This window comes from Asticcacaulis sp. AC402 (genome assembly GCF_000495835.1).
Classification (GTDB): Bacteria; Pseudomonadota; Alphaproteobacteria; order Caulobacterales; family Caulobacteraceae; genus Asticcacaulis.
Genome location: NZ_AWGC01000028.1, coordinates 1 through 90,687 on the forward strand (window position 1 = coordinate 1; position 90,687 = coordinate 90,687).

The 90,687-nt window shown below is 60.1% G+C and carries 73 protein-coding genes, 1 tRNA gene and 1 pseudogene; 35 read left to right on the forward strand and 40 right to left on the reverse strand.

All coding sequences use genetic code 11. The features are described from left to right. The 3 genes from ABAC402_RS35220 to ABAC402_RS35230 form a co-directional block, all read right to left on the reverse strand. On the reverse strand, positions 1-979 hold a 979-nt coding region (locus tag ABAC402_RS35220), incomplete at its 3' end, for an acyl-CoA desaturase (protein ID WP_162148532.1). Positions 980-1,239: 260 nt separating this feature from the next. Continuing rightward, a complete protein-coding gene (locus ABAC402_RS35225; RefSeq protein ID WP_155847443.1) occupies positions 1,240-1,734 on the reverse strand; it encodes a response regulator in 495 nt (164 codons plus the stop codon). 158 nt (positions 1,735-1,892) lie between these two features. Continuing rightward, positions 1,893-2,804, reverse strand: a complete 912-nt coding sequence (locus ABAC402_RS35230) for a RimK family alpha-L-glutamate ligase (RefSeq protein ID WP_235079989.1) — start codon at positions 2,802-2,804, stop codon at positions 1,893-1,895. Positions 2,805-2,864: 60 nt separating this feature from the next. Here ABAC402_RS35230 and ABAC402_RS35235 point away from each other — a divergent pair, with 60 nt between their 5' ends. Further along, a complete protein-coding gene (locus tag ABAC402_RS35235) occupies positions 2,865-3,860 on the forward strand; it encodes an adenosine kinase (RefSeq protein ID WP_023450581.1) in 996 nt (331 codons plus the stop codon). A 212-nt stretch (positions 3,861-4,072) separates the two neighbouring features. On the opposite strand, the gene ABAC402_RS35240 is transcribed toward ABAC402_RS35235, so the two are convergent. The 5 genes from ABAC402_RS35240 to ABAC402_RS39385 all read right to left on the reverse strand — a co-directional run bounded on the left by ABAC402_RS35240 (position 4,073) and on the right by ABAC402_RS39385 (position 14,006). Further along, positions 4,073-4,657, reverse strand: coding sequence for a Smr/MutS family protein (locus ABAC402_RS35240; protein WP_023450582.1), 585 nt, complete (start codon positions 4,655-4,657; stop codon positions 4,073-4,075). A 46-nt stretch (positions 4,658-4,703) separates the two neighbouring features. Next, on the reverse strand, positions 4,704-7,409 hold the full coding sequence (locus ABAC402_RS35245) for a PAS domain S-box protein (RefSeq protein WP_023450583.1): 2,706 nt from the start codon (positions 7,407-7,409) through the stop codon (positions 4,704-4,706). Positions 7,410-7,664: 255 nt separating this feature from the next. After that, positions 7,665-7,931 (reverse strand): GlsB/YeaQ/YmgE family stress response membrane protein, encoded by a 267-nt coding sequence (locus tag ABAC402_RS35250; RefSeq protein WP_023450584.1) that lies wholly within the window; start codon positions 7,929-7,931, stop codon positions 7,665-7,667. A 175-nt stretch (positions 7,932-8,106) separates the two neighbouring features. Beyond that, positions 8,107-8,943, reverse strand: coding sequence for a class I SAM-dependent methyltransferase (locus tag ABAC402_RS39380; protein WP_023450585.1), 837 nt, complete (start codon positions 8,941-8,943; stop codon positions 8,107-8,109). A gap of 56 nt (positions 8,944-8,999) precedes the next feature. Beyond that, positions 9,000-14,006 (reverse strand): calcium-binding protein, encoded by a 5,007-nt coding sequence (locus ABAC402_RS39385; RefSeq protein WP_023450586.1) that lies wholly within the window; start codon positions 14,004-14,006, stop codon positions 9,000-9,002. A 315-nt stretch (positions 14,007-14,321) separates the two neighbouring features. Here ABAC402_RS39385 and ABAC402_RS41265 point away from each other — a divergent pair. The 13 genes and pseudogenes from ABAC402_RS41265 to ABAC402_RS35315 form a co-directional block, all read left to right on the forward strand. Further along, a pseudogene (locus ABAC402_RS41265) lies at positions 14,322-14,501 on the forward strand (response regulator transcription factor); the annotation flags it as partial. A gap of 106 nt (positions 14,502-14,607) precedes the next feature. Continuing rightward, entirely contained in the window at positions 14,608-14,823 is a 216-nt protein-coding gene (locus tag ABAC402_RS40955; protein ID WP_023450588.1) for a hypothetical protein, read from the forward strand. A gap of 35 nt (positions 14,824-14,858) precedes the next feature. Then, positions 14,859-14,993, forward strand: coding sequence for a hypothetical protein (locus tag ABAC402_RS41140; protein WP_255346316.1), 135 nt, complete (start codon positions 14,859-14,861; stop codon positions 14,991-14,993). Between the two features lie 40 nt (positions 14,994-15,033). Then, a complete protein-coding gene (locus ABAC402_RS35270) occupies positions 15,034-15,378 on the forward strand; it encodes a hypothetical protein (protein WP_031235863.1) in 345 nt (114 codons plus the stop codon). Positions 15,379-15,386: 8 nt separating this feature from the next. Beyond that, positions 15,387-15,860, forward strand: coding sequence for a hypothetical protein (locus tag ABAC402_RS35275; protein ID WP_023450591.1), 474 nt, complete (start codon positions 15,387-15,389; stop codon positions 15,858-15,860). Positions 15,861-16,360: 500 nt separating this feature from the next. Further along, a complete protein-coding gene (locus tag ABAC402_RS35280; protein ID WP_155847444.1) occupies positions 16,361-17,356 on the forward strand; it encodes an efflux RND transporter periplasmic adaptor subunit in 996 nt (331 codons plus the stop codon). Between the two features lie 4 nt (positions 17,357-17,360). Next, on the forward strand, positions 17,361-18,563 hold the full coding sequence (locus tag ABAC402_RS35285) for an ABC transporter permease (RefSeq protein WP_023450593.1): 1,203 nt from the start codon (positions 17,361-17,363) through the stop codon (positions 18,561-18,563). After that, positions 18,560-19,234, forward strand: coding sequence for an ABC transporter ATP-binding protein (locus tag ABAC402_RS35290; RefSeq protein WP_023450594.1), 675 nt, complete (start codon positions 18,560-18,562; stop codon positions 19,232-19,234). Before ABAC402_RS35285 ends, ABAC402_RS35290 begins: the two co-directional genes overlap by 4 nt. Positions 19,235-19,324: 90 nt before the next feature. Beyond that, complete coding sequence (locus ABAC402_RS35295) at positions 19,325-20,131, forward strand: DUF3313 family protein (RefSeq protein ID WP_023450595.1); 807 nt, start codon at positions 19,325-19,327, stop codon at positions 20,129-20,131. Between the two features lie 270 nt (positions 20,132-20,401). After that, positions 20,402-22,396 carry a bifunctional diguanylate cyclase/phosphodiesterase gene (locus ABAC402_RS35300; RefSeq protein ID WP_235079990.1) on the forward strand — a complete coding sequence of 665 codons (1,995 nt, stop codon included), beginning with the start codon at positions 20,402-20,404 and terminating at the stop codon, positions 22,394-22,396. A gap of 56 nt (positions 22,397-22,452) precedes the next feature. Then, on the forward strand, positions 22,453-23,748 hold the full coding sequence (locus ABAC402_RS35305; protein WP_023450597.1) for a calcium-binding protein: 1,296 nt from the start codon (positions 22,453-22,455) through the stop codon (positions 23,746-23,748). A 33-nt stretch (positions 23,749-23,781) separates the two neighbouring features. Beyond that, entirely contained in the window at positions 23,782-25,773 is a 1,992-nt protein-coding gene (locus tag ABAC402_RS35310; protein WP_162148533.1) for an ATP-binding protein, read from the forward strand. Beyond that, complete coding sequence (locus ABAC402_RS35315; protein WP_023450599.1) at positions 25,770-26,435, forward strand: response regulator transcription factor; 666 nt, start codon at positions 25,770-25,772, stop codon at positions 26,433-26,435. Before ABAC402_RS35310 ends, ABAC402_RS35315 begins: the two co-directional genes overlap by 4 nt. Before the next feature lie 165 nt (positions 26,436-26,600). On the opposite strand, the gene ABAC402_RS35320 is transcribed toward ABAC402_RS35315, so the two are convergent. Further along, positions 26,601-27,020, reverse strand: coding sequence for a response regulator (locus ABAC402_RS35320; protein WP_023450600.1), 420 nt, complete (start codon positions 27,018-27,020; stop codon positions 26,601-26,603). A 347-nt stretch (positions 27,021-27,367) separates the two neighbouring features. Between ABAC402_RS35320 and ABAC402_RS35325 the strand changes: the two genes are divergently transcribed. Next, positions 27,368-28,693, forward strand: coding sequence for an NAD(P)/FAD-dependent oxidoreductase (locus tag ABAC402_RS35325; protein WP_023450601.1), 1,326 nt, complete (start codon positions 27,368-27,370; stop codon positions 28,691-28,693). 414 nt (positions 28,694-29,107) lie between these two features. Then, entirely contained in the window at positions 29,108-29,698 is a 591-nt protein-coding gene (locus tag ABAC402_RS35330; protein WP_023450603.1) for a cytochrome b/b6 domain-containing protein, read from the forward strand. 183 nt (positions 29,699-29,881) lie between these two features. Here the strand turns inward: ABAC402_RS35330 and ABAC402_RS35335 are convergent, their stop codons facing one another. Together ABAC402_RS35335 and ABAC402_RS35340 are read right to left on the reverse strand one after the other, a co-directional pair. Beyond that, positions 29,882-30,787: an ROK family protein gene (locus ABAC402_RS35335; protein WP_023450604.1), complete on the reverse strand. Its 906-nt coding sequence runs from the start codon at positions 30,785-30,787 to the stop codon at positions 29,882-29,884. 1 nt (position 30,788) lies between these two features. Next, positions 30,789-32,570 (reverse strand): alpha-amylase family glycosyl hydrolase, encoded by a 1,782-nt coding sequence (locus ABAC402_RS35340; protein WP_023450605.1) that lies wholly within the window; start codon positions 32,568-32,570, stop codon positions 30,789-30,791. Between the two features lie 311 nt (positions 32,571-32,881). On the opposite strand from ABAC402_RS35340, the gene ABAC402_RS35345 reads away from it, so the two are divergent. Both ABAC402_RS35345 and ABAC402_RS35350 read left to right on the forward strand, forming a co-directional pair. Continuing rightward, on the forward strand, positions 32,882-35,344 hold the full coding sequence (locus tag ABAC402_RS35345) for a TonB-dependent receptor domain-containing protein (RefSeq protein ID WP_031235868.1): 2,463 nt from the start codon (positions 32,882-32,884) through the stop codon (positions 35,342-35,344). A gap of 106 nt (positions 35,345-35,450) precedes the next feature. Next, on the forward strand, positions 35,451-36,668 hold the full coding sequence (locus ABAC402_RS35350; RefSeq protein WP_023450607.1) for an MFS transporter: 1,218 nt from the start codon (positions 35,451-35,453) through the stop codon (positions 36,666-36,668). Between the two features lie 170 nt (positions 36,669-36,838). Here the strand turns inward: ABAC402_RS35350 and ABAC402_RS35355 are convergent, their stop codons facing one another. Then, on the reverse strand, positions 36,839-37,825 hold the full coding sequence (locus ABAC402_RS35355; RefSeq protein WP_031235869.1) for a LacI family DNA-binding transcriptional regulator: 987 nt from the start codon (positions 37,823-37,825) through the stop codon (positions 36,839-36,841). 293 nt (positions 37,826-38,118) lie between these two features. Between ABAC402_RS35355 and ABAC402_RS35360 the strand changes: the two genes are divergently transcribed. Then, entirely contained in the window at positions 38,119-38,700 is a 582-nt protein-coding gene (locus ABAC402_RS35360; RefSeq protein WP_023450609.1) for a hypothetical protein, read from the forward strand. Positions 38,701-39,164: 464 nt separating this feature from the next. Here the strand turns inward: ABAC402_RS35360 and ABAC402_RS35365 are convergent. Both ABAC402_RS35365 and ABAC402_RS35370 read right to left on the reverse strand, forming a co-directional pair. After that, a tRNA-Gly gene (locus ABAC402_RS35365) sits at positions 39,165-39,239 on the reverse strand. Between the two features lie 256 nt (positions 39,240-39,495). Then, complete coding sequence (locus ABAC402_RS35370) at positions 39,496-40,482, reverse strand: D-glycerate dehydrogenase (RefSeq protein ID WP_023450610.1); 987 nt, start codon at positions 40,480-40,482, stop codon at positions 39,496-39,498. Positions 40,483-40,884: 402 nt separating this feature from the next. Here ABAC402_RS35370 and ABAC402_RS35375 point away from each other — a divergent pair, with 402 nt between their 5' ends. The 7 genes from ABAC402_RS35375 to ABAC402_RS35400 all read left to right on the forward strand — a co-directional run bounded on the left by ABAC402_RS35375 (position 40,885) and on the right by ABAC402_RS35400 (position 45,490). Continuing rightward, positions 40,885-41,478, forward strand: coding sequence for an SH3 domain-containing protein (locus ABAC402_RS35375; protein WP_023450611.1), 594 nt, complete (start codon positions 40,885-40,887; stop codon positions 41,476-41,478). Positions 41,479-41,617: 139 nt separating this feature from the next. Continuing rightward, a complete protein-coding gene (fabA, locus tag ABAC402_RS35380) occupies positions 41,618-42,136 on the forward strand; it encodes a 3-hydroxyacyl-[acyl-carrier-protein] dehydratase FabA (protein WP_023450612.1) in 519 nt (172 codons plus the stop codon). Positions 42,137-42,200: 64 nt separating this feature from the next. Then, complete coding sequence (gene fabB / locus ABAC402_RS35385) at positions 42,201-43,424, forward strand: beta-ketoacyl-ACP synthase I (protein WP_031235870.1); 1,224 nt, start codon at positions 42,201-42,203, stop codon at positions 43,422-43,424. A gap of 81 nt (positions 43,425-43,505) precedes the next feature. Continuing rightward, on the forward strand, positions 43,506-44,321 hold the full coding sequence (locus ABAC402_RS35390; RefSeq protein WP_023450614.1) for an enoyl-ACP reductase: 816 nt from the start codon (positions 43,506-43,508) through the stop codon (positions 44,319-44,321). A gap of 29 nt (positions 44,322-44,350) precedes the next feature. Beyond that, the gene (locus ABAC402_RS35395; protein ID WP_023450615.1) at positions 44,351-44,914 is read left to right on the forward strand and encodes a hypothetical protein; all 564 of its coding nucleotides are present in this window, start codon (positions 44,351-44,353) and stop codon (positions 44,912-44,914) included. Next, the gene (locus ABAC402_RS40580) at positions 44,904-45,080 is read left to right on the forward strand and encodes a hypothetical protein (RefSeq protein WP_023450616.1); all 177 of its coding nucleotides are present in this window, start codon (positions 44,904-44,906) and stop codon (positions 45,078-45,080) included. The genes ABAC402_RS35395 and ABAC402_RS40580 overlap by 11 nt, the downstream gene beginning before the upstream one ends. Continuing rightward, positions 45,077-45,490, forward strand: coding sequence for a metallopeptidase family protein (locus ABAC402_RS35400; protein WP_023450617.1), 414 nt, complete (start codon positions 45,077-45,079; stop codon positions 45,488-45,490). The genes ABAC402_RS40580 and ABAC402_RS35400 overlap by 4 nt, the downstream gene beginning before the upstream one ends. 107 nt (positions 45,491-45,597) lie before the next feature. Here ABAC402_RS35400 and ABAC402_RS35405 read toward each other — a convergent pair whose 3' ends face one another. Beyond that, positions 45,598-45,945, reverse strand: a complete 348-nt coding sequence (locus ABAC402_RS35405; RefSeq protein WP_155847445.1) for a hypothetical protein — start codon at positions 45,943-45,945, stop codon at positions 45,598-45,600. A gap of 313 nt (positions 45,946-46,258) precedes the next feature. Here ABAC402_RS35405 and ABAC402_RS39390 point away from each other — a divergent pair, with 313 nt between their 5' ends. Together ABAC402_RS39390 and ABAC402_RS35415 are read left to right on the forward strand one after the other, a co-directional pair. Then, positions 46,259-48,268 carry a polysaccharide lyase family 7 protein gene (locus ABAC402_RS39390; protein WP_023450619.1) on the forward strand — a complete coding sequence of 670 codons (2,010 nt, stop codon included), beginning with the start codon at positions 46,259-46,261 and terminating at the stop codon, positions 48,266-48,268. Between the two features lie 147 nt (positions 48,269-48,415). Further along, positions 48,416-49,555: an alginate lyase family protein gene (locus tag ABAC402_RS35415; protein ID WP_082180015.1), complete on the forward strand. Its 1,140-nt coding sequence runs from the start codon at positions 48,416-48,418 to the stop codon at positions 49,553-49,555. 310 nt (positions 49,556-49,865) lie between these two features. Here ABAC402_RS35415 and ABAC402_RS35420 read toward each other — a convergent pair whose 3' ends face one another. The 13 genes from ABAC402_RS35420 to ABAC402_RS35470 all read right to left on the reverse strand — a co-directional run bounded on the left by ABAC402_RS35420 (position 49,866) and on the right by ABAC402_RS35470 (position 70,619). After that, positions 49,866-51,242, reverse strand: coding sequence for a hypothetical protein (locus ABAC402_RS35420; RefSeq protein ID WP_023450621.1), 1,377 nt, complete (start codon positions 51,240-51,242; stop codon positions 49,866-49,868). A 230-nt stretch (positions 51,243-51,472) separates the two neighbouring features. Next, positions 51,473-52,891, reverse strand: a complete 1,419-nt coding sequence (locus ABAC402_RS35425) for a hypothetical protein (protein ID WP_082180017.1) — start codon at positions 52,889-52,891, stop codon at positions 51,473-51,475. Continuing rightward, positions 52,888-54,159: a hypothetical protein gene (locus ABAC402_RS35430; RefSeq protein WP_031235875.1), complete on the reverse strand. Its 1,272-nt coding sequence runs from the start codon at positions 54,157-54,159 to the stop codon at positions 52,888-52,890. Before ABAC402_RS35430 ends, ABAC402_RS35425 begins: the two co-directional genes overlap by 4 nt. A 14-nt stretch (positions 54,160-54,173) precedes the next feature. Further along, positions 54,174-56,357 (reverse strand): tetratricopeptide repeat protein, encoded by a 2,184-nt coding sequence (locus ABAC402_RS35435; RefSeq protein ID WP_023450624.1) that lies wholly within the window; start codon positions 56,355-56,357, stop codon positions 54,174-54,176. Positions 56,358-56,452: 95 nt separating this feature from the next. Next, positions 56,453-60,016: a right-handed parallel beta-helix repeat-containing protein gene (locus ABAC402_RS39395; RefSeq protein ID WP_023450625.1), complete on the reverse strand. Its 3,564-nt coding sequence runs from the start codon at positions 60,014-60,016 to the stop codon at positions 56,453-56,455. 92 nt (positions 60,017-60,108) lie between these two features. Beyond that, positions 60,109-61,200, reverse strand: coding sequence for a hypothetical protein (locus tag ABAC402_RS35440; protein ID WP_082180019.1), 1,092 nt, complete (start codon positions 61,198-61,200; stop codon positions 60,109-60,111). A gap of 17 nt (positions 61,201-61,217) precedes the next feature. Beyond that, positions 61,218-62,630: an MBOAT family protein gene (locus ABAC402_RS35445; RefSeq protein ID WP_023450627.1), complete on the reverse strand. Its 1,413-nt coding sequence runs from the start codon at positions 62,628-62,630 to the stop codon at positions 61,218-61,220. Between the two features lie 42 nt (positions 62,631-62,672). Continuing rightward, positions 62,673-63,359: an alginate O-acetyltransferase AlgF gene (locus tag ABAC402_RS35450; protein ID WP_082180020.1), complete on the reverse strand. Its 687-nt coding sequence runs from the start codon at positions 63,357-63,359 to the stop codon at positions 62,673-62,675. A gap of 3 nt (positions 63,360-63,362) precedes the next feature. Then, the gene (locus ABAC402_RS39400) at positions 63,363-64,511 is read right to left on the reverse strand and encodes an alginate lyase family protein (RefSeq protein ID WP_023450629.1); all 1,149 of its coding nucleotides are present in this window, start codon (positions 64,509-64,511) and stop codon (positions 63,363-63,365) included. Between the two features lie 25 nt (positions 64,512-64,536). Then, entirely contained in the window at positions 64,537-66,660 is a 2,124-nt protein-coding gene (locus ABAC402_RS35455) for a tetratricopeptide repeat protein (protein ID WP_023450630.1), read from the reverse strand. Between the two features lie 15 nt (positions 66,661-66,675). After that, positions 66,676-67,611, reverse strand: coding sequence for a hypothetical protein (locus tag ABAC402_RS35460; RefSeq protein WP_155847446.1), 936 nt, complete (start codon positions 67,609-67,611; stop codon positions 66,676-66,678). A 155-nt stretch (positions 67,612-67,766) separates the two neighbouring features. Next, positions 67,767-69,254 carry a glycosyltransferase gene (locus ABAC402_RS35465; protein ID WP_031235883.1) on the reverse strand — a complete coding sequence of 496 codons (1,488 nt, stop codon included), beginning with the start codon at positions 69,252-69,254 and terminating at the stop codon, positions 67,767-67,769. Positions 69,255-69,284: 30 nt separating this feature from the next. Beyond that, positions 69,285-70,619, reverse strand: a complete 1,335-nt coding sequence (locus ABAC402_RS35470) for a nucleotide sugar dehydrogenase (RefSeq protein ID WP_023450633.1) — start codon at positions 70,617-70,619, stop codon at positions 69,285-69,287. A gap of 419 nt (positions 70,620-71,038) precedes the next feature. On the opposite strand from ABAC402_RS35470, the gene ABAC402_RS35475 reads away from it, so the two are divergent. Beyond that, on the forward strand, positions 71,039-72,115 hold the full coding sequence (locus ABAC402_RS35475) for a mannose-1-phosphate guanylyltransferase (protein WP_023450634.1): 1,077 nt from the start codon (positions 71,039-71,041) through the stop codon (positions 72,113-72,115). 51 nt (positions 72,116-72,166) lie between these two features. Here the strand turns inward: ABAC402_RS35475 and ABAC402_RS35480 are convergent, their stop codons facing one another. The 3 genes from ABAC402_RS35480 to ABAC402_RS35490 all read right to left on the reverse strand — a co-directional run bounded on the left by ABAC402_RS35480 (position 72,167) and on the right by ABAC402_RS35490 (position 74,607). Beyond that, positions 72,167-72,736 carry a hypothetical protein gene (locus ABAC402_RS35480; RefSeq protein ID WP_023450635.1) on the reverse strand — a complete coding sequence of 190 codons (570 nt, stop codon included), beginning with the start codon at positions 72,734-72,736 and terminating at the stop codon, positions 72,167-72,169. 4 nt (positions 72,737-72,740) lie between these two features. Next, entirely contained in the window at positions 72,741-73,094 is a 354-nt protein-coding gene (locus ABAC402_RS35485; protein ID WP_023450636.1) for a PadR family transcriptional regulator, read from the reverse strand. Positions 73,095-73,386: 292 nt separating this feature from the next. Continuing rightward, positions 73,387-74,607 carry a multidrug effflux MFS transporter gene (locus ABAC402_RS35490; RefSeq protein ID WP_023450637.1) on the reverse strand — a complete coding sequence of 407 codons (1,221 nt, stop codon included), beginning with the start codon at positions 74,605-74,607 and terminating at the stop codon, positions 73,387-73,389. A 378-nt stretch (positions 74,608-74,985) separates the two neighbouring features. On the opposite strand from ABAC402_RS35490, the gene ABAC402_RS0120620 reads away from it, so the two are divergent. The 4 genes from ABAC402_RS0120620 to ABAC402_RS35505 all read left to right on the forward strand — a co-directional run bounded on the left by ABAC402_RS0120620 (position 74,986) and on the right by ABAC402_RS35505 (position 81,669). After that, the gene (locus tag ABAC402_RS0120620; RefSeq protein WP_040410046.1) at positions 74,986-75,585 is read left to right on the forward strand and encodes an RNA polymerase sigma factor; all 600 of its coding nucleotides are present in this window, start codon (positions 74,986-74,988) and stop codon (positions 75,583-75,585) included. After that, positions 75,512-76,576: a FecR domain-containing protein gene (locus tag ABAC402_RS35495; protein ID WP_082180022.1), complete on the forward strand. Its 1,065-nt coding sequence runs from the start codon at positions 75,512-75,514 to the stop codon at positions 76,574-76,576. Before ABAC402_RS0120620 ends, ABAC402_RS35495 begins: the two co-directional genes overlap by 74 nt. Before the next feature lie 66 nt (positions 76,577-76,642). Continuing rightward, positions 76,643-79,822, forward strand: coding sequence for a TonB-dependent receptor (locus ABAC402_RS35500; RefSeq protein ID WP_082180023.1), 3,180 nt, complete (start codon positions 76,643-76,645; stop codon positions 79,820-79,822). A gap of 257 nt (positions 79,823-80,079) precedes the next feature. After that, a complete protein-coding gene (locus tag ABAC402_RS35505; RefSeq protein WP_162148534.1) occupies positions 80,080-81,669 on the forward strand; it encodes a DUF5597 domain-containing protein in 1,590 nt (529 codons plus the stop codon). Positions 81,670-81,710: 41 nt separating this feature from the next. Here the strand turns inward: ABAC402_RS35505 and ABAC402_RS35510 are convergent, their stop codons facing one another. The 5 genes from ABAC402_RS35510 to ABAC402_RS35530 all read right to left on the reverse strand — a co-directional run bounded on the left by ABAC402_RS35510 (position 81,711) and on the right by ABAC402_RS35530 (position 86,536). Next, positions 81,711-83,738 carry a glycoside hydrolase family 97 protein gene (locus tag ABAC402_RS35510; RefSeq protein ID WP_023450642.1) on the reverse strand — a complete coding sequence of 676 codons (2,028 nt, stop codon included), beginning with the start codon at positions 83,736-83,738 and terminating at the stop codon, positions 81,711-81,713. Between the two features lie 75 nt (positions 83,739-83,813). Beyond that, positions 83,814-84,500, reverse strand: coding sequence for a glutathione S-transferase family protein (locus tag ABAC402_RS35515; protein WP_023450643.1), 687 nt, complete (start codon positions 84,498-84,500; stop codon positions 83,814-83,816). Positions 84,501-84,586: 86 nt separating this feature from the next. Further along, complete coding sequence (locus ABAC402_RS35520) at positions 84,587-85,384, reverse strand: class III extradiol ring-cleavage dioxygenase (RefSeq protein ID WP_023450644.1); 798 nt, start codon at positions 85,382-85,384, stop codon at positions 84,587-84,589. Then, complete coding sequence (locus ABAC402_RS35525; RefSeq protein ID WP_023450645.1) at positions 85,384-85,950, reverse strand: YceI family protein; 567 nt, start codon at positions 85,948-85,950, stop codon at positions 85,384-85,386. Before ABAC402_RS35525 ends, ABAC402_RS35520 begins: the two co-directional genes overlap by 1 nt. A gap of 4 nt (positions 85,951-85,954) precedes the next feature. Beyond that, positions 85,955-86,536 carry a YceI family protein gene (locus ABAC402_RS35530; RefSeq protein WP_023450646.1) on the reverse strand — a complete coding sequence of 194 codons (582 nt, stop codon included), beginning with the start codon at positions 86,534-86,536 and terminating at the stop codon, positions 85,955-85,957. A gap of 218 nt (positions 86,537-86,754) precedes the next feature. Here ABAC402_RS35530 and ABAC402_RS35535 point away from each other — a divergent pair, with 218 nt between their 5' ends. Then, on the forward strand, positions 86,755-87,282 hold the full coding sequence (locus ABAC402_RS35535; protein ID WP_023450647.1) for a DUF1993 family protein: 528 nt from the start codon (positions 86,755-86,757) through the stop codon (positions 87,280-87,282). Positions 87,283-87,393: 111 nt separating this feature from the next. Here ABAC402_RS35535 and ABAC402_RS35540 read toward each other — a convergent pair whose 3' ends face one another. The 4 genes from ABAC402_RS35540 to thiD are packed head-to-tail and all read right to left on the reverse strand — an operon-like array spanning position 87,394 to position 90,303. Further along, on the reverse strand, positions 87,394-88,479 hold the full coding sequence (locus ABAC402_RS35540; protein WP_023450648.1) for a saccharopine dehydrogenase family protein: 1,086 nt from the start codon (positions 88,477-88,479) through the stop codon (positions 87,394-87,396). Continuing rightward, positions 88,469-89,086, reverse strand: a complete 618-nt coding sequence (locus tag ABAC402_RS35545) for a DUF4166 domain-containing protein (protein ID WP_023450649.1) — start codon at positions 89,084-89,086, stop codon at positions 88,469-88,471. Before ABAC402_RS35545 ends, ABAC402_RS35540 begins: the two co-directional genes overlap by 11 nt. Continuing rightward, a complete protein-coding gene (locus tag ABAC402_RS35550; RefSeq protein WP_023450650.1) occupies positions 89,083-89,466 on the reverse strand; it encodes a DCC1-like thiol-disulfide oxidoreductase family protein in 384 nt (127 codons plus the stop codon). The genes ABAC402_RS35545 and ABAC402_RS35550 overlap by 4 nt, the downstream gene beginning before the upstream one ends. A 57-nt stretch (positions 89,467-89,523) precedes the next feature. Continuing rightward, positions 89,524-90,303 (reverse strand): bifunctional hydroxymethylpyrimidine kinase/phosphomethylpyrimidine kinase, encoded by a 780-nt coding sequence (thiD, locus tag ABAC402_RS35555; RefSeq protein WP_023450651.1) that lies wholly within the window; start codon positions 90,301-90,303, stop codon positions 89,524-89,526. A 56-nt stretch (positions 90,304-90,359) separates the two neighbouring features. Between thiD and ABAC402_RS35560 the strand changes: the two genes are divergently transcribed. Beyond that, positions 90,360-90,614, forward strand: coding sequence for a DUF1653 domain-containing protein (locus ABAC402_RS35560; RefSeq protein WP_031235890.1), 255 nt, complete (start codon positions 90,360-90,362; stop codon positions 90,612-90,614). The last annotated feature ends 73 nt before the right edge of the window (positions 90,615-90,687 follow it).

Here is a 90,687-nt window from a genome sequence, read left to right on the forward strand (position 1 = left end):
AAGTTCGAAGCCCGCACATCCGGCCGATCAAGCCCATCAGCTTGCAGGGCTTGCGGTCGGGCAGGCGCAGCGGTCGGTCGCCGTCCATCCAGTGCAATTGCGGCCGCCACGCCAGGTCCTCGGGCAGTCGAACCTTCGTGACCAGACCGGCGGATTCCAGAGCCTTTATCAGGACATAGCCGGGATCGCTCTGGCCTTCGTACAGACCTATCCGCGCTGAATCCGGAAAGGCATGGTGGTTGTTGTGCCAGCCTTCGCCCATGGTCAGCAGCCCGGTAAGCGGGACATTGCGGCCCTGGACGCCGGCGCCGCGCACCTGCCAGGTTTCGTCGTGCGGCTGATGGGCAAACCAGCCGATCAGCCAGTGGCCGGTGACCGTGACGGCAATCTGGGCGCAGACGCCCCACACGACCCAGGCCCAGCCACCGATCAGCCCGAACACCACTACCCACGGCAAATGAACGGCGATCCAGTGGCGGTCGATAAAGCGGTAAAACGGATCGTTCAAAACCTCGTCCTCAATGCGCAGGTCCGGCGCCCGGTCAAGCCTGAGCTCGCAGTGCATCTGCCACCAGGCATCGATCAGGGGCGGGCGTCGATGACCGAAATAGGGATGGCAATCCGGCTGGCGCTGAGCCCAGTCGCGCTGGTCGTGGGTGCGGATCATGGCAAATGGCCCGCCCAAACCGACCAGGACACCGAAATAGACAAGCGTGCGCTCCAGCCATTTGGGACAATCGAAGCTCTTGTGGATCAGCCGGCGGTGCATGCCGACCGAATGGCCCAGCAGAAGGACAGCAATGGTCTTGACGGCGAACAGCAGTACGGTGTCAAGGCGTAGATAAGCGATCAGGCCCCAGATCGCGGCAGCGTACATGGCGATAAGAAACAGCGACTTGACAGGGGCATAGACCACCCGGCCGGAGACGGCATCACCGCTGCCTTGCGCTATGCGTGACATGTTCTCGAACCCCGCCATAACAACCCCTATCATTTAGCTAATTATCTAACTAACTAATCATGAGATGGCGTCAGCGTCAAGAGCGGTTGAAGATTACGTTAAGCTTCTGAAGGAACTGCATAAATTCCCCCTCCCATCCGCTTTGAGGGGAGAGGACGAGAGCCGAGCGAAGCGTGGGCGATCGGCGCGGGGCGGCGAGCCTGAGAGGCTATGCGTAAACGTCCGCATTTGCCATCTACGCAGTGACCTCATACCTGCCACAAATCCTCGCAGTGACCTCATACCTGCCACAAATCCTCGGCACACAGGATCAACTCATCCCCTCTGGCCACCAGCTTCAGCGACCTGACCCGCGCCACCGCTTCACACAGCTTTTCATAGTTCAATGGCTTGACCAGGTAGTGCACAACGCCTTGCTGCCGTGCCTGGACGATATCGTCCGCCAAGTCCGACCCTGACAGCACCACAACGGGAATGGTCATTAACCCGGGCACACCGGCCAATGTTTTCAGAAAGCCACCCCCTTGAATCTTCGGCAGGTTGAGGTCGAGAAAGATCAGGTCCGGGCGCGGCGCTGCTTCGAAGCCCGGCTCGTGGCGCAGGAACTTCAAGGCGTCCTCGGCCGATGTCACCCAATGTCCGTCGAACTGTACACGCGCACGATTGAGCAGTGCCGTGACGAGGCGAATTTCTTCGGTGCTGTCCTCCACAAACAACACTTGAGCGATTTGGGAGGCCTTCGAGGCCATAACATCGGGAACAAATTCCGCCATGCCGCACACGTCCGGACTGGAAAGCGGCGAGTTAACGCCCAGCCCGTCCACTTATCAAGCGATATTTGCACCATGATGGTTGTGAAATACTACCTGGCGACGAAGCATGGTTCGCTTTAGGTTAGGTATCCAAACGAGAAAGCCAATACTCGCAGAGTCTAGAGCGCGTGGCACTTGCAGCCAACATGCATGGCCAGTTCGACCGCGTCCTTGAATCGCATCGACGCTTCCAGGTCGTAGGTCAGGTACAGGTCCGGCTCGATCAGTTCCAGTTCCATCAGGCAGAACCGCCCCTCCGCATCGCGCACCATATCCACCCGCGCATACAGCAACCGGTCGCGGCCGATAAAGTCCAAAGCCGCTTCCGCCAGGTCGGAGGCTTCGACCGGCGGCCATTTCAGTTGCAAACGCGCGTCGTAGTCCGGCTGCGAGCGGAAATCGCCCGATTTCGGCGTCTTCAGCACCGCATGCGAAAACGCGCCGGCAAAATAGAGAAGCGACCATTCGCCTTCGGTCTGGATCGAAGCCATGAAAGGCTGGATCATGGCCGCACCCTCCGGCGGCGCGGCAACCTTGCCTTCGACGTCCGGTTCCCCCGAAAGCGCAGCATCGCCTTGCCAGACCACGGTGTTTTTTGCCCCGGCCGAGACCACGGGTTTCAGAACAAGCGCGTCGCCGAAATCGGCGCGGGCGCGGGCGATATCATCTTCGGTCAACTGCTCGACGAACAAGGTTGGGATGATCCGCACCCCGGCCTCGGCCAGGTCGCGCAGATAGCGTTTGTCGACATTCCACGCCACGATCTCCGGCGGATTGAACACGCGGCGTTTGTCGTCGGCCAGGCGCTGGATAGCGGCGCGGAAACCGTCCGGATCATTATGATAACCCCAGGCCACCAAAGGCACGATCAGGTCATAGTCCTGCGTGACCGGCTCCGACCATGGCTGGTCGAAAATCTCGGCGTCAAGGCCGGCCAGAGCCTCGCGATAGGCGTCGAGCACATAGGGCCAACGGCCGTGGTGCGACGGATGGTCAGGGTTCGGCGTAAGTATCAATAAAGACTTGCTCATCGCTTCCTTATTCACCATTAGGGTAGGCCATCGCAACCGGAAATACTGAAGCTCGCGCCTATGACCCTGACCTACGATATCACCGCCGTCGGCCACGCCATTGTCGACGTCTTGGCGCCCGCCGACGACGCCTTTCTCAAGGCGCATGACCTGCACAAGGGCGCCATGACCCTGATCGACCAGCACCGCGCTGTCAGCCTCAGCGAGGCCATGGCCGACAGCGAAATGGCGTCGGGCGGGTCGGCGGGCAACACCATCGCCGGCGCGGCGTCGTTCGGCGCCAAATGCGCCTATATCGGCAAGGTGGCGCACGATGCCCTGGGCGAGGTTTTTTCGCGCGACCTGAAGAAGATGAGCGTCACCTTCAATACGCAGGTGCTGCACGACGATCCGACCCATACCGGCCGCTGCCTGATCAATGTTACGGCCGACGGCCAGCGCACCATGGCGACCTTCCTCGGCGCCGCCGCCATGGTCGGACCCAATGACGTCGATCCCGAGCTGATCAAGGCGTCACAGATCGTCTATCTCGAAGGTTATCTGTTCGATACCCCATCCGGCAGGGAAGCCTTTGCCCGTGCGGCTCAGATCGCCCGCACCAATGGCCGCAAGACGGCGATCACCCTGTCGGACACGTTTGTCGTCGACCGCTGGCGTGACGATCTGCTGGCCTTTATCGCCCGCAATGTGGACCTGGTCTTCGCGAATGAGCATGAGTTGATGTCGCTGTTTCAGACCGACGATTTCGACAAGGCGCTGCGCTACCTGCGCACCAAGGTCGACCTGGCCTTTATCACCCGCTCGGAAAAGGGTTCGGTGTGTGCCCGCCAGGACGAGATCCACACCATCCCGACCTATCCGGCGGCAGCGGTGGTCGATACCACCGGCGCCGGCGATCAGTATGCGGCCGGCGTCATGTTCGGCCTGACGCATGGCCTGCCGATGGATGTGTGTGGCCGTCTGGGGTCCTTGGCGGCTTCGGAAGTCATCGACCATTACGGCCCACGGCCCAAGGTATCGCTGCGGGAACTGGCGCAAAAACACGGACTGATTTGAGGCGAAGCTTCTCAGCTACAAACGATTTTATCGTATCCTCCACCGCTAGCGGGGGAGGTGCTGAGCGAGCGAAGCGCGTCGAAGCGGAGGGGGAGCCAGAAGCGCAGAATTCTGAGTTTGTAACGCCCCCTCCGTCTCGACGCGCTTCGCCCATAGGAGGGCTCGCTTGCTCGACACCTCCCCCGCAAGCGGTGGAGGATAAGTTCGTATTTTCAACTTCTTCGTTTCAGCGCCACATATAGCGCGCCGGAGCCGCCATGGCGGGCGTGGGCCAGGGAAATACCGGCCACGATATGCCCTAACGCCGGATCGGCCAGCCATTCCGGCGCATTACGCTTCAGGATACCGTTTTCTGCCATCCCCTTGCCAGTGATCACCAGCACCGCGCGATAGTCGTTGGCATAGGCCTGCTGCACGAAGGCCTTCAATCGCGCCTCGGCAGCCAGGCTGTTCATGCCATGCAGATCCAGCCGCGCCTCGATCGGGTCGCGCTCGCGGCTCAGCCGGCGTTTGCGCCGCGGCTCGATCGGATCGGGTGAAAAGCTGTCGCTGACGATGAAACGGAAAGCAGGCTCAGCCCTGGCGATCTGTCCCAGTTGGAAAGGTGTCGCCGGTACGGGCTTAGGCTTTTGCGCCACCATGGGTTGGGCCATGCCAGGGACCTGGACGGTTTCGGTTTCAGTCTTCGGCTCGGGCTCGCCCGGTGTAATGCGCGAAGCCCGGTGCGGTCGCACAGTGGCGGTGACCAATGACCACAGACGCATATCCTCGGGTTTGAGCGTGAAAAAACGGGACATGTCGCGACCTTGCCACGGCGCACGCCGAAACGGAACCTATGTGCAGTTAGAATTCTTCGCTCTGGAAGGCTTGAAGCTGACGCGTCAGGCGCTCGCCGCGCCGGCCAGCGATCAGCGCGGCCTCAGCCAGGCGGCGCACGCTTTCCGGGCTTTCCGTTGTCCGCGCCATGACGTCGAGCGCGCCATTGACCACCTGAAGCATCTGGGCAAAATCCTGGGCGACGTCGCCGGTCAGACGGCCTACAGTCTCGAAGCGCTGGGCATTGTTTAGGGCGGCGTTCATCTGGTCGACGCGAACCTGCATCCCGGCCATTTCGGTCTGGGATGCGTTCAGGACGGCGGTCAGCTCATCCAGGCGCCCCTGAAGGTCGCGATGAGCGGCCTGCCATTTGGCCAGTTCGTTATTGGCGGCGGCCAGTCGGTTCTCGTAGTTGGTATAGTCCGGTTGTGGTGTCGGCGTAGCGGCCAGGTCGGCATAGCGCGACCGCAGCACTTCGTGGGCGTCGCGGACCTCCTCCAACTCGTCGCTCAGGTCGGCAATGCGCGCCTCGTACTGCTTATAATCGGGCTCTGGCCGAGCTTTGAGAGCCTCGGCCTCTTGCGTAGCCGCGGCCATGTCGGCGAGGGCCTGCTCCACCTCCGCCTCAAGCTCGGCGATGCGTGATTCGTGAGCGCTGAAGTCGGGCTCCGGATCCGGTGCCGTGGACAAGACGTGGTAGCGTTGGGCCAGGTCGTCATAACGCGCACGTGCGGCTTCAGTTTGTTGCCGCAGTTCAGCGATGCGAGTTTCATGGACGCTGTAGTCGGGCTCGGGCAGGGGCTGCGACAGGACAGAGTCAAGCTCTTCCTGGACGGCGTCGCGGGCCGCAGCCGTGGCCTCGATCTCGGCTTCGAGTTCCTCCAGGCGGTTTTTCAGCATAGCGTTTTCGGCGACGACGCGCGGATCGGCTTCGATCACTGGTGGTGGCGCCGGGGTGTTGCGCAGGGAGACGACTTCGTCATTTAGCACGGCCAGTTGCGCCTTCAGCACCTCGTTCTGCGAGATGACGGCCGTGTCGGCTTCACGTACGATGACAGGTTTCGGCGCCGGCAGGTTGCGCAGGGTTTCCAACTCGGCCCGGAGCGTGGCGATTTCGGCCTTAAGCCCTGCATTTTCGGCCACGACGGCGGGATCGGGTTCGTGAACAATGACCGGTTCACCAGCGGCTTGACTGATGCTGTGCCAGGCATAGACTTCGCCCGGATCAGCGGCAGCGGCGCGCGCGGCCTCCATTTCGGCCAGGGCCTCGGCGCGGCCGGCCTGGCGCGCCTGTTGTCGGGCGACGTCCAGTTCGGCCAGGGCTACATCGCGTGCGGCCTGGCGAGCGGCGGTAAGATCGGCTTCGCTAACGGCAGGCTCGGCTTTTGCCAGAGTCTGTCCCTCAGCGATGGCCTGTTTCCACTCGGTCGAATCATAGGCGATACCGTAGATCTGACGTTCGCCACCTTCGACGGTCGCCTGGCCCTTCAGGGTAATCCAGCGGCCATCGCCACTTTTGCGAGCTACCCGGATGTCGAGTTCAAGAATATCGTCCTCGCCCGACTTGAGCCGGCTGAAGGCATTGTCGGCCTTGACCTGGTCGTCCTCGGAAATCAGGGTCGGTCCGCCTGGCATGTCACGGCCAATCAGGGCGCGCATACCGGCATCTTCGACAATGGTATCGGCCTCCGGGTCGTACTGCCACACGCCGATGCCCAGCGCCGCCAGGGCGCGCTCGCCGCTGCGGAAATCTTCCAGCTCCTGCAGTTGGTCTGCGTCAAGAACCGCTGCCGCCGGCGGTACCGGCGTCACCACAGCTTCTTCCACCGGCAGCGCCATGACGGTCAGACCATTGGGGCCACCCTCGTGGGTACGCACCACCCAGCCCGTGACTGAACAGGGATGGGTTTCGCCGGTGAGCGCCTTGAGCTTTAGCGGCACCGACGCCTCGCCGGTATCGGTGTCATCCTGAATGTCGCCGAGATAGTCGAGCGCTGACTGGAAATCTCCGTCGGCAACGAAAATCTGTGCCCAGTTCTTGCCGACCACCTGTTCACGCTTCAACTCGAAGGCGTCAAGTGCGGCACTGTTGACATCCAGAACGGTGCCTTGGGCATCGAGTCCCCAGAAGGGCACGGTGGCAGCCGAGAACCAGTGGCCGCGCCACGCGCCGGTGAGGTCCTCGACGCCTTCGCCAGACCAGGTTTCTATCTCGACCATGGCCGAGGTCGAGCCAATGATCTCGCCGGCGCTGTTCATGATCGGCATGGAGGTCACCGATACCAGGACCTTGTCGTGGCCGCCATAATTGGTCAACAGATGCTGGAAGCCCTTGACTGTCTGGCCGCGCAGGGATCGCGCGATGGGCATCAGATCGGCTGGCACGGCCCGGCCGTCAGGAAAGGCGATACCCCAGGTGGCGGCATGAAAGCGAAGGCCAATCAGTTCGGCGTCTTTGCGGCCCAGAAGCTGATGCGCCGCCTTGTTGGCAAACGTGAATTTTCCGGTTGTATCGGTTTCGACGAGGGCGACGGGAACGGCATTGAGAACGTTAAACATGCGTCGTTCCAAGGTGTCGATCTTGCGTTCGGCCTTGAACAAAAGGTCCTGGAACTGGCGCACCTGGAAGGTCTTCAGCGAGGCAATGACTCCGCCGACAATGGACAGTAACAGCAGAACGGCAGCGACCACGCCCAGAAAGGTGGCCAGATCCTGTGGGGTTTCCCAAAACATGCGCCTAAATCTCGCCTATGACCTTCTGCCGGGCGCCAACCCTGCTTGCTGCGCACCTGCCGCGTTTTGCGACAGAGTCCGCCTTTCGCCTGTAACCCAGCAAAAACCGGGCCGCAAGCGCGACACCCTACAACACAAATGCTTAAGGGAAAATGGTCATGCAAAAAGCGGCGGAATTGCTTCCGCCGCTCTTGTTACGATAGCGCTGGTCAAGTGCTGGAGCGCGATCCGATAAGGTGGACGCCACTTTCCGCTTTAGACGGCGCTTGGACCGCGGCGAAGCATGCGGGCCACAGCAATCAGCAGGCAGGCGCCAGCAACACCAGCAATCAGATAGCCGATAACACCGCCAAACGAGATGCCGAGCATGGCAAACAGGACGTTGGCAATGATGGAGCCGACAATACCCAGGATTATGTTCATCAAAAGCCCCTGATTGGACTTCATGATCATTTCGGCTATCCAACCGGCCAACGCACCAATGATGATGGCCAGCAGCCATCCGACTTGAGGTTCACCCATAAAAATCTCTCCGTAATTGTTCGCCGGCCAGGAACGCGGCTCACCCCAAAGTAGCGGGGACGGTCCAAGTTTAGGATGTGGTTGTGGTCGCAGTTTGCAAGGTTTTGGAAAAGCCTGATCCAGGCTCCTGATGCGTCGCGCCGTTTCTCCGAAACGTGATGCCCGCGTTTCCCGGTTACGCTCTCGTCTGGTCGGGCTTCCTTATCAGGAAGGTAATGTGCGGGCAAAGCATCAGCTTCAGGAGGTTAATGTCGCTCACCGGACGTCCCAGCTTTTGGCCATAAGCAACGCATTGGTGGTGGAAGAAGTTGTCGCGCCGAATCAGGCCCTGCAGGTCGTGGCGCGCCGTGGTCATGGTGCGTAGCCGGTGGAACATCCATGAAAACACGTCGTAGGCGGCATGGAGTTCCTCCAGCCGCAGGCCGGCCTTAAGGGCCGAAGCCTTCAGGCCCAGAGGCGTGAAATTGTAAGTCGAATAGTCGTGGAACTGTTCCAGATAGCTGACAGCGCCAAACAGGACACCGTTGGGCTTTAACACCCGGGCGATTTCGGTGAAGGCGGCATCGAGGTCGCGGACGTGTTCGAAAACCTGGAACGAAAAGACAGCGTCGAAACTGGCTTCGTCATAGGGCAGGTGAAGGCCGTCATAAAAGTCGATATCGCTATTGGCCTGAGCCGCCGGACGCGCGCCTTCGGCCATGCCTTCGAGATAGTTGACGCCCCGCCAGACATACCCCATCCCCTCCAGCATGCCGCGATAGGCGCCGGTGCCGCAGCCGTAGTCGAGCACACTGGGCGCCTCGCCGTACAGCGCCTGGTGGGAGCGACTGAAACGGTCGGCCAGCTGTTCCGGCGATACCGGATCGGTCGAGGTCTGGCTGACGAACGGACCAATCTCCTTGCGCAGGGATCCGTCAATAATCAGGTCGTCACCATCCTGGAAAATACCGTCAAGCAGAGCTTTCAGGCCCGCCATGGTGGCTTGGGGAATGTCAGCGGAAGGTCCGTCCATGCCGCTCTATCTCACGTAAGATTCCACCAGGCAAGCCATGGCGCAGCCTTATCTCCCTACCAGACGATGTGAGCCAGCACGTCGGCAATCGTGGCACTGTTGACGGTAATGAGGTTGCCACCGCCCAGCGTGATCAGCACATTTCCGCCGGACTGGGTGACGAGGGCGTTGTTGGCGACCCCGCCCGTATAGGCGTTAATGTTGATCGTGTCGTTCTGCACCGCCGAAAAGTCGCTGATGGTGTCAGCCCCGCTGGCGGTTTCGAACAGGAACAGGTCGCTGCCCAGGCCACCGGCCAGGATGTCCGTTCCCCCCTTGCCATTGAGGGTGTTGTTGCCACTGTTACCGGTCAGGCTGTTGGCCTGGCTGTTGCCCGTGGCGTTGACATTAGCCGATCCCGTCAGGAAAATGGCCTCGGCATAGCGTCCGCTAAGGCTGTAGGTTACGGTCGAATAGATGACATCCGTGCCCTCGCCGTTGGCCTCGACGACGTCATCTGTTGTGTTCTGAACATAGTAGGTGTCATTGCCCAGGCCGCCGGTCAGAACATTGATGCCGAAATTGCCGGTAAGGACGTTGTTGAACGCATTGCCGTTGCCATTAACCGCGGCTGACCCCGTCAGGGTCAGGTTCTCGACATTGGCCACCAGGCTGTGGCCCAGAGCGGTCATGACAAGGTCAATGCCTTCGCTGGCCAGTTCAGTGACCACATCGCCGGCATTGTCGACGACATAGGTATCGTTACCGGTGCCGCCGATCATCGTGTCGGCACCGGCATCGCCGTCCAGGCTGTCGTGGCCGCCCAGGCCGGTGAGGATGTTCACGCCGCTATTACCGGTCAAGGTATTGGCATTGCCGTTGCCGGTGGCGTCGAGATTGGCAGCGCCGGCCAGGGTGAGGAATTCGATAAAGCGGCCAGCAAGGGAGTAGGTCACGGTCGAGATAATGGTGTCGGTGCCCGCGCCATTGGCTTCGACAACATTGTCGCCGCTGTTCTGGATGTAATAGGTGTCGTTGCCGGCCAGGCCCGACAGGACGTTGTTGCCATCGTTGCCGGTCAGGACGTTGTCGAGGCCATTGCCTGTACCGTTGACCGCGGCTGCGCCGGTCAGCAGCAGGTTTTCCACATTGGCGGCCAGGGTCCAGGTCAGGGCGGTCTCGACGGTATCGGTGCCTCCGGCGACGGCTTCGACGGTCGTGTCGCCGACGTTCTGGACGACATAGGTGTCATTGCCGGCCAGGCCAGTCAGCACGTTGTTGCCACTGTTGCCGACCAGCCGGTTGGCCAGTTCGTTGCCGCTGCCGTCGACATTGGCCGAACCGGTCAGGACCAGGTTTTCCACCTGGGTACCCAGGAAGTTGCGCGTCACCGCCGAGTAGACGACATCAATGCCGCCGCCCGCCGACTCGACGACGCTGTCACTCTGGCTCTGGACGTAGTAGCTGTCGTTGCCGCCAAGGCCCGACAGGACGTTGTTGGCGGAATTGCCGGTCAGCACGTTGTCGAGCGCATTGCCGATGCCGTTGATCACCGCGGCCCCCGTGAGGGTCAGGTTTTCAAGATCGGCTCCCAGAGTGTAGGTAATCGACGATTCAACCGTATCGGTGCCCGCCGCGGCGGTCTCGACAATGACGTCGCTCACGGCGTTGACGACATAGGTGTCGTTGCCCAGTCCGCCCGTCAAGGTATCGCTTCCGGCGCCGCCGTCCAGCCGGTTGTTGCCGCCATTGCCGTTCAGGGCATTGGCGCTCCCGTTACCGGTGGCGTTGATATCGGCCGAACCGGTCAGGGTCAGGAGCTCGACGACGCGCCCGGTCAGGTCGTAGCTGGCCGACGAAAGGATAACGTCGTTGCCCTGGCCCGCGCCTTCAACAACATTGTCGCCGCTGTTCTGGACGATATAGGTGTCGTCGCCCAGTCCGCCGCTCAGGATGTTGTTGGCACTGTTGCCGGTCAGGACGTTGTTCAACGCATTGCCCGTGCCATTTATCACGGCAGTTCCGATCAAGGTCAGATTTTCGAGGTTCGCGCCCAAGGTGTAGCTGGCGAGATTGGACTCAACCGTGTCGCTGCCTTCGCCGAGGGCTTCGACGATGAGGTCCGTGACGGCGCTGACGACATAGGTGTCGTTGCCCAGGCCGCCGGTCAGGGTATCGTTACCGGTATTGCCGTCCAGGCGGTTGGCATTATTGTCGCCGGTCAGGCTGTCATTAAATGCCGAACCCAGGATTCCTTCGAAATTTGTCAGAAGGTCGTTGCCGTTACCGGTCGCCTGGGCCGCGCCCTGAAGCGCCAGGCTGACCGAAACAGAGCCCGGTGCGCTGGCGTAGCTAACGATATCGAAGCCAGCCTGGCCGTTCAGCGTGTCATTGCCGGCGCCGCCGTCGATAGAATCGTCGCTGCTGCTGCCGGCGTAACTATCGTTGCCGCTGCCCAGGATTCGGTACAGGCTGCCGCCCGCCAGCGTCACGTTGAGGCTTTCGAACGACGCGAAGGTGTTGACGCCGATCGTCAGGGTCACACCGGACCAGACCAGGTTCAGGCCCGACAGGCCGCTCAGGTTCAGGTTCAGATGGTCGATCCCCGTACCGCCCGACAGGTTCAACCGGTTGCCGGCTGTGGCCAGGGCATTGCCGTCGACGTTCATGATATCGTCGCCGCGCCCCATGGTGTAGGCAATGCGCTCCATGCCGTTGAACTGGGTGCGGTTACTGCCTTCGTTGTAGAGGTCGCCATAGAAACGCGCGCCGCCATCATTGTAGATGTTGCTGGTAACGCCGGCATCCTGGCTGTTATTGCGCACCGTCAGGAAATCGTAGCCACCGCCGCCCTCGACATACTGATATCCCATGGCGTCGTTTAGGGTGATGGCATCGTCGCCGCCCGCCAGCCGGAACTGTTCACTCGTCGCGGTCGTGCGTGTGACGGTGTCATTGCCACTGCCGAGCGTCACATTGAAGTATTCAAAACTGAGCAGGCTGAGGCGGGTACTGGTCAGCGAGGTTTCATTGAGGACGATGTCGGCCGTCAGGGCGCTCAGATTGGCGCTGAGGCTGTCGATGCCGGCGCTGGCATCGAAGGCAATGCTGGTATTGCTGTTGAGCAGAGGTGTGCCGTCCAGGGTCAGGTTCTCATTGCCAGAGCCGGCGATGACGCTCAGGTTTTCTGTGCCGTTGTACTGGGTGCGATTAGTGTCGTTATAGATATCGCCGTAAAAACGGATGCCTGCGTCGCTATAGATGGTGTGGCCGATATTGGCGGTCACGGTGTGATTGTCGATGCTGAGGCTGTCGTCACCGCCTCCGGCTTCGACGTACTGGTAGCCCGCAGCGCTGGTCAGGGTGACGGTGTCGTTGCCGCCCGCCATGCGCCAGCTCTGGTTGTTGGCGCCGGCGACCGTCACGCTGTCATTGCCGCTGCCCATATAGATATTGCCGTAGATTTCGAAGCCATTGAGCGCCAAACGATCGGCCGTGAGGCTGTTGTTGAGCACGGTGATGTCGGTTGTGATAACCGACAGATTGGCTGTGGTCAGGCTGTCTGTTCCGGCACCGGCGTCGATATCGGCGCTGTTGGCCAAGGTCGCGAGGGGGCCGCCGTCGAAGGTGAACGCGTCATCGCCTGTCCCCATCCGGTAGACGAGCACCTCTGTCCCGTTGTATTGCGTGCGGTTGCCGCCATCATTGTACAGGTCGCCGTAGAAGCGTGCACCACTGTCGTTATAAACGGTGCTCGACACACCCGCCGTCTGGGTTGAGTTGTCGACCGACAGGGTATCGAACCCGCCGGCCAGTTCGACGTACTGATAACCATGGGCGCCATTCAGGGTCACGCTATCGTTGCCGGCGCCCAGGCGCAGATCCTGTCCGGCGGTTTCGGTCAGGGTTACGCTGTCATTGCCGCTGCCGAAGGTCACGCCATAACTGACGAAGCCCAGTAGGCTCAGGCGGCTCGTCGTCAGGGAGGCGTTGTTCAGGACGATGTCGGTGGTGATGACCCCCAGGTTCGCCGACAGGTGGTTGCCTCCGGCGCCGGCGTCGACATAGACGGTGTTGGCCGCAACCGCCAACGGACCGGCGTCGAGGATCAGGGTATCGCTGCCTGAGCCCATAGAGTAGGTCAGGTTCTCAACGGCGTTATATTGCGTGCGATTGCCGGCGTCATTGTAGAGGTCGCCATAAAAGTCAACGCCGCCGTTGTTGTACAAGGTGCTGGTGACCGCGACCGTCTGCGCGGAATTGTTCACCGTCAGGCTGTCCTGGCCCGCCCCCATGGCGACATACTGGTAACCCAGGGCGCCGTTGAAGGTGACGCTGTCATTACCATTGCCGAGGACCAGATTCTGGCCGCCCGTATTGTTCAGAGTGACGCTGTCATTGCCGCTGCCGAAGGTGACATTGTAGGTGGTGAAGTTCTTTAGCGACAACCGGCTGGTGGTCAGAGACGCATTGGTCATAACTATGTTGGTGGAAACGACCCCCAGATTGGCGTTCAACGTATTCACGCCACCGCCCGCATTTACGGCAACATTGGTGTTCGACGCGGCGAGAGGGCCTCCGTCCATGATGAGCGTGTCGTTCCCCAGGCCCATCGTGTAGTTGATTTTCTCGATACCATTATACTGAACACGGTTTGTGTCGTGGTAAAGGTCGCCATAGAAGTCGACGCCGCCATTGTTGTACAAGGTGCTGGTAACCCCCACAAGCTGCGCGGCGGCATTGACGTTCAGCGTATCCTTGCCGGCGCCGCCTTCGACATAGATGTAGCCCGTTGGATTGTTGTAGGTGAAGACATCGTCGCCGGGGCTGTTGCGCAGTCCGCCATGGCCAGTCACCAGCTTTTGGGATTGGTCGACGATGGCGGCGATAGTGGGCGTGCCCAGACTCTCAAGCGTCAAGGCGGGAGCGGTGGTGATCACGCGGAAAGGGCTGTCATCAAGCGACGGCAGGAGGCTGCTATGGATCTTGCCATCGTAGATTCGTGATGCTGGGCTGCCATTGAGATCGATGGCGTTGGCGACACCGCCGGTGCGGCCGGAATGATCGACAAAAAGTGAAGGCATGGTCTTTTCCTTGAATTATGGTCGGGCGGGCGTGGGCGCGGCATCGCCGCGTATCCGGAAAAATGACAGGCTACTTTGACGCAAGGTCGCAGTTGTAACGCGGGGGCCGCACCGAAATTGGACGCCAGGCGCGGAATCTACAAAATTAAGGTTGGGTTAAGAGTTTACCGGAACGCCGTTCTGTTGGCTACAGAAAACGCCTGAGCTTTGATCCACTTTCTTGTCACGCCGCTGGCAAAATGGTTAATGACAATCAGGGGGCGCGAGGTTACTGTTTGATCAGGTCGACATGCAACGGGGTGCGGGGGACAGGTTTTGAGCGGCAGGCCAACGGGAATAGGCGCATTAACCGAACGCCAGAAGGAAGTTCTGCGTCTGATTGCGCGCCACCATCAGGAGAAGGAGATTGCCCGGCTCCTGAAGATAAGCGTTCCGACAGTGAAAGACCATGCTGCAACGGCGCGACGCCATCTCGGCGTTACCACCACGCGCAAGGCGGCTATGCTTCTGGTCGAATACGAAACCGGTGGAGCTATACCCGGCGAAGGGTATACGCCGGGGCCAGTCGCCACTTCACCCGATGACCTGTCACAGTCACAATATGAGCCAAACATTCCTTCCCAACGACGACTACCTGATCATCACCTATCACGAGCTGGAGATGGCCTGGCGGATGCTCGCTTCACCCGAGAAGCTGGAACAGATTACGGATACCCTGGATTCGGTCCGGCAACTGAACCGCAGCTACGGGCCGGAGAAAGCCATCTTCACTATGGTCTCAGCGACGGCGTGGCTGACGCAGGACGAGTCGGCGTAAGGGCGGAAACGGGGTTCATTCTTCGGCTGAAAGCGTTGTCGCTTCCGATGTGGCTGTTGCTGGTTCTGGCGACGGCCGTGGGGTCCATCATCCTCATGGCGGTCATCTTGTCACTCACCCTGGGGACCCTCGGCGTTATTCAGCAGATTACACACTACTTCGGCTGGTGAGCACGCCAGTCGGCGGTTCTCAGCAGTTAGGGTTATCACGATGAAAAGAGCGGATATGGTGCGTTACGGCACCGAACAACTGTTCAACGCGGAAAATGCCATCGAGTTGGCGCTATGTCAGTCGGCGACGCTCATAAGCGAGCTAAGCCGGATGCGCATGGAAGCGCGATTGTCGGCCGTGGTCGGCCAGGATGCGCTTGACTCTGCGGCGGACGTCATTCTCAAATTGACCGAGGCGCGTCGCGCCATTGTCCAGACCCACGGTCACCTCAACGACGTCAAGGTGCAGATCGGTTGTGGAGCGGTCGCCGCCGGTGACGTCGAAAAGCCCCCCAAGCCGACATCCGCTGGCATGTTGCAGCCCCTGGCTGTGGCTGCCGAATAAGGAGACGCATGTATTATACCTGGGCTATCGTCTCCCGATTCTGGGGATTTATCATCGTACCCTATGCCCTCGTGCGTGGCGGCCCCGCGGAAAGATGCGGCGCCGCCATTTACGGTTTGGCGTGGGCGGCGACCTTCTTTTCCCAGAGCCGCGACGGTAACGGACCGGGCATATGGGTTTTCGTCATCGATGCCCTGATGATGCTGGCGTTTATCGTCCTCTCGGCGGTGACCCGCAAGATATGGACCTTGTTTGCGGCGGCCTTCGCCATGGCAGCGGTGCTGTGTCATATCGCCGGCATGATTGGTCAGGTCAATGTGGTGACCTATGTCACGGGGATCATGTTGTGGGGCGCCTATGGCATGCTGGTGGCACTGACAGGGGGCATGATCAGTCATGAACTGGAGATGCGGCGTAAGCGCCTCCAAACGGCGAGATCCCAGGGCGGGACGCGTTTAGATGGAATCAAAGCCCCGCCCTAACGTTTTGTTTTGTCGCGCAAGTTTTCCGGAAACGGGGACGCCCGTGCGGTGGCGTCCACTTTATCGGATTTCGCTCTCGTCCTGCATCACACGGTCGTCTGAAAATGGGTAAACAGCGGTCTGGGAACTTGTCCGCAGTTCGATAGCCGACATCCAGCCCTGGGGAAACCGTGCAGGCAGATGTTCGGGTAAATGGAAACCTTTCACTGAATTTGTGCCCAGAATTTGTTCCCAGAATTTGTGCCCAGAATTCCTGCCCAGACTTCCTGCCCAGACTTCCTGATTGTGGTTTGCCTGGTCACTCCACGCCCGAGTGATCTGCGGTTCTTCCGGGATCGTACCGGACGGGATAAAGCCATTGCTTTACGATTGCCCGAAGCCTACCGGTAAGCACCGGATACCACCTGGAGACCCGAATGCTTGCAAAGTCGCGGCCAAAGTCCTGGCTTTTTATCCTTGGTGTTGTGGCTGCCTGCCTCCTCGCCGGCGCCGTTTGGTTTATGGTATCGCGTCCCACCACGGTCGCTGTCCTGGAGATTAAACCCGCCACAACCGAAATCGGGCTTTCGGTCGTCGGCCGCGTCCGCCCAGCCGACCTGGTCCAGGTGACGTCGTTAAATGCCGGACAGGTTATTCAGCTTCTGGCCGACAATGGCGACCGCGTCGAGGCAGGCGCGGCGTTGGCGGTTGTACGCTCGACCGTCGAACAGGCCCAGACCCAGGCCAATGCCGCCCGCGAGCGCGCCGTGCGCGCCGAGGCCGTGGAGGCGCGGCAGTCCTATGACCGGACGCGAACGCTGGCCGACAAGGGGTTCGCTGCCCCCGCCGCGCTGGACATTGCGCGCGCCAAGCTCAATGCCGCCGAGGCCAATCTGGCCGCCGCTATCGCTGACGTGAAGGCGGCTGCCGAACGCACGCGTGAGTTCACCATCCGGGCGCCCATGGACGGCACGGTTCTGCTTCGCCCCATCGACAATGGTCAGGTCGTCGCAGCCGGCGAAACCCTGTTCGAGGTGGGCTCGGATGCCGGCACGGAGATCTGGGCGGAGGTCGACGAAACCTATGCCGACGATCTGCAGCCAGGTATGCCGGCGCGCGCCGCCCTGTCGGGTTCCGAGACGATGTTTGGCGCCCGGCTAAGCGAAGTGTCGCCGAGGGTCGACGCTTCGACCGGGGGGCGCCAGGTCCGGCTGGTCCCTGACACCACTGCTGTCTTGCCGCCGGGCCGTTCGGTTGACGTTACTGTGGTGCTCAGCCAACGTCCGAACGCCATTGTGATCCCGCGCAAGGCCGTTATGGACGCAACCGCCGGTCCGAAGGTCTATGTCGTCGACAACGAGGGCGTCGTGCGTGTGCGCGAGGTGGCCATCCTGCGCTGGCCCTCCGTCAATGCCATTGTGGAAAAGGGCCTGAAAGCGGGTGACCGCATCGTCCTAGACCCGTCGTTGGTCCGCAACGAACAACGGGTCCGCCCTGTCCCCGCCGGCGGGCAATGACATCATGTTCGCCTTTACCGTTGCGCGTCGCTACCTGTTCTCCAATCCGCTGCAGACCGTTCTGCTGGTGGCCGGCGTTGCCCTGGGCGTCACGGTCTTCATCTTCATCACCGCCCTGATTGCCGGCCTGGCGATCCTGCTGACCGATCAGGTGACGGGCAACAGCGCCCACGTTACGCTGGACCCACCGACCCGCGTGGCGCGGGTTTTGCCGGGTGCGCAACCCATCGAATCCGTGGCCCTGGTCTCCACCGTACAGAGGCGGCAAATCCGCGACTGGCCGCGGATCGAGGGCCTGTTGCGCGCCGAACCGTCCGTCATCGCGATTAGCCCCCAGATCACGGGTAGCGGATTCCTGGTCCGCGGCGAAGCGGTCGCCCAGGTCGAGGTCATCGGCCTGGAGCCGCAGGGCATCGACGCCATTACGCCGATCTCGACCAAGATCATCAGCGGCAGCAATGCGCTGGGCGCTGACGGACTGCTGATCGGTGAGCGCCTTGCCCAGGAATTGGGGCTCTATGCCGGCCAGGTCGTGTTGTTGCGGACCGAGCGCAATGCCGAGCGGCAACTGACCGTCAAGGGCGTCTACCGCACCGGGCTGCAAAGCCTGGACGAGCGCGTTGCCTTTCTGTCGTTGCAAACCGCCCGTCCCCTGTTTGACCTCCCCGAGGGCGTCACCAAGATCGAGATCAAACTGAACGATCCGACGACCGCGCGTGAGGAAGCCGGTTTCCTGGCCGAAGCGACCGGTTTGCGGGCGATTTCCTGGCAGGACAAGAACCTCGACCTGGAAGGCGCCCTCAAGTCCCAGGGACAGACCGGTACGCTGATCCAGATCTTTTCGCTCATCTCCATTGTTATCGGTGTGGCCAGCGCTCTGGTCCTGTCGGCATACAGGCGGCGGCCGGAAGTCGGCATCATGCGCGCCTTTGGCATACCGTCGGGCTTCATCGCCTGGATATTCCTGCTTCAGGGGCTGTTGATCGGGCTGGCGGGCGCCGCCATCGGCTGCGCCACGGGCTATGGTTTGTGCACCTGGCTGGCAGGCTTGACCCGCGCCGATGGCACCGCGGCCCTGCCGATCGCGCCGGAGCAGGGCGGCTATGTTGCGGCGATTGTTCTGACGACGCTGGGTGCCGTCATTGCCTCGGTTCTGCCCGCCCGCGCCGCGTCGCAAATCGATCCCCTGGAGGCGATACAGCAATGACCCGTCTGCTGGAGGCGCGCGGCATCGAAAAGACCTTTCACAACGGGGACGAAGACACCCAGGTGCTGAAAGGGATCGATCTTGATCTGGAGCCAGGGGAGATGGTCGCCCTTTTGGGCGCGTCGGGCTCCGGCAAGTCAACGCTGCTGTCGATTGTTGGTCTGTTGCTGCGCCCCAGCGCCGGCACGCTGACGATCAGCGGCCAGGCGATCGACGGCCTGTCCGAAAAGGAACGCAGCCATTTCCGCAATACGCGCCTGGGCTTTGTCTTTCAGTTCCATCATCTCTTGCCGGATTTTACAGCGCTGGAGAATGTCGCCTTTCCGGCGGCGGCGCCGGCGGGCGGCCTGTCACGGCAAATGCGTGAACGCGCAGGCGAATTGCTGGGCCGGGTCGGATTGTCCGATCGCGTCGACTTTGGCGCCAAGCGCCTTTCGGGCGGGCAGAAACAGCGCGTTGCCATTGCCCGCGCGCTGATGAACGCGCCCGATCTGGTGATCGCCGATGAACCGACCGGTAATCTCGACCGCGAGTCGGCGGACCGGGTTCTGGACCTGATGCGCGAGGTCAATAAGGCGGATGGAGCGACCTTTCTGATCTGCACCCACGACGAAAGCGTTGCCGCGCGCTGCACGCGGCGCATCACCCTGCTTGACGGCCGCGTGAGTTGAGCGAGGGGTCGCGGAATATTGGCCGCGCCGATGGTCCGTTGACCGTGGCGGTGCGTATGATCGTTAACGATCACTGGAGTGAGCTCAGCGATGAACCTTTACCTCTGTGCCGTCATGGCCGGTGTGACCACCTTGCTGCTGGGCGGTTGCGCCAGCGCGCCCCTGACGACCGCATCGACCCTGTCGTCTTCGGACCAGTTGAAGCCCGGCAAGACGGGAAGGACCACGACCACGGAATATCGCGACGGTCCGGCCCTGGCGCAGGTTAAGCGCGTCTACCTGCATCCGACGGAGCTGGTGACCGGTGACGCGGCGCGTTACACGCTGAAAGACGACGAAAAGGAACTGGTGCTGGCCGAGGTCGAGGCGCAGTTGTGCTTTGAACTGGCCGAGCGTTACGAACTGGTCCGTGAACCGGGGCAAAGCGATGCCGAGGTGACGTCAGCGGTGACGTGGTTCGAGCCGACGGGCACAGCCGGGTCAGGCGCCGCCGCGGCGGTGAACTTCTTCATTCCCGGACCCCTGGGGGTGCGGCTGCCCGGAAGCCTCGGTGGTCTGGGTGGCGAAGCCGAGATGACGGCCGACAAGCGTCAGATCGCCGCTATTGTCTGGGCCCGTCAGGCTCAGGCCGTCGGTACCGACTCGCCGTCCCTGTCGCGTCTGGGCGATGCACTGCAATTCGCGGAACCCTTCGCGGACGATGTAGCGCGCGTGATGTCACCAGACCCGCTGCCGCAGCAAAAAACCTACACCGCGGCCAACGATCCGTGTGCAGAGTATGGCGACCGAATTCAGGCCTCCGGCTTCATATTCGACAAGGTTACGGGTGTCTATATACCATCCGGACGCAAGAAAACCCCGACCGGCGAGGCTTCGGACAAGAGCGCAATTCAATAAAGTGTGAGGCACTTTTCGGATACATTGCGCGATAAGGTAAAAATTATACCAACCCGCGAAATTCTTGACACACCGCGGGTTGGCAAGCGCGCCAGCGTATGTTTCTGGGGCGCCTAGTCCGGCGTTTGAGTTGAAAAAATGCGAATACCAAGCGTCATTTTTTGTGAGGCTTGGTACTTGAGCGAAATCCGAGACCGGGCCTGACTGTGCATTAAGTCCTCTTTTATATCAGTCTGTTATAGTGACGCCTGGTCTTGAACGGATGGCGCCGTGTTGAAAACCTTCATAGGCAGATTGAGAGAGCTTTTTACCGTTTCCGGCGACAGCCCGGAACTGGTACAGGCGCAGTTTCGCGCCTTCTGCAGGCAGATGCCCACCCTCTACTTTATCCTGACCGTCAGCACCCTGGCGGTCAGCTATACCTTTTCTTCGCGCGCACCGCTGTGGCTGTCGGTGTACCTGCCCGTGGCGGTGTGTCTGATCTGCGTCGGGCGTTTCGTATGGTGGCTGCGCGCCGGGGGCAAGCCCGTCTCGCACGAAGTCGCCCTGCATCACCTGCGACTTACCAATGTCCTGGCCGCGCTCTTGTCCGTGGCGCTCTCCACCTGGGGTCTCAACCTGTACGGTTATGGCGACGCCCACGCCCAGGGGCATGTCATCTTCTATATGGCGCTGACCGTGATTGGCTGCATCTTCTGTCTGATGCACCTGAGATCGGCGGCCATCGCGGTGACCCTGATCGTTATCGTCCCCTATATCCTCTTCCTCATGGCCAAAGGCGGACCGACCGAACGGGCAATTGCTGTCAATCTGGCGCTGGTCTGCATGGCGATGATCAGCGTTCTGCTGACCCACTATCGTGACTTTAAGGCCCTGATCGCGTCGCGCCGTGACTTGACCCGCCAACAGGCCGAAACCCAGGCCCTGTCCAATGAAAACTTTCGCATCGCCAATATTGACGCCCTGACCGGCCTGGCGAACCGGCGACGCTTCTTTTACGATGCCGAAGCCGCCTTCGACGTCGTGCGCGACAGCCGCATGCCTTTGGCAATCGGCGTCATCGATCTGGATGGCTTCAAGCCGGTAAATGATACGTTCGGCCATGCTGTCGGCGACCGCGTCCTGGTTGAAGCCGCCGAGCGTTTCGGTGCGATTGTTGCAGCAACGCGCCCGCTGAAGGCCGCGGTCTACCGCCTGGGGGGCGATGAATTCGGCCTCATCGTCCAGGGCGACATGACCGCGACCGATCTGGAAGATCTGGGGCGGCGGCTGACAGAAGTGATGTCACGGCCCTTCCGCACGGGTCAAGCCCATGCCCAGATGGCTTGTTCGGTTGGTTTCGCGCAATGGCCACGGTCCGGTGACAGCGCTGAAAGCCTTTTCGAGTGCGCCGACTATGCCCTCTACCATGCCAAACGGCACCTGCGGGGGCAGACCGTCCTGTTTTCCGCGGAACACCAGGCCGAAATCATCAATCAGAGTGTCGTCGAGCGCAATCTGCAGGCGGCCGATCTGTCGGCAGAGCTCTCTCTGGTCTATCAACCCCTGATCGACCTGCGCACCGGTGGCACCGTCGGCTTCGAAGCCCTGGCGCGCTGGGACAATCCAACATTGGGGCGAGTCGGGCCGGCGGTTTTCATTCCGGCCGCCGAACGGGCCGGTCTGATAGGCACGGTGACCCGTGTACTTCTCGAAAAGGCGCTGCGCGAAGCCCGCACGTGGCCGTCGGCTATCGGGCTTTCCTTCAATCTGTCCGCCCACGATATCTGCGCCGCCGAGGGCGTCGTGCGGCTGATCGCTATCGTCCATGCCAGTGGTATCGACCCGAAACGCATCGACTTCGAAATCACCGAGACCGCCATGGCGGCGGATTTCGAACGCGCCCATCAGTCAATTACGGCACTGAAAGCCCTGGGCTGCCAGGTGTCGCTGGATGACTTCGGCACCGGCTATTCGTCACTGAACTATGTTCACCGGCTGCCGCTGGATCGAATTAAGGTCGACCGCAGCTTCGTCGCCGATCTCGACACCAACCCGGCGAGCCGCAAGATCGTCAAAAGCCTGACCTCGCTATGCCTGGATTTTGGGCTCACTTCGGTGATCGAAGGCGTCGAAACCGCTGAGCAACTGGAGGTCCTGGCCGGTCTCAACGGTGACCTGGCGCAGGGCTACCTGTTCGCCCGCCCCATGCCGGCGTTGGAGATACCGGCTTATCTGGCCGGTGAAGCCATCGCCTTTACCGCCCCCCTCGTCCGAAGGGATTGAAGCGAGGGGCGCTTGCCACCGATACTTGCGCAACAAAGCAAGGCTCGGAGGACAAGATGGCGCTCTATAATGGCAACAATTCTGACAACCTGATCACCGGTTCGAACCTGGCGGATCAAATCAACGGCCGCAACGGCAATGACGTGCTGGATGGCGGCGACGGCGATGACCTGATCGATGGCGGCAATGACCATGACGTCCTCTATGGCGGGGCAGGACATGATAGCCTTTACGGCGGGTCGGGCAATGACAACCTGATCGGCGGTGCCGGCAATGACCGGCTGTATGGCGGTCTGGGTCAGGATTGGGCGACCTATACCGGCGGTGCGGCTATTGTCGCCAATCTCAACACCGGCATCGTCACCGGCCAGGGCAGCGATACGCTGAACGGCATCGAAAACATCATGGGGTCGGATTTCGGCGATGTCCTGCAGGGTAATGCCAGCGCCAACAAGCTCCATGGCGGTGGGGGCGACGACCGCTTCCTCGTGTCCTATGGTTATGACGAACTGGTGGGTGGCAGTGGCAGGGACGTGCTTGACCTTATTAACGCCGGTCCGGTCCAGGTCAGTCTTTTGCAGGGGACGTACTACATCAACAATAGCAATGCCGGCACAGCGACGGGCTTTGAGGACATTCTGGGCGGTAATTCCAACGACTTTTTGCGTGGCGACAACGGCGCCAACCTGATCGATGGACGCGGCGGCCACGATACCCTGGAAGGTCAGGGCGGTGCCGACTGGCTGACCGCGAGCGGTGGTAATGACAGCCTGACCGGCGGGGCAGGCAATGACAGCTTCGTCATTGCCACCAACAGCGGCAATGTCGTCATCAACGACTTTACCCAGGGTTCCGACATTATCGACCTGTCCTTCTATTTCGACCAGAGCGGTCAAAGCGCGCTGTGGTCGGCAAGTGCTGCGCAGCAGGGCGCCAACACCGTCCTGACACTGACGGGAGCCTCGCAGACTGTGACGGTGACGCTCAACAATGTCGGCCGTGCCAGCTTGACGGCAGCTGATTTCCTTCACCCCGCACCGACTCTTCCGGCGCCGGCTTATGTGCCGAGCAGCGATGTTTTCGTCGCCACACCGGTATCGGGCGGCGGCGCCCAATGCCTTGTTATTGGCCAGTTCGATGACGGACTGGACCTGATCGACTTGTCGGCCTTCGGGTATGTCTATGACCCCGGCCTGGGCGACTATGTGGCGACCGTATGGTACGACAATGGCTTGACGCAGGTTGGCTCTGACGTCGTCACAACTTTCCACGACGGTAGCGGTGCCACCTTCACTTTGGTGATCGGAAACACCCAGTTGAGCCAACTCGACCTGAGCGACTTTATTCTCTGATTTACCCAAACAGGTTACACACTTGCTATGGGCATGACAGGGGAAGTCCAGCTGGCCAAGGCATGGCGCACCGTGGCGCGGATCGGGGACCTCTCCGATCCGCGCAGCCTGGCCGTGCGCGCTGCCATTCTGGTGGCCGTTCTGATTGCCTCTCAGGTCCTGCTGTGGGCCATGATCACGACGGCCGAGCGGTTGTCGCGGCCGGCCGGTATCGCCAGCCAGGCCGAAGTCGCGTATCGCATGCGCGGGGAAGACGGCGCTTTGGGGACCCCCGCAAAGGCCGGCCACGAAGGCACTGACGGTTATGTCGTCCGCGCCGGTGACAGCGATATAGCTATCGTCTATTCGCTGTCGTTTGAGGTCACCGACCCGGCCAAACCTCAGGCGCTCTATCTCTCGATCCGCGAGCAGATTCACGAAATCCTTGTCAATGGCCACCTGGTTCAGCCGCAACTGGCGCTCAACAAGGTTCGGGGCGTGGTCAATTCGGAACCCGGCCTCTATGTCCTGCCGGCGCGGGCCCTAAAGTCCGGTAAAAATGTCATTACCGTCGAACAGAGTCGCTTTGGCTATGCCTATGCCCTGCCGGAGTTTGCCATCGGCCCGGCCGAGGATCTGGGCGCGGCCTATCGCTGGAAGACGTTTTTCACCGTCGACCTGGCCCTGGGCGGGATCTTCATCCTTGGCTTTACCGCTCTGCTGGTCCTGGTTATTGACTGGCCAGCCGGGGACCGTCGCCGGGCACGAGCCCTGGTGGCGCTGCTGCTGTCCAGCGCCGTGGTCACCTGTCTTTTCTCCTTCACCCCGACCTTCGGGGTGCCGCTGAACGTCATTGTCTGCCTCTTGATGCTGGCCGGCCTGGGCAATAGCCTGGCCGTTCTGTGGTATGTCCATTGTGATCTCGGCCTGCCGCAGGCGTGGCTACGGCGCCTGGCGCAGGGCGGGCTCGTCCTGGCCAGTCTGGTGATATTGCAACTGATCGCAGGGCTGGTCGCCCCTGAGCTCGCTGCGCGCCTGACCTATCTCAGCCTCGACCTGTCGCATTATGTCATCGCGGGCGTTGGCATTTTGGCTGTGCTGCTTCTGGCCGGCGCCGTGGCGGTATTGCGGCCGTCGCGCTGGGGTGAGCGTCTGGCCGTCATGGTCTGCCTGTCGACCTTCGCGCTCGACCATGTCAGCTCGCTGATCGACCTGACCGCGCCGTTCGCGCCGAATCTGCCGTTGACGCTGTACCTGTCGCCTGTGGTTGGGGTCCTGCTGGGCTTGGCTATGCTGCTGTCGATTGCGCGTCAGGCCGGCGAGTCGCGCCGTGTTGTCGCCACAGCCAACGATGTCCTGGAAGCAACACTCAAGGCCCGCGAAGATGAACTGCGCGCCGGCCATGAACGCCAGCAGACACTGATGCAACGCCAGGTCCTGCTTGAAGAACGCCAGCGCATCGTTCGCGACATGCATGACGGCATCGGTGGGCAGTTACTGGGCCTCATGCTGCAGATCCGCGGCGGCCATATTGCACCCCCTGCCATCGAAGCCTCGTTGCAGACCTCGATCGATGACCTGCGCCTGATCGTCGACTCGCTCGACTCGGCGGAGGAGGGACTTTCGGCTGCCCTGCGCGCTTTCGAATACAGAGTCCGCTCCCAGATCGAAGGCGCCGGTCTTGGCTTTGCCGTTGATCTAAGCCTGGGCGATGGCGACGGCCTGCGACCAGGGCCGCGCGCCTCCTTGCAGATACTGCGCATCCTGCAGGAGGCTCTCAGCAATGCCCTGCGGCATGCGGTGGCGACGCGTCTCACCCTGGAGGGCGGGGTGTCGGACGGCGTCCTGACCTTGCGCCTCGGGGACGATGGTCGCGGCTTCGTGCCAGGCGAAAAGGGCGGGCGAGGCCTGGGTAACATGAAAGCGCGCGCGAAACGGCTGGGCGGTCAGCTTGACATCGTCTCGGGTGCGCAGGGCACCCGCGTCGTATTCACCGTGGCGGTCGCGGGGCTCAACCGGCTGGCGGCCGAGGAGGTGGCGCTATGACCGGGCCGGCGCGGGTGCTGATCGTCGAAGATGACGAGGTCTTTTCGCGCTACATGGTCGATGCCTTGTCACGCGCCCCCGATATCGCGGTCGCAGGGACGGCAGCCGACCTGGCGGACGGACTGGCAATGCTGGCTGTGCGGCCCGATCTGGTTCTGCTGGACCTGGGCCTGCCCGATGGTAGCGCCCTGCCGATCATCGAGGCGCTGCGGGCCCAGAACCCCAAGGCACGTGTCCTGGTCATCACTGTGTTCGAGGACCGGGCCAGCGTGCTGAAGACCCTGCGCGCCGGTGCGGACGGCTACCTGTTGAAAGACACCGGACCGGACAAGCTGATCGAATGCGTCCGCGCGACCCTGGGCGGCGAGACGCCAGTCAGCCCGCGCGCTGCCGGCCACCTGCTCAGCCTGCTGCGGGAGGACGAGCCTTCCGTCGCAGCGCCGGCATCACCCCTGAGCGCGCGCGAACAGCAACTTCTCGAACTGATCGCCCAGGGTCTGAGCCGCAAGGAGGCGGCCCGGGTCATGGGGATTTCGCCCTATACGGTGGCGGAATACATCCAGGGCATTTACCGCAAGCTGTCGGTTCGATCGCGCGGCGCGGCCGTGCGCGAGGGTATCCATAGCGGTCTGATTTCCGGCAGCCGGCCGGCGGGTGAGTAATGGTGTCGCGTTGAGTCGAGAGCGCAATCCGATAAAGTGGACACCACTTTATCGGATTGCGCTCTATAGCGAGATGGCTTTTGGTAGAAGCGCCATCTCGCTCTAAGTTTTTGTTTTGTCGCGCAATTTGTCCGAAAGGTGCGTCACACTTTATCGGATTGCGCTCTAGTGGCAGGCTGTGGCGTTTGGCGCAGGTGCGGGGGGCAGGAAGCGAGCGATATCGCTGAGCAGGCGGTCCTGCTGGAAGGGTTTGACAACATAGTCGCTGGCACCGAGGGTCATGGCGGCGGCGACGTCGAGCCGGCTGTTGCGGCCCGAAAGGACGATAACGGGAATGTGCCGGACCTGCTCGGCCTGGGCGCGTTTTTCGAGAAAGGTCAGGCCATCCATATCCGGCATGCTCATGTCGAGCAGAACGAGGTCGGGATCGGACAGGCTGAGCGCGGCCAGTCCGCTGATGCCGCCGGGGGCGGTTTCGACGTCATAGCCGCGGCGGCTGAGAACGACCTTGATCAGCAGCCGGACGTGTTCGTCGTCATCGACGACGAGAATCCGATGCTTATCGGACTGCGGAACTTCAAACATGACGCCACCCTTGTGCAAGGTTCACCTCCCGGCGGTCGGACCCGCGGGCGGCACCTGAGGACAGGATGCCCGATGTTGGCTTAACCGGTGATCAAAAGAGTCTTTCCGCCATGTTATGATTGGTGCTTCGGTCGGGTCGAAGACTGTGTTTGCAATCGCGCCAGGCAAATCCCGGCCTCGCGTGCAACACGATCCAGCGACCGAAGCCGCTGAATGACCTTTATGTGCAGCGCAGCAATTCGAAACATCATGTTTTTTGACATCAGCCAACGAAAGCGGCTCACTTCCCTGCAGTACGTCTGATTTTTGAACCGGGCTTGAAAAGCCTTTCACCTCAGGTTGAGAACATGGTCGTCCGCTCAACGCAAAATACCCAGATCGTTGTTGTCGGTGGTGGCGCCGCCGGTCTGGAGCTCGTGCGAAAGCTGGGAGCCCATTTCGGGCGCCGCGATCACGACATCATCCTGATCGATCGCAACCGCACGCACATCTGGAAGCCCTTGCTTCACGAGGTTGCAGCCGGATCGCTCGACGCCAGTCTCGACGAGGTGGGCTACCGCGGCCACTGCCACCGTTGGGGCTATCGCTATCTTCACGGAACGCTTGACCGGATCGATCGCCAACAGCGACGCGTGTACGTTGGCCCGATCCTGGACCCAAGGGGGCGCGAGGTCGTTGCGGCCCACTCGATCAGGTACGACTATCTGGTCCTGGCCTATGGCTCGATGACCAACGACTTCGGCACGCCGGGCGTGGCCGATAATTGTCTCTTTATCGACAGTCGCGGACAGGCCGATGTTTTCCGCGATCAACTGCTCAATCAGTGCCTTCGCGTGTCGCGGTCCATGCAGACGGATCCGGCGTCCGACGCCCATGTCAGGGTCGTCATCGTGGGCGGAGGCGCCACCGGCGTCGAACTGGCGGCGGAGCTCTACAACGCCGCAGACGCCCTGAGCTATTACGGTCTGGAGGTTTTTGACCGCAGCCGGCTCGATGTGACCTTGCTGGAAGCCGGGCCACGCATCTTGCCGGCGCTTCCCGAGCGTTTGTCTGACGCGGCAAAAGCCGAGCTCGAAGCCCTCGGCGTCAAGGTCAGAACCGGAACCGCTGTCACGGCGTCGCTGCTATCGGCGATGGAGATTGCGGGTGGAGACCAGGTGCCGGCCGATCTCCAGGTCTGGGCGGCCGGGGTAAAGGCGGTCCCGATCCAAAATGGCCTGGATGGTCTGGAAATGTCGCGAACCAACCAGGTTGTGGTTCGACCGACGCTTCAGGTTATCGGCGATGATCGCATCCTTGCCATAGGCGACTGCGCTTTTTGCAAGCTTCCGGGCCAGGAAAAGCCAGTTCCTCCGCGCGCCCAGGCGGCGCACCAGATGGCCGAGACAGCCTATGTCAATCTGATCCGTCTCCAGAAGCAAAAACCGCTGGTCCACTTTGCCTACCACGATCACGGCTCACTTGTATCGCTGAGCCGGTTCTCCACGGTGGGCTCCCTGATGGGTAGCCTTGTCGGTGGGCGCTTGGCGGTCGAGGGCCGCCTGGCCAAGTTCGTCTATATGTCCCTGTACCGGATGCATATCCTGGCGGTGCACGGCTGGATAAAGGGCTTAGCCGTGATCTCGGTGGGGCACATAAATCGCTTTATACGGCCCAAGCTAAAGCTTCATTGATCGCGTAACTGGAAAGTGGGCGACACAGAAGCAAACTTAGAGCGCGTTTCGATCCGGTAGAATCGGATCGGCACGCTAATTTTTTGTTTTTACGCGCATCCCAAAAAGTGCGTTCCACTTTTGGGGATGCGCTCTGTCATCGAAGTTTTCCGAACAATGCGGCTTCGATTTGGGCCAACGGTTATGGACCGCGGGGTTCGTTCCTGATTTCGGGACTTGATCACCTGGAGCCCGAAATCTCGTGAAAACCCCGGTATGTTTGCAATGTCATAATGGTCATCTGCCGTCTGGATAGTAAGGTTTACATCAAGGCTGTCTTCGGATTGATGTCGATCAAAAGGGAGACACGCACCTGGTTCTAGTCGGTAGCATTCACGGGCAAGGCCCGCAGGCGCGCGGAATCGAGGACGTACCATGACAGCTTTGAATCAGCTTCGGACCTATCACGCCGTGCTGGCGGTTTTAGTATCTGCGGCATTTCTTACCACAGAGTGGGGGCGCATCCATATTTGGCTAGGCTACGGCGTCATTGCGGTCTTGCTGGCCAGGCTGGGCATGGCCCTGTCGGGTGCGCATCAATTGGGACTCATGCGCTTTTATCCACATTTTGAAGGCCTGAAGCTCAATAACCTGGCTACCCATCCGGCAATCAGCCGGACCCTGCTGCTGACCATAGCCGCCTGCCTGTTAACCGTAACAGCGACCGGTCTGTTCATGGACAAGGGGCGTACATTGACCCGGCTCGTTTCGCCGGTCACCACCTCACCGACGGTCGCACCCGGTGCGGTCTTTGAGCGGGGCGATGCCGACAATGACAAGGGAGAGCGAGGAGAAGGCGCTGGTGGCGGCCATGATCGGGACGGTGGATGGCTGGGTGAGGTTCATGAAGTGTCCGGCAATCTGTTGATGCTGGTCGTGGTGCTCCATGTCACCTATCTGTTCGCCTTCAAGCGTCCGCTGGCCCGTTTTATGCTGTTCTTCGAGGCCAAAAAGCCGCCGAAATAGAGCGCTTTCAGGGGATGCGGTGTAATTGATTTCGTCTTCGCTATGGGTCATTGAGCCTGCACCTTCTCCCCGTAGCGTGTTTTCGAGAAAGCTGTTTCGGCGTATTCGCAGGTCAAGGGTGGCGGCCTCTCGCCGCCGCGCAGGGTATGGGGATTGTCTGCGGTCGCCGGACTCCCAAAGGCTTTATGGCGCGCGATGTTCGTGAGATGCGCCCTGTGCCAGGGCCAGCGCGCCCATCACGCCCGCCCGGTCGCCCAAATGTGCCGGTTGGATGAATTCATCAAAGGTGCTGCGATCCTCCAGGGCTTCGATATAGCCGCCCAGCCCGCTGTGGGCTGCATCGCGGGCCGCCGTCAGAACCGCGGGATTGAGACCAATGCCGCCGCCGACCAGGATCCGTTGGGGCGACGCAATGAGAATCAGGCTGTGGAACAACTCCGCCAGATACCGGCCGGTCAATGACCAGACCGGGTCATCCGCAGCCAGGGTTTCGCCGGCCTTGCCGGTCCGCGCCTGGATAGCCGGTCCGCACGCCAGGCCCTCCAGGCAGTCGCCATGAAACGGGCAGTGGCCGGCATAGCTGTCGTCCGGTTGACGGCGTACACGGATATGGCCGGCCTCGGGATGGAGCAGGCCATGGACCGGACGGCCGTTGCAAACGAGGCCCACGCCTATGCCTGTACCGACGGTGACATAGGCGAAGCTGTCGAGCCCCACGGCGCCGCCCCAGCGCGCTTCGCCCAGGGCGGCGCCATTGACATCCGTGTCCAGGGCGATCGGCGTCTGTGGAAAGGCATCCCTGATGGGGCCCAGAAGATCGGCACCGCTCCAGCCGGGCTTGGGCGTCTGGCGAAAGTGACCATAGGCGGAGGTGCCGGGGGTAAGGGCAATGGGCCCAAAGCTGGCGACGCCGATGGCATCGAAGCCCCCTTCGCCGGCCAGATGTCTGAGTTGCTCAACCATGGCAGCGAGCGTTGAAGCCGGGTCAAGCGTGGGCAGGCGAACCACGGCAGACATGTCATCAGGGCCGCTGCCGGCAGCCAGGTTGATCTTGGTCCCACCCAGTTCGATACAGGCAAAATGCGCCATGTCACAACGCCCGCATTGACCAGCGCACGCCGTAGGGCGGCAGGACGCTGCGATCGCCGGTCAAGATGTCGCCGCTACACAAAAGGTCAATCGCAACGTCAGACAGGTTCGCTTCACAGACAAAGCAACCCGAGGCCATCGGCCGTTCGAAGGTAAGGACGGCGTCACGTCCCGTCGATTTCACGGTCTGGCCGGGCAAGATATCGAGGCGCATGAGCAAGGCCGACAGTTTCTGGAGGTAACCCAATATGCCGGCGCGCGGTGACGATGGCTCCAGGGCTTGGGCCGCCGCCGCCCAGTCCATTTCGGGGCGATGCAGCCAGCGCAACTCATCGCGCAGGGCCGGGTCGTCGCGAAAGCTCTCAAAGTTCTCCAGTCCGATTTCATCGCCCATATACAGCAGGGGGATTCCTTCCAGGGCGTAGGTGATTCCATACAGCATTTTGAGACGCGCCACGGCCTGGGGATCGTCGAGACCGCCGCACAGGCTGGCAGCCATGCCGCAGCCGGAGGCGGGGAAGCCATCGGGCGCTTGAAACGCCAGGCCTCGCGCATAGGACGCCTGACCGCCGAAAAAGTCAGACCAGGCCTTCAGCCGCGCCATGGGCACCGTGTCCGCCAGGGCCAGCCAGATAATGTCGTCATGGCAGCGGACATAGTTCAGCCAGTGGCCGTGCGCCGGTTTCTCGCCCGCCCGCGTGATAACAGCGCCCAAGACGTCTGATTTTTGGTCAGCCATTGCGCCCCACAAGGCCGTCATGACGCCGTTGTTATAGGCGAGGTCGCATTCGCGCGCCTGTGGCGTGCCGAAAAAGGGCAGGACGGAAGCCTGGGATTCGATCGCCTCGGCCAACAGGAAGACGGAGGGGGCAACCAGGGACACCAGGCAGCGCAAGGCACGAAGAATATTGTGGGTCTGCGGTAGATTGCGGCAGATAGTGCCTTTTTGCTTCCAGAGAAAAGCCGTTGAATCGAGGCGAAACCCTTCAACGCCCGCGTTGGCGAGATATAACAGGCTGTCCAGCATCTCAACAAAGACGCGCGGATTGGCGTAGTTGAGATCCCACTGGAACGGATAGAAGGTGGTCCACACCCATCCGCCGGCTGGCGCATCATAGGTGAAGCTTCCGGGAGCTGTGCCGGGGAAGACGTCCTGCAGTGCCACTTCCCAGGCATCGACCTCGGCGCGGTCCTCCAACACGATGTAAAAATCGGCGAAGTCTGGATCTGCCGCCAGCATCTTCTGCGCCCACGGGTGTTCGCGCGCCGTGTGATTGCACACCATGTCAATCACCAGCGACATGTCGCGCGCCCTTAGTTCTGCGGCCAGGTCGCGCAGGTCGTCCATTGTGCCGAGCCGCGGATCAACGTCGCCATAGTCGGCCACGGCAAAGCCGCCGTCGGAATCCCCCTCGCGCGGTTTCAGCAAGGGGAGGGGGTGAAAGATGCCGATATTGAGGTCTTTCAGATGGTCGAGGTGACGGATTGTCCCCCTCAACGTGCCGGCAAAGCGGTCAATATAGGTGCAGTAGGCTGGGCGGCCGGGCCTCAGGTACCAATCGGGTCTCTCGCTGCGTGCGGCATCCAATGCCGCCAGTTCGGCAGGCCGTTCAAACCGAGCGCGGCCGATTCGGATTGCCATGTCCTCCAGGCAACGGGCAAAACCTGAATGGTCGCCATAGATCTGCGTCAGTTCGGTCACCGCCGACCGCCACAGCGGATCCGCCTTGACGGTCTGTCCGCGCGAGGGGGATGCGAGCGTATCGAAAGCCTGAAGTGTCATACTGGAAATGGCCTGAGGGAAAGGGTGTGTGCACCCTGTTGAAAACAACGACGTATTGCCTTAGCAAAGTTTGCAAACGTTCGCAAACAAAAGTGCGAAAAAGTGTCGGCTCATGTCCTAGCCGGGAAGATTTTCTATCAAAAACGGCAGTAAAGTGGCCAATTTGCAACAAATGCGAGGGATTTGTGAAAAAATGCCGTCATCTTTCTTGCAATCGTTGTCAAAGAATGAGAAGCATGAAGCGCGGCGATTCCACCGCCGGAAAATTCAATAAGAATATCTGCGCAACGCGCCAACCGGGAGATAAACAGATGAGCCTTCACTCTGACTGCACGCGTAAACTTCTGATGGCGGGGGCGTCGGTCGCCATCCTCATGTCCCTGGCGTCCGCAGGTCGTGCGCAAGATGCTGTTCCAGCGCAGGAGCCAGCACGAGAAGATGTCACTGAAGTGATTGTGACCGGCGTTTCCAAGGGCACCAACAAGCTGAGCACCTCTATTTCGGTCAGTTCGGTACAGATTGACGAACTGCAGAAGTTCGCGCCGCGTTCGACGGCCGAGGTTTTCCGCAATATTCCGGGCGTTCGTTCCGAATCCACCGGCGGCGAAGGCAACGCCAATATTGCCGTCCGCGGTCTGCCCGTGGCTGCCGGTGGCGCGAAGTTCCTGCAATTGCAGGAAGACGGCCTGCCGGTTCTGGAGTTTGGTGATATTGCCTTTGGCAATGCTGATATCTTCCTGCGCACCGACCTGACCGCGGGGCGCATCGAAGCCATCCGCGGCGGCACAGCCTCAACCCTGGCCTCCAACTCGCCGGGCGGCATCATCAATGTTATTTCAAAAGACGGCTCGCGGCCCGGGGGCACGCTGCAATTGACGCAGGGTGTCGATTTTGGCCAGACGCGCGGTGATTTCGAATTTGGCGGCCCCTTGACCGAAGCGATCGATTTTCATGTCGGCGGCTTCTATCGGTCAGGCGAAGGTCCACGCACAGCGGGCTATACCGCCAACCAGGGCGGCCAGATCAAGGCCAACCTGACGCGCAAGTTTGACAACGGTTTCATTCGCGTTGGTGTCAAGTATCTCAACGACAAATCGATCGGCTACCTGCCCATGCCCATGAAGGTCACGGGCACCAACAGTGATCCCACCTGGTCCTCGGCGCCCGGGCTCGACGCCAGGGCCGACACCATTCATTCGGCCTATTTCCTTCAGGATGCCGGCCTGGACGGGCGCAACAACCGATCTGTGACCGATATCCGTGACGGTATGGCCCCCAAGAGTCTGGTGTTCAATGGTGCGGCAAGTTTCGACCTCGGCAACGGCTGGGCGTTGAACGGTAAGTTCCGGGTGGCAGATACCGAAGCCAATTTTGCCTCGCTTTTCCCTGCCCAGGTCGGCTCGGACGCAGCGATTGTCTCCGCCATCAATGGCGCCAAGGGGACGTCGGGCACGCGCCTGGTCGTCGCCAGCGGACCTGGTGCCGGAACAACCTATACCGGGCTGGCCATGATCGTTCATACGTTCAACACACGGCTGAACAGCCTGGACAACGCCGCAAGCGATCTCAAACTGTCCAAGACGTTTGATGCCGGTGACGTACCTGTCGACATGACCTTCGGTCTGTACAATTCGTCTCAGACGATTGACATGGACTGGATCTGGAACAGCTATGCCATGGAGGTGGCAGGCGACAATGCGCGGCCGCTGAACCTCTACAATGGTAACACCAATCTGTCGCAGAACGGTCTCTACGCCTACGGCGTCCCGCTGTGGGGAAACTGCTGCACCCGACACTATGACGTCCAGTACGATATCGTCGCGCCCTATGTGATGGTCAACGCCCAGTTCGGCAAGCTGACCGTCGAAGGCTCGGTCCGTCAGGACAGCGGCAAGGCACGCGGTAACTTTGCCTACAGCACTCAGATGGCAAGTTTCGACGTCAACGGTGATGGCACGATCCAGAACCCGGAGACCAGCGTTTCGTTCATCAACTATGCTGCGCCCAAGCCGGTCAATTATGACTGGAACTACACCTCCTACTCCTTGGGTGCCAACTACCGGCTGAGCAGCAATCTGTCCTATTTTGGCCGCTACTCGAACGGCGCGCGGGCCAACGCAGACCGCCTTCTGTTCGGCAAGATCAATGAAACTGACGGATCGGTCGCAAAGGAAGACGCGGTCGATTTCGTCAAGCAGCTTGAAGTCGGCGTCAAGTATCGCAATGGTTCAACCAGCCTGTTCGTCACTGCGTTCGCTGCCGAGACCGAAGAGCAGAATTTCGAAGCCACATCGCAGAAATTCTTCGATCGTGTCTACAAGGCCAGCGGCATCGAACTGGAAGGCGCCTACCGCAATGGCAATTTCCATGTGAGCGGCGGAGCTACCTACACCCGGGCCGAGATATCGAAGGACGCCCTGAACGCAGCCCAGGTTGGCAACCGTCCGCGCCGCCAGGCCGAATGGGTCTTCCAGGTGACCCCGTCCTACAACTTCGACCGTCTGGAAGTGGGGGCCAATTTCGTCGGAACGACCGATGCCTATGCTCAGGACGACAATCAGTTGGTCATGCCTGGCTACATCCAGACCAACCTGTTCGCCGATTATGACCTGACCGAAGCGCTGACGGCGTCCTTGAATATCAACAACGCCTTTGATGTGCTTGGGATCACCGAAGTCGAAGAAGGGGCGATCACCGCCAACGCCACCAACTATGTCCGGGCGCGCGCCATCAATGGCCGGACAACGACGGTGACCTTGAAGTATCGATTCTGATACAGTCGATTCCCGAGCCGTGACGGCTGTATCCTCAAGCCTCACGGTCCCGGGCCGGCGGACCTTCCCTACGCCGGCCCCCTTTTTTTTCCCTGGAGCGCGTCCCATGACTGCCGCTGTCCGACCTGCGAACCTGGTGCTTATCACCGGCCTGACCTATCTGATGTTCATGATGTTCGCCATGACGACGGATGCGGTCGGCGTCATCATTCCTGAGGTCATCCGGCAATACGGCCTGACCATGACTCAGGCTGGGGCCTTCCACTATGCCACCATGGCCGGTATCGCCCTGGCGGGACTTGGCCTGGGGTTTCTGGCCGACCATATGGGACGCAAGTGGACTATAATTCTGGGCCTGACACTGTTCGCGCTCAACTCCTTCCTGTTTGCCGTGGGCGACGACTTTCTGTTTTTCGCCGCTCTCCTGTTCGTGTCGGGCCTGGCCATTGGGATCTTCAAGACCGGGGCGTTGGCGCTGATCGGTGACATTTCGACCTCGACCGAGAGCCACACCCGCGTTATGAATGCCGTCGAAGGCTTTTTCGGCGTCGGTGCCATTTTGGGGCCTTTGATCGTTACCCAGCTGCTGATCACGGGTGCGTCGTGGAAATGGCTGTATGTGATCGCCGGCGTGCTGTGCGCCCTGTTAATTTTGACGGCCTTCCTTGTCCGCTATCCGGCGCGACAGGCGAAGCCCGCACCGGGTGTCAGCCTGACCAGCGTCCTGGCCCTCATGAAGGACCCGTATGCCCTGTCATTTTCCGGGCTTGCCATGCTGTATGTCGGCGTCGAAACAGCCATCTATGTCTGGATGCCGACCCTGCTTGCCGGGTATGAAGGGCCCGCGGCGTGGCTGGCGGTCTATGCCCTGACCATATTCTTTGTCCTGCGCGCCGCAGGCCGGTTCCTCGGGGCGTGGATGCTGGCGCGACTGGCCTGGACCCAGGTTTTGATGGTCAGTTCAGGCGCCATCTTGGTCTGTTTTGTCGCCGCTCTGGTCGGTGGCCAGGCCGTCGCCGTCTATGTTTTGCCCTTGTCGGGGTTGTTCATGTCGGTCATGTATCCGACTATTAATTCCAAGGGGATTTCGTGTTTCCGCAAGGCCCAGCACGGGGCGGCAGGGGGCGTTATCCTGTTCTTTACCTGCGTCAGCGCGGTGGCGGCCCCCCTGGCGATGGGGGCGATTTCGGACGTCTTTGGCGACGCGCGCTACGGATTTATGCTGGCGACGGTATTGGCCCTGGCTCTGTTTGGGGCATTGCTCTACAACCGGCTTCGCAATCCGGCGGGGGCAAGATTGAATGCGCTGAATGCCGAGTATTAAAGCGCAATCCGATAAAGTGTGGTGCACTTTATCGGATTGCGCTCTAGCAGTCTGTCGGATTGAAAACTTAAGTCGTTGATTTTATTCAAGATCGTAGTTTCGGCCCTGAATTTAAATGTCTATAAAATCAATAGCTTATGTAGAAGCGTGACGCCCAATCCGACAGGCTGCTAGGTCGAGGCCCGTTCGATCAGGCTGGCGGGGATGACGGCCGAGGTCGTTTTCTCGCCGTTCATGCGGCGAAACAGCAGGTCAACCATAAGCTGGGCGCCCATGCGTAAATCCTGCCGGATGGTTGTCAGAGACGGAGCCATGGTGCGGGCCATGGCGACGTCGTCGAAGCCGCATACGGCCACATCATCGGGCACAGTTCGTCCCGCCTTGGTCAAGGCCGTGATGGCGGCCACGGCAATGACGTCCGATGCCGCGAAGATCGCGTCGAACTTGCGGCGATTGGCCATCAGATCACAAACCGTCTCATAGGCAGACTCATAGGTGAAGTGCGCGTCGACGATCTGGTTGGGTTTCGGTGGCAATCCGACTTCGGTCAGGGCGTCGACATAGCCTCGCAACCGGCTGGCGACTTCAGGCACCGGAGCAGGCCCCAGAAACAGGATCTGGCGCCGGCCCCGCGACAGCAGGTGTTCGGTGGCCATCCGGCCGCCCAGGACATTATCCACGCCCACGGAGCAGTAGGCCTGTTGCAGCAGTCGCTCGCCCCATACCACCATCGGCGCATAGGTGGCCGCAAGGGCATTGATATTGTCGTGTTGATCGCTTTGCCCCAGGACCAGCATGGCGTCAAAGCGATGTGATTGCACCAGGGACTTCAGCCAACCCGGTTGTGGTGCCGGATTCTTTGATATCAGCAGATCATAGCCGCGGTGAAAAACCTCTTCCGACAGATTACCAATAAGCTCAAGCAGGAAGGGATCTGTGACCTTTTGGCCGGTTTCGTGACCCATGGGCAGGACCAGGCCAACCGTTTGCGTCGTTCGCAGGCGCAGGTTGCGCGCGGCCTGGTTCACCGTGTAGCCATGCGCTTCAGCCAGGTCCAGAATGCGCTGACGCTGCGGTTCCGGGACCAAAGAGCTGCCTGCCAGGGCGCGCGAGACGGATGACAGCGATACACCCGCCATCTGCGCGATATCGCTCATTTTCATGCGTTGTATCTTGGTCGGTGGAGTCGTCACGTAAGGCCTGCAGCGGGAATCGATTGTATCATTATGCGCGTGTACAATTGCCTTGTCACCCGACGGGCGGCCTGAATGTTGAAAGACTCCGCCCAATCGACCTCGCCGTGGCATGTTCCACAGACTCGGTTCGCCCGATGCCGTCCTGCACCGACACGAAACTCGGCCTGGACAGGCATCGACTGATCTTGGCGCGGCCATCGGGCGTAGAACTCGGGCATGGGCAAAATTTCTGGCTGCCCCTTGGGGAGACCGTCATGCTTACTCGCGCCTACCGATCCATTCACGCCCTGGGCCTGGCGCTTCCCCTGATGGTCGGCCTGGCCACCGTCAGCCAGGCCCAACCGGCGCCGCGTCCTGAAACGCTGCAGGCCGGGCTGAGCGGGCGCTGGACAGGCTATCTGGAATATCGCGACTATCAGAGCAACCAGGCCTTTCGCTTACCCATGGTCAGCGATATGTCGGTGGCGCCGGACAAGGCGACGGTGACGCGCCTGTCCAGTTTCGATGACGGCCCGCAAACCGGTACCGTCTACATTACGACTACGACCCTGTTTGGCGATGCCGAGGCGACCTCGGCCATGTTTCGCAAAGGCCGCAAGGTCGAGCTGATCACTGACCAGACCCTGGTGGCGCGCTTTGTCGATGCCACCCACTGGACGGTGATCTATGAGCGCGACGGGGTCGATGGCGATCAGCCGTCGCGCATTCGCGAGACCGAAACCCGCGATGGCGGCACCTTGACCCGGCTAAAAGAGGTCAAGCCGCTGGGCGCCGAAGACAGCGCCTACGCGTTTCGCAATACCTCGGTCCTAAGCCACCTGTCAGCGGCACAATAGTAGGCGTCGCTGAATCAGACCTGTCCCGCTCTGACGTTAAATTGGACGGCAGAACGCCATGATGAGAGGCGAAGATGTACATCTTGTCCGGTGGTATCCGTCTCCACCCGCCGGACATCCAACGGTCTTTGACATTGTAAATCCAAATATTTTTCCTGCCCGCCTGAGGGGGGAGGAAAAGCGCTGGGCGCAGAAAAACGACAGGGCCGGGCCTATTGCCTGAGTCTGGGCCGACAACACCCTTCGGTCTGCCCCTGAACCCAAACATGGCACACTCCGCGGCGCTTCTTCCCTTTGGTGGCGATCGGATTGACGCAACCCGCTACCGTCGTTTTCGCTTTTGGGCGCAGACTTACGGCCAGGCAGGCGGTTTTTTCCAGGCCCGAGCCAATTCTGGTATGCGTTCCATCTTGGGGCGGAACGCATCCTTGGGACAAGGTCAGTTCAACGGGAAAACGAAAAATTGGAGCGGGCGAAGAGGATCGAACTCTCGACATCCACCTTGGCAAGGTGGCGCTCTACCGCTGAGCTACGCCCGCTCATGTCCGTAAACGCGGGGCGAACCCGCCGGAGAGGCGCGCCTTATAGACTTAAGGCCAAACGGCGCGCAAGTGCTTATTTATGGAATCCTGTGAAAAACTTTTGCTGCTTCAGAGACTGATTTGAAAATGGGTCGGGTTGAGCCGAAAAGGGCTGGTTTCGAGAACCGGAGCGGAGCGTACTTGAGTACGTGAGCACCGGAAGCGCAGAAAACGGCCCTTTGCAGGCCGACCCGACCCATTTGCAAACAGTCTCTCAGAGCATGGCCGGAATAACCCTGTCCGGCGGGCGGTGGCCGTCCTGGAAGGTCTTAACGTTCAGGATCACCCGGTCACCCATGTCTGTCCGCGCCTCGATCGTCGACGACGCCATGTGTGGCAAAAGGATCGCGTTCGGCAACCCGATCAGCTCCGGATTGATCGCCGGCTCGCGCTCATAGACGTCCAGTCCGACGCCGCCGATGCGCTTTTCGCGCAGCATGGCCGCCAGGGCCTGTTCGTCGACGATCTGGCCGCGCGCCGTATTGACCAGGATGGCGTGCGGCTGCAACTTCGCCAGCCGCTCGGCATTCAGCATGTGATAGGTCGAGGACCCGCCCGGCGCGTTTATGGAGATAACGTCCATTCGCGACAACATCTGGTCCAGGTCGTCCCAGTAGGTGGCGCCCAATTCGTCGGAGATCCGCGCCGACACCGGCTTGCGGTTATGATAGTGGACGCTCATCCCGAACGCCCGCGCGCGCCGGGCCAGCGCCTGACCGATGCGGCCCATGCCGATGATCCCCAACCGTTTGCCATAAACCCGGCGACCCAGCAGGAAGGTCGGCGACCAGGCGGAGAACTCACCGCGCTGAACGACCTCGGCCCCTTCGACGAAGCGCCGCGACACGGCCAGGATCAGGCCCATGGTCATTTCCGCCGTATCCTCGGTCAGGACGCCCGGCGTATTGGTGATGATGATGCCCTTTTCGGTGCCCTTAACCACGTCGATATGGTCGTAGCCGACGCCGAAATTGGCGATCATCTTCAGCCGCTCCGGTGCGGCATCAAAGAATTCGGCGTCGATACGGTCGTTGATCGAGGTCACCAGGACGTCGCAATCCTGGGCCGCCTGCAGCAGCGTGTCGCGCGGCATCTGCGCCAACTCGTACCACAAGGTTGTGTTAAACAGCTCCCGCATCCGTGTTTCCACGGATTCGGGCAGCTTGACGGTGAGGACCACCTTAAGTTTCCCAGAGTTCATGAAAGCCTTTTTTGTTTCTTTTCCTCGCACCCGATACCGATCCTTTCCCGAGACCGGCGGAAGCGATGATGCTTTGTTCAATGGCTAGAGCGGTATGCGTTTTGATGGACTCAAAACCCCGCTCTAAGTTTTTGTTGTGTCGCGCAACTTATCCGAAAAGTGCGTCACACTTTATCGGACTGCGCTCTAGAGCAACGGATACGGACGCAGTCGCTCAATTTTACCTGACGCCTCATGTTGATCCAAAAAGTGGAGGCCACTCTTTGGCATGGGGCTCAATTTATCTTCGGTTAACCAAATCTGAACCTTGCCGGCGAAGAATGATCCGCGACCAGGCGTCCGATCCGGCGCTCCAACACGCTTTCCTGCCTAACTCGTCCTGCCAAACACGTCTTTAAAGTCATGTCCGATATTCACCGCACCGACATAAACGCGTTGACCCAGTCAGTTCAAGCCCTTGCGCGCCGTTTTTGCTTCGGCGTGACAGGTTTCGCTGTCCTGGGGATGGCCGCCGCGCCTGTGCAGGCGGCGGAGCCGGCGGTCTATGACACCCCCTCCAAGGCCGCCCTGCCGCGCTGGGCCATGCTGGGCAAGAACGAGATCAATGCCCGCAACGGCCCCAGCCTCGATAATCGCAAGTTGTGGACCTATCGCAAGGCCGGCGTACCGGTACAGATCATTTCCGAAACGCGGGACTGGCGATTAATCTGCGATCCGATGGGCGGGGTTGCCTGGGTCAAGAAGTCGATGCTGCGGTCGTCGCGCACCATCGTTACGCCAACGCAGAAGCTGGAACTGAAGTCTGAGCCCAGGTCGGACGCCGACATCAGGGCGATGGTGCGGCCGCGCGCAGTCGCGCAGGTCGAAAAGTGCAAGGACGATTGGTGCAAGATCTCCATCGGCGGCCAGACCGGCTGGGCCCCCAGGAACGTTCTTTGGGGCACTCAGACCACGGCCGTCTGCGCCCGGCCCAATCCTTTGGCGGCGCACGAATAGGAAACGCCCCAGGAAAAGGCGGCGTAAAAAACGATTGAGCCCCGGCGCCGCGTCGTGTAACGCACTCTCCACTCAAGTTACACACCGTGATCGCGCTTACGGGGAGCGCCGACGCCACGCCATGGAGCCTTATTGACGTATGACGGATCGCCCCAACGCGTTTGACTACGAAGCCTTGCTGGCCTGCGGCCGCGGGGAGATGTTCGGTCCCGGCAATGCCCAGCTGCCGGCGCCCCCGATGCTGATGTTCGACCGAATCATCGAGATCACCGACAATGGCGGCAGCCATAACAAGGGCTATATCGAAGCCGAACTGGATATTCGTCCCGACCTGTGGTTCTTCGGCTGCCACTTTATCGGCGATCCGGTCATGCCGGGCTGCCTGGGACTGGACGCCATGTGGCAGCTGGTCGGCTTCTATCTCGGCTGGCGCGGCAATGCCGGTCGTGGTCGCGCCCTGGGGGTGGGTGACGTCAAGTTTACCGGCCAGGTGACGTCAAACGTCAGGAAAGTGACCTACAAGATCGAAATGAAGCGCGTGATGTCGGGCAAATTGATCATGGGAATCGGCGACGGGGTTGTCGAAGCCGATGGCAAACCTATCTATTCGGCGTCGGGCCTGAGAGTCGGATTGTTCGACGCCAAGGACCTGGGCTAAAGACCCGTCCGCGTCATAAAAAGGGCCGTTTGGCGAGAGTTGGTGGGACTGCAAGGACGTAGGCATGCGTAGAGTCGTGATTTCAGGCATGGGAATTGTTTCTTCCATCGGCACCGGTGTCGAGGCGGTGACCCAGTCCCTTCGCGAGGCACGCTCGGGCGTGGTCGCGGCCGAGGACTATGCCCGGCTGGGCTTCAAGTGCCAGGTGCACGCCGCACCGAAGATCGACGACTGGACCAAGATGGTCGACCGCCGCGCTGCCCGCTTCCTGGCGCCCGGCACGGCCTATGGCCACATCGCCATGGAACAGGCGATCGCCGCTGCCGGCCTGGAAAAGTCCGAGATCTCCAACGAACGCAGTGGCATCATCTTCGGCTCGGGCGGACCTTCGACCCGCGCCATCGTCGAAGCCGCCGATATCACGCGCGAAAAGAATTCGCCCAAGCGCATCGGGCCCTTCGCGGTTCCGAAAGCCATGTCATCGGGCCCATCCGCGACGCTCGCCACCTGGTTCGAGATCCGTGGCATCAACTATTCGATCTCGTCGGCCTGTGCGACTTCGGTCCATTGCATCGGAGCGGCCGCCGAACAGATTCAGATGGGCAAGCAGGACCTGATCTTTGCCGGCGGCACCGAAGAGCTGGACTGGACCCTGTCGGACATGTTCGATGCCATGGGCGCCATGTCGAGCAATTTCAACGACCGCCCGGCCGTGGCCTCGCGCGCCTATGACCGCGACCGCGACGGCTTTGTCATCGCCGGCGGCGCCGGTCTGGTCGTCGTCGAAGACTATGAACACGCCAAGGCGCGGGGCGCCAACATCATTGCTGAAATCGTCGGTTATGCCGCCAACAGCGACGGTTACGACATGGTGGCGCCGTCGGGCGAGGGGGCGGAACGCTGCATGAAGCTGGCCCTGGCCGAGGCCAAGGGGCGCAAGATCGATTATCTTAATCCGCACGGCACCTCGACCCCGGTCGGCGACGCCAAGGAGATGGGGGCGATCCGCAACGTCTTCGGCGACACCGGTCCCATGGTGTCCTCGACCAAGTCGCTGACCGGCCATTCCCTGGGGGCTGCCGGTGCGCAGGAAGCCATCTACTGCCTGCTGATGATGCAGAACGACTTTGCTGCCGAGAGCGCCCATATCGATAATCTCGATCCGGACTTCGATGGCATGCCGATCCTGCGCAAGCGCCATGACGGCCCCATCGGCACGGCCATGTCGAACTCGTTCGGCTTTGGCGGCACCAACGGGTCGATCATCCTCAGCCGCGAAGACCTGTAAATCTGGCATCGTGTAGGTGCTTGCCTTTGGACCTGGAATTTGCTCTTAACGGCCAAAGACTTTTCCAAAAGGACGACGACGATGGCCGATGACTGGAACTTCCCCAAGGGCGACCTGATGAAGGGCAAGAAGGGCCTGATCATGGGCGTGGCCAATGACAAGTCCATTGCCTGGGGCATTGCCTGCCAGTTGGCGGCCCAAGGCGCAGACATCGCCTTGTCCTATCTTGGCGAAAGCCTGCTGCGCCGCGTCCAGCCTCTGGCCGACTCCATCGGCGTCAAACACCTGATCGAATGCGACGTCACCAGTGATGCCTCGATGGACACCGCTTTTTCCCAGTTGAAGGAGATCTACGGCGATATCGACTTTTTGGTGCACTCCGTCGCCTTCGCCAACAAGAACGAACTGCAGGGCTCCTTCGTCGAGAACACGACCCGCGAAGGCTTCCTTCTGGCCATGAACGTATCGGCGTTTTCGTTCGTCGATAGCGCCCGTCGCGCCGCCGAACTGATGCCCAGTGGCGGTTCGCTGATCACCATGACCTATCTGGGATCCGAACGCGTCATTCCCAACTACAACACCATGGGCGTGGCCAAGGCGGCCCTGGAGGCTTCGACGCGCTACATTGCCCGCGACCTCGGTCCCAAGGCCATCCGCGTCAATGCCATCTCGGCCGGCGCCATGCGTACCCTTAGCCTGGCCGGCATCTCGGGCGGTCGTGCCCTGCACGCTAAGGGCAAGGCCTTCTCGCTCATGAAGGAAGACACCGCCATGGAAGGCGTCGCCGGCGCGGCCCTGTGGCTGGCCTCGGACCTCAGCCTGACGACCACGGGCGAAGTCGTCCACGTCGACTCCGGCTTCCATGTGGTCGGCCTTCCCGACGATTTTGAAATGTAAGCGGATGCCGCGGTGTCCAAAGACGTAAAATGTTCATCGCGGGACCCAATGGTGCCGGCAAGACGACGTTTGCGCTGGAGTACCTGCCAGGCGAAGGTGTCCGAAATTTTCTCAATGCCGACATGATTGCGGCCGGGATATCGCCGCTGGAGCCGGAACGTGTCGCAGTCACAGCCGGCCGGCTGTTTCTGGACAAGATCGAGGCCTGTATCGTATCGGGGGAAGATTTCGCCTTCGAAACGACGCTTTCCGGACGTGGCTACCTGCGTCTGATCAACCGGCTGAGATCTGCAGGATGGCAGGTGGAGTTGCACTATCTGGCGTTATTGTCGGTCAATTTGTCGATAGCCAGGGTCAGGGAACGCGTTGCACATGGCGGTCATTCAATCCCTGAGGCCGACATTCAACGCCGTTTCCCGCGCAGTTTGCACAACCTGCTCTATTTCTATAGAATGGCGGTTGATCGATGCGTTTGCCGCGTGAGCACTGACGACCGTATCGCTCTTGTTTTCGAGCAGGCTGGGCCTGTATTCAGGATTTTCGATCAGGACCTTTATGAAGACCTCGAACGACAAGCCCGACATGAACAGTGACGTTACCGAAGCTTCGGATTTCGCCAACCGGAGTCTGGGCGTGCACCAGCGCGCCGTTGACAAGGCCCTGGACCGCAAGCGCAAGCTGGGTCAGTACTGGGTTGTGTGGGACGGCGAAAAGCCGGTCGAGGTTCACCCGGACACCAAGCAGACCGCTGCCGAATGACCATCAAATCCTATGGCGAGGCGCCGACGCTCGACGATATCGAGATTGTCGCCCGCACCACGCTCAAGAAACTGCCGCACCCCTTCGACCGCCACCTGCGCGACGTCGTACTTGTCGTTGAAGATTTCCCGTCTCAGGATCTGTTGGGCGAGTTGGGCATCGAGGATCCGTTCGAACTGACCGGTCTCTATACCGGCCGTCCAGCGGAGCTTGAGGTCCTGACCGGTGACATGCCGCCGATGATCCACCTGTTCCGCCGACCGATCCTCGACGAATGGGCAGAAGGCGGCGTGACACTCGAAGACCTGATCGCCCACATACTGATCCACGAAGCCGGACACCATTTCGGGCTGTCGGACGACGACATGGACTGGATGGAGACCCTGCTCAAAAGCGGCACGGCCCACTAGAGTGCAATCCGATAAAGTGGACGCCACCGCACGGGCGTTCCCGTTTTCGGATAAATTGCGCGACAAAACAGAATCGTAGAGCGGGATGCCCCGTGATGCAAACGCCGTCAGTTGTGCGATGAGGAATCGCGTATAAAAATGGCGAACTGGCCGTCATCCAGATCAGGGGTAGTCTCAAAACTCACAATCGGGGCCAGGTTTGGACGGCTGTTTTCGACGAAGTGACGAAAACTTTTAACCCCATCGCGATTGGCCGCAATGACCACTTCGGCCTGATCAGTAACATCATCACAGATTCGCCCATAGAAATCGTCATAGGCGTCGTCGAATCTATCTTCCTCCTCAAACGCATAGCGTCTGTTTTCCTGCTTATTCTTGTAATATTCGGAAGCTGTGTAAAGGACGGTCTCAGCAACCATTTTCCCGTGGTATGGTGTGCCCCGGCTGTGTGCCATGTTTAGTCTACCTTTCCGTATATTCTTCGTTTCATATAACACCTAATGTCGAGCGATAATCCAGAAAATATTGTAAGTAACGGTTAAATTGATGGTGCGATGCAAATTTTATATATTGCGTTTGCGAAATGAATAGGCTTTTACTCAGATTTTGAGATAGCGTCATGTAGTCAATAAAAAGGGTTAATTCTTCATTTACCATTAGTATAAAGATTCTATTTTCCAGTAAAATTATTGATTGTTTACGCTAATTATTCTTATAATAGACACAAGTTGTAGGTCAAAAATGCCTTGAACTGTAAAGGGTGTGGTGATGACTTATAACTCGGAATACTTTGACCTTACCGGTTGGAAATTGACCCTGCCGATTGACGCCGATGGTGACAATGACGGCAGATCGATTGAGATAAAGGATCTGATCCGGTTCAACGATGATCGTTTTTTTTATGTGGCGCCTGACAACGCTATGGTGTTCCGGGCGACGGCCGATGGAGCCACAACCTCGGGATCAAAATATGCCCGAGCTGAGTTACGTGAAATGACCAACGGGAAAGAAGCAGCCTGGACTTTGCAGCAAGGGGGCAGCCTGACGGCGACCCTGTCAGTAAACCGCTGCCCGACCCTGGCGGACGGAAGCATGGGAAAGATTGTGATCGGTCAGATCCACGGCGCGAACGAGGAACTGGTCCGTTTATACTATGACAATGGTACGCTTTACTTTGTCAACGACAAGGCCGGTGTGGACAACCGTGAAACAAAATTCTACCTCTGCGACTCTGATGGGGGGATGCCAGACGTCGATATCGGCGAAAAATTTTCTTATGCTATCACTGTCAGCAACCGGATTCTTTCGGTTACCGTCTATGCGGACGGTCGGGAATACACATCGAGGACCACTGTAAACAGCATCTGGAACAACGATAAATTCTATTTCAAGAGCGGTGTTTACCTCGGCACCAATGAAACCACGTCGACGGGTGTTGGCGAAGCCTCGTTTTACGCTCTGGATTTTAGTCACGCCGCCGGACAAGGGCTGGCGGGCCTGGCCGATATCTCATCTCCCGCGACGCGCGTGGATCTGGGGGGCACAGCGAGGAATGATGTGCTTCGGGGCAGTTTCGAAAATGATGTCATCTTCGGTCAGAACGGGCACGACATTCTGAATGGCAATGGCGGCGCGGACAAGTTGTATGGAGGGGCCGGAGATGACCGACTGAATGGCGGTGACGCTGGCGATGACATGCGGGGCGGGGACGGCAATGACACCTATATCGTTGACGATGTCAGAGACTTGGTTGTCGAGTTTGTTCGTGAGGGAGCCGACACCATTCATGCCTCGGTGAGCTATGTTCTGCCTGTCAATGTAGAGATTTTGCGGTTGACGGGAACAGCGAGTATTGACGCGATCGGGAACAAGAATGGCAATAACCTGATTGGAAATGGCGCCAATAATGTCCTTGACGGTAGAGCAGGGTCCGACACCCTGCAGGGCATGGGAGGACATGACATCTACTATGTCGATAGCGCCGGCGACAAGGTTGTTGAACTCGAGAAATCCGGTACCGACCTTGTCATCAGCAGCGTCTCGTACAGGTTGACGAAGCAGGTCGAAAACCTGACCTTGACCGATTTTGCCATTTCGGGTTTCGGCAACGAATTGAACAACCGATTAACGGGGAATGCGCAGGACAATGTTTTGCGCGGCTTCGCTGGTAACGACAGCCTCGATGGTGGCGAAGGCGCAGACCTGATGGTCGGTGGACCTGGCAACGACACCTACGTGGTTGACAACGTGGCGGATGTCATCGTTGAAGCGGGTGTTGGTGGCAACGACGTCGTCAAGTCTTCGGTCAGTTATGCCATCTGGTCCGGAATCGAAGATCTCTATCTGGTAACGGCCGATACCGCGTCGGCGACGGGGAACGATCTCAACAACAAGATTGTCGGCGGCGCGGGAGCCAACCAGATTGCGGGTGGCCTTGGCCATGACATACTGACCGGTGGCGGTGGTGCCGACCGCTTTGTCTTCGACGGCGAGCTGTGTGCGACGACAAATGTCGACACAATCACGGATTTCAAATCGCGCTGGGATCAGGTCGTTTTGGATCATCGGATTTTCGACGCCTTGGCGGTCGGAGCCCTGACATCCGAGTCTTTTGGTCTGGGTGCCAGTGCAACACAAGATGATCATCGCATCGTCTATGATCAGACAACGGGCGCGCTGTACTATGACAAGGACGGTTGCGGCGCCGCAGCCCAGGTTCAGTTTGCCTGGCTTGTCGGGGGCCCCGCGATCGCTTTCTCGGATTTTGTCATCGTCTGACAGTCTGTGTTGCAAGGAGATTGACGCCAGAGCTGACACGAATCGGACACAAAATTGTGCGACGCACAATCGGGTTGGGTCAGAGCGTTGGGCCGGGCCGATTCGCGTCGCGCACCCTTGCGGGGCCCGTTCGAACGAGGTGTCAGAATGTCGTTGCTTCGTCGCCGGGACTTTGTCGCATTGAGCGCCCTGGCGCTGCCCGGGGTTGCCGGATGCAGGTATGCGTCAGCAGCCAACACAGGGTACGATGCCAGCACGCCGGAGCTTGCGTTTCCCGGTCTCAAGTCTCCGTTTGACGTTGCCGCAGCACGAGCCCGGCGTGGCAAGCCCGCCACGGATTTGGACTGCGACAGCGCACCTCGTCCCGTTGTCGTCCTGGACCACGAGTCCAAATACCGACCCGGCACCCGTTCTTCGATCGTCGACCCGGATCGGGAAGACGACTATCAGGCCAAGCTGAAGGAGGTCAGCGGCTTTTACAACCCGCTGACGCGGATCTCCGATCGCTATGTCAAGTCGCAACCTCGCGCCAGCGAGATCGCCCTGTGTGCCCTTACCTGGCTCGAGAGCTGGGCCGAAGCAGGAGCGCTTGAAAAAGGGGTTACCGAGCAGGGCCGCATGGTTCAGACCTGGGCCCTGGCCAGTCTGTCATCGTCCTGGCTCAAGATTCGCGCCGATCCGTACCTAAGCGACAATGCACGCCAACGGGTTACAGATTGGCTTGAGCGCCTCAACAGATTGGTGATGATCAATTTCGAAAGCAAGACGGACGAAAGGAGCCGGCGCAACAATCACCGCTACTGGGCCAACTGGGCTGTGTGTGCCACCGCGACGGTTCTGAACGACAGCAAGGCCTATAGATGGGCCAGTGAGGGTTTTGAACGCGCCTGCGCCCAGATTGAGCCCGATGGGGTCTTGCCTCTTGAGATGGAGCGCCGCAGCAAAGCGTTGCATTATCACAATTTTTCCCTTGGTCCCCTCGTGCTTCAGGCCGAATCGCTGATCGCCAATGGCGTTCCCGATCCCTATGACCGTGACGACAGTGCATTACGCCGTCTGGTGGATCTGGTTGTCGCAGCTCTGCGCGATCCGGAACTCATTGCCAGGCGTGCCGGAGAAACCCAGGACCTTGAAGGTACGCTTAAGGAAACCCAACTGGCGTGGATGGAGCCCTACTTTGCCCGTTTCAAGGACGACAGTCTTGCGCCCTGGCTCCAGGCCTATCGACCGATGGTGGCTCACCGTCTGGGCGGAGACCTTACCGTCCTGTTCGGCGTTGATCTGTAGTTATACCAACCCGCGAAAATCTTGACTCATCAAGGGTTGGCAAGTGCGCCAGTGTACGTTTCCGGGGCGCCCGAGCTTTTGCGAGGAGCCATGGGGGGCGCCTAGTCCGGCGCTTGAGCTGAAAAAAAAGGGAATACCAAGCGCCATTCTTTATGAGGCTTGGTGTTATACCAATCCACGATGACCTTGACTCATCATGGATTGGCAAGGGCGACTGCCCGCCCGAGCTTACGCGAGGAGCCATGCGGCGCTTGAGCTGAAAAAAGGGAATACCAAGCGTCATTCTTTATGAGGCTTGGTACTACAGTGTCTATGCCGTCGCCCGGCAGATACGCGCCGAAACTTTTCCCGTCATGCGTTGATCGAGAACCAGCGATATATCGACCAGTTCAGTGCCATCGCGCGGTACGCGGACGATGATCTTGTTGGCAGGATGTGACCAGCGCGTCGCGTCAATGTCAAAGCGGTCTTTCGTGCCGTCGCTATAGTTCAGGTAGAAATGGTAGCGCCGAATATTGGCTTTGCCAAAGTCCATTACGGCGTTGACCGGCCCTCTGATACGACTGTAATCGGCCGATGCGACCTTAAATGCGGTCGTCTGGCCAAGCTTAACGGGCGTTGCCGCTCCCGAGATCAGCGCATTTTTACCACAGTCGCCGTCAGCAGCACCTACAATCAGGTGCAGGTCGTCAGCTTCGCGGAGATTATGATATTGCATTTCCCAGATCAGGAATTTGGGTTTGGTCCGGGCATAGTCTTCGGACGAAAGGTAGGACAGTATCGAGGCCGACAGGCCGCCGCCGGCAATGCCATGATTTGCGACGTCCGTTGCCAACTCCTCGCGAAGAAAGCCGGAAAAATTGGCACCGTCATAGACACTGGAGCCCGTGCCGACCAGGACAACCTCGCCGCCGGCGAGATAAGGACGCGCGGGGGTTTCGGTCACGGCGCCTGGCCTGGCCGAAGGGGCACCTGCATCCGTCGTCTGCGTTGCCACGGTAGCGTAGACAATACCCATCTCCCTGGGGGAGGCGCTGTTGCAAATCCTGTGCGCTTCCTGACGCAGGGCTTGAATGACAGGTTGTCGCGGAGCCGGCATCGTTTTGAAACGCTTGGCCGTGAGCCGGCTGAACAGGGGGTCTTTCGAGATTTCCTGCCGCAACGCCCTGGCTGTTACAAAGGCGCCGTAAGCGGTCCAACGCGGGTCACCCGACAGGTAAAACTCAGTGGACGCGCCTTCCAGACTATGACCAGGCAGAACGAAGCCGGATTTCCCCGCGGCCGACAGCGGGTCGGTTGCCACGATGCCGGCACCACGCAGTCGTTTGATCGTGGTACCATAGAACGACATCGCGGCATCGGGCGAGAACCGTTGTCCGCGAAGGCCCGCAAGATCGATGAACTGCCGCATGGTTGCCCCGCGTGGGGGCATTACGCTGATCACGAGTCGGGTGCCAGACAGGGCCAGGCGACGATTCAGGCGGGCAAAGTTCTCCACAGCGGCCACGGACACTGGCGGCAAGGCCGTGAGGTCGGTTTGCGTTCGAAACAACCACTCCCCCTGGCCGTGCCGGATGTAGCGGTACCTGTCGTCGGAATAAAACCTGGCCTCGTCCAGTTGCGGGCAGCTCCACGCCGGGGTGACGGGTACCGCCGGTCCGTCTGTCGCCTGGCTGTGCGCGGGCATTGCCACCGCGTACAGAACAATCAGTGCGAGTGCGCCAACCTGCCTCGTCAGCCTAAACATGTGGGATCGGAGCATGCCGCAGGTTCCAGGCCGGGAGTGAAGGCCGGACAAGCGGCTAGAGCGCAATCCGACAAAGTGTGCTGCACTTTTCGGATAAACTGCGCGACAAAACAAAAACTTAGAGCGGAGTTTTGACTCCATCAAAACGCTTCCCGCTCTCATGTGAATTCCTAGAGAGAAGCGCGGCAGATCCTCGCTGAAACGTTTCCGCTCAGACGCTGATCCGGTACCAGGGAAATGCTGGCCAAGTCCGCACCGTCGCGCGGTACGCGCACGATGATCTTGTTGGCGGGATGTGACCATCGCGTTGCGTCAACGTCAAAGCGCGCCTTTGTGCCATCGGTATAGGTCAGATACAGGTGATAGCGCCGCGCATCACTGTCGCCGAAGTCGAGCACAGCGTTCGCAGGCCCTTTTATGCGGTGGCGATCGCCCGACCGCACGGTAAAGGCCGTCGTCTGTCCCAGCTTAACCGGCGTTTCCTTACCGGCGATCAGCGCCTTGGCGCCGCAATCGCCATCAGCAGCGCCCATGATGAGCGGCAGGGCGTCGACCTCCTTGAGGTTATGGTATTGCATCTCCCAGATCAGGAACTTGGGCTTGGCCTGAGCATAGTCTTCCGACAGCATATAGGAGAGAATCGAGGCCGAAAGCCCGCCGCCAGCTATGCCATAGTTGGCGACTTCCGTACCCAGTTCCTGGCGCAGGAAGCCGGAAAAATTGGCGTATTCCACGACACTGAAACTCGTCCCGACGAGGGCGACCTCGACTCCGGCATCGTCAAGTAGTCCACCGTCGCCCAGCAGCCCCCCTGCATCATCCGCGGCTTCGGCGACCGTATCGTAAAAGACGCGCATTTCGCCGTTGTAGGGCACTTTGCAGATCTTGTAGGCCTCCTCGCGGATGGTTTGAACGGTGAGCTTGGGCGCGACAAGCGACGTCGCGAACTGGCCTGGCGGAAGCGAGGCGAACTCAGGATTTTTCGCCATTTCCTGTTTGAGGGCCTTGGCGGTCACGAAGGCGCCATAGGCTGTCCAATGCAGGTCACCCGACAGATAAAACTCCCTCGGCGTGCCCTCCAGAGTGAAGGCAGGATTGTTCGCGGCCAGTATTGTGTCGGGCGCCATGATGCCAACGCCGCGCAGGCGTTTGACCATGGTGAAATAGGTCGACATGGCCGCGTCGGCCGAGAAGGGTTCACCGCGCAGTCCAATGGGATCGATAAACTGCCGCATGATGGCACCGCGCGGCGGTGAAACGGAAATGACGAGGCGGGTACCCGAATCCGCCAGCCGTTTTCTCAGGCGCGCGAAGTTGTCGATATTGGCTGCCGACAGCGGCGCCATCAGCGTCAGGTCGGTGCCCGTGCGGAATAGCCATTCCCCCTTGCCCTGCCGAATAAAGCGATAGCCTTCATTGGTGTAGGCGTCCGCATGATCCAGTTGCGGGCAGATCCAGGGCTTTGCCGAGGCTGCAGCGGGTACAGGAGCAGGCGGGGCAGCGCCAACCGGCGACGCACCTGCAGCTATGGCCATCAGAGCCAGGACCTTAACCTGTTTCAATATTCGAAACACTCTGGATGGGATCATGACGCGGGTTCCAGTTTAAGAGAGACGGCCGGACGGAGGGCCACGAGAACGGACAAGAGAGCGAGGCCGCCCAGAAGCAGAGGTGCCGACAGAAATTGCATGGGTTCGCCGGAGATGCGGTCAAAGTTCAGCAGGCACCATCCGATGGCAAGGCCGGCCGACAGCAAAACGGTCGCACCGAAAACCTGACCCGTGCGCAGATGCGCTGCCCAGCCGCCAAATACCACCAACGCGATAAGCGCGTAGGCGGCCAGGGCAAATCCTCCGCCCGTGTCTGCCACCCAACCCCAAACGCGCGTTCCGGCACGGGGGATGGCGCCACCTCCACTGCTTATGACCACGGCCAGGTCGGTGAACTGATTGCTGATGTAGCGGAGGCCGTCAATCACGGCCGGGCCGCGGACCAGAACATTCGCCAGGGCCAGGAGCAGGATGAGAGCCAACGCCGCGACAGTATAGGCCGCCGCCGCAGTCAAAAGGTCTCGTAGAGGCATATCGCGCGTGGCGAGACCGCAGAGGTAACAGATCAGGACGGTCAAACCGAGTCCGGAGCCGTAGTCGAACAAGACGGCGCTGGCTCCGAGCGCGGCGCTCAGGGTCGCCATGGTGGTTTTGGAAAGCTTCTTCGGCAGGAGCGCGGCCGCAACAGCCAGCGGCCACAACAGGCTGGCCACCCCCAGCGACGGGCTCATAGCGGAAAAGGTGGCGGACATCAGACTAGTCAGCCCCAGCAGGCCGAGCCCGGTGACGGTCGCGCTTCTGCGACGCCAGAGCAGGAAGCCAAGCCCTGCGCCGATAGCAAGGGCCATCAGCGGCATCAGGATTTGCCATAAGGACATGGGAGCGACCGCCAGGCTTAGCCTCAGCCATGCCCGCAGACCTGCCGGATTGCTGGTAAGCGGACGCAGATCGATCTCCGGCCGGCTTCCCCTATAGGCAAGGTCCCGGCTCATCTGACAGGTTCCGAGTATGCGATCCCGGTCAAATGGCATTTGCGGGGCCAAAAGGTAACGATCGAATTGCGAACCGGCTGCCAAGAGATCGCCGGCAAGCTGGCAATCCGCCTGGACTCGGCCAAGGCCGGCATAGGTCGGGTAGGCCGCTTCATCGCCGATCAACGCACCGCTGACAAACGCAGCTTTCACATACGGGCCGGGGTTGGCCAGGCGCGCAACGGACAAAAGGCACAAGGCCGCTACCAAAACCGCGGCGATGACAGCCGTGACGGCGCTTGGCACCAATAGACGATCGGAGTTCTTAAATTGCATGCTGCGTTTCTGCCTTACTCGACCGGTGAAACCGCAGCCGCAGCTTCCGCGACGGGCTGGGTAGTGGTCTCGGTTGTGGTTGTGGGTGCGTTCGTTTCTTCCGTCGGTGCCAGGCTGGTAGTACGCATTACAGTCTCGGCTGCACGCGTCTTCGCAACGGCCGCTGTCGGCGTGAAGGCAGATATGGGTTTAGGCGCAGGATCGAGCGGTGTTGAGCCATCGCTGCTCCCCAAAAGCTGGCTCAATATACCGGAGGCGGGCTTAAAGTTTCCGTCTTTGGCGCGGTTAAGGTAGGCAATGCCTTCGCTTCTGTTGCTGGGGCCGCCGCGCCCCTCGACCAGATATACGCCGTACCAGTACAGCCCTTCAGGATTGTTGATCGCCGCACTGCGCTGAACCCAGGATCGGGCTTCGGTGACCGACTTATCAACGCCGTCACCGCTTTCGTAGCAATAGGATAGCAAGATCATCCCTTCGCCACTGCCGGCCTCCGCGGCGCGGCGGAAGGTTGCGGCCGCAAGCACCGGGTCCTTGTTGACACCGTAGCCGGTGGCGTAGCTTCTGCCCATTTCCACCAGACCATCGAGATTTCCGGCCTTGGCGGCCTGGTCGAAATAGGCGAAAGCGCGGGCACTGTCGATCGGAACGCCGGCACCGCTGGCATAGGCCCTGCCCAGATCGACATAAGCATAGGTCTCGCCATGTATGGCGGCCTGTCTCAGCCAATTGACGGCTTTCGCTGACGCATTGTCTTCCGGAAGTTCGAAATGGAGATTGCCGAGTTTGCGCATGGCGCGCGGGTCATTCTGCCGGACCGCGGCCTCAAGATAGCCCTTGGCGCGCAGGCGGTCCTGCTGGACGACCTCGCCTGCGGCGTAGGCATCGCCCAGAATGATCAGCATGCGCGGCGACGTCGCGCCAGCTTCCACCGCGCTGGCCGCCCATCGGAACGCCTCAACCGCATTCTTTGCCACCACTTCGTCACCGCGGTCATACCGGACCGCCAGTTCGATTCGCGCCGTCAAGCGGCCGGCGCGTGCGGCCTGAACGAGGTAGTTGAAGGCCACACGGCGATCCTGAGTCAGCCCGTGCATCCCCTTGTCATGAAACTCGTAGAGCCGCCACGCCGCCCCGGAATTGCCGCCCTGCGCGGCCTGATTAAGCAGCAGGAAGGCTTCATTGATCGATTCGGGGAGTGCCGGCGTGCGTTTCAGCAAGGTGTCGGCCAGTTCATATCGCGCTGTGGCCGCGCCTTTTGCCGCGGCCAGGCGCAAATAGCTTTCAGCCTGCTGCGCATTGGCTGTGACGCCGCGTCCGTACTTGAAATCCAGGGCCAGTTCTGTGAAGGCGCCGATGGATGTGCCGGCCTTGGCAGCTTCCAGCGCCAGCTTGTGTGCCTTGGCGGCGGACTCTGGCTTTCCGTCCAGATGCAGCAATCCGATTTGTCGCAAGCGTGCGGCATTGCTGTTGCGGGCCACGGCGCGATCGTACCATAGGCCCGCCATCGAAAGGTCCCGGCGGACGCCCGCCCCATCGCGGTAGGCATCGCCCACCGCAACCATGGCGCTTGCCGCGCCGGCTTCAGCTTCCTTCAGGTTGTTGATGAAGGCGCGATAGCGCAGGTCGGCCACCAGATAGGGGCTTCTGCTTTCCAGCTTGCGGTCCTCAATCAGACCGGTCAGGATTTCCCCGGCCCGTGCATCAGCTTCAGACGCAGATTCAAGCAGGCTGAAAACCTCTGTCTTGTCGCTTTCCGGTCGCTTCAACATGTCTTCAGCCAGGAGCCGTTTTGCCTGCTTGTTGCCGTTGCGGGCGGCGGCGCGCATGGCAAAAATGGCTTCGTCCGGAGACCTTGCCAGTTCGGGACTTCCGACCAGAAGTTCGGCAAGCAGGGTGCGGGCGCGATCGCCATAGGATGGGTCGGCTGAGGCGCGACGCAGCATGTCGGCAGCGCTGCGCAACCGTGTCGGGTCTTGGCCGGAGGACGACGACCGCAGCAGGAACTTGGCCTGGTAATAGTCTGCGGCCCAGCTATCAATCGTCTTCAGATGCTGCAACTCCGTCCAGGCCGCCGCAGCATTGCCCTTCTCGACGTACTGATCAGACAATTTTACTAGCCGCTCGATTTGAGCTTCGGGACGCAAAAACCAGGCGCCAGCGCCAGCGGCACCGAGCAGGGCCGTCAGCGAAGCTGCCATGACAAAGATGGACCAGGGCTTGCTTGAGGTTCCGGCGTTTTTTGAGATGGCTGGTTTTCCCGGGATAGCCGATTTTGAGGTTGAAGTTGCCATGATCAGATGTCCTCTCCGGCACTACCGCCCTCGTCTTCGGCCTCGAGGTCGACATCGTCGCCCCCGGAACACATGGTCTGACTGCCTGTTGCGGGCGGTAAGCCATCCACCAGGCCGCCGAGAAAGCCGTTACTCAGGAACGGGCAGGTTTTGGGGGTCTTGATGACCGGACAGGACGATCTGACGACCACGCCTTCGTTCTGGTAGCGCGACATTTCTCGCTCGACTGCGCCTAGGTCGCCCTGAAGGCGCTTTTCCGTCGGCCCGATGAAACGGTTGCCACGTAAAGCGACGGCGCCGAAGCCGGTTGCGGTGATGCCGGAGCCTTGGCCTTTTTCAATTGTATTATCGATCAGCGCCACCGACACGAACTTGGTGTAGGGGTCCTTGGCCAGGTCGCGGGGCGGGAAGTTGGCGACCGGTTTGGGATCGCCAACATAGATGTTGACCGCCGACCCACCGGCGCCGGAGAAGGTATTGCGAAACAGTCCGACATCGGTGCTGTTGCGGATCTTGACGGAGTCGCCCCTGTTATTGGCCGTCACATTGCTGGCAACGATGTTACATGAGCTTTCAAATACTGCCACCCCATCTTGACCATTGTTCCAGATTCGATTGGCGTACACCAGATTTCGCGACGACTCGCGGTCCAGCATCACGCCCGTGCCATGGTTGTCGAAAGACATGTTCCCCACGATCCAGGAATCGTCGACGCCGCGGGATCCGATGATGCCGTGCTTCTTGTGAGTCCCGTAGGTCGTATTGTAGGCAATGGTCAGTCGCAGCGAATAGTCATGCGGGTCGATGCCGTAAATCATATTGTTGCGGTATTCGTTCCCGACGACATTCAGGTCGTCGGTCGCGTAGGTGAACAGCCCGAAGTACATGTCCTCAAAAGAATTTTCGACAAGCGTTCCGGTCGGACGGTTGAGGGCCCCGGGCCTTTGCTTCTGCAATGTGGTCGGGCCTTGCGAATAGGAGAAGCCATAGCCTTTTGACCCGCTGAAACCGAGATGATGAAAGTGGGTTCCATCGGCGTTCATTTCGGACCCACCCCACGACATGATGAAGGGGCGGAACTGCGTGCGCTTTTCGAAGGTCAGTTGGGCATAGGTCTTGGCGTCCGAATCCCAGCCCGCAACCTCGACGTCGTGAAACCAAAGCTGCCCGGCATTGACCAGATAAACACCACTTTGCGTATTCAGCCGCAGTTCCTTGGCGTCCGTGCCCGACACCACCAACGAGGCCTCGGGTCCCACCAGAACGGGCAGATTCAGCTGATAGCGCGATCCCCTCCGCACCAGTGCATCGTCATAGCCAATTTCGGCCAAGCGACGGGAGAGGGTTTCAAGCGTGAAAACGCCCGATTCGATGTGAACATACTTCGGATATCGCGTTCCTTGGGCCTGAACGGGGAAGATGCTGTAGCCGATTGAGGCGAAAACGTAGTTGACCTGCGAAATGAACTTTGTGTTGTAGTAGCTGTAAGTCATCGGAATAACGAACACATTACCGTCGCTGGCTTTTGGTATGCGGTCACTTACCGTTTTGCGGGTGAAACCCGACACGCGTCGAGTCAGAGGAACGGCCTCACCAGCGCGATCGTTGCCCAGGGAGTAGTAGGTGAAGCCGTTGGTTTTCATGATAACCTGACGCTCGCGGTCCACCTCGCTCGGTTTCGACTGGGTTCCGCCCAGGACTCCGTAGTTGTCAAGCGCCTGCGCGCTGCTGGTGGCCAGGCGATGCATATGGAGGACGCGAACGGCCTCGTCGGGTATGCGAACGGCGTATCGCGCAGCGCTCTCATAGTGGTCAGTATGGGTGAGCACGGTCACAACCCGACCCAGAACCTGCGTCATCTGACTGTCGTCAAGGGCCCAAGCCAGAACGGCTTCAAGCCGTGAAGCGTCGCCCTTACCTGCCCACGCACCAGCCAGATGCGAAAGGGCACGCTGGTAGCTAATGTCATTCGTTGCGACAGCGTCAGCCAGGAAGGGTTCGGCCGTTTCCGGCTTACCCACCGCGGCATAGGCAAATACGGCCGCGGAAGCGGTCTTTTGAATGTCGGCTGCCGACTTGGCATTTCGATACAAGGCCTCGATCGCGACCGCGTGGGGGGTGGCGCGTTCCAATTGCGACTTCCGGCTGAAGCCCTCGGCCGCATAGGCCAGCACCCAGGCGCGTGTCCCGGCAGATGCATTCTTTCCGGCCAATCCTTCTATGTCGCCCGGCCGCCCCTGTATGGACAGCAGAGAGGCCCGAAAAATGACGGCTTCATCGCCTGCGCCGGCGTCTTTCAATCGTCCGATCACCTTCTCCGCGAACGCGTAGTCGGAGACGTCCAAAGCCGTGCGTACAAGATCGGTGTAGGCATCAACCTTGCCGCTGGCGAATTTGATTCGGTCGGCGTAGGTGAGGGCCTTCTTGTAATCTCCGAAACGGGCATAGGTTTCCGCGAGGTTGGCATTGACGGCAGACTTTGCCTTCACCGACGTGAAAAATGATGTCTCGGCCAGCGCCCTCGCCAGATAGGCCTGGGCTTCATTGGTAACGTGGGATCGCGCATAGGACGCGGCGATTTTCGACCAGGATTCGGCGCGGTAGGACTTGTCGCGGATCGCGCCAGTAAGGCGCGCTGCGATCGTAAGGCGCGAGGTGTCCGCATTGCCCACGGCCAGCTCAAACAGGGCGCGGTCGCGCTGGGGCCGGTCCTTGATCCCAAGCGCCGCAGTTGCGACGTCGTCGCGCTCTTCATTGGTCGTTGCTTCACTGGCCAGGGTGAGCAAGAACTCGTCGCGTTGGGCGTAGCTTTGCGGGGCAGCCTGGATCGTGGTAACCGCCAGGGCCAGTTCACCTGCGATACGCAAGTCGTCAGCCGCTTGCAGCAGAGCGTCTCCCTGCGTATCGAACCCGCTCAGCGGCAGGCCTTTAAACGGCGCAAGCTCGGCTGCGGTGAAATCTCCGGCCCTGAGCCTTTGGCGTGCTACGCGCGCGAGCGTCGTGCTGCGAAGTTCTGGGTCGGCAATGTTGGTTGCCCAAACATCTGCCCGCTTCCGGCCCTGCACCGAATAGGTAAGTTGAAAGGTCATTTCCGCAATCAACGGATCGCGCTGGCCGGCCGGCAGGGTCTGAATGCGAACATACCCGGTTGTCAGTGTGTCAGCGCTGCCGCTGTAGTCGGCGTTGAGCGTTTGTTGTTTTGCGATCTGGATAAGCGCCTGTCCGCCGCTGGCAATATCGGGGTTGCGCTGGGCGATCGTCCGGGCCTGCGACAGGAGGGCCAGGCTCTGGTCGCGTGGCGTGGTCGCAGCAGCGGCAACCTCCAACAGATGCGACGTATAGGCCTCGATCAGCCGCTTGAAGGCAGGCGACGATTCCGTTTTCGCATCCGCGAGCGCGGCCTGGTCGTACAGCTCGACTGCTTCCGCAAATTTCGCCGTGCGCTCAGCTGTCGTCTGAGCCTTCAGAGCTGCTGCATAAGCCGCCTGCGCTTTTGATATTTCATTCACACGCGTCGCGCTGGCGCCATCGGAAGAGATCGTCGACGGACCGCAAGCCGGAGCCATGGCTCCGCAAAGGCCTGCAAAGATCACAGCGCGAGCAACCTTGCTCCACAGCGCCCGGACTCGAGACGGAAACAGGGGGGGGGCGTTTAGGGTCATGATGCTTTCGGTTCTCCGGCCGGCGGCTTCGCGTCCATCCAGACATAACGTTCCGGAAGTTCCCAAATGACGATTTCAGGCTGGCTCTCGTCGAGCGCAGTGCCCTCCAGAAGTTTTCTCAATGGAACAAAAGGCCCGGCCCCCTTGTCGGAAAGGTTGGCAACATCTACGCCCAGAGCCTGTTCCAGGAAGCCTGCGAAGCCCCAACGCTCGTCGGCGCTGTAACTTGTGCCGACCAGGACAACCGGCGTGGCGGCGTCACCAAGCAGTCCGCCGCTCTCTTCGCGGCCGGTGTAGTCGAATTGCGGCTGGGTCAGCCTGTCGGCAGGCGGGCCCAGGTGACGGAAGGTTTGACCCAGAGGAATGAAGTTCAGGAGATCGCCGTCCATCGGTTCAGCCTCGGCAAGGGTCAGTTGCGGGGGCACGACCGACCCTGCGCTTGGCAGTTTGCCGTCGGCGGCGATCTGTTTTGCGATCGTTTGGGCCGCGACTTGTGCCCCAACGGGAGTCCAGTGGGTATCGGTCCGGAAATAGGCCAGATCCTTTCCCTTGATACTGCCAAAATCCGGGCGCAGATCGACGGTGGCAATGCCGGCATTGCCGAGCCCGTGGAGCAGGTTGTCATAGACGGGAACCAGGGTGGTTGGCCAGGTATGGCGGCCCAGGTGTTCGGGATAGATGCGTGCCTTTGCCGGAACGATGACCACCACAAATGCGATCCCGCGGGCTTCAAGGATGGCCTTGGCCTCTACCGCCTGGGCGACGGCATCAGCCACGCCCTTGTCCAGGCGCGGCGAGTCGAACTCCTCTTTGGTGTAAAGCCAGCCATCCGCGCCTGGAACGACACCGTCGCGGCCTTCATTGAACAAAGCATAGGACAGGGCCGTTGACGCGTTGAGCGCGGGATCGCGCAGCGCCAGCTTCTTGTCGAAGGCGCCGCCGAACCCCGTCGCCCAGGACCCGTTCCAAACGGCCTGCGGCGACGCGGCGGGGACATCGACACCGCGCAGGGCCGGATTGACCAGCGCCAATGCCAGGAGACCAGCTCCGGCCACTATGCCTAGGATCGCAACAGATTTGTCAGTCATGGGAAAGGGTTCGCAGCTCAAAATTGGAAATAGAGGAAAGGAGAGTAGGAGGCGGCGCTCAAACGCATCAGGCTGACAACCAGCAGAAGGCTGAGTGCCACGAGTTCCATTCGCGATCCCCGTGCGGGCACAAAGCCACGGCCGGTCCAGGCCTGGCGAACACCCAGGCCGATTATGACCAAGGCACCCAACAGGAAAAACAGTTCCGGGGTCGACTGGCGCCAGACCTGATCTGCAGAGGGGGTCAGGCCGTTAAGGCCCAGCATTCCGCCGTAGACGGTGAAGGCCTGGGTCAGATTATGGGCACGGAACAAAACCCAGCCAATCAGAACCACCAGCATGGTCACGGGCCAGGCCAGGGGGGTGTGTGTCGGGGCGTCTGGTTTGGGTTCGCGCCGCAGCCAGCGTTCCACCGCCATGACGCCGCCGTGCAGCAGTCCCCAAAGGATAAAAGTCCAGTTGGCGCCGTGCCAGATACCGCCCAGCAACATGGTCAGGAGCAGGTTGCGGTAAGTCTTGAACTCCCCTTTCCGGTTTCCGCCCAGGGGGATGTAGACATAGTCGCGCAGCCAGGTCGACAGGGAGATATGCCATCTCTGCCAGAACTCCGTAATGCTGCGTGAACCGTAGGGATTGTTGAAGTTTTCGATAAACTTGAAGCCCATCATCAGCGCCAGTCCGATGGCCATGCTGGAATAACCCATGAAGTCGAACAGCAGCTGCGCGGAGTAGGCCAGGATGCCCAACCAGGCTTCCTGAAGCGAGGGGGACGGCGATGCAAACAGACGATCGGCAATAGGCGCGACAGTGTCGGCCAGAAGAATCTTGGTCGACAGGCCATAGATAAAGCGGCGAACGCCTTCGGCAAATTTCTCGGTGGTGTGGGTGCGGTTGAGGAATTGATCCTTCAGATCCTTGTAACGAAGTACGGGCCCCGCAACCAACTGAGGAAAAATAGCTTTGAAGGCTGCCAGTTGGACAAGGCTGGTGGTCGCCGGGACGTCGCGCCGCCACACGTCGACAAGGTAGCTCACGGCCTGGAAGACGAAGAAGGAAATGCCGATCGGAAGGATGACGTTGGTGGCAAAGGAGTCGCTGGCGCCGACCTGGCGCGCCAGGAAGGCCCAGTTTTCGACGAAGAAGTTCATATATTTGAAGTAGAGCAGTGTCAGCAAATTGCCGCCGACACCGATCAACAGAAAATATTTGCGCGCCCGATCTGACGACGCCTTATCGATTACGATGGCCAGAACGTAATTCCACAACGTAATCGCTATCAGCAGCAGGAGAAAATCCACGCGCCACCAGGCATAGAAGATGTAGCTGCCAATAACGATGGCAATATTTCTGAACCTGGCGGGCGTGAGGTAGTAGGTCGCCATGAAAAGCGGCAGGAAAAGATAGATGAAAATATTCGATGAGAATACCATAGTAAAACCTCAGACCAGCATTGAATACCTATATTGCCGGTATTACTTGGATGTTTCGTTTCTGACCCAAATGACCTTGATGCGGCCGCCGGCATCAGTGACAATCGAGGAATAGGCATTGCCGCGATTGACGGTTTGCGGCGCCGTCTTTCCGAGCGCGTTGGCACCGTCGAACACGGCAAATCCAATCGTCGCAGAATTCACCTGGCGGGCGCCGACTTGACCGGATGCGACACGCTCGACAACATTGGCCTTGCCATCAGCGGTCTTCAAGGTCAGGGCGGAACGTCCGGTCAGGTTGTAGAACGTGATTAACCCCTTGACCTTGCTGTCCAGCTTCGGATCCTGAATCGAATTGATGGTCGGCTTGCCCCGGGCACCGGAAACCACGACGGTGTAATAGTTTCCGGAAACAAAGCTGACGGTGCGATTGCCGCCGGCTGCCGTCACTGATACCTTGCCGGCCGGAACGACCTTATAAGGACTGGCCATGCCATTGGCGGCGCTGTACTTGGCCTTTCCGATCACGGCGTCGACCGGCTTAGCGTCGTCGGCATCCGAGATGATACGGACGAAGACCGAGTTGGGTGGTGGGGCGGCTGCATAGAGACCGGCATCGTTATAGGCGTATGCCGGTACGGCCGTGCAGGCGACCGTCAGGAACGCCCAGGACATCATAGAGCGGGCGGTTGATTTCAGATCTTTGAGTAGACGGAGCAAGGCGGTCATCTTCTATCCTTTTGGTGAAGCTGAGAGGGTTTCGGGAACGCGGGCAAACAGCAAGGTCATGTCGCCCCCCAGGGCGGTCGAAAGCATGGGGCGCAGGCCGGAAAGACGCGAACTCCAACGGCTGCGCCCGGGAAAACGCGATTCATAGATTTCGAGCCAGGCGACCTCGCTGAAATTTGTCGCGTCATCACGCTTGGGTACGCCTTGAGTTGCACCGGCGAGCGTCTCAATCAGCGAAGGATTGTCGAATTGCGACAGCGTGAAGTCGACAACCCGGTGCAAGGCTTCGTCATTCATTTTGTAAAGGCTGTCGTCGCCGTTTCGCGCTGACGCTTCGGCAATCATGACCAGCGGACCGGCAGCATAGGCATGGTAGCTCAAAGCGCGCGACGCTCGTCTCAGTTCGAGCGGCAGGGCGCCGTCGGCCGTCACCTGCTCAATACCAATGCGGGCGCAGTCGACACCCCAGTCGAAAAAATCTTTGCGGTTGCAGGCAATGCCGGTCCCCAGCACACTCAATCCCGCCCAGTAGCGGTGATTGTTGGCGGCGCTGACAGGCTTTTTCAAATGAGTGTAGTAGGTCTGCGTGTCGACCGCTCGTTCTTCGAACCAGGCCAATATCACAGCCTCGGCCTTTTTCTCCACCGCGCCGGCAATCTGCAGCCACCCCTGAACCGCGGGGGTAAGGGTTGAGACTCGGCTGAAATAGGCGGTCTCGCTCTCCATGCCCTTGAGACTGTCGGCGCGGGCCCAGGTCAAGAGCAGGCCGGCAGCTTCCGCCGCGGCTGCGGTTTTCACGCCTTTGGAGCGGGTGAACCGGTTGGCTGCCTTGACAACCGCGCGTGAAAACGCCCGCAAGGGCGCGACCGAAGCTTCATACGCATCGTCCGCCTCCGGATCGACCGTTGAGCGGCTGGGGTCGTCCTTGCGGTAGCGGGAGGAGGTGTTCAGGTCGCGGACAGGCTGGGTTTCCGGAAGCTTTTTGGCAACGGCGACCCGTTGAGCGGCGCGTGCAATATCAAACGGTGCAACAAGCGCCGCCGGCTTCGACAGCGTCACAGGCGGCGCGGCTGAGACCGAAACCGGCGTCAGGCCGGCTCCCAGACCCCAAAGCCCCAAACCCGAAAGAATGTTGCGTCGTGTGTGCGACATGATGGCTACCCAAGGTTTCACGCGATCAGAACCGTCTGACAATCGACACGGAGATCTGATTGTTGTTTCGGTCGTAGGCGAGCGAATCGTCACGGGTTCCATAAAAGCCGTAGCGCAGTTGCACCTCGGTTTTTTGCTTGTAGATTAGGGTTGGTCCGACCTCGAACTGCAGCCGGGTGATCTTCCTGTCATCGCGATACTGCGACCACCGCGCCGAGGCGGAGACTGTACCGTCGACCTGCCAGTCGCCTTGTGCCTTGACCTGCCAGCGATAGTCACCGGAAACACCGACGGCTGTCTGCCTCAGGGTCGCGTCCTCGAACTGGTCGCGGTACACGCCGACGCCGCCAGAAAGGCCATAGCGTCCCGCGGGCGTGACTTCGATTTGAGCGGCATGACGCCAGCCATCGCGACCGGCGCGCCGGTCGTCGACATTGCGCGCCTGGTAGCGCAGATTGAGGCGGCGGTTACCCATCAGGGCGTCGTAGCTGGCATAGGCGCCGGTGGACGTGCTCAACTGTTGACCACCACGGTGGGTTTGTCCGAAGAGCACACCTGCCTCAAGACGGCCGCTGTAGGCGGGAAGGTGGGTCATAAGACCCGTCCTGGCTTCCATCGATGCCCGATCGATCAGGTCGAGGTCCCATTGATCGACCAGGTCTACGACACCGGAAGCCACAAGGTAGTTCGAACCCGCGCCAAGACGGTGACGATAGCGGCCTGACGCGAAGATGGAGGTGGCCGCGTCGGCATAGGTCTCTTCGGCCGCGTACGGCACGGTACCTTCTTCACCCGGCAGGGCCGCGACGATGGCTGGCGCATTGTCGTCGGTCTGCAGGCCGCCGCCTAAGGCGCCACGGAATTCCCTGTCCGGGAAGTCCGACGAGAGGTCCGTCGCTGCCTTGGCGGCGTTTTCGGCAATGGAAGGGTTGGCCGGCGCGGCAGCGACGGCATCGATCTGGAGCTTCGCGGCTGCGTAATCATAATGTCGACGCAGAATCGAGGCTTTGCGCAGTTGCGAGCGTTGCTTCCAATCCGGCGAAAATTGCGGATTGGCGATGATAGTGTCATAGCTCGCCAGAGCCTGGCGGGGTTGTCCGCTGGCGACGATAGCGTCGGCCTGAGTGAAGAGAGCCGACGCCTTACTGTCTTGCTCACGCGTTTCGATGCGCTGTTCGATGGTGACCCGGCGTTGCAAAAGATCAGGCTCGCCGGCCGGAACTTTGACTTCGCTCAGGACGGCGCGCGCTTCATCGAAACGGCCGGCGACCGACAGATGGCCGGCCAAGTTCATTTTGCCGGCGGCAAGGATGTTGAAGGATGCCGTTGGGTGGTCCGCCAGAGCCGCGCGGTCCGCGGTGATGCCGCCTTCAACGTCGCCGGCGTCAACCTTGGCGTCGGCTTCGGCCAGTGCCGTTCGCGCTTTCAAGTCTGTCCGCTTCTGGGCGATGGTGGCGTCCATACTCGCCATGGCCTGGGTAAGGTCCTCATTTCCCCTGCCCACCAACGCCAGACGCTGTTCAGCTTCGTCGACATTTCCACGCTTCAGACTGACGGACGCGAGTTTGAGTTGAACGCGGTCCTGGTAGCCGGATGGGTACGGACAGGGCTGAGTCTTCAAAGCCAGGAAGGCAGCTTCGGAGGCATCCAGATCTCCGGCTTTCAACAAAGTATCTGCCGCGTCGTATCGGGCGCGCGCGATATCAGTTCCTTGGCGATACTCTATGTCAGTCAGCAAGTACGCGGATTGCGACTTGACCGCCGCAGCGTGGCCCTTGGTCGCCGCGCGGGCGTAATCCCTGGCTTCGTCATAGCGCCCCTGCTGGATGCGGATGCGGGCCAGGCGGACCAGGCTGCGGTGTCGGGTATCTGCCTTATCCCATGACACCCGGGTCAGCTTTCGCAAGATGGCTTCCGCACCATCGTAATCGCCGGCCTGGTAGGCTTTATCGGCGGCCTCAATCTGGCGCGCTCTGGGGCTCAATTTCGATCTGTCGCGTTTGACGGGCGCGCCACTGCTGGGGGCCGCCTCGACGCGCGCAGGGCAGGTTTCAGCTGCGGCAGCGTGTGTTGCCGATATCGCCAGGGCAATCGTCATTGCGGTGGCGAAGGCTGTCGGCAAAGCCAGGTCCGAAGTCGTCCGTTTCATAGCGCCGTTCCCTTCTTATTTAAAGAACCGCAGCGTGCTGATGCGCACCGAAGCCGGTTGGCCGACCCTGGAGGCTGGCAGAGTCTTGTCGAAGCGAACCCGAACCACAGCCGAAAGCTGGATGACGCCCTGGGTTACCTTTGCGTAGGCATTGGTCTCGCCAAAGGTCGGCAGGACCACACGTTCAACGCGACCGGAATAATAACGCTCACCGTCAAACACATCGGCGACGATGCTGTCACCCGGACGGATGCGACGCGCAGCCTCGAGCGGAATGATGAATTCACCACCCATCCGCCCGGACATCGGAACGATTTGAACGATCGGCGCACCACGTGCGATAAACGCGCCAGGTGCAGCAACTGTTTCGCCCATAACGCAATCGCAATTGCTGGCAACATTGACGACGGCGCCGTCAATGCCTTCGACACTGGCCAGGTTCTGGTTTGGCGCGACGCGCTGGCCTGGTTTGGCATCGACAGAGATAACGGTACCCGCTTTGGGAGCGCGAAGCATTTGGGCATCCGGACTGGCGAGGACGCCGTCAGCCCGGATTACGAAGGCACGGGCATAAGCACTGTAGGCGATGTAACCCACGAGACCGAGGCCGATGGACCACAGGACGCAAAGCAGGACGAGGCGCTGGACGGTCGGCAGAATGCTCTTTTTGGCGCCGCTGTCGCCCTTGGCCTGCAAGCGGGCACCCGTAAAGTTTTCGCGCTTGACGACCGCCAGGACATCGCCGGCCGTTACCACTTCACCCGACAGCTGGGCTCCGATCAGATATTGCAGAAGAGATAGCGTGTTGGGATTCAGTTCGACAAAGGCAATGCCTGCGGATTGGGTGTCGGCGTTGATCTGCCGAACCTCGCCCTTTAGATCAACTTCGAAGGCGAAGCCCTCGAAACGGAACACTAGGGTCAGTGGGACAATGTCTGCGACTGCAGGCAAGGCTGTCAGCGGTCCCGCCCTCAAACCAGCTACAGACCAGTCAGCCGCCTCACAGACGTCAGCACCAATGCGTACGGTAATGGGAACGTGCAATCTTATGTGTTGTCGTTGAGACGAGGCTTCATGAAGAATTCTCACCGTCATTTAATCGAACCTCATATCAAAGGCAAAAAGGAAAAGGGCTTGAGAATGCCCAGGTAGGTGCCGACGCCGGCAAGGAACAGCAAAAGCGCTACAGCGTGCATCGACCAGGATGTCATGTTGATAACCCGGCTGTGTAAGCTGCCAAGATTTCGGCTGGATGTCGTGTTTTGCCGCGTCCATTTTTGCCGATCGAGGCGAAAGAAGATGTAGGTTTTCACTATCGAGCCATAGACCTGATTGAAAAACAGCAAGAAAGGAAAGGTCCAGCTGACCTCTTTTCGCGCCGTCAACAGAGCCAGGGTTTGAATGAACCGAGTCACGGCAATCCAGTAGGCGTAGATCAGAAGGGCCATCGGTCCATAGTAAAGCGTGAGAAGGATAGCGGCAGTGGGCCCAACGATGGCGGTCCACATGCTGACGCGCTGATCCAGTACGGTCCACCAGACAAACAAGCCTATCTTGCGCGGTCCAAGCGCCAGAGCCCGGCTGTTGGTCCGCAGCATGTTGCCAAACCAGCGGACCATCAGCATGGTTGATGAACGAATAAAATCGTTGTCGGGTGGCGATTCCACGGTGCTGACGGTGACGTCTGGGATGTAGGCCATCTTGCCTCCATGCCGTAGAATCCAGTACCACGTACTCTTGTCGTCGCCGGTCAGGAATGAGAAACGACCCAGACGCCAGTGATCGACGCTGTCAGATTCAAGTTGCTGAATAAAGGTTGGGTCGGTTGCTACCTCGATACGGAAGGCTGACATCCGCCCCGTCAGGGTCAGGACGCGTCGTGACAATCCCATTGAGCACATGAGAATCTGACGCTGGGCGAAACGCATATTGTACCAGTCGTGGAACACGCGCGCTCCCCGCACTTCGCAAACTTCATCCGTCGTAAACGCGCTGATGTCGGGCATGACCTTGAAGAAGGGCAGGCTGCGTTTCAGGCAATAGGGTTCAAGCACCGTATCACCATCGACAACGACCACCACTGAGCCCGGTGGCGGCAGCAGCATCTGGATGGTTCTCAGTCCCTGGGCCAGCGCGTCGCGCTTGCCGGTTCCACCGATGCGGATAAAGGACAGTCTGACGTGCTCCGGCGGGTTCAGCGCCAGGAACAATTGCTTAACCAGGCGTTGGTCTGCCATCTCCACCAAAGAGGCGACGATGGTGACCGGTATTTCGGTCCTTGCGGCTTCTTCGATTGCCGCACGATAAACGTCCGTGCTGGTTTCCGTATCGATCCGGAAGCTGGTCACCAGCAAATAGGCGTGCGTGGGCATTCCCGCCACGCCCATTCCATCGGCTTCACGGCGAAGGCGAGGAAATACGATGTGGCTATAGATGAGGGAACGCACAAGGTGAGTCGCCGCCCAAATATACCGCCACGACGCAATGACCCCTATTGCCAGGAGAAAGTGTGCCGATTGCTGATTGAACAACTCCGTGGGCATGGCCAGACTTATGGCCAAGAGCACAAGAGCATACCCGAGTAAGCCGGTCATGGATCGCGCTCCTGCGCTATCTAGCTGGCTTTACCAGCACAGGCCAGCATAGTCCTGGTTGTTGCTGCGGACTTCCTTGGACACACGAACGAAGTCGATAACCAGTTGGTCGTCGCGCTTGGCGCCTACGGCTTCACCAAAGCGAAAGTCATTGTTACCGACGACCAGCACATCGGCGTCTTCCTTTGCTTCGTCGATGGACGATACCAGCAAGTCGGCCAGGTGCGGGAGGTGGGCGCGGACATAGCTCAGATTGGCGCCGGTCAGCTCGGAGTAGCGGACGTTTTCGTCGTAGATCTTGACCTTGAAGCCCTTGCCGTGCAGGCGCTCGGCAATTTCCACCAGGGGAGATTCGCGCAGATCGTCTGTCCCAGCCTTGAAGCTCAGACCCAGCATGGCGACATTCTTTTTGCCGGTGGCGGCGATCATGTTGAAGGCACGGTCGATCTGGTTTTCATTCGAGTCAGCCACCGCGTCCAGCAGTGGGGTCGCAATCTCCATCGAACGGGCGCTGTATCGCAGAGCGCGCAAGTCCTTGGGCAGGCAGGAACCGCCATAGGCCATGCCGGGCTTCATATAGACCGTCGAGATGTTAAGGCGCTTGTCGGCGCAGACGGCTTCCATGACCTTGTGGCCATCAATGCCGGCGGCCTTGGCGATATTGCCGATTTCGTTGGCGAACGAGATCTTCACGGCATGCCAGGTGTTGTTGGCATACTTGATCGCTTCGGCGGTCTTGATATCGACAAGGAATTCCGGCGAGGTCAGTTTCGAATTGATAACGCGCAGGCGGTTGAGGGTTTCGTCGTCCTTGATCCCCAGCACGATAACGGCGGGGTTTTCATAGTCGGCGATCGCCGTGGCTTCGCGCAGAAACTCGGGATAATAGGCAATACCGAAATCGACGCCCGCCTTCTTGCCGCTGGCACGTTCCAGGATAGGGATGACCGTCTTGTCCATCGAGCCGGGCAACATGGTCGACCGCATGACCACCGAGTGATACCCGGCCTTGTTACCAATGGCCTTACCGATGTCTTCGGCGACGGCGGCGACATAGGACAGGTCGAGATTGCCATTACGCATGCTGGGCGTGCCGACGCAGACAATGGTCAGGTCCGTGTTGTCGATGGCGTAGACGGCGCTGGTGCCGGCGGTCAGCAGGCCGTTCTCGACCGCGCTGCTCAGCAATTCGGGGAGGCCCGGTTCGACGATCGGGGAGATGCCCTTGCCCAGAGACTCGGCCTTGGCCGTGTTGATGTCGACGGCGTGGACGGAAAAGCCGTCCTTGCAGATACAGGCGGCTGTCACGGCGCCCACATACCCGATGCCGAAAATGCTGACGCGCGGCTTATTGGCTGATGTCATAGTCGAATCTCCGAAAACGCAAAAATTTCGTAAACACTCTCTTAATGCAGAGTTATGTCACATTTATTTCGCATCGCACCAATTATTGCGCCGCAACATGAGAAAATGCGGGCAAAATCACGACATATTTTGAAACAATGCGTTACACCTCGAATTTGCCTCTGTTTCTGGAATTTATTTTCTCAAATTTATCAAAACGATGCGCCAGGGGACGATGCGCTCAAAAAATATCCTCCCGGTTGTGCATTTCGCCTCGTTAGCGAGTGCAAAAAAAAGTTGCGCAATGCGGTGTAAACTTGGCTATTGGTTTCACTTCGGTTACACCCTCAAGCTATGCCAAAGCTCAAGGTCGCGCATATTGACAGATAGTGGGCTTTTTTGACATTTCCCGCCTTGCGCCCAGACAGGACTTAACGAAAATGACACTCCAGATCTTACCCGTCATCATGTCCGGCGGCTCCGGTACGCGGTTGTGGCCCCTGTCCACCCCCGCCGCGCCGAAACAGTTCCACGCCCTGGCCACCGACAACACCATGATACAGGAAACCGTTCTGCGCCTGATCGGTGACAGCTTCCTGCGACCGGTGGCGATCTGCGGCCGCGGCCATCTCGACCTTGTGACGGCGCAGTTGGAGGCGATCGGCCACCCCCCTCAGGAAGTCATTCTCGAACCCTTCGGCCGCAATACAGCGGCGGTTGCGGCCATGGCGGCGCTAAGCGGCCTGGCTCTGGCGCCAGAGGCGCTGATCCTGATGGTGCCCGCCGACCACGTCATCGCCCAGCCCTCCGCCTTCCTGGAAGCCGTCATGGCCGCCGGCGAGACGGCGAAGACCCGGATCGTGACCTTCGGTATCCAGCCCAGCCACCCGGAAACGGGATTCGGCTATATCGAACGCGGCGCCGAGCTTTCGCCGGGCAACTACGAAATTGCGCGTTTCCTCGAAAAACCCGATCTGGCCACGGCAACGCAATATGTGGCCGGCGGCAGCCACGTCTGGAACGCCGGTATCTTCCTGTTCTCACCCCAGGTCATGCTGGAGGAGCTGGAACTCCACGCGCCCGAAGTCCTGGCGGCCTGCCGTACGGCCTATGAGACGGCCCGGCGTGAAGGACCGGCGGTCCATCTTGACGATGTCATCTTTGGGCAGGTCCCGTCGATCTCCATCGACTACGCGGTAATGGAACATACCCAACGCTCGGCGGTCGTACCTTGCGATATCGGCTGGGCGGATGTTGGGGGTTTTCGCGAACTGTGGCGCCTGGCGGACAAGGACAATCACGGCAATCACGTAAAGGGCGACGCTATTCTGATCGAGGCGGAGAATTGTCTGATTCGCAACGATGGCGGACCCATCGTGGCCATCATTGACATGGCCGATATCATGGTCATTTCGACACCTTCGGGTATCCTTATTGCGCCCTTGTCGCGCGCTCAGGACGTTAAGAAGGCTGCCGAAGCCGCGAAGAGCTTCCTGAATCTGGGCGCCAAGTCGTAAAGGCGTCGCGACGAAGCGGCGCCTTTCTGATCACTTGGCCTGGGCACATACTCAGCCGACGATGGTCTCGTTCCTGATGCTGCGAATGGCCGCGATCAGGCTTCCGCGGGCCAGGAAACCGCCGACCACGATCATGGCGACGAAGATCAGATAGACCCAGTTGCCGGCCAGTTCAGTAGCCACCGACGGATTGGACGTGGTGCCGAGGATAAAGCTGTCTTTACCCTCCATCCACAGGCCCACGGCCGCCGGGTTGATCATCTTGAGGACGATAGAGACGACGGAACCCAGAGCGAGGCTGCCGAAGAGAAGAGCCCCCAAAAGGCCGAAGAAGGCGATAATGCTGCGCGAAGTGAAGGCGGCCAGCGTGGTAACCATGACAATAATCCTTTTGGAATTGAGCGCCGTATCGAGCGCATGTTGATCGACAAATCCCTGCGCGTAGGTCTTGGCGGTTCCGAAGCCGTGCAGGGCGGATTCGGCCGAAAGTCCAGCGGCCAGACGTTCTTCCAGGTGGCCGCGTGCCTCGGCGACGACGTCGGCGCGTTGCGAGACGGGTAGGGTGATGAGGGCTGCATCCAGCGCCTTCAGCCAGGTTTCGATGGTGTCACGGTCGGTCATGACGTCAGGTCCTTTGTAAAAAAGCGTTGAGACGGCCCGTCAGGTCAAGCCACACCTGGCGCTGATCGGCCAGGTCTGTGGCCCCCGCGGGGGTCAGGCCATAGTATTTGCGCGGATGCGAGGCGCTGGCTTCGTGGCGCCATTCCGCCTGGATGAAGCCGGCTTTTTCCAACCGGTGCAACAACGGATAGAGGGTGCCTTCGGCCAGGTCGAGGCCGGCCCCGTCTCGCAACTCATCCAGAATGCGCAGCCCATACTGCGGGCCGCGGTCGAGCAGGCTCAGCAGGGCCAGTTCCAGCACACCTTTATAGAGCTGGGTGCGACGGCTTTCCGGCGATTTGTCAGGTGGCGGCGGCATGTTGCTTTCCAAAACCATATACGTTGTTATACAAGGTATATGGTTTAGCAATATGCTTGGCAAATTAAAAACGTGTAAGGTTTCACGGCCAGAGCGCAATCCGATAAAGTGTGACGCACTTTTCGGATAAATTGCGCGACACAACAAAAACTTAGAGCGAGATGGCGATTCTACCTAAAGCCATCGCGCTCAAAAGCGCAATCCGATAAAGTGTGACGCACTTTTCGGATAAATTGCGCGACACAACAAAAACTTAGAGCGAGATGGTGATTCTACCTAAAGCCATCTCGCTCTAGGAAGCTGCGCTGGCGAACCGGCCTTTTTCACTGATGGCGACCAGACCCAGTGCAACAAGGCCGCAGGCGAAGGCACCCAGCGGCAAAAGCCAGATGCCGCCGGTCCAGGCCTGACCGATCAGACCCGAGATAAGGCCGGCGCCGATGGTCGACACCACGCCTTGCAACGACGAGGCCGTACCGGCGACATGGCCGACCTTCTCCATGGCGATGGCGCCGAAGTTCGATGTTGTCAGCGACATCAGCCCCATGGTCAGGGATTGCAAAATGACAAAACTGAGGATGGTTTCCAGGCCGGCCGCCGCCCAGGCGAGGTGAATCAGGGCAACCGCAATAAATCCGATCAGGGCGGCGTGCGAGATCCGCTTGGTGCCAAGCCGCTCGACGATAGAGGCATTGAGGATCGACGCTCCGCCCATGGTGGCGGCGCAGGCGGCGAAGATGCCAGCCATCAGTTCCGGGCGGTGGAAGACGTCTTCGAAAATCTGCGGCATTAGCGAGACATAGGCCAGCAAGGAGCCGATCAGGAAGGTGACGCCCAGAGTGTAGTAAAGAGAGCCAGGTTCGGTCGCCACGAAAAAGGCGACGCGGCGCAGATGGCCCAGGTCCGGTCTGCGGCGTTTTTCCGGGGGATGGGTTTCGGGCAGGCGCAGCCAAGCCCACACGCCGGCAATGACGCCGAAGGCGGCCATGCTGACGAAGATGAACTGCCACGGTGCGACCAGAAGAACAAGTTGGCCGAAACTGGGCGCCAGGATGGGCACCAGCAGGAAGACGACCAGACTGATCGAGGTCACCTTCGCCATCTGCGCGCCACTGTACAGGTCGCGAATGATCGAGCGCGTTACAACGCTGGAGGTGGAGACGGCAAAGCCCTGCAGCAGGCGGATGACCATCAGCAAAGCGAAATCGTGGGTGAAGGAAGCGATCGTCGCAAAGACGACATAGAGCATCACGCCGCCGATCAGGATACGCTTGCGGCCCAGCCAGTCGGAAAGAATACCGAAGGTCAGCTGACCGGCGCCCATCCCCAGGAAATAGATCGAGATCAGCCATTGCAGGTGGTTGGGCACATCGACACTGAGATCCTTGCCGATGGTTGGCAGGGCCGGCAGGATGGCATCGATACCCAGTGCGCCCAGGGCCATCAGCATGGCGATCAGGGCGACGAACTCGGCAAAATGCGGTATCTTAGGCTTGGCGGTAAGCTCGGACATGGGCCGGATATAGGCTGAATATCTCGCAGATGCGAGTGAAAACCGGACACCTCCGGCTGGCGACGCCGTTGCCGCAGACAGGCGGGAACCTTCGTCCCGGTCCGCCTTCAACCTCGTGCGCCTATCAGCAGTTGGAGTGAGGCCGCGCGACGACACACCGTTCCCGAGACGACGTGACAAAGTTGTCGCAAACGAAACACTGCGTTTCTATTGTATGATAATATGTTTTGCCATCGGTGGATTCGGGCGTATAAACATGTTGCGGCCAGAACAAACAACCAACAGGGAGGCTCGGGTCTCAGACTTGAGGCAGTCCTGGCGTACAGTGGCCAAATCGCCGGACCTGCCGACGTCACCTCGATTCCGGGTTGCACGCACATGAGAGCTTCGCGGGAACGCCAGATTTGGTTATCTCGGCATGTTATCCAGCACGAGCCGGCGCTTCGGGCGTGGCTTCGCCGGCGCCCCATCGTCGGCCTGGATGTAGACGACATCGTTCAGGAAACCTATGCGCGGCTCGCCAATGTTGAGTCGGTCGATGACATTCATAACGTCAAGAACTACATGTTCCAGGCGGCATACTCGATTATGATGAGCCATGTTCGCAAATCCCGCATCGTGTATTTTCGCGAGTTCGATGAACTCAAGATGGTCGATCTCGGCCGCGATGACATGTCCCCGGAAAGCCAGACCATCCATCGCCAGGAGTTAAGCCGGCTGCTGGACGCGGTTGTGGCCCTTCCTGACATGATCCGAGCCGTTTTTCTGGCGCGGCGACTGAAGGGCTTGTCACAGCGTGAGGCCGCCAAAGCGCTTTCACTTCCGGAGTCGACCATAGAGATGCGCATGCGCCGGGCGAATTTGTTACTCACAAAGGCACTATCGGAAGACGGAAAATTCGCACATGAAGCGTCTAGAGAGGCTGAACGTGCGACGAAAGCTCGATCGACCAGTGACCAGAAGACATTCCGCACATGAAATTGAAGAACAGGCGGTAGCCTGGGCCACTCGCCTCGACAATGGTGCATTGTCAGACGAGGACGAGCGTGTGCTTGAAGCCTGGCTGGCGTCGGACGTTCGCTGCGTCGGCGCACTCGCGCGTGCGCAAGCCTACCAGGAGGCGTCCAGGGCGGTTTCTGTGCTTGATCCCGCCGTTATTGCTAGCCTCGCCTCAGATCAGAAGCCCAAAGGGCGCATGACGCGGCGGGATGCGTTCAGATGGGGCGCGATCGCAGCGGGCGTTTCAGCGCTGGGCGTAGGCGGGTATGCGACCGTCGCGGCGGCCAGGACCTACGAGACCCGCAAAGGTGAGATGAAGGTCGTAGCCCTTTCCGACGGTTCAACGATCAATCTGAACACCGACTCGAAGGTTCGTGTTGACTATGGTTCGAGGCGCCGTTTCGTTGAGCTCCTCAGGGGTGAAGTCCTGTTCGAGGTCGCCAGGGACCCGAATCGCCCCTTCGTCGTTGCGGTCGACTCAACCTTCATCACAGCGACGGGCACAAGCTTTACAGTTGGGGCATTGCCGGACAGGCCGGTGATGGTCATTGTACGCGAGGGCTCTGTCAAGATCGACGGGGACGCGGCGAACATCAGCCCTGTCGTCCTGGCTGCGAACACACGGGCATCTCTGCCGTCGAGAGATAAGCCCGGCCTGCGTTCGGTCAAGGTAGAAAACGTATCGGTCGAGGAGGTTCGCGACAACCTGGCCTGGGAGACCGGCCGCATCGCATTCAAGGGCGAGACCTTGGCTCAGGCTGCAGAAGCGTTCAACAGATACAGCGATGTGCGGCTTGTTATCGAAGATCCTGGCATTGCACAGGAACGTATTGCGGGCGTCTATCAGAACAACGATCCCGTGGGCTTCGCGCGCACGGTCGCCGACAGCTTTGACCTTCAGGTCCATATCGAACAGAGTAGAATTCGACTGAGCCGCAAAAAAAGTTCCTTAACGCCGCACGGAATTTAGTCTTAGCCGCGTCTACCCCTCTGAACCGCAGCGACTTCAACAAATGGCGGTAAAAGGAACAGGGACATGCACCTATCGGCCAAATCTATGTTGCTCGCGTCTGCCGCGGGGCTCAGCTTGCTGCACGGCGCCCATGCGCTTGCGGCCGACTTTAACGTGCCGGCGCAACCGGCAAAGACATCCATCCCTGAGTTTGCCAATCAGGCCAAGATTCAGATTATCGCCCCGGTCAGTCAACTGGAAGGCGTCAATACGCCGGCCGTCATTGGCGATTACGACACCATGGCGGGGTTGACCAAGCTTATATCGGGGACCCGACTTGAGGTTGCCTCGCAACGCAACGGCGTCATCGCCCTGCGGGTCTCTACCGCATCCGCAACTGAGAGTATTTCTGCGTCGGCCTCCGAAGCCGCCGAGCCTGAAATTGTCATCATCACCGGGTTTCGTGGCAGCATCTATAAATCCGCCCGCATCAAGCGCGCGGCAACCAATATTGTCGACTCCGTTGTTGCCGAAGACATCGGCAAGCTGCCCGACACCAATGTCGCCGAGGCGCTGTCGCGCATTCCTGGCGTTGCCGTTGGCCGCGACAAAGGCGAAGGACGCACCATCACCGTGCGCGGTCTCGGCGGCGGTTTCAATGTGACGACGATGAACGGGCGCCGGATCGCCAGCGAGTTCTACGATCGTGAATTCAATTATGACATGTTGGGCGCCGACGTCGCGTCGCGGATCGACGTCAACAAGTCTCCGCTCGCACGCCTACCTGAAGGTGGGATCGGCGCTGTCGTCGACATTCAGACCTGGCGCCCGTTCGACCTGCCTGACAACTCCGTGGTGGTGTCGGCTTTCGGGGTCTATGACGAATATGCGGACAAGTATAATCCTCGCGTCTCCGGCTTGTGGAGTAAGCAGTTCGCTGGGGGCACGCTCGGCATAGCTTTAGGCGTAAACTATAACAAGTACAGCCTTGTCTACGACCAGGCATCCGTGACGGAATATGATCGCGACTTTAAGTTCCACCCGTCAGATCCGGTCTCGGCGACGCTACCCCCGAACACCGCCTTCACCCTGCCGAAGTACCTCACACTTTCCCATCAACAAGAGGAACGCGAGCGCTACGGTGCCTCTTTCGCGGTCCAGTGGAAGCCGGCTGAAAACGTTGAGCTCAACATCGACGGCCTTTTGTCAAATCTGTCCAATACGAGCGTGCAAGATACCTTGGGTTACGGGTTTGACCAGGGCAACAGGGACTATTTTGGCTCCTCGACTGTCGTCAGCGCGAACATCGTCGGCGGCAATGTGCTCGGCATGACGCTTGGCGCTACGCCAGGGGCACGAAATCCGTTTGCAAAAGTGGAATATGCGACATTCTCCTTCCCGCGCGTGTCTCGCACTGGCATCATTGGCGCCAATCTGGCTTGGCAAGCCACATCGTCATTGAAGTTGTCGGTGGACGCTTCATATTCACGCGCCGAACAGGAAAACGACGGCGACAATTGGGAACTGAAAGCCGAAAAGGCTGTCAGGAACATGACTTGGGACTGGACCTCCGGTGATCTGCCCGACGTCACTCTGTCTGAAGAACCAGGCACGAACTTCCCGATCCAGTTTAAAAGCGCAACGACCGCCGGCAATGCGGTCAGCGACGAAATTACGGAACTGCGGTTCCAGGGCGAGTGGAATCCGGACGCGCTGTTCGACACAGTTTATTTCGGCCTCGGTAAGGCGGAAGAAACGAAGAGCAATGTCCAGGTCAGAACAGCGTCCGCGGACTTGTTTTTTGGCGGACAGCTGCACAACACCTATTACGACTCAGGCACTTACGGGGACAGCACCTTCAATTTCACGGTTGGTGACATCGGGCCGCACCATGGCTTTGTTGTCCCCAACTACGTCTTCAGTACGGGTGGGCAAAACTTCATGCCTACGAATCAAAGCCCCGGACTTCCGCAAAACTGGGCTGGCCCGGACATGAATGCGTATGTCGACTGGCTTAAAGACCTCAGTGACTGGACGTTGGCAAATCCCCGTTGGGGCGACCGCCCACCGGTTTTGGCAGCTGCCTTTGATTTGCTGAAGCCGACATTGTCACCGCTGGAAACCTATGCGGTCAAAGAGACAATCACCAATGCCTATGTCGAAGGTGTTCGTACCGGCTACCTCGCAAACCTGAAGTTTCGTGCTCATGCTGGCGTCCGGCTTGTCAATACGCGTCAAGAGGCCAGCGGTTCGGAGGCGACTCCGGTTGCTTTCTACGCCAACGCCCCTTTCCAGTGGGCGATCAAGGGCGTGAAATGGGGAACGCCTACTCCGGTTGCGCTCTCCAAGGAATATTCGGATGTCCTTCCCAGCCTGAATCTGACCTTTTACCCGAGCGACAGGCTGTTAACACGGGTATCGGTTGCAAAGGTTATGTCGCGAGCGCCCATCAGCGCACTACGCCTTGGGATGAACCAGCCTAACTTCTCCGCCGGCACTGTTGAGGTAGGGAACCCGGATCTTAAGCCGTTCCGCGCCCTTCAATACGATGCTACCGCAGAATGGTATTATTCAAGCACCGGAGCAGCACTGTTCTCCGTGTTCTATAAAGATATCGACACTTTCATCGCAAACGGTGAAATCCCCGTTACCGCTCCGAATAGTACGATAACCTTCACGGCGCCGTTAAACTGTCTCTCCGCCAACTACTGCGCCTATGGTTGGAACGGCTACAGTAACGGCACGCCAATGACGGCAACCTACCGCAAGTCTGGTCCTTTCAACTCTGAAGGCGCAAGCATCTATGGTGCTGAAATGACATGGCAGCACGACTTCGGCGAATGGAACGATGCTTTGTCCGGCTTGGGAATCCAGTTCAATGGCACCTATGCCGAGAGCAAGACGTCACTTACTGACAGGTTTAACAACAAGCTCGGAATCGAAGGCCTTTCACGGTTCTCATATAACCTGAGCACCTTCTACGAAAAGCCCAAATACGGCGCACGCATCGGTTATAGCTGGCGCTCGCAATTTCTTCAGAGATCCGGTGACAACCCGATCTATGGCGGCGACATTGGCTGGCTCGATGCCAGCGCGTATTGGAACATCAGTTCCAACGTCACGATTAACGCCTATGGCAGTAACCTTTTGGACTCTGCGACGAAAGGCACCTATGGACGTGGAGACGGGCCGTACAACGACCACCTTGTGTACCTGGGATACTCCGGACGTAAGTTTGGTCTCGGGATTCGCGCGAAGTATTGATCGATAAGCGCGAAGCCGGTCCACGGTTCGCCGGTTCCGGCTTCGCGCCCCCCATCCATCTCATAAACCGTGTCGTGCTTGCGGCTTCCAGGCCTCTCACGGTCGAACCTCGCAGCGGGAAACCCGATATGTCGAATCGCAAGATTGCCAAAACCCCTATCCGTTGCCTAGTGCTCATGGCTACCCTGCTTTTCAGCCATCCGGCACTCGCAGCACAGCCGCCCGCACAACTGGTGACGCAGGGGGGGCGGCCTTTCATGAAAGTCAACGATCAGCCCTACCTCATCCTGGGTGGCGAGTTGCACAATTCATCGGCGTCATCTGTGGCCTACATGGATCGGGTCTGGCAGAACCTTGGGCCAACGGCAATCAATACGCTGCTGGTTAACGTCGGCTGGCAGCAGTTTGAACCGGTCGAAGGCCAGTTCGATTACACCGTCATCGACAGCCTGATCGAGAACGCGAGGGTGCATGATAAGCGGCTGGTGATTCTCTGGTTCGGTAGTTGGAAGAATGGCGCCTCGAGCTACCCGCCGACCTGGGTGGTTCAGGATCAGAGGCGGTTTCCGCGTGTCCGTACGGAACAGGGGGGACAGCGCGAAATTCTGTCGCTTTTCGGCGCCGAACGAACCCTGGCTGCGGAGACCAGGGCTTATAGTGCCCTGATGACGCGTATTCGTAACAGGGACGCCGACGGCCGCGTCATTATGATGCAGATCAATAACGAAGTCGGGATTCTTGGCCAGGGCTATGACCATTCAAAGGCGGCGGTCGCGTATCTGCGGCAGCCCGTACCGCCAGCCCTGCTGCGTTACATGCATGACAATGCCGCTAAACTCAGGCCGGAATTGCTGGAGGCCTGGACACGGGCGGGGAGGGCGTCAAGCGGCAGCTGGCTGACGGTGTTTGGCGACACACCGGCCGCGAGGGAATTTGCCCTTGCCTGGAACTATGCCACCTACTCCAACAGCTTGTCCGTCGCGGGCAAAAAAATCCATGCCTTGCCGACGTTCGTGAACGCCTGGCTGGTCCAGGACGACACACAGCGGGCCGGCGACTATCCCGGGGGCGGGCCGGTTTCGCGCGTCATGGACATCTATAAGGCCGGAGCGCCCAGCCTTGATCTGTTGGCGCCCGACATCTACCTGCCCGACTTTCGCAGCATTGTGGCCGACTATTCGCGGGCTGACAATCCTCTGTTTATTCCGGAGTCGACGCATGAGGTCGGACGCGCCTTTTACGCCTTGGGCCAGCACAACGCCCTTGGCTACTCACCTTTCGGAATCGACAACATGGCAAAATTGCCTCCCCTCGAAGCCGGCTATCAGGTTCTGGACCAGATCGCGCCGCTAATTCTGGAGGCGCGCCTCAAGGGCTGGAAAACGATCGGCATCCTGCGCCAGGGCAAGGACGAATACGACCATAGCGTCGAACTCGATGATATGACGATCAAGATCCGTTACCAGCATGGTGAGGGTGGCGATTATGCAATCTTGATCCGCGACCGGGAGGACCATCTCTACATTGCCGGACAGAACATGTTCGTCTCGTTCTCATCCAAGATCAAGGGCAAGGCAGCGCGGATTGCGACCGTCTATGAGGGCGTATTTGTCGAAGGCCAATGGCAGCCGGGTCGCCTCCTGAATGGCGACGAAACCTTCCACAACGAGAATGTCCGCGTTGAAAGCCGCAAATCCGGCGACGTTACCGAAACTCAGGCCGCAGGCGTTCTGGCGCCGCAACCGACCGCCGAGACTGTCCTGAAGCAGCCATCGGCCAGGCTAACCAAAACTGCCTACGAAATCCCGCAAATCTACAGCGTAGATCTTTACTGGCGAGACGAGTAGGAGCGCACGACCACAGATCACGGCGGACGAGTCGGCAAGCCTTACCTCTTCTTTTTCTTGCCCTTCCTGGCGGTTTCTGGCGCAATCACCGCAACAGCGCCGCCGGAAGGGGCAAGTTTCAGGGTCAGGCTCCCTGACCTGTCAGCTGTCGAAGACGCAACCGTCAGGCTGTTGACGTCGGCGCCGTCCTGCCAGGTTTTCGCGGTGAACTTGCCATCGCCCAGGAACTCCAGGGGCACAACCACATCCCGGCCGGACTCGTTGGTCATGGCGCCGACATACCAGGTGTCGCCCTTGCGGCGGGCGCTGACGATGAACTGGCCGATATCACCCTGGACAACGCGGGTCTCGTCCCAGGTTGTCGGGACGTTTTGCAAAAATTCCGCGCCATCGGCCCAGGAGCCATCCGGCTTTTTGTAGGCCGGCGGAGCGTCCGCTACCATCTGGAACGGTGAGTCATAGACAACATACATGGCGACGGCCTGGCCACGCGTTGTCTGGACGAAGGGCGCATGGTTACGACGCTGCTGGGCAAAGTCGGCCGGCGACAAAGAGCGGAAACCACCCGGCGTGTAGTCGTGGGGTCCGAGGATCTGGCGCGTGAACGGCAAGGTGACATTGTGGGTGGCCGTGACGCGGGCGCTCCACTTGTTGTACTCCGCGCCCAAAACGCCTTCCTGAGTGATATAGTTCGGCCAGGTGCGGTTCAAACCATTGGGCGGGTAGGCGCCATGCATATCGACCAGCAGGTGATGCTTCGCCGCAACCGCCATCAGGCGGTGGTAGTAGTCGACCATCTCCTGGTCGTTGCGGTTCATGAAGTCGACCTTGATGCCCTGCAGGCCCCACTTTTCGTAAGTCGCCAGGGCCTCTTCCATCTGGGCATCAAGCTGGTGCCATTGCACCCAAACCCAGACGCCGATCTTCTTTGACTTGGCGTAGCGCAGCAGTTCCGGCATGTCGAGCACCGGCTTGGCCTTGGTGATGTCGGCGTCGGGATTGGGCTCGATATCGGACCCCATCGACCAGCCTTCATCGATCAGGATGTCGTCCAGTTTCATCTCGGCAGCGAAGTCGACAAAATGCTTGTAGCTCTCAGTGTTGATACCGGCATTGGGTGTTTCCAGCGCCCAGTCGTTCCACCAGTCCCACGCGGTCTTGCGGCCGCGGATCCATGAGGTGTCGGCGATTTGCGACGGCGTCGCCAGGGTAGTGATCAGGTCCGAACCCGTCAGGTCGCCCGGCTGGTCGCCGATCATGACCACGCGCCACGGCGTCTGGAAGCCGTCGGCATCCAGCTTGACGTCGGCCACCACGCTCTTGCGGAAGCGGTAGTTGCGGTCGTTGTCGAAGCGCGGCGGCAGGTTGGTGCGGACACCGATTCCGCCGTCGCCGCGGCCGGAGATATAGAAGCCCGGATAGTCTTTCACGTCGGACTCGGCGATGGCAAAAGTCTTGTTGCCCTCGCCGGTCTTGCATACCAGAGGTGCGATGTAATTGTTGTGCTCGCGGATCAGCGAGGCCTTGATCGGGTCGTACTCGCCTTCGAAACTGGTGTTCATGGCGCCCATATTGGCGCCCCAGCAGCTATAGTCGGCCGGGAAGAAGAACTGGGTGTTCTCGCTCATCACCTTGAAGCCGGTGACACCGGCCTGGGCCGGAACGGCGTAGCGCAAGGCGACGCCATTGTCGTAGGCGCGGATGATGATGTTGTACTTGAAAACACCTCCACCGGCGGTGAGGGCGATATCGCTCTGGTTATAGCGGTCGGGCACGACAGACGCCTTGCCGACCACGGGTTTCCAGGTCGAATTGACGGTTGTTTCCGTATGGCCGGTGATGGTCGAGCCCGAGCCGATATAGGCGATGTCCAGCTTCCACTCCAGCGGGGAGGGGCCGATGATGGCCTTTCCGTCCTGTTCGACCGTGTAGCTCAATCCGCTCTGCGACTGATCGAAGCTGATAGCGATGCGGCCATTGGGCGAGGTGACCTTGACGGTTTCGGCGGACGCCGTTCCGGCTGCCAGGGCAGCGGTTAGGGCCAGAAGACTGACGGTGACGCGTGACATGGTAGGCTCCCTGATCTATTCGTTGAGGGATTCCTATTTTGTATTACATTATTCCGCAAGTCACATTGTTGCTGGTTATGTCGCCCGATAGTCGGCGATGATCTCGCCGGCCAGGGCGATCTCGGCCTCGTGCGGGGTGTCGCGTTCCGTCTCCGCCAGGCCGCCGGCGTACCAGGCCTGCATGGCCGGTTCCGCCAGCATCCGGTCGACATAGGTGCGTGACGATTGGCTGAGGTCGGAACCGACGCCATAGGTCTGGATGCGAAAGACGACTGGAGCGTAGAAGGCATCCACGGCGGTAAAGGCGCCGCCAGCGAGGTACGGACCGCCGAACTTCGTGAATCCGTCAGTCCACAGGGCGTCCAGGCGCGCCAGATCACGGATCAGGGCCGGCGGGGTGTTGAACAGCTTGACCCGCACGCCGATGGTCATCGAGCAGTAGGTTCGCAAGGCGCTGAAGCCGGAGTGCATCTCGGCCGCCGCCGACCGCGCCCAGGCCCGGGCGGGCTTGTGGGACGGCCAGACCTGAGGATAGCTTTCAGCGACATATTCGGCGATGGCCAGCGAGTCCCATACGGTCACGTCGCCGTCGACAAGGGCCGGCACCAGGGCGGTCGGCGAAAAATCTCGGAAACCGGAATTGTCGGGTTTGAAGAAATGCTGGCGCTCGGTGAAGGGGATGTCGAGCGCCGTCAGTAGCACCCATGGCCGCAGCGACCACGACGAATAGTTCTTGTTGCCGATATGCAGTTCGTAGGTCATGGGCGATCTCCCTCAAAAAATCGCCTGCACCTAAGCGCAACTCTGATGAAATGGCCATATGGCTTTTCGCCAACCGGCAGGGCAAATCAGCCAAATTGATAAGCACTGATCGCGATGCCCGTCTGACCTAAGCTGTCTTCGTGGTAGGTGCGGCGCGCCGGATCGCCACGGCCGGCGCCGGCGACCACCATCAACGGCAGCAGGTGCTCCTCACGGGGATGGCAGTCCTTTGCGTGGGGCGCACCCTCCCAGCCGGTCAGGCCGTCAACGCCTTCGGCCAGAGTAGCATCCAGCCAGGCATCGAAGGCATGCGATGCCGGCCCGCTGTTGCTGCCGCGGCCCATCAGGCGCGGGATGCTGTGATAGCTCATGCCGGAGCCTATGATCAGAACGCCTTCGTCGCGCAGGGGCGCCAGGGCGCGGCCAAGGGCGAGGTGCTCGGCCGCGTCCAGTCCATGTTTCAGGGAAAGTTGAATCGTCGGGATACCGGCCTCCGGGAAGGCCAGAAGCAGGGGAATGAACACGCCGTGATCGAAGTCGCGGACTGCGTCGGTGGCCATCGTGATGCCGGCGGTTCTGGCCAGGTGCTGGACACGCTGGGCCAGGGCTTGCGAGCCCGGCGCCGGCCAGGCCAGTTCGTAGGTATGCGGCGGAAAGCCGAAATAGTCGAACAATAACCCAGGCGCAGGCTTGGTCTGGACCGTAAAGTCGGCCTCTTCCCAGTGGGCGGAAACAACCAGAATGGCCTTGGGCTTGCCGCCGACATCCTGCGGCAGGCGCTTCAGGTAGGCACCCATTTCGTCCCACATGTCGGCCGGGTTCCAGTCCATGAAAAAGCACGGTCCGCCGCCATGGGGGATGTACACGGTCGGGGTGGTCGTCATCAGTAGGCTTCTACTTCTATTACGAGGCCGATTTCGTCACCTATGATCGGTTCCAGATTGCCAAGACCGAAGGCCTTGCGGCTCAACTGCGCCGTGGCGGTAAAGCCAACGCCCGTCTTGAACAGCGCCGGATTGAAGGCCTTACGATTGAAGGTCACGTCCAGCACCACGCTTTGGGTGATGCCGTGGACGGTCAGGTCGCCGGTCACCTTCGCCGTCCTGTCGCCGGTCGGTTCGACCTGGGTGCTGACGAAGGTCGCCTGTGGAAACCGGGCGACATCGAAATATTTTTCGCCCTTCAGGAGATCGTCGAATTCGGGCAGCGCCGTGGTCAGGGTGGCCATGTCGAGGCTGGCCGTGACCGAACTCCTGGCGGGATCGTCGCTGTCGAGCACGATCGTACCCGCTGCGCCCATCACCTTGCCGGTGGGATGGGACAAACCGAAGTGTTCGTAGGTGAACTGGGCAGAGCTGTGCTTGCCCTCGATACTGAAGGTATCGGCGGCGGCAACCGGGGATGTTGCCGCCGCCAGACCGAACAAGACGATGGCGAGTCGTCCGGTCACGGATCTATTCCGCAATCGCTTCTGCGGTGATTTCCAGTTTGATCTCGTCCGAGACCGCGGGCACATAGGCGCCGACGCCGAAGTCACTGCGCTTGATCGTGCCGGTGGCCTGGAAGCCCGCCGCCTTTTTCTTCTTCATGGGATGTTCACCCATCCCGTTCAGCGCAACGTCCAGGGTCACGCTCTTGGTGACGCCGTGGATGGTCAGGTCGCCGGTGACCTTGGCGGTCTTGGCAGACGTCACCTGAACTGCGGTGCTTTTGAACGTCGCGGTCGGGAACTTGGCGGCGTCGAAAAAGTCCGCGCCTTTTAAGTGCGTGTCCAGCGCCGCAACGCCGGTGTTGAGGCCGCTGATATCAAAGCTGACCGATACGGACGACTTGGACGGATCTGCCTGGTCAAGCGTTATCGAGCCGACGGCATTGGCAAACTTGCCCGTGGGCTTGGAAAAACCCAAATGGGTCCAGCCAAACACCACTTCGGTGTGGCCGGCATCCAGCTTGTAGGTTTCAGCGGCAAAGGCCGGCGCGGTGGCCAGGCCCAGGGCGAAAATCGAGGCGGCAAACAGGGAGGTCAGACGTTTCACAGGGTAGTTCCTTTGTGGCAGTGTTTGAACCATATGTAACAATAGTAATTACTGTTTAGCATTTCAAGGCCGGCCCCCGGACGCACGACGAATTTATGATCGCAGTCCTTCGACGCGCGGGCAATCGCTAATTTGGTGTCCGGCGGATTTACAACGGCATTGGGGCTCCCCATATGGCAGCCATCCGACAACGGATACGCAACCAAGGAGGGATTCCCATGCCAGACACTGCCATTACCGTCTCCAAGATCGACATGTACCAGGCCTCCGTGCCGATCATGCTGCGTTCCCTGGCCAACCTCAAGGCCATACTGGCCAAGGCCGAAGCCTGGGCTGCCGACAAGAACGTCAAGGAAGATACAGTCCTCAACGCGCGCCTGGCGCTCGATATGCTGCCCTTGGTCAAGCAGATCCAGATCGCCAGCGACAATGCCAAGGGTGTGGCCGCGCGCTTGGGCGGCGTCGACAATCCGTCCTTTGCCGACGACGAAAAGACCTTTGCCGAACTGCACGAGCGTCTGCAGAAGACGATCGATTTCATCAAGTCCGTGCCGGCGGCCGGTTTCGAAGGTTCCGAAACCCGCGAACTGGTGCTGAAATTCCCCAACCTGACAATGGAATTCACCGGCCTAGCCTATCTGACCGGCTTCGCCATTCCCAACTTCTTCTTCCATGTTACCACGGCCTACGCCATCCTGCGCCATTCGGGTGTACCGATTGGTAAGCCCGACTTCCTGGGGGGCTAAAGCGCAATCCGATAAAGTGCGCGGTACTTTTCGGAATAACTCCGCGATGAAAGAGAATCAAAGAGTGGGGTTTTGATGGAATCAAAAACCCCACTCTTGGGCCGAAGCGCTTCAAGAGATGCAGGTCTTGATTTCGAAGGGTTCAAGCTCTTTGACGTAGTCGTCGAGACTGACCCGTCCAACACAAGGATAGGCTCCGGCTGGAAGGCCGGGGCCTTTTTCGCATAGTTTTCGCGCCAGGACGATAGCCGGGATGCACGGGATGTTGGGACCGTCGCCGGCTTCTGCGACAATGGTCCAGGTTTTCCGCATCGGCTGGCCGTCATGGCCTTCGCCGCGCAAGGTCATGTACATGCCACCGGTATCGCTTCCGAAGATGTCGAACCATCGGCTGACGGTCAGGAGGACGCCGGCAAAGCGCGTCAGGTCCAGCGGCCAGCCCCAGCGTATCGGCCACGACGCCAGCCACAGAAACCACTGCATAAAGGCCAGTTCGACCCCGGCGCCAAAACGGATATCCCTTATTCCGTAAGCCTTCGGAAGCAGATCAAGATCGGGAATGTCGCAATTGGCCAGCCAGCGTTTGCCAAAAACTGGAAATGTCCATGATCGGATATCCTGCCAGCCATAGGCCCTGGGATGGCCTGCAAACGGGCGCAACGGCTTGCCGACATAGCTCAGTATGGCGCGGATCGTGGCCAGGCCGCGTTCGGTTTTCTGGCCGGGCGAGATGCCGACATCGACGCCGTCCAGGCGCGCGAACTGGTGCCGATAATGTTCGATCACGGCCGAGGACAGGCCCGGCACGGTCGAGGCGCCGGTGATCAGGGCGACGCCGGCGTCCCTGGCCTCAGCGTCGAGGGTAGCGAATCCGCGAACGAAGTCGCGGCCGTCGGCCAGGTCGATATAGGCAATGCCGGCGGCAATACAGGCCCGCGCCACGCTGTAGTCGGAGCCCTGGAAGGGTCCGCAGGTATGGACGACGACAGCGGGCTTTTCGCGCGCCAGGACAGGCGGCAGATCACGGTGGATGTCGAGGCTGAGGCCGCGTGCACCAGGCAGCGAGGCTGCCAGGGAGCGCGCCTTTGCGGCATCCCGCCCGGCAACGATGACCGCAACGCCATGCCGCGCCAGACCGGCGCAGATGCGTTTGCCAAAATTGCCATAGCCGCCCAGGACCAGAACGTCACCCGTCAAGCTTCACCTCGGTAATGCGAAAGGTCCCGGCATAGCCGATCAGCGGCCCCGCATGCAGGACGTGGGTGAGGGCGGTCTGCATCGAAAAGCTGTCGTCGTCGACCGCGGTTTCCCACGCGGCACCGGTGCCGAACAGGTATTTCAACGCGCCGGGCAGGGGGATGTGGCGGCCGAACAGGCGCCAGGTAAAGCCGCGATGGCGGATGATGACCTTGCCCTCTTCGAAGCTGTACGAGGCCTTCCAGCCGCCGCCGAAACGGAAAATTTCGATGACCTCGTGCGGACCGGTGACCACCAGTTCCGAGCGGAAGGTATGAACTGGACGGCCGGGCGGAAAGAAATGCCGTTCGAAGATGTAGCTGTCCGACTTCGGATCGCTGCGGGTATAGACCGTGACGGGAACAGCCTTGCCCTCGAACGGCACCAGCAATCCGCCCAGTTTCAGCAGCCAGGCGAAGCGCCGCATGGCCGGGGACAGGGTGATGTCCAGTGTGCCCTGGTGGGTAACGACGTCACGGGTGAAAGGCCGATTGGCATAGTGCGCCTGCAAGGCCAGCGGCAGGGCCTCCCATTGATCACCAAAGGCGGCGGCAAAGATCGGCTTCATATCGGCTGTTTCCCGTTGAGAACCAGCATCAGCCGCCGGATGGCCTTCATGGCGGGATAGGCGATGGCAACGGTTGTCCGGTTGCGAAACAGGGCGACGTTCAGCCGGTTCAGCCAGCCCCGGTCCGAACCGATCATGGCCAGCAGGTGCAGGGCGTCCTTGCCGTGATAGAGGCGATTTTCGAACTTGACGACGATGCCCTGGTTCAGGTCGAAACCATGGGCAGCGATCTGCACCATCAGCGGCGTGTCGCCGATCTCGCGCGCGTTGAGGATCTGCAGTGATCCAACGGCCTGTTTGATGCGGACCATATGGGCGGAAGCCGTGCAGAACGGACAATCACCGTCATAAACCAGCTGGATCGGTTGCCCTTCGGTCATGGCGCAAGTTTAGCATTGCGAGCGCCCACAGCAATGCGGCAATTCAGCCCGCTGTGATTACAGCAACCAGTTATGCCGCAGCGGACCGTGGCCGTGGCCCAGGCCCGGCGCCATCAGAATGGCGCCCAGGACATAATCTCTCGCCAGGGTAACCCTATCCTGCAACGGCCGATCCGGCCGCCACAGGGCGGCACAGGCGCTGGCCAGGGTACAGCCGGTGCCGTGGGTATGCGGCGTGTCGATCCGCTCCGAGGCAAAGCGGAAGACCTGATCCTGGGTAAACAACAGGTCAACCACCTCTGGTCCCGGCAAGTGGCCGCCCTTGATCAGCACATTGCGCGCCCCGGCCTTGAGCAGGGCTTCGCCGGCACGGCGGGCATCGCCTTCGTTGTCGACGGCAAAGCCGGTCAGGGCGGCGGCTTCGGGGGAATTGGGCGTCAGCAGGCCGGCGCGCGGCACCATGATCGACTTCAGCGCTGCCACCGCCTCTTGCGCCAGCAAAGGATGGCCGCCCTTGGCGACCATGACGGGGTCGACGACGGCAAAGGCTTCGGTGGCGTCCATGAGTTGCGCGACCGTTTCCATGACGGCGACATCGCCCAGCATGCCGGTCTTGACCGTATCGGCGCCGATGTCATCGAGACAGGCCAGGCCCTGGGCCAGGATTGTTTCCGGCGGCACGGCCATGACGCCGGTGACACCCTGGGTATTCTGTATTGTCAGGGCGGTGATGGCGGTCATGGCGTAGGCTCCCAGGCAGGTCACCGTCTTGATATCGGCCTGGATGCCGGCGCCGCCCGACGGGTCGGAGCCGGCAATGATAAGGACACGGTGCACTTTCAATCCTTGGCGAACAGGTCCATGATTGGGACACCCCCAGATAAGAGGCGATGATGCCCCTGACAACTACGTTTTACCAATCCGATATTCAGCGTGGGACCTACCGCCATTACAAGGACAAGCTCTACGAGGTGTTCGGGACCGTGACCCATTCGGAAACCGACGAGGTGCTGGTCCTGTACGCGCCGCTGAAGCAGGAGGCCGGCAATGCCCGGCTGTGGGTGCGTCCCTTGGCCATGTTTACCGAAACCGTGGTAACGGAAGACGGGGAAAAACCGCGATTCGCGTATGTTGAAGGTGGCTTCTGATGCTGGCACTCTGCATTAAAACCAGCGCCCGATTGGGCGTCGGCGACGTTTCGCCGCCGCGGAGGCATGAGCG

Excerpts from the sequence above, each read along its gene's own strand:
- ABAC402_RS35320 (WP_023450600.1), bottom strand. The coding sequence starts at position 27,020 with ATGTTTGAAGTTCCGCAGTCCGATAAGCATCGGATTCTCGTCGTCGAT.
- ABAC402_RS35240 (WP_023450582.1), bottom strand. The coding sequence starts at position 4,657 with ATGTCCCGTTTTTTCACGCTCAAACCCGAGGATATGCGTCTGTGGTCA.
- ABAC402_RS35490 (WP_023450637.1), bottom strand. The coding sequence starts at position 74,607 with ATGTCCGAGCTTACCGCCAAGCCTAAGATACCGCATTTTGCCGAGTTC.
- ABAC402_RS35425 (WP_082180017.1), bottom strand. The coding sequence starts at position 52,891 with ATGATCCCATCCAGAGTGTTTCGAATATTGAAACAGGTTAAGGTCCTG.
- ABAC402_RS35375 (WP_023450611.1), top strand. The coding sequence starts at position 40,885 with ATGTCCGATATTCACCGCACCGACATAAACGCGTTGACCCAGTCAGTT.
- ABAC402_RS35305 (WP_023450597.1), top strand. The coding sequence starts at position 22,453 with ATGGCGCTCTATAATGGCAACAATTCTGACAACCTGATCACCGGTTCG.
- ABAC402_RS0120620 (WP_040410046.1), top strand. The coding sequence starts at position 74,986 with ATGAGAGCTTCGCGGGAACGCCAGATTTGGTTATCTCGGCATGTTATC.
- ABAC402_RS35285 (WP_023450593.1), top strand. The coding sequence starts at position 17,361 with ATGTTCGCCTTTACCGTTGCGCGTCGCTACCTGTTCTCCAATCCGCTG.
- ABAC402_RS35355 (WP_031235869.1), bottom strand. The coding sequence starts at position 37,825 with ATGAGCGATATCGCGCAGATGGCGGGTGTATCGCTGTCATCCGTCTCG.
- ABAC402_RS35280 (WP_155847444.1), top strand. The coding sequence starts at position 16,361 with ATGGTATCGCGTCCCACCACGGTCGCTGTCCTGGAGATTAAACCCGCC.
- ABAC402_RS39380 (WP_023450585.1), bottom strand. The coding sequence starts at position 8,943 with ATGGACGGACCTTCCGCTGACATTCCCCAAGCCACCATGGCGGGCCTG.
- ABAC402_RS35295 (WP_023450595.1), top strand. The coding sequence starts at position 19,325 with ATGAACCTTTACCTCTGTGCCGTCATGGCCGGTGTGACCACCTTGCTG.
- ABAC402_RS35340 (WP_023450605.1), bottom strand. The coding sequence starts at position 32,570 with ATGACACTTCAGGCTTTCGATACGCTCGCATCCCCCTCGCGCGGACAG.
- ABAC402_RS35495 (WP_082180022.1), top strand. The coding sequence starts at position 75,512 with ATGAAGCGTCTAGAGAGGCTGAACGTGCGACGAAAGCTCGATCGACCA.
- ABAC402_RS40955 (WP_023450588.1), top strand. The coding sequence starts at position 14,608 with ATGAGCCAAACATTCCTTCCCAACGACGACTACCTGATCATCACCTAT.
- ABAC402_RS35360 (WP_023450609.1), top strand. The coding sequence starts at position 38,119 with ATGCTTACTCGCGCCTACCGATCCATTCACGCCCTGGGCCTGGCGCTT.
- ABAC402_RS35445 (WP_023450627.1), bottom strand. The coding sequence starts at position 62,630 with ATGGTATTCTCATCGAATATTTTCATCTATCTTTTCCTGCCGCTTTTC.
- ABAC402_RS35290 (WP_023450594.1), top strand. The coding sequence starts at position 18,560 with ATGACCCGTCTGCTGGAGGCGCGCGGCATCGAAAAGACCTTTCACAAC.
- ABAC402_RS35325 (WP_023450601.1), top strand. The coding sequence starts at position 27,368 with ATGGTCGTCCGCTCAACGCAAAATACCCAGATCGTTGTTGTCGGTGGT.
- ABAC402_RS35420 (WP_023450621.1), bottom strand. The coding sequence starts at position 51,242 with ATGCCCGCGCACAGCCAGGCGACAGACGGACCGGCGGTACCCGTCACC.
- ABAC402_RS39390 (WP_023450619.1), top strand. The coding sequence starts at position 46,259 with ATGACTTATAACTCGGAATACTTTGACCTTACCGGTTGGAAATTGACC.
- ABAC402_RS35450 (WP_082180020.1), bottom strand. The coding sequence starts at position 63,359 with ATGACCGCCTTGCTCCGTCTACTCAAAGATCTGAAATCAACCGCCCGC.
- ABAC402_RS35390 (WP_023450614.1), top strand. The coding sequence starts at position 43,506 with ATGGCCGATGACTGGAACTTCCCCAAGGGCGACCTGATGAAGGGCAAG.
- ABAC402_RS39395 (WP_023450625.1), bottom strand. The coding sequence starts at position 60,016 with ATGGCTCCGGCTTGCGGTCCGTCGACGATCTCTTCCGATGGCGCCAGC.
- ABAC402_RS35510 (WP_023450642.1), bottom strand. The coding sequence starts at position 83,738 with ATGTCACGCGTCACCGTCAGTCTTCTGGCCCTAACCGCTGCCCTGGCA.
- ABAC402_RS35465 (WP_031235883.1), bottom strand. The coding sequence starts at position 69,254 with ATGACCGGCTTACTCGGGTATGCTCTTGTGCTCTTGGCCATAAGTCTG.
- ABAC402_RS35245 (WP_023450583.1), bottom strand. The coding sequence starts at position 7,409 with ATGTTTTGGGAAACCCCACAGGATCTGGCCACCTTTCTGGGCGTGGTC.
- ABAC402_RS35235 (WP_023450581.1), top strand. The coding sequence starts at position 2,865 with ATGACCCTGACCTACGATATCACCGCCGTCGGCCACGCCATTGTCGAC.
- ABAC402_RS35370 (WP_023450610.1), bottom strand. The coding sequence starts at position 40,482 with ATGAACTCTGGGAAACTTAAGGTGGTCCTCACCGTCAAGCTGCCCGAA.
- fabA (WP_023450612.1), top strand. The coding sequence starts at position 41,618 with ATGACGGATCGCCCCAACGCGTTTGACTACGAAGCCTTGCTGGCCTGC.
- ABAC402_RS35505 (WP_162148534.1), top strand. The coding sequence starts at position 80,080 with ATGAAAGTCAACGATCAGCCCTACCTCATCCTGGGTGGCGAGTTGCAC.
- ABAC402_RS35345 (WP_031235868.1), top strand. The coding sequence starts at position 32,882 with ATGAGCCTTCACTCTGACTGCACGCGTAAACTTCTGATGGCGGGGGCG.
- ABAC402_RS35395 (WP_023450615.1), top strand. The coding sequence starts at position 44,351 with ATGTTCATCGCGGGACCCAATGGTGCCGGCAAGACGACGTTTGCGCTG.
- ABAC402_RS35500 (WP_082180023.1), top strand. The coding sequence starts at position 76,643 with ATGCACCTATCGGCCAAATCTATGTTGCTCGCGTCTGCCGCGGGGCTC.
- ABAC402_RS35225 (WP_155847443.1), bottom strand. The coding sequence starts at position 1,734 with ATGGCGGAATTTGTTCCCGATGTTATGGCCTCGAAGGCCTCCCAAATC.
- ABAC402_RS35430 (WP_031235875.1), bottom strand. The coding sequence starts at position 54,159 with ATGCAATTTAAGAACTCCGATCGTCTATTGGTGCCAAGCGCCGTCACG.
- ABAC402_RS35485 (WP_023450636.1), bottom strand. The coding sequence starts at position 73,094 with ATGCCGCCGCCACCTGACAAATCGCCGGAAAGCCGTCGCACCCAGCTC.
- ABAC402_RS35520 (WP_023450644.1), bottom strand. The coding sequence starts at position 85,384 with ATGACGACCACCCCGACCGTGTACATCCCCCATGGCGGCGGACCGTGC.
- ABAC402_RS35440 (WP_082180019.1), bottom strand. The coding sequence starts at position 61,200 with ATGACTGACAAATCTGTTGCGATCCTAGGCATAGTGGCCGGAGCTGGT.
- ABAC402_RS39400 (WP_023450629.1), bottom strand. The coding sequence starts at position 64,511 with ATGTCGCACACACGACGCAACATTCTTTCGGGTTTGGGGCTTTGGGGT.
- ABAC402_RS35515 (WP_023450643.1), bottom strand. The coding sequence starts at position 84,500 with ATGACCTACGAACTGCATATCGGCAACAAGAACTATTCGTCGTGGTCG.
- ABAC402_RS35315 (WP_023450599.1), top strand. The coding sequence starts at position 25,770 with ATGACCGGGCCGGCGCGGGTGCTGATCGTCGAAGATGACGAGGTCTTT.
- ABAC402_RS35230 (WP_235079989.1), bottom strand. The coding sequence starts at position 2,804 with ATGAGCAAGTCTTTATTGATACTTACGCCGAACCCTGACCATCCGTCG.
- ABAC402_RS39385 (WP_023450586.1), bottom strand. The coding sequence starts at position 14,006 with ATGCCTTCACTTTTTGTCGATCATTCCGGCCGCACCGGCGGTGTCGCC.
- ABAC402_RS35405 (WP_155847445.1), bottom strand. The coding sequence starts at position 45,945 with ATGGCACACAGCCGGGGCACACCATACCACGGGAAAATGGTTGCTGAG.
- ABAC402_RS35435 (WP_023450624.1), bottom strand. The coding sequence starts at position 56,357 with ATGGCAGCTTCGCTGACGGCCCTGCTCGGTGCCGCTGGCGCTGGCGCC.
- fabB (WP_031235870.1), top strand. The coding sequence starts at position 42,201 with ATGCGTAGAGTCGTGATTTCAGGCATGGGAATTGTTTCTTCCATCGGC.
- ABAC402_RS35330 (WP_023450603.1), top strand. The coding sequence starts at position 29,108 with ATGACAGCTTTGAATCAGCTTCGGACCTATCACGCCGTGCTGGCGGTT.
- ABAC402_RS35545 (WP_023450649.1), bottom strand. The coding sequence starts at position 89,086 with ATGAAGCCGATCTTTGCCGCCGCCTTTGGTGATCAATGGGAGGCCCTG.
- ABAC402_RS35470 (WP_023450633.1), bottom strand. The coding sequence starts at position 70,619 with ATGACATCAGCCAATAAGCCGCGCGTCAGCATTTTCGGCATCGGGTAT.
- ABAC402_RS40580 (WP_023450616.1), top strand. The coding sequence starts at position 44,904 with ATGAACAGTGACGTTACCGAAGCTTCGGATTTCGCCAACCGGAGTCTG.
- ABAC402_RS35480 (WP_023450635.1), bottom strand. The coding sequence starts at position 72,736 with ATGACCGACCGTGACACCATCGAAACCTGGCTGAAGGCGCTGGATGCA.
- ABAC402_RS35335 (WP_023450604.1), bottom strand. The coding sequence starts at position 30,787 with ATGGCGCATTTTGCCTGTATCGAACTGGGTGGGACCAAGATCAACCTG.
- ABAC402_RS35455 (WP_023450630.1), bottom strand. The coding sequence starts at position 66,660 with ATGAAACGGACGACTTCGGACCTGGCTTTGCCGACAGCCTTCGCCACC.
- ABAC402_RS35310 (WP_162148533.1), top strand. The coding sequence starts at position 23,782 with ATGACAGGGGAAGTCCAGCTGGCCAAGGCATGGCGCACCGTGGCGCGG.
- ABAC402_RS35550 (WP_023450650.1), bottom strand. The coding sequence starts at position 89,466 with ATGACCGAAGGGCAACCGATCCAGCTGGTTTATGACGGTGATTGTCCG.
- ABAC402_RS35560 (WP_031235890.1), top strand. The coding sequence starts at position 90,360 with ATGCCCCTGACAACTACGTTTTACCAATCCGATATTCAGCGTGGGACC.
- ABAC402_RS35415 (WP_082180015.1), top strand. The coding sequence starts at position 48,416 with ATGTCGTTGCTTCGTCGCCGGGACTTTGTCGCATTGAGCGCCCTGGCG.
- ABAC402_RS35250 (WP_023450584.1), bottom strand. The coding sequence starts at position 7,931 with ATGGGTGAACCTCAAGTCGGATGGCTGCTGGCCATCATCATTGGTGCG.
- ABAC402_RS35275 (WP_023450591.1), top strand. The coding sequence starts at position 15,387 with ATGTATTATACCTGGGCTATCGTCTCCCGATTCTGGGGATTTATCATC.
- ABAC402_RS35270 (WP_031235863.1), top strand. The coding sequence starts at position 15,034 with ATGAAAAGAGCGGATATGGTGCGTTACGGCACCGAACAACTGTTCAAC.
- ABAC402_RS35475 (WP_023450634.1), top strand. The coding sequence starts at position 71,039 with ATGACACTCCAGATCTTACCCGTCATCATGTCCGGCGGCTCCGGTACG.
- ABAC402_RS35350 (WP_023450607.1), top strand. The coding sequence starts at position 35,451 with ATGACTGCCGCTGTCCGACCTGCGAACCTGGTGCTTATCACCGGCCTG.
- ABAC402_RS35535 (WP_023450647.1), top strand. The coding sequence starts at position 86,755 with ATGCCAGACACTGCCATTACCGTCTCCAAGATCGACATGTACCAGGCC.
- ABAC402_RS35400 (WP_023450617.1), top strand. The coding sequence starts at position 45,077 with ATGACCATCAAATCCTATGGCGAGGCGCCGACGCTCGACGATATCGAG.